The sequence below is a fragment of the Streptomyces sp. NBC_00775 genome (genome assembly GCF_036347135.1).
In the GTDB taxonomy this organism is placed as follows: Bacteria; Actinomycetota; Actinomycetes; order Streptomycetales; family Streptomycetaceae; genus Streptomyces; species Streptomyces lutosisoli.
The window spans coordinates 5,215,263-5,328,267 of sequence record NZ_CP108938.1 but is presented as its reverse complement, the minus strand read 5'-3'; the positions used below and the strand labels follow the sequence as shown (position 1 = coordinate 5,328,267).

The 113,005-nt window shown below is 71.5% G+C and carries 108 protein-coding genes and 1 pseudogene (2 of these 109 only partly in view); 57 read left to right on the top strand and 52 right to left on the bottom strand.

Annotated elements, in window-relative coordinates; translation table 11 throughout:
- The 5 genes from OIC96_RS23730 to OIC96_RS23710 form a co-directional block, all read right to left on the bottom strand.
- Positions 1-919 carry the 5' portion of a VWA domain-containing protein gene (locus tag OIC96_RS23730; RefSeq protein ID WP_330305895.1) on the bottom strand. It extends 527 nt beyond the left edge of the window, so only the first 919 of its 1,446 coding nucleotides appear in the window; it begins with the start codon at positions 917-919; its stop codon lies beyond the left edge, outside the window.
- Positions 920-1,189: 270 nt separating this feature from the next.
- The gene (locus tag OIC96_RS23725; protein ID WP_330305896.1) at positions 1,190-3,124 is read right to left on the bottom strand and encodes an FUSC family protein; all 1,935 of its coding nucleotides are present in this window, start codon (positions 3,122-3,124) and stop codon (positions 1,190-1,192) included.
- Between the two features lie 93 nt (positions 3,125-3,217).
- Positions 3,218-4,228, bottom strand: coding sequence for an endonuclease/exonuclease/phosphatase family protein (locus tag OIC96_RS23720; protein ID WP_330305897.1), 1,011 nt, complete (start codon positions 4,226-4,228; stop codon positions 3,218-3,220).
- Between the two features lie 122 nt (positions 4,229-4,350).
- Complete coding sequence (locus OIC96_RS23715; protein WP_330305898.1) at positions 4,351-4,776, bottom strand: DUF7144 family membrane protein; 426 nt, start codon at positions 4,774-4,776, stop codon at positions 4,351-4,353.
- 205 nt (positions 4,777-4,981) lie between these two features.
- Positions 4,982-5,764, bottom strand: a complete 783-nt coding sequence (locus tag OIC96_RS23710) for an alpha/beta fold hydrolase (RefSeq protein WP_330310200.1) — start codon at positions 5,762-5,764, stop codon at positions 4,982-4,984.
- Between the two features lie 95 nt (positions 5,765-5,859).
- Here OIC96_RS23710 and OIC96_RS23705 point away from each other — a divergent pair, with 95 nt between their 5' ends.
- Positions 5,860-7,191 carry an aminotransferase-like domain-containing protein gene (locus OIC96_RS23705; protein WP_330310201.1) on the top strand — a complete coding sequence of 444 codons (1,332 nt, stop codon included), beginning with the start codon at positions 5,860-5,862 and terminating at the stop codon, positions 7,189-7,191.
- Here the strand turns inward: OIC96_RS23705 and OIC96_RS23700 are convergent.
- Positions 7,106-8,005, bottom strand: coding sequence for a hypothetical protein (locus OIC96_RS23700; protein WP_330305899.1), 900 nt, complete (start codon positions 8,003-8,005; stop codon positions 7,106-7,108). The two genes, OIC96_RS23705 and OIC96_RS23700, sit on opposite strands and share 86 nt — an antisense overlap.
- Before the next feature lie 173 nt (positions 8,006-8,178).
- Between OIC96_RS23700 and OIC96_RS23695 the strand changes: the two genes are divergently transcribed.
- The gene (locus OIC96_RS23695) at positions 8,179-8,826 is read left to right on the top strand and encodes an SH3 domain-containing protein (protein ID WP_330305900.1); all 648 of its coding nucleotides are present in this window, start codon (positions 8,179-8,181) and stop codon (positions 8,824-8,826) included.
- Between the two features lie 75 nt (positions 8,827-8,901).
- Here the strand turns inward: OIC96_RS23695 and OIC96_RS23690 are convergent, their stop codons facing one another.
- Complete coding sequence (locus OIC96_RS23690; RefSeq protein WP_330305901.1) at positions 8,902-9,345, bottom strand: hypothetical protein; 444 nt, start codon at positions 9,343-9,345, stop codon at positions 8,902-8,904.
- Between the two features lie 102 nt (positions 9,346-9,447).
- Here OIC96_RS23690 and OIC96_RS23685 point away from each other — a divergent pair, with 102 nt between their 5' ends.
- The 3 genes from OIC96_RS23685 (at position 9,448) to OIC96_RS23675 (ending at position 12,594) form a co-directional block, all read left to right on the top strand.
- A complete protein-coding gene (locus OIC96_RS23685) occupies positions 9,448-10,086 on the top strand; it encodes an NAD(P)-dependent oxidoreductase (protein ID WP_330305902.1) in 639 nt (212 codons plus the stop codon).
- A gap of 7 nt (positions 10,087-10,093) precedes the next feature.
- The gene (locus tag OIC96_RS23680) at positions 10,094-11,338 is read left to right on the top strand and encodes a PP2C family protein-serine/threonine phosphatase (RefSeq protein WP_330305903.1); all 1,245 of its coding nucleotides are present in this window, start codon (positions 10,094-10,096) and stop codon (positions 11,336-11,338) included.
- A gap of 125 nt (positions 11,339-11,463) precedes the next feature.
- A complete protein-coding gene (locus OIC96_RS23675) occupies positions 11,464-12,594 on the top strand; it encodes a hypothetical protein (protein WP_330305904.1) in 1,131 nt (376 codons plus the stop codon).
- 130 nt (positions 12,595-12,724) lie between these two features.
- Here the strand turns inward: OIC96_RS23675 and OIC96_RS23670 are convergent, their stop codons facing one another.
- The 3 genes from OIC96_RS23670 to OIC96_RS23660 form a co-directional block, all read right to left on the bottom strand.
- Positions 12,725-14,689: an Ig-like domain repeat protein gene (locus OIC96_RS23670; RefSeq protein WP_406501822.1), complete on the bottom strand. Its 1,965-nt coding sequence runs from the start codon at positions 14,687-14,689 to the stop codon at positions 12,725-12,727.
- A gap of 155 nt (positions 14,690-14,844) precedes the next feature.
- Positions 14,845-16,089: an amidohydrolase gene (locus tag OIC96_RS23665; protein WP_330305906.1), complete on the bottom strand. Its 1,245-nt coding sequence runs from the start codon at positions 16,087-16,089 to the stop codon at positions 14,845-14,847.
- Complete coding sequence (locus OIC96_RS23660; protein ID WP_330305907.1) at positions 16,086-16,256, bottom strand: hypothetical protein; 171 nt, start codon at positions 16,254-16,256, stop codon at positions 16,086-16,088. Before OIC96_RS23660 ends, OIC96_RS23665 begins: the two co-directional genes overlap by 4 nt.
- Positions 16,257-16,408: 152 nt before the next feature.
- Between OIC96_RS23660 and OIC96_RS23655 the strand changes: the two genes are divergently transcribed.
- Complete coding sequence (locus OIC96_RS23655; RefSeq protein WP_330305908.1) at positions 16,409-17,752, top strand: helix-turn-helix domain-containing protein; 1,344 nt, start codon at positions 16,409-16,411, stop codon at positions 17,750-17,752.
- A 154-nt stretch (positions 17,753-17,906) separates the two neighbouring features.
- Here the strand turns inward: OIC96_RS23655 and OIC96_RS23650 are convergent, their stop codons facing one another.
- A complete protein-coding gene (locus tag OIC96_RS23650) occupies positions 17,907-18,593 on the bottom strand; it encodes a L,D-transpeptidase (RefSeq protein ID WP_330305909.1) in 687 nt (228 codons plus the stop codon).
- Entirely contained in the window at positions 18,583-19,104 is a 522-nt protein-coding gene (locus OIC96_RS23645) for a SigE family RNA polymerase sigma factor (RefSeq protein ID WP_327430199.1), read from the bottom strand. The genes OIC96_RS23650 and OIC96_RS23645 overlap by 11 nt, the downstream gene beginning before the upstream one ends.
- Positions 19,105-19,215: 111 nt before the next feature.
- Between OIC96_RS23645 and OIC96_RS23640 the strand changes: the two genes are divergently transcribed.
- From OIC96_RS23640 to OIC96_RS23615, 6 genes are all read left to right on the top strand, one after another.
- Complete coding sequence (locus OIC96_RS23640; protein ID WP_330305910.1) at positions 19,216-20,220, top strand: L,D-transpeptidase; 1,005 nt, start codon at positions 19,216-19,218, stop codon at positions 20,218-20,220.
- 148 nt (positions 20,221-20,368) lie between these two features.
- On the top strand, positions 20,369-20,977 hold the full coding sequence (locus OIC96_RS23635) for a hypothetical protein (protein ID WP_330305911.1): 609 nt from the start codon (positions 20,369-20,371) through the stop codon (positions 20,975-20,977).
- 225 nt (positions 20,978-21,202) lie between these two features.
- Entirely contained in the window at positions 21,203-21,667 is a 465-nt protein-coding gene (locus tag OIC96_RS23630) for a SigE family RNA polymerase sigma factor (RefSeq protein ID WP_330310202.1), read from the top strand.
- Positions 21,664-22,410: a hypothetical protein gene (locus OIC96_RS23625; protein WP_330305912.1), complete on the top strand. Its 747-nt coding sequence runs from the start codon at positions 21,664-21,666 to the stop codon at positions 22,408-22,410. Before OIC96_RS23630 ends, OIC96_RS23625 begins: the two co-directional genes overlap by 4 nt.
- 32 nt (positions 22,411-22,442) lie before the next feature.
- Complete coding sequence (locus OIC96_RS23620) at positions 22,443-24,206, top strand: transglycosylase domain-containing protein (protein ID WP_330305913.1); 1,764 nt, start codon at positions 22,443-22,445, stop codon at positions 24,204-24,206.
- A gap of 82 nt (positions 24,207-24,288) precedes the next feature.
- A complete protein-coding gene (locus OIC96_RS23615) occupies positions 24,289-24,510 on the top strand; it encodes a hypothetical protein (protein WP_327430204.1) in 222 nt (73 codons plus the stop codon).
- Positions 24,511-24,545: 35 nt separating this feature from the next.
- Here OIC96_RS23615 and OIC96_RS23610 read toward each other — a convergent pair whose 3' ends face one another.
- Positions 24,546-26,576, bottom strand: a complete 2,031-nt coding sequence (locus OIC96_RS23610) for a TerD family protein (protein WP_330305914.1) — start codon at positions 26,574-26,576, stop codon at positions 24,546-24,548.
- Positions 26,577-26,807: 231 nt separating this feature from the next.
- Between OIC96_RS23610 and OIC96_RS23605 the strand changes: the two genes are divergently transcribed.
- Positions 26,808-28,646 (top strand): alkyl/aryl-sulfatase, encoded by a 1,839-nt coding sequence (locus OIC96_RS23605; protein ID WP_330305915.1) that lies wholly within the window; start codon positions 26,808-26,810, stop codon positions 28,644-28,646.
- Positions 28,647-28,851: 205 nt separating this feature from the next.
- Here the strand turns inward: OIC96_RS23605 and OIC96_RS23600 are convergent, their stop codons facing one another.
- Positions 28,852-29,679, bottom strand: coding sequence for a hypothetical protein (locus OIC96_RS23600; RefSeq protein ID WP_330305916.1), 828 nt, complete (start codon positions 29,677-29,679; stop codon positions 28,852-28,854).
- 166 nt (positions 29,680-29,845) lie between these two features.
- Here OIC96_RS23600 and OIC96_RS23595 point away from each other — a divergent pair, with 166 nt between their 5' ends.
- Positions 29,846-30,184, top strand: coding sequence for a MerR family transcriptional regulator (locus OIC96_RS23595; RefSeq protein ID WP_327430208.1), 339 nt, complete (start codon positions 29,846-29,848; stop codon positions 30,182-30,184).
- A gap of 269 nt (positions 30,185-30,453) precedes the next feature.
- Positions 30,454-30,657 carry a cold-shock protein gene (locus OIC96_RS23590; protein ID WP_010986199.1) on the top strand — a complete coding sequence of 68 codons (204 nt, stop codon included), beginning with the start codon at positions 30,454-30,456 and terminating at the stop codon, positions 30,655-30,657.
- A gap of 203 nt (positions 30,658-30,860) precedes the next feature.
- Here the strand turns inward: OIC96_RS23590 and OIC96_RS23585 are convergent, their stop codons facing one another.
- Positions 30,861-31,280: an ATP-binding protein gene (locus OIC96_RS23585; RefSeq protein WP_330305917.1), complete on the bottom strand. Its 420-nt coding sequence runs from the start codon at positions 31,278-31,280 to the stop codon at positions 30,861-30,863.
- A 453-nt stretch (positions 31,281-31,733) separates the two neighbouring features.
- Positions 31,734-32,198 carry a cupin domain-containing protein gene (locus OIC96_RS23580; protein ID WP_330305918.1) on the bottom strand — a complete coding sequence of 155 codons (465 nt, stop codon included), beginning with the start codon at positions 32,196-32,198 and terminating at the stop codon, positions 31,734-31,736.
- A 141-nt stretch (positions 32,199-32,339) separates the two neighbouring features.
- Here OIC96_RS23580 and OIC96_RS23575 point away from each other — a divergent pair, with 141 nt between their 5' ends.
- The gene (locus tag OIC96_RS23575) at positions 32,340-33,272 is read left to right on the top strand and encodes an FkbM family methyltransferase (protein ID WP_330305919.1); all 933 of its coding nucleotides are present in this window, start codon (positions 32,340-32,342) and stop codon (positions 33,270-33,272) included.
- Here OIC96_RS23575 and OIC96_RS23570 read toward each other — a convergent pair whose 3' ends face one another.
- From OIC96_RS23570 to modA, 3 genes are read right to left on the bottom strand one after another with little or no spacing between them, the layout of a single operon-like run.
- A complete protein-coding gene (locus OIC96_RS23570; protein WP_330305920.1) occupies positions 33,273-34,385 on the bottom strand; it encodes an ABC transporter ATP-binding protein in 1,113 nt (370 codons plus the stop codon). It lies immediately after the preceding gene.
- On the bottom strand, positions 34,382-35,248 hold the full coding sequence (locus OIC96_RS23565) for an ABC transporter permease (protein WP_330305921.1): 867 nt from the start codon (positions 35,246-35,248) through the stop codon (positions 34,382-34,384). The genes OIC96_RS23570 and OIC96_RS23565 overlap by 4 nt, the downstream gene beginning before the upstream one ends.
- Positions 35,245-36,069: a molybdate ABC transporter substrate-binding protein gene (gene modA / locus OIC96_RS23560; RefSeq protein ID WP_330305922.1), complete on the bottom strand. Its 825-nt coding sequence runs from the start codon at positions 36,067-36,069 to the stop codon at positions 35,245-35,247. Before modA ends, OIC96_RS23565 begins: the two co-directional genes overlap by 4 nt.
- Positions 36,070-36,277: 208 nt before the next feature.
- Between modA and OIC96_RS23555 the strand changes: the two genes are divergently transcribed.
- Positions 36,278-36,763: a molybdopterin-dependent oxidoreductase gene (locus OIC96_RS23555; protein ID WP_330305923.1), complete on the top strand. Its 486-nt coding sequence runs from the start codon at positions 36,278-36,280 to the stop codon at positions 36,761-36,763.
- On the opposite strand, the gene OIC96_RS23550 is transcribed toward OIC96_RS23555, so the two are convergent.
- Together OIC96_RS23550 and OIC96_RS23545 are read right to left on the bottom strand one after the other, a co-directional pair.
- Positions 36,748-39,519 carry a molybdopterin-dependent oxidoreductase gene (locus OIC96_RS23550; RefSeq protein WP_330305924.1) on the bottom strand — a complete coding sequence of 924 codons (2,772 nt, stop codon included), beginning with the start codon at positions 39,517-39,519 and terminating at the stop codon, positions 36,748-36,750. The genes OIC96_RS23555 and OIC96_RS23550 overlap by 16 nt on opposite strands.
- Positions 39,516-40,337 carry an FAD binding domain-containing protein gene (locus OIC96_RS23545; protein WP_330305925.1) on the bottom strand — a complete coding sequence of 274 codons (822 nt, stop codon included), beginning with the start codon at positions 40,335-40,337 and terminating at the stop codon, positions 39,516-39,518. The genes OIC96_RS23550 and OIC96_RS23545 overlap by 4 nt, the downstream gene beginning before the upstream one ends.
- A gap of 192 nt (positions 40,338-40,529) precedes the next feature.
- Between OIC96_RS23545 and OIC96_RS23540 the strand changes: the two genes are divergently transcribed.
- Both OIC96_RS23540 and OIC96_RS23535 read left to right on the top strand, forming a co-directional pair.
- On the top strand, positions 40,530-42,128 hold the full coding sequence (locus OIC96_RS23540) for a PucR family transcriptional regulator (RefSeq protein ID WP_330305926.1): 1,599 nt from the start codon (positions 40,530-40,532) through the stop codon (positions 42,126-42,128).
- A gap of 92 nt (positions 42,129-42,220) precedes the next feature.
- Positions 42,221-43,153: a LysR family transcriptional regulator gene (locus OIC96_RS23535; protein WP_330305927.1), complete on the top strand. Its 933-nt coding sequence runs from the start codon at positions 42,221-42,223 to the stop codon at positions 43,151-43,153.
- 27 nt (positions 43,154-43,180) lie between these two features.
- Here the strand turns inward: OIC96_RS23535 and OIC96_RS23530 are convergent, their stop codons facing one another.
- Genes OIC96_RS23530 through OIC96_RS23510 form a run of 5 tightly spaced genes read right to left on the bottom strand, consistent with a single transcriptional unit; the run spans position 43,181 to position 47,550 of the window.
- Positions 43,181-43,573: a TOBE domain-containing protein gene (locus OIC96_RS23530; RefSeq protein ID WP_330305928.1), complete on the bottom strand. Its 393-nt coding sequence runs from the start codon at positions 43,571-43,573 to the stop codon at positions 43,181-43,183.
- Between the two features lie 56 nt (positions 43,574-43,629).
- On the bottom strand, positions 43,630-44,508 hold the full coding sequence (locus OIC96_RS23525) for an ABC transporter permease (RefSeq protein WP_330305929.1): 879 nt from the start codon (positions 44,506-44,508) through the stop codon (positions 43,630-43,632).
- Positions 44,505-45,272, bottom strand: a complete 768-nt coding sequence (locus tag OIC96_RS23520) for an ABC transporter permease (protein ID WP_327430219.1) — start codon at positions 45,270-45,272, stop codon at positions 44,505-44,507. The genes OIC96_RS23525 and OIC96_RS23520 overlap by 4 nt, the downstream gene beginning before the upstream one ends.
- Positions 45,269-46,255 carry an ABC transporter ATP-binding protein gene (locus OIC96_RS23515; protein WP_330305930.1) on the bottom strand — a complete coding sequence of 329 codons (987 nt, stop codon included), beginning with the start codon at positions 46,253-46,255 and terminating at the stop codon, positions 45,269-45,271. Before OIC96_RS23515 ends, OIC96_RS23520 begins: the two co-directional genes overlap by 4 nt.
- Entirely contained in the window at positions 46,255-47,550 is a 1,296-nt protein-coding gene (locus OIC96_RS23510) for a nucleotidyltransferase family protein (RefSeq protein WP_330305931.1), read from the bottom strand. Before OIC96_RS23510 ends, OIC96_RS23515 begins: the two co-directional genes overlap by 1 nt.
- A 367-nt stretch (positions 47,551-47,917) precedes the next feature.
- Between OIC96_RS23510 and OIC96_RS23505 the strand changes: the two genes are divergently transcribed.
- From OIC96_RS23505 to OIC96_RS23465, 9 genes are all read left to right on the top strand, one after another.
- Positions 47,918-48,859, top strand: coding sequence for a hypothetical protein (locus OIC96_RS23505; RefSeq protein WP_330305932.1), 942 nt, complete (start codon positions 47,918-47,920; stop codon positions 48,857-48,859).
- 88 nt (positions 48,860-48,947) lie between these two features.
- Positions 48,948-49,754 (top strand): metallophosphoesterase family protein, encoded by an 807-nt coding sequence (locus OIC96_RS23500; protein ID WP_330462138.1) that lies wholly within the window; start codon positions 48,948-48,950, stop codon positions 49,752-49,754.
- Between the two features lie 200 nt (positions 49,755-49,954).
- Complete coding sequence (locus OIC96_RS23495; protein WP_327430224.1) at positions 49,955-50,116, top strand: hypothetical protein; 162 nt, start codon at positions 49,955-49,957, stop codon at positions 50,114-50,116.
- A gap of 53 nt (positions 50,117-50,169) precedes the next feature.
- On the top strand, positions 50,170-51,237 hold the full coding sequence (locus OIC96_RS23490; protein ID WP_330305934.1) for an alkaline phosphatase family protein: 1,068 nt from the start codon (positions 50,170-50,172) through the stop codon (positions 51,235-51,237).
- Positions 51,238-51,298: 61 nt separating this feature from the next.
- Positions 51,299-52,519 carry a hypothetical protein gene (locus OIC96_RS23485; protein ID WP_327430226.1) on the top strand — a complete coding sequence of 407 codons (1,221 nt, stop codon included), beginning with the start codon at positions 51,299-51,301 and terminating at the stop codon, positions 52,517-52,519.
- The gene (locus OIC96_RS23480; RefSeq protein WP_330305935.1) at positions 52,516-54,468 is read left to right on the top strand and encodes an aminotransferase class I/II-fold pyridoxal phosphate-dependent enzyme; all 1,953 of its coding nucleotides are present in this window, start codon (positions 52,516-52,518) and stop codon (positions 54,466-54,468) included. The genes OIC96_RS23485 and OIC96_RS23480 overlap by 4 nt, the downstream gene beginning before the upstream one ends.
- 1 nt (position 54,469) lies before the next feature.
- The gene (locus tag OIC96_RS23475) at positions 54,470-56,434 is read left to right on the top strand and encodes a DUF4910 domain-containing protein (RefSeq protein WP_330305936.1); all 1,965 of its coding nucleotides are present in this window, start codon (positions 54,470-54,472) and stop codon (positions 56,432-56,434) included.
- Positions 56,431-57,462 carry a GNAT family N-acetyltransferase gene (locus tag OIC96_RS23470; protein WP_330305937.1) on the top strand — a complete coding sequence of 344 codons (1,032 nt, stop codon included), beginning with the start codon at positions 56,431-56,433 and terminating at the stop codon, positions 57,460-57,462. Before OIC96_RS23475 ends, OIC96_RS23470 begins: the two co-directional genes overlap by 4 nt.
- A 177-nt stretch (positions 57,463-57,639) precedes the next feature.
- Positions 57,640-59,205, top strand: coding sequence for a serine/threonine-protein kinase (locus OIC96_RS23465; protein ID WP_330305938.1), 1,566 nt, complete (start codon positions 57,640-57,642; stop codon positions 59,203-59,205).
- 65 nt (positions 59,206-59,270) lie between these two features.
- Here the strand turns inward: OIC96_RS23465 and OIC96_RS23460 are convergent, their stop codons facing one another.
- Positions 59,271-59,912 carry a hypothetical protein gene (locus OIC96_RS23460; RefSeq protein WP_330305939.1) on the bottom strand — a complete coding sequence of 214 codons (642 nt, stop codon included), beginning with the start codon at positions 59,910-59,912 and terminating at the stop codon, positions 59,271-59,273.
- A 220-nt stretch (positions 59,913-60,132) separates the two neighbouring features.
- On the opposite strand from OIC96_RS23460, the gene OIC96_RS23455 reads away from it, so the two are divergent.
- Both OIC96_RS23455 and OIC96_RS23450 read left to right on the top strand, forming a co-directional pair.
- Entirely contained in the window at positions 60,133-62,211 is a 2,079-nt protein-coding gene (locus OIC96_RS23455) for a xanthine dehydrogenase family protein molybdopterin-binding subunit (protein ID WP_330310203.1), read from the top strand.
- Positions 62,212-62,304: 93 nt separating this feature from the next.
- Complete coding sequence (locus OIC96_RS23450) at positions 62,305-62,760, top strand: (2Fe-2S)-binding protein (protein ID WP_330305940.1); 456 nt, start codon at positions 62,305-62,307, stop codon at positions 62,758-62,760.
- Here the strand turns inward: OIC96_RS23450 and OIC96_RS23445 are convergent.
- Positions 62,735-63,661, bottom strand: coding sequence for a helix-turn-helix transcriptional regulator (locus OIC96_RS23445; RefSeq protein WP_330305941.1), 927 nt, complete (start codon positions 63,659-63,661; stop codon positions 62,735-62,737). The genes OIC96_RS23450 and OIC96_RS23445 overlap by 26 nt on opposite strands.
- 334 nt (positions 63,662-63,995) lie before the next feature.
- Between OIC96_RS23445 and OIC96_RS23440 the strand changes: the two genes are divergently transcribed.
- A complete protein-coding gene (locus OIC96_RS23440; protein WP_330305942.1) occupies positions 63,996-64,403 on the top strand; it encodes a DUF5994 family protein in 408 nt (135 codons plus the stop codon).
- Positions 64,404-64,697: 294 nt separating this feature from the next.
- Here OIC96_RS23440 and OIC96_RS23435 read toward each other — a convergent pair whose 3' ends face one another.
- Together OIC96_RS23435 and OIC96_RS23430 are read right to left on the bottom strand one after the other, a co-directional pair.
- A complete protein-coding gene (locus tag OIC96_RS23435; RefSeq protein ID WP_330305943.1) occupies positions 64,698-66,638 on the bottom strand; it encodes a YncE family protein in 1,941 nt (646 codons plus the stop codon).
- Between the two features lie 214 nt (positions 66,639-66,852).
- A complete protein-coding gene (locus OIC96_RS23430; protein WP_330305944.1) occupies positions 66,853-68,208 on the bottom strand; it encodes a hypothetical protein in 1,356 nt (451 codons plus the stop codon).
- Positions 68,209-68,321: 113 nt separating this feature from the next.
- On the opposite strand from OIC96_RS23430, the gene OIC96_RS23425 reads away from it, so the two are divergent.
- Complete coding sequence (locus OIC96_RS23425; protein WP_330305945.1) at positions 68,322-69,572, top strand: molybdopterin-dependent oxidoreductase; 1,251 nt, start codon at positions 68,322-68,324, stop codon at positions 69,570-69,572.
- 340 nt (positions 69,573-69,912) lie between these two features.
- Here OIC96_RS23425 and OIC96_RS23420 read toward each other — a convergent pair whose 3' ends face one another.
- The 3 genes from OIC96_RS23420 to OIC96_RS23410 form a co-directional block, all read right to left on the bottom strand.
- Positions 69,913-70,707, bottom strand: a complete 795-nt coding sequence (locus OIC96_RS23420; protein ID WP_330310204.1) for a class I SAM-dependent methyltransferase — start codon at positions 70,705-70,707, stop codon at positions 69,913-69,915.
- A gap of 230 nt (positions 70,708-70,937) precedes the next feature.
- Complete coding sequence (locus OIC96_RS23415) at positions 70,938-71,558, bottom strand: TIGR04282 family arsenosugar biosynthesis glycosyltransferase (protein ID WP_330305946.1); 621 nt, start codon at positions 71,556-71,558, stop codon at positions 70,938-70,940.
- A complete protein-coding gene (locus OIC96_RS23410; protein ID WP_330305947.1) occupies positions 71,555-72,325 on the bottom strand; it encodes a glycosyltransferase family 2 protein in 771 nt (256 codons plus the stop codon). Before OIC96_RS23410 ends, OIC96_RS23415 begins: the two co-directional genes overlap by 4 nt.
- 103 nt (positions 72,326-72,428) lie before the next feature.
- On the opposite strand from OIC96_RS23410, the gene OIC96_RS23405 reads away from it, so the two are divergent.
- Together OIC96_RS23405 and OIC96_RS23400 are read left to right on the top strand one after the other, a co-directional pair.
- On the top strand, positions 72,429-73,433 hold the full coding sequence (locus OIC96_RS23405; RefSeq protein ID WP_330305948.1) for a response regulator transcription factor: 1,005 nt from the start codon (positions 72,429-72,431) through the stop codon (positions 73,431-73,433).
- Entirely contained in the window at positions 73,430-74,542 is a 1,113-nt protein-coding gene (locus tag OIC96_RS23400) for a sensor histidine kinase (protein ID WP_330305949.1), read from the top strand. Before OIC96_RS23405 ends, OIC96_RS23400 begins: the two co-directional genes overlap by 4 nt.
- Positions 74,543-74,898: 356 nt before the next feature.
- On the opposite strand, the gene OIC96_RS23395 is transcribed toward OIC96_RS23400, so the two are convergent.
- From OIC96_RS23395 to OIC96_RS23380, 4 genes are all read right to left on the bottom strand, one after another.
- On the bottom strand, positions 74,899-75,894 hold the full coding sequence (locus OIC96_RS23395) for an NAD-dependent epimerase/dehydratase family protein (RefSeq protein ID WP_330305950.1): 996 nt from the start codon (positions 75,892-75,894) through the stop codon (positions 74,899-74,901).
- A gap of 83 nt (positions 75,895-75,977) precedes the next feature.
- Complete coding sequence (locus OIC96_RS23390) at positions 75,978-76,517, bottom strand: GtrA family protein (protein WP_330305951.1); 540 nt, start codon at positions 76,515-76,517, stop codon at positions 75,978-75,980.
- A gap of 188 nt (positions 76,518-76,705) precedes the next feature.
- Positions 76,706-78,085: an ATP-binding protein gene (locus OIC96_RS23385; protein WP_330305952.1), complete on the bottom strand. Its 1,380-nt coding sequence runs from the start codon at positions 78,083-78,085 to the stop codon at positions 76,706-76,708.
- 175 nt (positions 78,086-78,260) lie between these two features.
- Complete coding sequence (locus OIC96_RS23380; protein ID WP_330305953.1) at positions 78,261-78,938, bottom strand: response regulator transcription factor; 678 nt, start codon at positions 78,936-78,938, stop codon at positions 78,261-78,263.
- A gap of 135 nt (positions 78,939-79,073) precedes the next feature.
- On the opposite strand from OIC96_RS23380, the gene OIC96_RS23375 reads away from it, so the two are divergent.
- Positions 79,074-79,685 carry a PepSY domain-containing protein gene (locus tag OIC96_RS23375; protein WP_330305954.1) on the top strand — a complete coding sequence of 204 codons (612 nt, stop codon included), beginning with the start codon at positions 79,074-79,076 and terminating at the stop codon, positions 79,683-79,685.
- 22 nt (positions 79,686-79,707) lie between these two features.
- Here the strand turns inward: OIC96_RS23375 and OIC96_RS23370 are convergent.
- Positions 79,708-79,920: pseudogene (locus tag OIC96_RS23370) on the bottom strand (alpha/beta hydrolase); the annotation flags it as partial.
- Positions 79,921-80,390: 470 nt separating this feature from the next.
- Between OIC96_RS23370 and OIC96_RS23365 the strand changes: the two are divergent.
- From OIC96_RS23365 to OIC96_RS23355, 3 genes are all read left to right on the top strand, one after another.
- On the top strand, positions 80,391-80,657 hold the full coding sequence (locus OIC96_RS23365; protein ID WP_330305955.1) for a hypothetical protein: 267 nt from the start codon (positions 80,391-80,393) through the stop codon (positions 80,655-80,657).
- A gap of 92 nt (positions 80,658-80,749) precedes the next feature.
- On the top strand, positions 80,750-81,775 hold the full coding sequence (locus OIC96_RS23360; RefSeq protein ID WP_330305956.1) for an acyl-CoA desaturase: 1,026 nt from the start codon (positions 80,750-80,752) through the stop codon (positions 81,773-81,775).
- Between the two features lie 61 nt (positions 81,776-81,836).
- On the top strand, positions 81,837-82,235 hold the full coding sequence (locus tag OIC96_RS23355) for a DUF5994 family protein (protein WP_330305957.1): 399 nt from the start codon (positions 81,837-81,839) through the stop codon (positions 82,233-82,235).
- 40 nt (positions 82,236-82,275) lie between these two features.
- Here the strand turns inward: OIC96_RS23355 and OIC96_RS23350 are convergent, their stop codons facing one another.
- A complete protein-coding gene (locus tag OIC96_RS23350) occupies positions 82,276-82,446 on the bottom strand; it encodes a hypothetical protein (protein ID WP_330305958.1) in 171 nt (56 codons plus the stop codon).
- A 15-nt stretch (positions 82,447-82,461) separates the two neighbouring features.
- Positions 82,462-82,935, bottom strand: coding sequence for a DUF5994 family protein (locus OIC96_RS23345; RefSeq protein WP_330305959.1), 474 nt, complete (start codon positions 82,933-82,935; stop codon positions 82,462-82,464).
- A gap of 318 nt (positions 82,936-83,253) precedes the next feature.
- Between OIC96_RS23345 and OIC96_RS23340 the strand changes: the two genes are divergently transcribed.
- Entirely contained in the window at positions 83,254-83,877 is a 624-nt protein-coding gene (locus OIC96_RS23340; protein WP_330305960.1) for a DUF5994 family protein, read from the top strand.
- A 5-nt stretch (positions 83,878-83,882) separates the two neighbouring features.
- Positions 83,883-84,152 carry a hypothetical protein gene (locus tag OIC96_RS23335; RefSeq protein ID WP_330305961.1) on the top strand — a complete coding sequence of 90 codons (270 nt, stop codon included), beginning with the start codon at positions 83,883-83,885 and terminating at the stop codon, positions 84,150-84,152.
- Between the two features lie 62 nt (positions 84,153-84,214).
- On the opposite strand, the gene OIC96_RS23330 is transcribed toward OIC96_RS23335, so the two are convergent.
- Complete coding sequence (locus OIC96_RS23330) at positions 84,215-85,264, bottom strand: helix-turn-helix domain-containing protein (RefSeq protein ID WP_330305962.1); 1,050 nt, start codon at positions 85,262-85,264, stop codon at positions 84,215-84,217.
- Between the two features lie 222 nt (positions 85,265-85,486).
- Here OIC96_RS23330 and OIC96_RS23325 point away from each other — a divergent pair, with 222 nt between their 5' ends.
- Complete coding sequence (locus OIC96_RS23325; protein WP_330305963.1) at positions 85,487-85,708, top strand: hypothetical protein; 222 nt, start codon at positions 85,487-85,489, stop codon at positions 85,706-85,708.
- Between the two features lie 556 nt (positions 85,709-86,264).
- Positions 86,265-87,737, top strand: a complete 1,473-nt coding sequence (locus tag OIC96_RS23320; protein WP_330305964.1) for a hypothetical protein — start codon at positions 86,265-86,267, stop codon at positions 87,735-87,737.
- A gap of 101 nt (positions 87,738-87,838) precedes the next feature.
- On the opposite strand, the gene OIC96_RS23315 is transcribed toward OIC96_RS23320, so the two are convergent.
- On the bottom strand, positions 87,839-89,512 hold the full coding sequence (locus OIC96_RS23315; protein WP_330305965.1) for a lysyl oxidase family protein: 1,674 nt from the start codon (positions 89,510-89,512) through the stop codon (positions 87,839-87,841).
- 244 nt (positions 89,513-89,756) lie between these two features.
- Positions 89,757-90,797 (bottom strand): chitinase, encoded by a 1,041-nt coding sequence (locus tag OIC96_RS23310; RefSeq protein WP_330305966.1) that lies wholly within the window; start codon positions 90,795-90,797, stop codon positions 89,757-89,759.
- Between the two features lie 321 nt (positions 90,798-91,118).
- On the opposite strand from OIC96_RS23310, the gene OIC96_RS49910 reads away from it, so the two are divergent.
- The 4 genes from OIC96_RS49910 (at position 91,119) to OIC96_RS23290 (ending at position 94,028) form a co-directional block, all read left to right on the top strand.
- Positions 91,119-91,457 (top strand): hypothetical protein, encoded by a 339-nt coding sequence (locus tag OIC96_RS49910; RefSeq protein WP_406501830.1) that lies wholly within the window; start codon positions 91,119-91,121, stop codon positions 91,455-91,457.
- 106 nt (positions 91,458-91,563) lie between these two features.
- Entirely contained in the window at positions 91,564-91,896 is a 333-nt protein-coding gene (locus OIC96_RS23300; protein WP_330305967.1) for a hypothetical protein, read from the top strand.
- 421 nt (positions 91,897-92,317) lie between these two features.
- Entirely contained in the window at positions 92,318-93,223 is a 906-nt protein-coding gene (locus OIC96_RS23295) for an alpha/beta hydrolase (protein WP_330305968.1), read from the top strand.
- Positions 93,224-93,506: 283 nt separating this feature from the next.
- Positions 93,507-94,028: a hypothetical protein gene (locus OIC96_RS23290; RefSeq protein WP_330305969.1), complete on the top strand. Its 522-nt coding sequence runs from the start codon at positions 93,507-93,509 to the stop codon at positions 94,026-94,028.
- Positions 94,029-94,393: 365 nt separating this feature from the next.
- Here OIC96_RS23290 and OIC96_RS23285 read toward each other — a convergent pair whose 3' ends face one another.
- Positions 94,394-94,738, bottom strand: coding sequence for a hypothetical protein (locus OIC96_RS23285; protein ID WP_330305970.1), 345 nt, complete (start codon positions 94,736-94,738; stop codon positions 94,394-94,396).
- Positions 94,739-95,190: 452 nt separating this feature from the next.
- Here OIC96_RS23285 and OIC96_RS23280 point away from each other — a divergent pair, with 452 nt between their 5' ends.
- Positions 95,191-95,685 carry a hypothetical protein gene (locus tag OIC96_RS23280; protein ID WP_330305971.1) on the top strand — a complete coding sequence of 165 codons (495 nt, stop codon included), beginning with the start codon at positions 95,191-95,193 and terminating at the stop codon, positions 95,683-95,685.
- A gap of 181 nt (positions 95,686-95,866) precedes the next feature.
- Here OIC96_RS23280 and OIC96_RS23275 read toward each other — a convergent pair whose 3' ends face one another.
- From OIC96_RS23275 to OIC96_RS23260, 4 genes are all read right to left on the bottom strand, one after another.
- Positions 95,867-96,058, bottom strand: a complete 192-nt coding sequence (locus tag OIC96_RS23275; RefSeq protein WP_330305972.1) for a hypothetical protein — start codon at positions 96,056-96,058, stop codon at positions 95,867-95,869.
- A gap of 485 nt (positions 96,059-96,543) precedes the next feature.
- Positions 96,544-96,936, bottom strand: coding sequence for a hypothetical protein (locus OIC96_RS23270; protein ID WP_330305973.1), 393 nt, complete (start codon positions 96,934-96,936; stop codon positions 96,544-96,546).
- Entirely contained in the window at positions 96,930-97,358 is a 429-nt protein-coding gene (locus tag OIC96_RS23265) for an ATP-binding protein (RefSeq protein ID WP_330305974.1), read from the bottom strand. The genes OIC96_RS23270 and OIC96_RS23265 overlap by 7 nt, the downstream gene beginning before the upstream one ends.
- A gap of 46 nt (positions 97,359-97,404) precedes the next feature.
- Positions 97,405-97,821: an NUDIX hydrolase gene (locus tag OIC96_RS23260; RefSeq protein ID WP_330462173.1), complete on the bottom strand. Its 417-nt coding sequence runs from the start codon at positions 97,819-97,821 to the stop codon at positions 97,405-97,407.
- Between the two features lie 107 nt (positions 97,822-97,928).
- Here OIC96_RS23260 and OIC96_RS23255 point away from each other — a divergent pair, with 107 nt between their 5' ends.
- The 3 genes from OIC96_RS23255 (at position 97,929) to OIC96_RS23245 (ending at position 100,847) form a co-directional block, all read left to right on the top strand.
- Positions 97,929-98,717, top strand: coding sequence for a GntR family transcriptional regulator (locus OIC96_RS23255; RefSeq protein ID WP_330305975.1), 789 nt, complete (start codon positions 97,929-97,931; stop codon positions 98,715-98,717).
- A gap of 367 nt (positions 98,718-99,084) precedes the next feature.
- Complete coding sequence (locus tag OIC96_RS23250) at positions 99,085-100,056, top strand: ATP-binding cassette domain-containing protein (protein WP_330305976.1); 972 nt, start codon at positions 99,085-99,087, stop codon at positions 100,054-100,056.
- A complete protein-coding gene (locus OIC96_RS23245; RefSeq protein WP_330305977.1) occupies positions 100,053-100,847 on the top strand; it encodes an ABC transporter permease in 795 nt (264 codons plus the stop codon). The genes OIC96_RS23250 and OIC96_RS23245 overlap by 4 nt, the downstream gene beginning before the upstream one ends.
- Here the strand turns inward: OIC96_RS23245 and OIC96_RS23240 are convergent.
- Entirely contained in the window at positions 100,825-103,971 is a 3,147-nt protein-coding gene (locus OIC96_RS23240) for an ATP-binding protein (RefSeq protein ID WP_330305978.1), read from the bottom strand. The two genes, OIC96_RS23245 and OIC96_RS23240, sit on opposite strands and share 23 nt — an antisense overlap.
- Positions 103,972-104,098: 127 nt before the next feature.
- Here OIC96_RS23240 and OIC96_RS23235 point away from each other — a divergent pair, with 127 nt between their 5' ends.
- Positions 104,099-105,496 (top strand): phosphatase PAP2 family protein, encoded by a 1,398-nt coding sequence (locus OIC96_RS23235; RefSeq protein ID WP_330305979.1) that lies wholly within the window; start codon positions 104,099-104,101, stop codon positions 105,494-105,496.
- Positions 105,497-105,616: 120 nt separating this feature from the next.
- Positions 105,617-106,213: a hypothetical protein gene (locus tag OIC96_RS23230; protein ID WP_330305980.1), complete on the top strand. Its 597-nt coding sequence runs from the start codon at positions 105,617-105,619 to the stop codon at positions 106,211-106,213.
- Here the strand turns inward: OIC96_RS23230 and OIC96_RS23225 are convergent.
- Complete coding sequence (locus tag OIC96_RS23225) at positions 106,197-107,579, bottom strand: helix-turn-helix domain-containing protein (protein WP_330305981.1); 1,383 nt, start codon at positions 107,577-107,579, stop codon at positions 106,197-106,199. The genes OIC96_RS23230 and OIC96_RS23225 overlap by 17 nt on opposite strands.
- A gap of 185 nt (positions 107,580-107,764) precedes the next feature.
- Here OIC96_RS23225 and OIC96_RS23220 point away from each other — a divergent pair, with 185 nt between their 5' ends.
- From OIC96_RS23220 to OIC96_RS23200, 5 genes are all read left to right on the top strand, one after another.
- The gene (locus OIC96_RS23220) at positions 107,765-108,493 is read left to right on the top strand and encodes a DUF4232 domain-containing protein (protein ID WP_330305982.1); all 729 of its coding nucleotides are present in this window, start codon (positions 107,765-107,767) and stop codon (positions 108,491-108,493) included.
- Between the two features lie 161 nt (positions 108,494-108,654).
- On the top strand, positions 108,655-109,230 hold the full coding sequence (locus tag OIC96_RS23215) for a hypothetical protein (RefSeq protein WP_330305983.1): 576 nt from the start codon (positions 108,655-108,657) through the stop codon (positions 109,228-109,230).
- A 124-nt stretch (positions 109,231-109,354) separates the two neighbouring features.
- Entirely contained in the window at positions 109,355-110,068 is a 714-nt protein-coding gene (locus OIC96_RS23210; protein ID WP_330305984.1) for an alpha/beta fold hydrolase, read from the top strand.
- A 73-nt stretch (positions 110,069-110,141) separates the two neighbouring features.
- Positions 110,142-111,503 (top strand): carotenoid oxygenase family protein, encoded by a 1,362-nt coding sequence (locus tag OIC96_RS23205; RefSeq protein WP_330305985.1) that lies wholly within the window; start codon positions 110,142-110,144, stop codon positions 111,501-111,503.
- Between the two features lie 133 nt (positions 111,504-111,636).
- The gene (locus OIC96_RS23200; protein ID WP_330305986.1) at positions 111,637-112,596 is read left to right on the top strand and encodes an RNA polymerase sigma factor; all 960 of its coding nucleotides are present in this window, start codon (positions 111,637-111,639) and stop codon (positions 112,594-112,596) included.
- Positions 112,597-112,794: 198 nt separating this feature from the next.
- Here OIC96_RS23200 and OIC96_RS23195 read toward each other — a convergent pair whose 3' ends face one another.
- A complete protein-coding gene (locus OIC96_RS23195; RefSeq protein ID WP_330305987.1) occupies positions 112,795-112,926 on the bottom strand; it encodes an RICIN domain-containing protein in 132 nt (43 codons plus the stop codon).
- Positions 112,878-113,005, bottom strand: the 3' portion of a protein-coding gene (locus OIC96_RS23190; protein ID WP_406501833.1) for an RICIN domain-containing protein. 1,924 nt of this gene lie beyond the right edge of the window; 128 of the gene's 2,052 nt are visible here — the last part of the coding sequence; its start codon lies beyond the right edge, outside the window; it ends in the stop codon at positions 112,878-112,880. Before OIC96_RS23190 ends, OIC96_RS23195 begins: the two co-directional genes overlap by 49 nt.

Genomic DNA, 113,005 nt, shown 5'->3' with positions numbered 1-113,005 from the left:
AGCGGTCCAGGACGAGGTAGACCTTGGCACGGGTGCCGGTGAGGTCCCTCTTCTTGAGGGCCGTTCCCGCTTCCTTGTAGGCGGTGACCAGGCTCGGGGCGCGGGTCTTGAGGCGGGTGAGGGGGACGGCGGGCTTGCCCGGCGCCTCGGCCTCGGCTTCAGCCTCGGCCTCGGCTTCGCCTTCGGCCGGCTCTTCTTCCCCGCCCGCACCACCCGTGACGCTCTCGTCGTCGACTGCGGGTGGCCCCTGTGGGGCCGGATCGCCGTCGGCGGCCACCGGCTCGTCCGCCTGTGCCGCGACCGGGGTGGGTTCCTCGGCGACGACGGGCTCCGGCTCGGGCTCCACGACGGGCTCGACCTCGGCGACCGGCTCGGGCTCGACCACCGGCTCGGGCTCGACCTCTGCGACTGGCTCGACCTCGACCACGGGCTCGGCCTCGACCACGGGCTCCGGCTCGGGCTCCACCACGGGTTCGGCCACGGCGACCGGCTCGGGCTCGACCACCGGCTCGGGCTCCACCTCAGCCACCGGTTCCGGCTCGGGCTCCACCTCAGCCACGGGCTCCGGCTCGGGCTCCACCTCAGCCACAGGCTCGGGCTCCGGTTCCGGCGTCACGGTCTCCGCCGGAGGCGTCGGCTTCGGGACCGTCACGTTGTCGAACGCCGCCGACACCAGCTCGTCCACGACGGACGGCTTGGGCTCGGTCTTGGGCTCGGGCTCGGTCGACGGGGCCGGAATCTTCGGCTCGGCCACGGCCACGGCCGCGGCCTCCGGTGCGGGGGCCGGTTCCGGCTCCGTTGCCGGGGCCGGAACGGTCGGAACCGTCGGAGTCGAAGCCTCCCGCGAGGTCTCCCCGTCGGTGTCACGACCCTTGCGTGAGCGGCCGAACGCATTCCGCAAGACGGTGAGAATGCCCATGTGCGCAACCCTTCGCGTGAGTTGATCCCGTCAATCCCTGGCCAGGACGGACACGTAAGGTTAACGGCCGCAGATGGTGATCTTGGGCAGGGGCGGATACCGAAAAGGCGACGGTGTCAACACCCCGACAGCGTCCGCAGGTTCACCCTCTTCGTCTTCACCCGCCTCGCCGGTGGCAAGGCCGGCGCCACCAAGACGGACCGGCCCGAGGGTGGCCGTGTGGCGCGCGGACGGCTGCGACATCGGGATCCAGCGGCGTGACAACCGCCCTCAGTGCGGTGAGGCGATCGCCCGTGCCGCCGCGACCTCCTGCCGCAGAGGTTCGAGCACGGAGCCCGAGGGCCCGGTGAGATCCGTACGGACGGTGAAGAGCACGTCGGTCTCGCGCAGGCCCTCGGACAGCTCCCGGAGCTGGCGGACGACATGGGCGACCTCGGCGGTGGACGGCTTGGGCGAGCCCTGTTTGACGCGGACGCCGGCCGCGGTCGTGGCGTCGACGATCCGCTCGACGGCGACGACGAGCGGCCACCAGGCGGCGGCGCGGCGGCCGATGGGCGGCGGTTCGGTCAGGGCCCGCTGGAACTCCGTACGGATCTGGGAGAGGTCGCGGAAGAGACGGCGCCGTCTGCGGGCACGGGCGGCGGGATCGGCGCCGCTGCGGAACGCGTACTCGACATAGCCGGCCGTGTCGGCGACGGCGTCCGCGAGCCGGTCGCCGACACGGGTGTGCCAGCTCTCCGGCCACAGCAGGTACCCGGCGACGAGCGCGATCGCGCACCCCATGAGGGAGTCGGCCAGGCGGGGCACGAGGAGCCCGGTGCCCTGGTGGTTGAGGAGGTCGGAGAGGAGGAGGATCACCGGGGTGATGGCGGCGGTCTGGTAGCCGTAGCCGCGCGGGGTCAGCACCGGGATGAGCGGGGCCAGGACGAACAGGGCGAGCACGTCCCACCAGCCGTTCGGTACGAAGGTGAGCACCGCGGCCGCGACGACGAGCCCGGCGACCGTGCCCAGCGCGCGCATCAGCGCCCGGGAGAAGACGGACCCGAAGTCGGGCTTCATCACGAAGGTGATGGTGAGGGCGACCCAGTAGGAGCGCGGCACCGAGATGGTCGAGACCAGCACCTGGGCGAGGCCGATGCACAGGGCGAGGCGCAGGCCGTAGCGCCAGGAGCCGGCGGACAGCAGGACGTTGCGGGCGGCGCGCGAGGCGCGGATCCGGAGGGCGGCCGGGCGGCCGAGGCGGTCTTCGAGGGCGTGCGGGTCCGGAGCCCGGTCCGTTACGACGGCGGCGGCGTGCCGCAGCGCGTGGTCGACGGCGCGCGCGGTCTCGTTGAGGGGGGTGGGGAGCTGGAGCCCTATGGGTCCGGTGTAGCCGGTCTCCACCGCGTCGGCGAGATGGCGTACGGCGGCGGGCACCTCGGCGGGCAGCGGCTTGCCGTACTGGTGGGCGGCGGGGGCGGCCTCGACGACGGGTGTGACGGCGTTCAGCTGGGCGAGCAGCCGGACGAGGTCGGGGCTGCGGCCGTGGTGGAAGGCGCGCCGGGCGAGCACGACGTCGTACGACTGGTTGAGGGACTGGGTGACGGCGACGCGCAGGTCGACGTACGCGTCGGTTCCGGCGGCGGCGAGCAGGTCCGCGGCCGTCCGGTAGGTGCTCGCGACGGTGGCGCGCTCCGGCACACCCGACCGCAGCGGCCAGGCGAGCAGTGCGAGGGCCAGGACGAGGAGCCCGCCGCCGGACATCAGCAGGGGCGCCATCCACCACTGCCCCGGCAGCGGAATCCCGGCGCCGATCACACAGTTGAGGAGCAGCAGCAGTCCGGATACGGAGGCCACGGCGCCGATCGTCGAGATCATCCCGGAGACCAGCGCGACCCCGGTGACGGCGGCGACGGCGACCCAGCCGTGCCCGAACACGAGCGAGCCGATGGTGACGCCGATCGCGCCGAAGAGCTGGGGCACCGCGATGTTGAGGATCCGCAGGCGATAGGCGTCCGCGGTGTCGCCGATGACCCCGGACAGGGCGCCCATGGAGGCGAGGGCGCCGTAGGCCGGCTGTCCGGCGGCGAGGCCGATGGCGAGCGGAAGTGCCATGGCGACGGCGGCGCGGGCGGCGGCGGCCCAGTTGACGGACGCCTGCTCCGGCCGGAGGTTCCTGACCAGCCAGTCGGGAGGGGTGAGGCCGATGGGGAACTCGCGGGACATGCCCCAAGTATGGCCGTCCCGTGCGGCCGTCCCCGGTTCATCCCCCGGCTGATCCCCCGGCTCATCCGTGCTGGTGAAGCGTGAGATCGACGCTCACTCGTGCCGGTGGAGCGTGACATCGACGACGAGGGCGCGATGGTCGGTGCCGGTGATGCGGAGGAACGTCGCCCTGTTCGCCGAGAAGTCCTCGGAGACCAGGACGTGGTCGATCTGCGCGCCGAGCGTCGGCGTGGTCCGTGCGGGCCAGCTCGGGGTGCGCGCGTCCCCGGTGAGACGGGCGCCGTCGCGCAGGCCGGTGTCGAGGATGTGGCGGAACGCGGCGTGGTCCTGGGAGGCGTTGAAGTCTCCGGCGAGGATGGTGGGGCCCTCGCTCGCCGCCGCGTAGTCGCGCAGCCCCCCGAGCTCGCGCCGCCAGACACCGAGCTGGCCGGGGAGCGGGGGCATGGGGTGCGCGAGCTGGAGCCGTACGTCGTGCCCGTCCACGTCGGCGACGGCTCCGGGCATGCCCATGGTGCCGCGCACACCGTCGGCCCCCGTCAACGGGAACCGGCTCATGATGACGGACCCGTCGGACCCGGCCCCCTCGACGGCCTCGCGGTACGGATAGACACCTCGGCTCCCGCCGAAGGCGTCCTCCAGCGCCCGCGAACACCCGTACTCGCACTCCTCCACGAACAGGATGTCCGGCTTCTGCCGCCGCACGGCCGGGATCAGCGCGTCGGTGCCGCGCCCGAACTCCACGTTGGAGGTCATGACCCGCAGCTCGGCGAGCGGAGTGCCGCCGGGCTCGCTGGTCTTGCCGTAGGGCTCGATGAACCAGGCGACGCACCCCAGCAGCAGCACCCCCCACACCATCCCGACCCGCCATCGCGCGAGCAGCGCCAGCAGCAGCCCGAGCCCGGTGGGCGCGAGCAGCCACGGCAGGAACGCCAGCAACTGCGGCACGGGCGTGATCCCGTCGCTGTCGGCCGCCCGGCATCCGACGACCACACTCACCCCGGCGAACAGCAGCCCAGCGGCCCAGGCCCCGACCGTCCGGCCGGCCCGCCGCCGCGCACCGGCCGGTTCCCCGGCACTCGTCCACTCAGCCGCCGCAGTGTCCAAGTCCCGGCCTTCCGCTCGTCCGCGTGGGGGTGCCCGAATCCTCCATCAAAGACGGGGTGTGGCGGTGGAGGGTTGCCCTTTGCCGTGTGCGGAGGGTTGCCCTTTGCGGTGTGCCGCGGGACCTACAGCGTCGCGTGCGAGTGGTCGGCGGTCGCCAGCGCCCACATCACGAAGACCGCGAGGGCGATGGAGACGATGGACCAGACGGGGGAGTAGGGCAGGAACATGAAGTTCTCGATCAGGTAGAGGGCCGCCAGACCGATGCCGAAGCCGCGGGCCACGTCGAAGCCCTTCAGGATGCCCCAGCCGGTGACCGCGACGAGCACGCCGATGATGAGGTGGATCCAGCCCCAGGTGGTGAGGTTGAACGCGTACACGTAGGTGCCGATGCGGGTGTAGACGTCGTCCTTGGCGATGTTCGAGATGCCGTTGAGCACGCCCACGACGCCGCTGACCATCATCAGGACACCGGCGAAGACGGTGCCGCCCGAGGCCCAGGACGAGCGGGCGGAGGACTCGGGGGCGGGCGGTGCGGTGTTCTGGGCCATGGGGTCTCCTCGGGGCCGGAGTGTCACCCGCAGGTTCGCCCCGGGAGAAGCGCGGTCGCATTCCCGGTGGGCCGAACGGGGGACGCTTTCCGGGCCGGCCGTTCCCCTGCGACGGTCGGTCCGGGAAGCGCACCCCCCTCCGCGTCCCCCTCCGCACCCCTCTCCGTACCTCCCGCCGAACCCCCTCCCGCGGTCGCGGCCGGGCTCAGTCGCCGAGCCGCGCCAGGAACCCCGCCAGCACCCCGTTGAACTCCTCCGCCCGCTCCAGGTTCGGCATGTGGGCCGCCGACCCGATCACGTGCAGCGTGGAGTCGGGGAGCGCCGCGTGCATCGCCTGCGCGTCGGACACCGGGGTGTACTCGTCGTCGGCGCCCACGACGACCAGGGCCGGGACGGTGACCCGGGTCAGCAGCTCGCGGTAGTCGGGGCGTTCGGCCCGGCCCCGCAGGGCGGCCGCCGCGCCCTCGGGCGGGGTCGAGGTCATCATGCGGTGCACATGGGCCGTGACCTCCGCGTCCGCGTACGGCGCGACCATCTTGTGCAGCACCTCGTCGGCGTACCCGCGCATCCCCTCACGCAGCAGCCGGTCCGCCATGTCGTTGCGGGCCTTCTTGCCCTCCGGTGTCTCGGCGGCCGGGAAGGTGTCCGCGAGGACCAGGCCCCGGATCCGCTCCGGGAACTGCCGGTAGCACTCCATGACGATCTGGCCGCCCATGGAGAGCCCGGCCAGCACGAACTCCGCCACCCCCAGCTCGTCCAGCAGCGCCGCGATGTCCTCGGCGAACGTCGAGAGGGGGGTGACCCCGGGGACCACCGGGGAGGCGCCGTAGCCGCGCAGGTCCGGGGCGATCACGCGGCGCTCCGGCGCGAACGCGGCGGTCTGGGGAGCCCACATGGTGTGATCGAAAGGGTGGCCGTGGATCAGGACAAGGGGAAGCGCCGACGAACCGGCGCCCCCTTCGTCCTCGTATGCGAGGAAGGGTGCCATGGCCATGACCCTAGGCTCGCCCAACTCCTCGGTGCAATAAGATCTTTGCTCTCGGTGCAATCCTGTTCCGGGCGCCGGACAGGGGGATCGACATGGTGGAGGACTACCGGCGGATAGCCGACCGGATCGCCGAGGACATCGCCGCCGGGCGGCTCAGGCCCGGTGAACGGCTGCCCCCGCAGCGGGTGTTCGCGCGGCGGCGCGGCATCGCGGGGTCGACGGCCGGGCGGGTGTACGGCGAACTGGTACGGCGCGGACTGGTCGTCGGCGAGGTCGGGCGCGGCACCTTCGTGCGGGCCGCGCCGCTCCCCTCGGGCCGCGCGCTCGCCGAACCGGCGACCACCGCACCGGTCAACCTGGAGCTCAACTACCCCTCCGCGCCCGGCCAGTCGGAGCTCCTCGCCCCCGCCCTGGCCCCGCTGCTGCGCCCCGACGTCCTCGCGGAGTCCCTGCGCACCGCGCCCGCCACCGGCACGGCCGCCGCCCGCGAGGCCGCCGCCGGGCTCCTCGCCGCCCCGGGCTGGCGCCCTGCCCCGTCCCGGCTGACCTTCGCGGGCAACGCCCGTCAGGCCATCGCCGCCGCGCTCGCCTCCCTCGTACGGCCCGGGGGCCGCGTCGGCATCGAGTCCCTGACGTATCCCCTGGTCAAGGAGATCGCGAACCGTCTTGGCATCACGCTGGTCCCGCTGCCCATGGACGCGGAGGGGCTCCGCCCGGAGGCGGTCACGGCCGCACACCGTTCGACACCGCTGTCCGCCGTGTACGTCCAGCCGACCCTGCACAACCCGACGTCGGTGACGATGGGGGAAGCGCGACGGCACCAACTGGCGGCCACGGCAAGGGCGTTGGACCTCCCACTCGTCGAGGACCGCATCTGGTCCTTCCTCCACGAGGGCCCCCTCGACCCCCTCGCCGCGTACGCGCCCGAGCGCACGTATGTCGTCGACGGTCTCTCCAAACGTGTCGCCCCGGGCCTCACGGTCGGTTTCCTCGTCGCGCCGGAGGGACGGGTCGAGCAGGCGGCGGCGGCTCTCCGCTCGGGCGCGTGGACCGCGAGCCGGTTCGCCCTGGAGGCGGCGGTGCGCTGGATCGCCGACGGCACGGTGGAGCACCTGGTCCGCGCCAAGCGCGCGGACGCGGCGCACCGCCAGCGCCTGGTCGCCGAGCATCTGCGCGGGTACACCGTGCACTCCGACCCGCACGGGTATTACGCCTGGTGGGAGCTGCCGTACCCGTGGCGCGCCGACACCTTCGCGGCGGCCGCGGCGGAGCGGGGGATGGCGATCACCCCGGGGTCCGCCTTCACCGTTCCGGTCCTCGGCACGCGCGCCGAGGACTGCGTCAGGCTCGGACTCGCGTCGACTGCTCCGCCGGAGCTTGCGCAAGCTCTCCGGACGCTCGCCGGTATCGCGCGTACGCGCCCGTGAGCACGGCGGTCAGGGACACCGCGAGGCCCAGGGCCAGCAGCAGCCAGGAGACGAACCGGAGGGTTTCCGTGAGGGCGTCGTACACCGCGCCCGCGGCCGTCCGGGACACGTCGGGCGGCAGATCGGCGAGGGTGAGCCGGCGCCCCACGGCGACCGCGACGCCGAGGAACGCGGCCCCCAGCGCGGTGCCGAGCCCGGTCGCCAGGACCGCCCGGCGGCGGCACACCGCGACGAGGATGCCCGCGAGGGCGAAGACGACCGCGCCGACCGGCAGCCAGAAACCGGCGACTTCGAGCACGTGGAACCCCTTCCGGAGCTGGGCCAGATCCTCGGCCGCGAGCACCGTGATCTCGGTGTGCTCGACGGGGATCCGGTTCGCCAACGGCATGTGGTCATCGGCGAGTTGACGCTTGACCCGTTCGGTGACGGGCGCGAGGTCGACGGTCACCGCGCCCTCGCGGTCCTCGCGCAGCGCCCGCATCACGGCGTCGTGCGCGGCCATGTTCGCGGCCTGCCACGCCGTGCGGTACGCCTCGGTCTCGGTGAAGGAGCGCACCGCGTCCCGCACGAAGTGGTTCACCGGGCCCTGCAACCGCGGCCGTACGTGGACCTCGCGCAGGATGCCGTCCGTGACGCCGGACGCGATCGCGTCCCGTACGTCGGTGTCGGAGGCGAGCGGCGCCATCGTGGCCTCGTACCGCCCGGAGTCGCCGAGCCCGTACATCGCCCAGGTCGACAGCGCGCCGAGCGGCGCCAGCAGGCAGGCGAACACGATCAGCACGGCCGACAGAGCGCTCCGGACACCTTGGGACACCCCACCAGGCAAAGCCCCCCGGCCCTCCCGTGCGAGCGGTGTGACTGCATATGGGCGCATACGACAAGCCGAACGGGGACCCCCAAACCCCAGTAACCACACGGGCCCCACGCTCTCCGGTGGAGCGCTCACCCGAACGGGTGTTACCTGGATCTGGGGAGAAGGAGGCCGATATGCGCGAAACCCCGGCCCTGCGGACCCTTGCCGCGGCCCTGTTCACCGGCGGCGTTCTCACCGCGGCGGCGGTGGGCACCCCGGCGGCTGCGGCTCCGTCGGCGCACACCTCCGGTGGCGGCGGCTCGAACAGTCCGGTATGGGGCACTGTCGTCTCCCGCGGCGATCTGAACCTGCGGTTGCAGCCCACCTCGAACTCGCCGGTCGTCGGCAGGCTCTCACCGGGCACCCAAGACCGCGTCGAGTGCGTGGTGACGGGACAGAGCGTCTTCGGCGACTCCGACTGGTACTGGCTCGTGGGCGCGCACGCCTGGGCCAGCGCCGCCTTCGTGGACACCGGCCGGCAGTGGGTGCCGAGCTGCTCGGACCCGTGCCCGGACTCGAACGACGGGTACTGGAACAACTCGAACGGGAACGACAACTCCGGCTGGAACGGCGGCTCCGGCGGGAGCAACAACTCCAACTGGAATGACGACAAATCCAGCTGGAACAACGACAACTCGTCCTGGAACTCCGACCCCTGCAACGACCCCGGCTGGAGTTCCTCCGGCTCGGGCACCTGGAGCTTCAGCATCTCCGGCTCGTGGAGCTGGAGCCTGACCGGCTCCTCTTCCAGCTCCTGGGACTGGGTCCCAGGAGGCAGGTGAGTAGGTGAGTGAGGGAGACGCACGAGGCCCCGGCATTCTGCCGGGACCTCGTGCGCCGTTTGTCTCCACCGGGCGTCAGTGCGGATGGGGGTGCCCCTCCGCGTCCTCGTGCGTGTAGTAGCGGTAGAAGGCAACCGCGAACACGCCCGCCGCGACCCCCAGCGCCATGAGCGTGGACCGCAGGACGGAGGCGCCGGTCTGGGCGTACAGGAACCCGAACGAGATGCCCGCGAACGCCATCCACAGCACCGCGTGCAGCTCGCGGCGCATGTGCGGCGCCAGCATGCGTACGCCGACGTAGAGCGCCGCCACAGCGATGGCGCACACGAAGCCGAACAGGACGTTCCAGCCCGTGATCGGGCCGCCGTCGCGGTTGATCGCCGCGGCCCAGAAGCCGTAGATGAGCCCGCCGACGACGGGTACCGCCACCTTCGCGACGGCGTGGACCTGTGGTCCGAAGACGTCCGGCGTTACGTCAGCAGATGATGTCGTACGTGATGTGGGTGCCGCGTGAGCCATGGGAGGCTCCTCTCTCCTCGCCCCGCCTTCCAGGGCACACCTCGCCGGGGCGCCTGGCAAGTCGGGATGCGGCGGTCCTGACCCCGTGTTTCGCTGAGCCTCATGAAGCTCGTACTCTTCGGCGCCACCGGCATGGTCGGCAGCCGTATCGCCACGGAGGCATCGGCGCGCGGACACCAGGTCGTGGCCGTGAGCCGCTCCGGGCAGTCCCCGATCCCCGGGGTCACCGCGACGGCGGCGGACGCCTCGGACCCGGCGAAGGTGGCGGAGCTGGCGGCGGGCGCGGACGCGGTGGCCTCGGCCTGCGTGCCGCCCAGGGACGGCTCCGACCCGCGCGAGCCCTTCCTCGCGATCAACAGGGCGCTGGTGGAGGGCGTACGGCAGGCCGGCGTGCGGCGGCTCCTGGTCGTCGGCGGCGCCGGCAGCCTGGAGATCGCGCCCGGACAGGCGGTGGCCGACCAGCCCGGCTTCCCCGAGGCCTACCTCCCGGAGGCCCTCGCCCACCGCGACGCCCTCGCCTACTACCGCACCGTCGACGACGGCCTCGACTGGACCTACGTCTCGCCCGCCGCCGAGATCGCCCCCGGCGAACGTACGGGCACCTTCCGTATCGGCGGCGACCGGATGCTCACCGACGACCACGGCAACAGCCGGATCAGCGCCGAGGACTACGCGATCGCCTTCGTCGACGAGCTGGAGAAGGACGCCCACCCGCGCGCCCGGATGTCGGTCGCGTACTGACGAGCCGATGACGAGGCCGAGGCCGAAGCCGGGGCCTGGGCGGTACGGCGCGGCGGGCGGCCGGAGATCCCTGCTCGGCTTCCGGCCGCCCACCGCACGGCCGGATGCCGTCCAGCGGCAGAAGCTGCTGCGGGTGGGCGGCCGCAGCGTCGCGTGGCTGCCGCCGCTGCTGCTGCTCGTCACCATCGCGCTGCTCGACTGGAACACCGCCGGCGAGTTCCGGATCGTCTCCTGGATCGTGCTGGTGCCCGGTATCGCGGCGGCGATCTGCGGGGTCTCGGGCACGGCCGTGCTCGCGGTGCTCTCGCTGATCGCCTATGTCCTCGTGGACACGTCCTGGCCGAGCCAGTACCAGACGGGCCTGCCCGACTTCATCCTCGTCGCCGTCGGCGGCATCCTCGCGACCCTCGCCTGCGCGGTCCGGGTCCGCGGCGAGCAGCGCATGCTGCACATGCGGGACGTCGCCGAGACCACCCGGCGCACCCTGCTGCGCCCGCTGGCCCCGGGCTGGGGCGACCTGGACCACGCGGCCGTGTACCTCGCCGCCGACAGCGAGGCCCGCGTCGGCGGCGACTTCTACGACATCCAGCCGGGCCTGCACGGCACCCGCGTCCTGCTCGGCGACGTCCAGGGCAAGGGGCTAGGGGCGGTGGAGGCGGCGGCCGCGCTGCTCGGCACGTTCCGCGAGTCGGCGTACCACGAACCCCGGCTCCACACGGTCGCCGACCGCCTGGAGGTCCGGATGCTGCGGCACGTCCGCTACTGCGCGGCGATCGGCCGCGACGACGGAGACCGCTTCGCCACGGGCATCCTGGTCGGTTTCCCCGAATCCGCCGCCACGGACACCGTCGAGGTCATCAACTTCGGTCACGAACCCCCGCTCGTGATCGCCCCCGACGGCGTACGGTCGCTGCCGTCCGGCGACGGACTCCCGCTCGGGCTCAGCGAGTTGACGTACGACCCGCCGCCCCTGCTGCGCGTCCCGCTGGCCCCCGGCGAGACCCTGCTCCTGGTCACCGACGGCGTGACCGAGGCCCGCGACGCGGCGGGCGTCTTCTTCCCGCTCCGCGACCGGGTCGCCCAGGCCCTGGCCGAGGACCCACGCACCGCCGAACCGCACCACCTGGTCCAGTTCGTCCGCGACGGCACCCTGCTGCACGCCGGCGGTCATCTGGTCGACGACACAACGATCTTCGCCGTACGACGCCCGGAGCGCACGGAGGCGGAGAGGCATACGGGGAGAGAGACATAGGGGGAGGCGCAGGGAAGCCGGGAGGGGCCGGTAGCCATAGCAGGGCGTTCGCGATCCTCGCGTCCCCCCTTTGCACCCGCAGCGGCTACGGTGCTGACGTACCTGATCGATGGGGGAGGGAACCTATGCCCGGAACCGTGCTGCTCCTCGCGGCCTCACCGGTGGGCAAGGGGTGTCTGGTGGACGCGGCGTCCGTGCTCCCCGTACTGGCGGCGGTGTCGCCCGCGGTGCTGTCGGGCACCGACACCGCGAACGTCGTGGAACTGGCCGACCCGCTGGAGCCGCAGGCGGTCCTCACCCGGCTGCGCGCGGCGGCGACGGCCCCCGGCCCGCTCACGGTGTTCGTGACCGGCCAGCTCCAACTGGACCGCCGCCAGCACCTGCCCCACCTCGCCCTCGCCCGCACCACCCCGGCGACGGTCCGCTACACCGCCTTCCCCTGGCACTGGATCACCGAGGAACTCCGGCTGCGCCCGCCGGGCACGACCACCCTCTTCGTCGACCTGCACGCCGACGCGGAGACCTGGGACCACCTCATCGCCCACCCCCTGACGGCGGGCCCGTCCGCCTCCCTCTACGGCAGGATCGCCCCGCCCCCGCCCCGCCGCACGGTGGCGGCACCGGCATACATGAGAGCCGTGGCCACCATCCTCCGCAGCGGCTGGCGCCCCCCGCTCCCACAGCTCCATCAGCAGGCGCTGACACGGGTGATGGGCGAGGACGGCCGTACGGACCTGGTGCTGACGCCGGGTACACCGGCGGTGCCCCCGCAGCCGCGTACGCCCACGCCGACGGCACCCCCGCCGCTACCGGCCCAGCCACCCGTGGCTCCGGCCGACCCCCACGAGTCCATCTCCGCCGCCGTCCAGGCCGGCCGGCACGGGGAGGCCGCCGCGCTGGCCGGACAGTGGGAGCAGCAGGCCCTTCGTACGTACGGGCCCGCCTCGGAACAGGTGCTGCACTGGATGGAGGTCCGGGCGGACCTGGCGATGTTCGCGGGGGACCCGGTCCTCAGCTGCCGTACCTGGCTGACGATCGCGACCACACGGATGAACGCCGGCCAGGCCCCCGACTCCCCGGCCGTGGAGTCGGCCGTGGACCGGGCCCACCACCAGTGGGGCCGCATCGACGACACGGCACGGGCCCGTGAACTGGGGCCCGCGCTGGCCGACTTGAGGCTGAACGTGCCGGGCCGCCGGCAGGGCGCGCTGGACCACGTCCAGCAGCATCTGCTCCAACTCCAGACGCAGGCTTGAGGAACCAGTTCACCCCTCAGGTTCAGTTCCAGGAGAGGCGCTGACCGTCGGGGCCCACGTGGCGGCGGAGGCGGTCAGAAGTCGGATCGCCTGCCGCGCGCCAAGTGAAGCCGGCCTCAGCTGGTGAACCTCAGCTGGTGAAGATGAAGTACTTCCAGGCGCCGTGCGTCGTGGAGTTGACGGTGTCGCCCGACGAGGCGTTGATGTACGAGTCGCGGACCCGGAACCGGTAGCCGGTCGGCGGGGTGCCGGTCACGGTGACCGCCGACTTGCCGGACGAGCTGAGCGCGAAGTACTCGGTGCCCGTGGTCTGCCAGGAGCCCTGGGTGTACACCTGGATCTGGAGGCGCTGCTTGCGGCCCGGGTACGCCGTCATCGTGGTGGTGAAGACGGGGTCCTTGGACTGGTGGAAGTAGTAGTACGTGTGGCTCCAGGCCGACTTGGTCTTGTAGTGACCGCTGACCGCCGTGGAGACCTTCACGTGGGCGCCGACCGTGCTGGTCGCCGTCTTCGGCTTGTAGCGCGCGTCGCCCGCGAACTTCGCCGTGATCTTCGCGTCACGGGTCAGGTCGAGGGTCACCGACAGATTGCCGGACGAGTTGACCGTGCCCGACTTCACCAGCTTGTTGGGCTTGTCGGAACCGTACGGGTCGGACCAGATCTCGACCTTGCGGTTCTTGTACGTCGTCCCCAGGTGCGCCGTGAACTTCACGTCGGCGCCGTACGCGTACACCTTGCCGTTGTTGTTGAGCGACAGGGTGGTCGCGGCGCGCGAGACCTCCACCGTGTCGGAGCCGGAGCCCGCCGAGTGGTCCGCGTCGCCCGCGTACTTCAGCGTGTACTTGACCTTGCCGCCGGCGGGCGGGGTGTCGGTGAAGGAGTACGTGCCGTCGGACTTGACCGTCGTCGAGGCGAGGGCCTTGCCGCTCGGCGACTCCAGGTCGGTGCGGGTGACCGTGAGCTTGGCGCCCGTCGGGAGCGCGAGCTTGGAGGTGACCTTGCCCTTGACGGTGAGCTGCTTGGCGCGGGTGGCGGTGGCCGGGGCGTCCACGGTGATGGCGGTGGCGGCCTTGGTCGGGTCGGTCAGGACGCGCAGCGAGTAGACGCCCTCGCTGTTGGACGTCACCGCGAACAGCCGGCTGTCGTCCGGCGCCCAGGCCAGTCCCGAGGTGGCCAGCAGGTCGGAGCCCGAGGTCTGGCCCGTGTTCGGGAAGTCGTAGTCGCGGACCGAGGTGGTGGTGCCCGGCCGGTACACGTACACGTCCGGCTCGTACGAGCCGTCGATGCCCGCCGCGACCGCGCCGTCCGGAGCGATCGCCACGGAGTTGGGGTACGCGTCGCTGGCGTACTTGCCGTCCGCGGTGAGGTCGGAGGTCTTGAACACCTGGTGGTAGTACGGCGATCCGCTGGCCACGACGACGTGCTGGGCGTCCGGGGTGACCTGGAGCTCCCCGAAGCTGCCGCTGCCGTTGCCCGTCGCGGTGCGGGTGGCGGTGCCCGAGGAGACGTCGTACACGCCGAGGCGGTCGCTCTCGCCGCCGACCAGGAGGTTCGAGCCGGGCGCGGCGTCGAGCATCGGCGCGTTGTACCAGAAGACGTTCGGGTCCTGGTCGAGCGTGACCACGGGCTGCTCGCCGGAGAGGTCGAGCGAGCCGATGTTGCCGCCCCCGGAGGCGCCGTAGCCGAACCAGAGCTTGCCGCCGGCCAGGGCGACGCTCTGCGGGTAGTGGCCGTCGCCGGTCGCGTAACGGGCGGACTCCGTCTGCGTGGTGGTGTCGATGGCGACCACCGCGTCGGCGTCGCGCACCGCCGCGTACAGCGTGTTCGAGTCGGCCGACAGTTCCATGCCGATGACACCCGGCAGGGAGGTGATCTGCTTGACGACGGTTCCGGCGTAGTCGGTGACCACGATCTTGCCGTTGGACGGGTCGCTGACGAAGACGTGCTGGTGGACGCCGTCCACCACGATGTCGGCGGACGACTTGACCGGCAGGCTCTTGCTGGAGTCGGCGGCGGCGGTGCCGGCCGTGCCGATGGCCAGGGCGGCGGAGCTGAAGACGACCGCGAACGCCGTGGCGATGGGAAGAGTGCGCATACGCACGCTGATTCGAACCCCCCGGAACGAAAAAGACGAAGGAGATGTGGGCGCCGGGCAGGAGGCGGCCGTGCGGGACCATGCCGGACCGTGCGGGACCATGCGTGGCCGTGTGGGGCCTGTGTGCCTCGTGTGGCGAGTGAGCGAAGACTAGGTCACGCCACCGACAACGACGCGAGCGCCCCCGACACCAGCGTCCGCACACCCGGCGCGACCGTGCTCAGGTCGGGGGCGAAGAGCGGGCTGTGGTTGCTGGGCACGGTCGCGAGCCGCGCCATGACGTCGTCACCGCCGGGGGTCGCGTTCCAGACGTCGGCCGGGGTGGTCGTCACGAACCAGTAGGAGTACGGCAGTCCGCCCTCCGCCAGCCGGGAGAAGTCCTCGCTGCCCATCGCGGGACCCGGGTCGAGGATCGTCCCGGCGCCGAAGACCTCGCCGTGCACGGCGGCGATACGACGGTCGGTGTCGGGGTCGTTGACGGTCACCGGGAAGCTGCTGCCGACGGTCACCTCGGGCTCGCGCGGGCAGCCGGCCGCCAGGCACTCACCCGCCGCGATACGCCGGATCGCGGCGATCATCCGCTCGCGCACGTCCTCCGACTGCGTACGGAGGTTGAGGGCGATGCGGGCCTCGGACGGGATGATGTTGTGCCGGGTGCCCGCCTCGATCCGCCCCACGGTCAGCACGGCGGAGTCGCGCGCGGCGACCTCCCGGCTGACGACGGTCTGCAGCCGGGTGACGAGGTACGCCGCCGTCACCACGGGGTCGACGGTCGCCTCCGGCCGCGAACCGTGCCCGCCGAGCCCGTGCACGACGATGTCGATGTCGGTGGCGGCGGACATGATCAGCCCCGGGGAGTGGGCGTACAGCCCGGCGGGGCCGGGCGCCGCGTGCTGGGCGAGCAGCACATCGGGCCGCGGAAAGCGCTCGTACAGCCCGTCCGCGACCATGCGGGCCGCGCCCTCGCCCGTCTCCTCGGCGGGCTGCCCGAGCACGACCAGCGTGCCGGACCAGGTGTCGCGTCCCGCCGCGAGCGCGTCGGCGGCGCCCGTCAGCCAGGTGACGTGCAGGTCGTGACCGCAGGCGTGCATGACTCCGGCGGTTTCGGAGGCGTACGGCAGCCCGGTCTCCTCGGTGACGGGCAGCGCGTCCATGTCGGCGCGCAGGAGCACGGTGGGCCCGTCGCCGTTCCGCAGCACGCCCACGACTCCCGTGCCGCCCACGCCGTCGGCGGTCTCGTACCCGGCCTTCCGCAGCCGTTCCGCGAGGAGGGCCGCCGTCCGGTGTTCTTCCAGCGACAGCTCGGGATGGCGGTGCAGATCCCGGTAGAAGTCCTCCAGGGCGGGGACCGGGAGGTCGGCGGTGAGGTCCAGCGCGGTGCGGGCGGCGGAAGAGGTCACGGGGCCAGGGTAGGAGAGATGCCGCCGAGGGGCGCGGGGGCGTGTGCGGCGGAATGCGGCTCCGCCGCGCGGGCCGGGCCCGCGTTCGCCGCCGTGACCAGTGCCGCGACCGCGATGACGGCCGCACCGAACCCTCTGGAGTAGCGCGCGAAAATACGTCGGAACACGGCGACCTCGCAGCAACAGCGCAGTATTAAGCGGGCTTAATCCGTCGCTTAACGTAGGGGCTCCCGGCATCAAAGGGCAAGAGGGCCCTGGGGAGTTGGACGATAGTCAAGAGTTGACCGAACGTAAGTCGACTTAATGGCATGCTTAATACATGGCGGAGCGTGACGGCCCGGAGATCATCGGGCGCAGGGTGCAACAGCTGCGTACGGAACGCGGGTTGACGCAGAAGCAGCTGGCGGAACCCGCGTACACGCCCGCGTACATCTCCACCCTGGAGGCCGGCCGGGTGCGGGCCTCCGAGCTCGCGCTGCGGCACATCGCCGACCGGCTCGGGATCGCCTACGAGGAGCTCACCACCGGCCGCCCCGCCCACCTCGCCACCGACCTCCGGCTCCGCCTGACCGACGCGCAGCGCACGCTCGCCACCGGTGAGGCCGAGGTCGCCGCCGAGCAGTACACCGGTCTGCTCGCGGAGGCGGACGCGCACGGGCTGGTCGCCGAGCAGGCCGCCGCGCTGCTGGGGCTCGGTGAATGCGCCCTGGAGACGGGCGACCTGGCCACGGCGCGTGAGCGGTTCGAGGAATCGGAGCGCAGGACCGGCGACGCACCGCTCCCGCAGCGCGTGCCCGCCGTGCGCGGACGGGCCGTCTCCCACTACCTCGCCGGTGAACTCCGTTACGCCTGCTACCTGTTCGAGTCCACGCTCGATGAGCTCAACCGGACAGGGCTGCACGATCCGGACGCCCTCCTGCTCCTCTACACGGGTGTCATAGCGCCCTACATGGACATGGGCGCGCACGCCCGGGCGGCCCAGGCGGCCGAGTTCGCGCTGGCCCTGGCCCCCCAGGTCGGCGACCCGGCGCTGGTCGCCCGCATGCACCGCTCGGTGGCGCGGACGATGATCGCCGAGGGGCGGATGGCCGAGGCCGATGTGTCCCTCGCCAAGGCCGCCGAGCTCTACCGCCAGCTCCAGATCCGTACCGAGCTCGCCAACTGTCACTGGATGCGCGGGTACCTGTACGCCCAGAACGGCGAACTGGAGCGGGCGGAGAGCGAGTTGCGCGAGGCCCAGGCCATGCTCTCCGCCAAGCGGGCCGCCCTCTACACCAGCCAGGTCGCCGTGGAACTGGCCGACGTGCTCCACCGGCGCGGGAAGTCCGACGAGGCCGCGGGGCTGCTCCACGGGGTGCTCGGTGATCTCAGCCCCGAGCGGGGCGCCGTCCACTCGGCCGGGGCGCACCGGCTCCTCGGCATCATCGCGGAGGACGCGCGGGACACGGAGACGGCGGAGGAGCACTACGTACGGGCGATGAGCCTGCTGGAGCGGGCAGGGGCGGCGGGGGACCTCGCGGACCTGTGCCGCCTCCTCGGCGACCTGCTCCGCCGCACCGGCCGCATCGAGGCGGCCCTCGACGCCTACCGCACAGGCCTCGGCCACCGCACGGCCCCCGGCACCACCACCCTGGGCCCGGCCCCGGCCCAGCCCCCGCTCTGACGGGGTGGGGGCGCGTGGGGGCTGGTCCAAAAGATCGCGCAGTTCCCCGCGCCCCTAAAAGGGGCGCGGGGAACTGCGCAATCTTTTAGCGGGGGTCTGGGGGCGCAGCCCCCAGGTACGGGATGGGACGGGTAGGGGCGGCGGGGGCGAAAACCTAGCCGGTCGAGCCCCCCGCGCCCCCACCCGAACCGGCGGTAGCCGTAGGCACGGGCGAGGGTGCCGTTCCCTCGATGTCGATCAGTGAGCCGAGTTGCAGCTGCGCGTACAGCCACTTCGCGTCGGCCGTACGCAGGCCGATCCAGCCGGTGGTGCGGTCGTAGTTGCCGGGAGCCTTCTCGTCGTAGGTGAGTCCGGCGATGTAGTTGGCCGTCCCGTCGGAGGTGCTGAACTCGATGACCCAGGGCACCTTGAGGTCGTACGCGACCTTGTAACCGGCTTCGGTAGCGGGCAGCACCTTGGCGGCCTCCTTGGCGATGACCATCATCCGGCCCGTCCCCGTGGGCGCCCACACGGAGCCGGAGGAGAGCGGCAGCTCCCGCCCTGCGACCGAGATGACACGCCGTGAGAGATCGACCGTGGCGTCGGGCGTCGCCGGAAGGCTCGGCGTGCCGGTCGGGCTGGCGGCCGGCGACGGGCGCCGCTCCGTGTGGCCGCCGCCGAGGTTCACCGCGACGACCAGGGCGAGTGCCACGGCGGCGGAGGCACCCGCCACGGCCACGGTCGTACGCCGGCGCCGCCGACGACGTACCGCCCGGCCGCGGATCTCCGCACCGGACAGCACCGGGAGCGTTTCACCTTCGGCGGCCAACTCCCTGAGGCCCGAGGTGAGTTCATCGGACACGGCCGCCCTCCCTCTCCCCCTCGTCCGCGGAGTCCGTCGAGTCCACCGAGAGCACCCGCGCCAGCGCCGCCCGGCCACGGGACAGCCGGGCCTTGACCGTGCCGACGGGGGCACCGGTTTCGGAGGCTACCTGCTCGACACTCAGGTCGCACAGATGGTGCAGAACCAGGGCCATCCGCTGCGCCTCGGGCAGCGTGCGCAGCGCGGCCACCAGGGCGGTGCGCTCGGGGTCGGGGCCCGGCGTGTGCTCGGGCGGCGGAGTGCGCCGGACCAGCTCCAGCCAGCGGCGCGCACGACGCCAGCGGCTCACCGCGAGCCGCATCGCCACGGTCCGTATCCACGCCTCGGGCGCCCCGTCGGCGAGGAACTCCCGCCGCCGGTCCCAGGCGCGTACGAACGCCTCCTGGACGACATCCTGCGCCTCGCCGTGGTCCCCGGTGAACGCGAAGAGCTGGCCGGTCAACCGGGGGAACGCGGTCGCGTAGAACGCGTCGAACTCTTCCTCGGTCATGCCCCCCGCCGGAGTTTCCGGAATTTCCGCGGCCCGATGCAACCCGGCCGTCCGTGCCGTGCGTACAGGTCCCGTACGTCGCACATCGAAACACACCACAGGGGGATCGCGATGACTACGGGGACCGCGGGGAGCACGGGGAGTACGAGACCAACAGAAGCCAGGCGGCGGCGGATCGGTCGCGCCTGGGGCGCGGCGGCCGTGTGCGCGCTCGCGCTGGCGGGCTGCTCGGCGCGGGCCGTGGCCGACGGGAGCGGGGGCACGAGCGCGGGGACCGGGGCGGACGCGGGCGCGAAGCCGGCCGGCACCGTCACCCTCAACCCCTCACCGAAGCCCACGCCCACGCCCAGCGCCACCTCCACCCCCCTCAAGTCCCTGCGGGGCGCGCGCGTCAACATCGCCGAAGGGCAGACCGTGGGGGTCGGGATGCCCATCTCCGTGACCTTCGACCACGTGATACCGGTCGCCGAACGGGCCGAGGTGGAGCGGCAGTTGAAGGTCACCGCCGAGGTCGAGGGCTCATGGAGCTGGGTCAGGGACCGCAATCTCCTCGACGGGCAGCGCGTCGACTTCCGGCCGCGCGCGTACTGGAAGCCCGGCACGGCGGTCACCGTCAGGGCCGGTGCCGGAATCACTCGCCACTTCACGGTGGGCCGCTCCCTCGTCGCCACGGTCGATGTCCGTACACACACCATGACGGTTGAGAAGGCCGGTTCGACGCGCCGCGTGCCGATCACCGCGGGCGCCCCGGGCATGGACACCTGGAACGGCACGATGGTCGTCTCCGACAAGTCGGCCAAGGTCTTCATGGACTCGCGGACCGTCGGCTACGGCGACTCCTACGCGGGCTATTACTACTACGCCGTCCACCTCACCACCTCCGGCACCTACCTCCACCAGAACCCGAAGGCGAACACGTACGCCGGGCACCAGAACGTCACCCACGGCTGCGTCGGACTCGCCACCGACGGCACGGCGAAGAGGTTCTACGACGAGGTCATCCCCGGCGACGTCGTCACGGTCGTCGGCTCCAAGGACACGGTGGCCGCCGGCAACGGGTACGGCGACTGGAACGTGAGCTGGGAGCAGTGGCGGGCGGGGAGCGCGCTGACATGACACCCGCGAGGAATTCCCGGCGAAGAATTTTCGGCCTTCGTGTCATCCGGGGTGCGAGCGCCGGGAGTTTGAAGGGGTGGAGAGGCGCCCTCCAGCCAGTTTCGGATGTCGTACAACGCGAGGAGTTGTCCGTTCAATGATCCGTTCCATGTCACGGAAGCAGAAGTACCTGGCCGCCACCGCGGTCGCCGTCGCACTGGTGGGGGCGCCCACGGTGTCGTACGCCGCCTCACCGGGGAAGGCGGCGCACGGCACCGACCGGCAGGTCGTCCAGACCGTGAAGTCCGCCGCCAAGCCGGCCGCCAAGCCGGCTGTCAGGAAGTCCCCTTCGGCCCGTGTCGTCGCGCCGGGCGAGCATGTGAAGGTCCCGGGCGGCGCGGAGATCTGGCTCACGGAGGAGGGCAAGTACTGGACGACGCCCGAGTCTCCCGAGCCGCAGTTCCGCAGCGTGGTCGACGGGAACATCGACCTCACCCAGCCCGGTGTGTCGATGCAGACGGAAGGCGTGGACGGCCACTACTTCCTCTCCGGCCTGTACTACGGAGGCAAGGGCACCGCGTCCCGCGTCGAGGTGGAGACCGCGGCCGGGACCGTGCACGGCAAGCTCCTGGAGCTGGCGGGCAGGCCCGGCTGGGGCGTCTGGTACGCCACCGCCGAGGTGCCGGCCGGCGATGACAAGGGCGGCCTCGACTACTTCGACGGCGTCACCGTCTACACCACCCACGGCAAGGTCTACGCCCAGCTGAAGCTCAACTGACCGTGCGGGCGGGAGAGTCGGGTTGTTCAGGTCTCGACTCCCCCGCACCGCCCACCCCCACCCCCCCACGTACCCGACCCCGAGGGACCGCCGGCCGTGCCGCACTACCCCACCGACGCCTCCCAAGTTCCCGCCGATGTCTCCGAAGTTCCTGTCGCCGCCTCCCAAAGTCCGGCCGAGAACGGCGACTTCGCCGCGTACGCCACCGCGGCCTGGCCCCGCCTCGTGCGCACCGCGCACATGCTCACCGGCGACTTCCACGAGGCCGAGGATCTCGTCCAGACCACGCTGGCCAAGGTCTACGCACGCTGGCGGCGCGTCCCGCGCGACGACGTCGACTTCTACGTACGCCGCTCGCTGGTCAACAACAACCTCAGCCGGGTGCGCAAGAGACGGGTCGCGCAGCTGCTGACGCCGTTCCTGCCCGAGCGGGTGCACCAGCGCGAGCCCGGGCACGCGGAGGCCGTCGAGCAGCGGGCGGCCCTGGAGCAGGCGCTGGCCGCGCTGTCGGCGCGGCAACGTGCCGTGATGGTGCTGCGCTACTGGGAGGACCTGAGCGAGGCCGAGATCGCGCAGCTGCTCGGCTGCTCGGTCGGCACGGTCAAGACGCATGCCCGGCGCGGCCTCGCGGCCCTGCGCGCCCACCCCTTGTTCGCCGGCCGACCCCCCGTTTCCGGAGCCCGCCCATGAACCACCTCTTCCGTTCCCCGCGCCCGCCGGCCGCCGAGGCCGAGCGGCTGCGCGAGGCGTTCACCGAGGCCGCGTACGACGTCACGCCCTCCGCGGTACCGCTGGCCGCCATCGAGCGCGAGGGCCGCCGGCGCGGGCGGCGCCGCAGGACCGCCGTGCTGGGCGCCGCCTGCGGGGCGCTGCTGGTGCCGCTGGCGGTGGTGGTGCTCCGCGACGGCACGGCCTCCGGACCCGGCGAGCACGTGCGCCCGCCCGCCGCGAGCGCCGGCAGCACGAGCCCCTCGCCCTCGGCAACCGCGCCGGCGGGGAAGGTGCGGGTCGTGACACCCGGCGAGCGGGTGCGGGTCGCGCCCGGCACCAAGATCTGGTTGACCGAGGACGGCAAGCACTGGCTGGAGCCGGGGGCGCCCGGCGCCCAGTTCCGCAGCGTCACGGACGGGAACCTCGACATGAGCAGCCCCGGCGTCAGCCTCCAGCAGTCGGGGGACGGGAACAGCTACTTCCTCTCCGGCATCTTCCACGGCACGGGCGAACCGGCACGCGTCGAGGTCAAGACCGCCGCGGGCGACCGCGCCGGCACCGCGCTCACGCTCGCGGGCAAGCCCGGCTGGGGTGTCTGGTACCTGGTGATGAAGGTGCCGGACTCCGTGACGTCCACGGACAGCGTGCTCGGCATCACCAGGAGAGTCACGGTGTACGACTCGGCGGGCGGGGTGATCGCGAGCCAGGAGTTCGCGCAGTGAGGGCCGGGAAGAAGGCAGGGAAGAGGGCCGGGATGAAGGCAGCCGCGCAAGCCCCCGGGGGCAGCCCTGGCACCGGCATCGGAACCGGCACCGGAACTGGCACCGACGGCGCCCCCCTCCGCCGACGTGCCCTCCACCGACGCGCCCTCGCCCGCCTGGCCCGTCACCTCCGCGCCCGCCGTATCCGGGCCCGCCGCACCCGCGGCCGCCGGCTGCGGCGCGTGCTGGTCGCGCTGCTCGTCGTCCTGCTGACGCTCGTCGGCGCGGCCGTGGTGGCGTACAAGATGACGATCATCCCCGAGCCGCACCCGGAGACGGCGATGCAGAGCACGGTGTTCGTCGACGCGCACGGCGACTATTTGGGGCGGCGCGGGCCGGTCGACCGTCAGGAGGTGCCGCTCTCGCAGGTGCCGCGGCATGTGCAGGAGGCGGTGATCGCCGCGGAGAATCGTTCCTTCCGTACGGACACCGGGATCTCGCCGAGCGCGATCGCCCGGGCGGCGTGGTCGACGGTGAGCGGGGGCGGCCGGCAGGGCGGTTCCACGATCACGCAGCAGTACGTGAAGAACGCGCTGCTCAGCCCACAGCAGTCGTTGTCCCGCAAGGCGCGGGAGGCCCTGATCGCGATCAAGCTGGACCGGACGAGGTCGAAGGACGAGATCCTGGAGGGCTACCTCAACACGGTGTACTTCGGCCGGGGCGCGGCGGGCATCCAGGCGGCGGCACGCAACTACTTCGGCGTGGACGCGAAGAACCTGACCGTCAGCCAGGGAGCCGCCCTGGCCGCCATCGTCAACATCCCCTCGTACTACGAGAAGGCGGGCTCGGACGCGAAGGTGACGGCGAAGCTGACGGACCGGTGGGAGTGGGTGCTGGACGCGATGGCCGACAGCGGAGCCATCACACCGGCCCAGCGCGGCGCGGCCCGCTTCCCGGCGTTCCGCTTCTATCCGCCCGGTGACACCGACGGCCAGCGCCAGTACCTGATCGACGTGGCCGCCGCGGAGGCCGCCGACCGGCTGGGCATCACCCAGGACGAGCTGGCCCGCGGCGGCTACACCGTCCGCACCACCTTCGACCTGACGGCCCAGGACGCGACGGCGGAGCTGGTGGCCGACCAGCCGGCCGAGAAGGACACCCGGCTCCATACGGCGGTGGTCGCGCTGGTCCCCGGCGACGGTGCGGTCCGGGTCCTGTACGGCGGCGCGGACTACGCCCGCCAGCCCTTCAACGACGCGCTGCACGGAGCGGTGGAGGCGGGCACGGCGCTCCTGCCGTTCACGGTGAGGAAGCTGGGCCCGCCCCTGACCACCCTGGGGAAGTCCGCCGCGCCCACCCCGCTCCGGCTGGCCGCCGCGTACGCCACGGCGGCGGCGAACGGCACCTACGCCCAGCCCTACACCGTCCAGAAGATCACCCGCGGGGGCCGCACCGTCTACGCGGCCCACCCGGACACGCGCACCGCGATGGACCGGCTCGCCGTGGACGTGGCCAACAAGCTCGTGTACTCCGAGGGCGGCCCACTGCCCACGTTCACCGGCAGTGCCGGCACGCGCACGCTCTGGCACACCACGTATGACGAACGACTCGCCGTAACGGTCGCCCTCTTCGCCCAGCACCCCGCCCACGGCAAGCACCCGGCCCGAACGGCCCAGCTCCCCGCCACCGTCTCCGCTCTCGCCTCCCGCGTCACGGCGGACGTACGCCACAGACTGGCGCCGTCGTCGTCCTGGAGGAAGTCCGGGGAGAACGTCCCGGTACCCGCGCCGACAGCCACGAAGCTGTCCGGCGGCTGAGAGCCATGAACCCCGAGTCGGAGCGGGATCGAGACCATCAGGCCCTACCGCCCGCCGAAATAGGGCCCATACTGGCTACACGATGTCGAAATCCTCCGCGCCCCGGCGCCACCTGCCCACCAGCCCCTTCGCTGCCCCGGTCATCCCCGTGGCCAAGGAGTTCAGCCTCGGAGACCGCGTCTCCCACGACCAGTACGGCCTGGGCACGATCGTCGGCGTCGAAGAGGGCATCGCGATGCTCGTCGACTTCGGCGCCCGCCAGGTCCGCGTCCTCAGCCCCTACACCCGGATGGACCGGCTCTGACCCACTCCGTGTGACGTAATCGCACCCCGGCCACCTCACCCCGCGACAGCGGCCTCCGCAGGTTGCCGGGGTCGCGGTGTGCGGCGGTCCAGATGGACGACCACATGCGTGTGGAAGCGGTCGACGGACTCGTCGACACTGCGGATGAAGCCGGATTCGGCGTTGCCGCGGGTGTTGCCCATGCCCCGGAAGAGGGACAGGCGGAAGCCCGTGATCGGGGCGCCGTTCTTGGGGAGGATGTCCGCAGGCTCGGGGCGCAGGCGCTCCAGGGTGCCCCGCGGACCACTTGTCTGCCCCTCGAGGAGGGTTTCGACGTGCAGGTCGGCCGGCGCCTCGTCCAGCTGACGGACGAGCCGCTTGGCCCAGGTGAGCGGGTAGCCCTGTTCGGGTGCCGCGATCTCGATGGACGTACGCAGCTTGCCGGTGCGCAGGTCCGCGCAGAGCGCGAGGACGCCGGGTGTGCCCTCGATGCGCAGCTCGGCGTCCAGTTTTCCTTCGAGGCACAGCTGATCCGCCAGGTCCGCGCGCCGCGCCCGGGGGTCCGTGCCCCGTTTGGCCCGCTGAACGGGGAGCACCTTCTGGCCCAGTTCACCGCCCAGCCGTAGGCACACCTGCCGCACGAGCCGTTCCCAGCTCTCGACGACATCCACCGCGCGCGGATCGCCCTGGCACAGGGTCTCGTCGTCGATGCCGTTGCGCACGGGCACCCAGGCCGGGCCCATGTTCTGGAAGCCGTGGCAGCCGGAGTTCTCGTGCTGGAGGTAGTGCAGTAGTTCCTGGAGCAGCCAGGCGTGCGCGGCGTTGGCGACGCCCTCGTGGCGGATCAACATCTGTGCCTGGTGGGTGACGTCGGCCCAGGACAAGTGCCGGAGGGCGACCTTGTTCTTGCGCCGTCCGTCCGTCTTGACGTCGACGAGAGGGCTGCCGTCCAGTTCCACGTCGTTGGACACGGTGATCACTGCCTCGTAGCCCCGCCGTGCGGCGATGTCGACGTACGCCTGCACCTGGTCCGGCTTGAGGGAGTTCCCGTTCGTCTTCGTCTCCACGAGCGCGGTCCACAACTTGCCCGCCCGCTCCACGCGGATGACACCGTCCGGCCGTCGCGGAGAGTCCCCGTTCGGCAGTGAGACCTCCGTGAACGTCTCCATGCGTCCGGCCGGTGCCCCGAAGGCCGCGGTCAGTCTGCGGCCGAACTCCGGCACCTGTGCCATCACCGACAGCAGGACGGACGTCGCCCGGGTCTCCCGCTCGCGGTCGCTCTTCAGGGCGGAGGCGGGGAAGAGCCGTGCCGTGCGCCAGGCGTCGTTCTCGGCGAGGGGCTTCTTGGCCACCTTGGGCAGCGTCACCTTCTTCTTGGCGGTACGGGGGCGGGGTGCGGCCTTCGCGGGCACGGCCTCCACCGGCGCGGGCACCGCCTGCGCCCCGACGGCCGGTTCCGGTGCCTCGACGGACACGGCCTCGACCGCTGCCTCGATGGCCGGCTCCCCCGCCTCTGCCTCTGCCTCCGGCTCGGTCTCGGCGGCGTCGTCGATGTCGACGCCGAAGTCGGTGGCCAGTCCGGCCAGGCCCGACTCGTACCCCTGCCCGATCGCGCGGAACTTCCAGTCCCCGCCCCGACGGTAGAGCTCACCGAAAAGCAGCGCGCCGACCGTACCGGCGTCTTCGATGGAGTACCGCAGCAGGCTCTCCCCGGAGCCGTCCGCGAGAGTCAGCCGCAGGTCGTGCAGGTCCCCGAATCCGGCACCCTCATACCGGCTCGCCGCCACGACGATCTGCTCGATCCCCGGCGGAATGGCGGTGAGATCGAAGGTGATGCGGTCTTCGTTGCCGTCGGCCGTCGGCGCCTTGCCCAGGACCTGCACGCTTCCGTCGGGCGCGACGGGGTTGTTGTAGAAGTAGAAATCGGCGTCACTGCGTACTTTGCCGTCGGCGGTCAGCAGCAGCACGGAGACGTCCGCGTCACCCTCGCCCGTCGGACTGCTCCAGCTCAGGCTCACCATCACCGAGTCGATGTCCGCGCTCAAAGACGCCAGACCGACGTTGGCACCCTTGATCATTTCGTGCATGAGGCCCCCCAGATGCACAGCCGCGCAGGAGCCCCCCGGCGGCCTGTTTCGTAGCGATGTGTGACGCGCCCCACACGCGGCGCATCAAGCGAACCTTAGCGTTCACCTCGGAATACTGGCGTCGGTTCGCCATTGCCGTTGTCCGCATTGCGGAACACCCCACCCTCGAACACCCCCCTCGAACGGCCCACACCGCTAGCCGTCCCCCAGCCCGCCGCACAGGCTGGCCGTATGACTGCCCCGGCGCGTGATGACCTTCCCTTCGACGATCTCGCCGACTTCGAGAACGCCGATCGGGGGTTCATCGCGGCGTTGGCGCAGGGTGTGGTCAGGGACGAGGAGGGGCGCGTCGTCTACGACGGGGACGCGTACGCGTTCTTGGACGGTGAGTGTCCACAGACCGCGCATCCGAGTCTGTGGCGGCAGGCGCGGTTGTGTGCGCGGCAGGGGTTGTACGAGGTCACCGAGGGGGTCTATCAGGTTCGGGGGCTCGATCTCTCGAACATGACCGTCGTCGAGGGGAAGCACGGCGTGGTCGTCGTCGACCCGCTGATCTCCGCCGAGTGCGCGGCGGCCGCCCTCGCGCTCTACCGGGAGCACCGGGGACCGCGGCCCGTGACCGGGCTGATCTACACGCACTCGCATGTCGACCACTTCGGCGGGGCCCGCGGGGTGCTGCCGCACGGCAGTGAGGGCGGGCTGCCCGTGCTCGCCCCGGAGGGGTTCCTGGAGCACGCGGTCAGCGAGAACGTCCACGCGGGCAACGCCATGCTGCGGCGGGCCGCGTTCATGCACGGGCAGCACCTGCCGAAGGCGCCGGACGGGCAGATCGGCACCGGGCTCGGCACCATCACCTCCACCGGGAGCGTCGGCCTGATCGCGCCGACCGTGGACATCACCCGCACCGGGCAGGAGGAGACCGTCGACGGGGTGCGGTTCGTCTTCCAGCTGACGCCCGGCACCGAGGCACCCGCCGAGATGAACTTCCTGCTGCGCGACCAGCGCGCCCTGTGCGTCGCCGAGAACGCCACCCACACCCTGCACAACCTGCTCACCCTGCGCGGCGCCCTGGTCCGCGACGCCCGCGTCTGGGCCCGCTACCTCGACGAGACGATCGACATCTTCGGCGATGCGTACGACGTCGCGTTCGCCTCCCACCACTGGCCCACCTGGGGGCGCGAGAACGTCGTCCGGTTCCTCGGCGAACAGCGGGACCTGTACGCGTACCTGCACGACCAGACCCTGCGCCTCCTCAACAACGGTCTCACCGGCCCCGAGATCGCCGAGGAGCTGCGCCTGCCGCCCGACCTGGAGAACGCCTGGCACGCGCGCGGCTACTACGGATCCGTGAGCCACAACGTCAAGGCCGTCTATCAGCGGTACATGGGGTGGTACGACGGCAATCCCGCCCACCTCTGGGAGCACCCGCCCGTCGAGCTCGCCCGGCGCTACGTCGAGCTGGCGGGCGGCACGGAGCAGGCGCTGGCGAAGGCCCGTACGTACGCCGACGGCGGCGACCTCCGCTTCGCCGCCACGCTCCTCAATCACGTCGTCTTCGCCGACCCGGCGAGCACCGCCGCCAAGGAAGCCCTCGCCGGCGTCTACGACCGGCTCGGGCACGGCGCCGAGAACGGCACCTGGCGCAACTTCTATCTGACAGCCGCCCTGGAACTGCGCGAGGGCCCGACCGGCAGCGACATCGACACCGCCGGCTCCGAGATGGCGTCCGCGCTGACCGTGAGCATGCTCCTCGACTCGCTCGCCGTCCGCATCGACGGCCCGCGCGCCTGGAACGAACACCTCACCCTCGACCTCGTCGTCATCGACGAACAGCGCCGCCACCGCGTCAACCTCCACCACGGGGCACTCACCCATCGCAGCATGCCGGTCCACCACACACCGAAGCCGCACGCGGGACTGACGCTGATCCTCACCCGGCCCGAACTGCGCGGTCTGCTCGCCGGCCAGGGCCTCGCCGGCATCGAGACCGACGGCGACACGGAACTCCTGGCCCGCCTGCTCTCGTACGTCTCCGAGCCGGACAAGGCCTTTCCGGTCGTCACGCCGTAGCCACCGGGCGGGCTGGCGGCGCTCGTACGGGTTGTCGGACTGCTTCACCGTCTTCACCGACGTGGCGTCCAGCAGTACCACGCAGTTCCCCGCGCCCCTTTTAGGGGCGCGGGGAACTGCGCAATCTTTTAGGGGGTCTGGGGGCGCAGCCCTCAGGAACGGGATGGGACGGGTAGGGGCGGCGGGGGCGAGGAACCGCCCGGCCTCAGCTAGCGGGCGGGGTGTGGGGCGGGGTCTTGCCCGACATGACGTCCTGGAGGCGTTGGGTGCCGGCCTCGACGGCCTGGACGGTGGAGTTGCCGTCGGAGCCGTTGAGGCCGCCGTTGGTGACGTAGATGCCGTTGTCGCCGACCCGTACGGCACCGATGTCCAGGGTCAGCGTCGAGGGGTTGCCGTCGAGTTCACCGGTCATGGTCATCTGCAGCCCCACCCGCGCGTCACCCACGTCGGGCGGCGACGCCGAGACGACCTGGACGGTCTGCCGCCCGCCCTTGTTGTCGACGGCCGTGAACTGGTCGCACTTCGTCGGCAGCGTCTGCATCCACGCCAGCTTCGAGTCCAGCCCGGCCCGGTCGTACGCGGCGACCTGGTAACGCATCTGCGCTTCGTTGTCGCTGTCGTCGAAGCCGGTGACGGCCTGGGCGCCCTTCGGCGTACCCAGCAGGTCCTCCGCGTACAGACCGTCGAGAAGCTGCTGGCAGTCGGCGGCGTCCCCCTTGTTCTCGATGAAGGCCGACGCGTCGACCTTGCTCTTGAGCAGCGCGTCCCGCCAGGTCGCCGCGCCCTGCGTCTCGGTCCACTGCGACCCCAGGTCGGTGTTGGTGATCAGTGCGCTCTGGGCCTGGGCCTCGGTGAGCGCGGGCGTGGCGGACACGCTGGGCGACTTGGCGGGGGACTCCTTGGCCAGGGCGGACGCGGAGACCTCCGTATGGCCGGAACCGCTGTCCCCGCCGCCGTTCGAGCACGCGGCCGTCGACAGCAGCATGCCCGCGGTCAGGGCGGACGCGAGGAGACAGGACGACGGACGGTTCATGACGGAGGCCTCCCGAGGACGCGGTGTGTCCTCCCACGCCACCACCGGGCACGCTCGCCCACCAGCGCACGGAGCCGTCCGGGTGAGCACGCCCCGGCGCGCCGGGGCGTGTCCCTCGGCGGACGCCGTCCGTGGGTCTGTTCGTGGCTCTGTCAGAGTGGAGGTGATGCATCTGCCCCAGGGATCTTCAGCGAGCCCCAGCGACCGTTTCGAAGACGACGACTACCCCGCGTACACGATGGGCCGCGCCGCCGAGATGATCGGCGCCACCCCCGCGTTCCTGCGCGCCGTCGGCGAGGCGGGTCTGATCACCCCGCTGCGGTCCGAAGGCGGCCACCGCCGTTACTCCCGCCGCCAGCTGCGTGTCGCGGCCCGCGCCCGCGAGCTGGTCGACCAGGGCACGCCGGTCGAGGCGGCCTGCCGCATCGTCACCCTGGAGGACCGCCTCGACGAGGCCCTGCGGCTCAACGCGGAACTGCGCCGGTCGGCGACGCAGGACGCCTGACCGCCCGCTCTGCGGGGTGTCCGGCCGGCCCGAATATCTGTTTCGGCCAGTGCAGAATTTGGCTCGTGGCGACGTCAGGTTTTTTTATTCCCCGGGTCGGGGTGAGATAGTGCGCGCCCTCCCGGGCTCGTATCGTGCTAGTGTCGTTATCAGTTGCAGTTGTGGTTCCCAAAGTTTTTCCGGTGCATTTTCCGGACGGGGCAATCATTGCGGCGACGCGAGTCCACACAGTGTGGGCTCTCGAGCTTTGCCCCGAAGGAGATTTTGATATGGCTACTGGCACCGTGAAGTGGTTCAACGCGGAAAAGGGCTTCGGCTTCATCGAGCAGGACGGCGGCGGCGCCGACGTCTTCGCTCACTACTCGAACATCGCCACCCAGGGCTTCCGTGAGCTCCAGGAAGGCCAGAAGGTGACGTTCGACGTCACGCAGGGTCAGAAGGGCCCGCAGGCGGAGAACATCGTCCCCGCCTAGTCTGGGACCGCTGACGCCTGACTTCTGAGTCGGTTGATGCATACAGGTGGCCGGGGCCAGCACCGCGAGGTGCGGCCCCGGCCATCTGCTTTTCCCGACTGTTCCTGCTAATGAATTCCCGGGAAATTTCTCGGACGCCGAGCGCGCGCTCCTACCCGCTTTCCGGTCCCGCGAAACTCAGGACCCCACCCGGTGAACGGCGGTCACACCGCCAGCACCGCACGGACCGTCTTGCCGCCGAAGCCGGTGCTGACGACCTCCAGGCTGTGGGCGAGTTCCTGGACCATCGCGAGCCCGCGCCCGCTCTCCGAGTCGGTGTTCAGCGGGCCGACGCGCGGGCGCCCGGGGCTGTCGTCGTGGACCTCGACGGTCACCTGCCCGTGCCCCAGCTGCAGCCGCAGCCGACAACCGGTGCGGCCGTGCCGTACGGCGTTGGCGACCAGTTCTGAGGCGATCAGCGTGGCGTCGTCGACCTGGTCGGCGGTCGGTGCCGCCATTCGTGGCCGCGGCCGGGTGAGAAACGCCGACGTCAACCTGCGGGCCCTGCCCGCCGAGACGGCCGTACGGGGCAGTGTGTACTCCACGCGGGCGGTCGGCCGGACGGCGCGCTGGTGCGCACGCATGACGGACACCTCTCTTCCCCTCCCAGGACAACCAGCACCCGACGGCTCCATCCCCGCCGGCCGGGATCCGCGCGACACGCTGCGCGGCCGGTCCTGCTTTCGGGTGATGCCCGCCTCTGGTGATCCGCAACCAGGGCCGTACGTCACAAAGCCGCTAAGGGTGTACGGCGGTGGGGGTGGTGATGCGCGTGAGTGCTTCGGCCGCGGGTTGTGTTTCGTCTGCGGGCCGGTGGGGGCCGTTCGCGCAGTTCCCCGCGCCCCTGAAGGCGCGGGGCTTCGCCCCGCGATCCCGCGCCCGCCCGGGTTCGTTGGGTGCGGGTGGGTGGGGGCTGGTCGCGCAGTTCCCCGCGCCCCTTAAGGGGCGCGGGGAACTGCGCAATCTTTTGGGGGTCTGGGGGCGCAGCCCCCAGGAACGGGATGGGACGGGTAGGGGCGGCGGGGGCGAGAACACCGCTACGGACGACCCTCCAGGCGGAAGTCCTCGTAGTCGAAGCCGGGTGCCACGACGCAACTGACCAGTACTTCCTGGTCCGTCGCCGGGCGGGCGGCCTGCCAGACTCCGCCGGGTACGAGGGCCTGGGGGCGCTCGCCGTCCTCGACGGCGGGGCCGAGGCGGACGACCGTCGGTTCGGGGTCGGGCCTGTCGCCGTCGCCGCCGAGGACGAGTTCCAGGGGGCCGCCGCGGTGCCAGAGCCAGAGTTCTTCGGAGCGCACCGTGTGCCACGCGGACGTGTCTCCGGGGGCGAGCAGGAAGTAGATGCCGGTCGCGGCGGCACGCGGGCCGGGGTAGCCGTCGGGCCGGAAGCTCTGCTCCGCGCGCCATGTCTCGACGAACCAGCCGCCTTCGGGGTGCGGCCGCATGCCGAGGGCGGTGGCTGTCGCCGGTATGCCGGACGGATTGGGGGAGGGAGAGGTCATTCACTCCTCTTAGGGCAATCTCTGGCCCCGGGTCAACGCCCCGTAGCCGCAGGGGACGATCGCTCGGCGGCTCCCGGCCCTCCGCGCAAGGCTTTCTCCAACTCCTGGTGAACTCCACGGAATGTCTGAAAGGGTGCGCAGATGCCGACCCTTCACAGAAAACTGCTAGGTCTGCTTCCCCGGATCGGGGTGCGGGTGCTGGATCTCGGATCGGGCGCGGCGGTGGTCTACCGGCGGGGTGAACGCACCCGCGTTCCGGTGGGGCCGTGGGCCGATCTGGTGGTGCGCGGCAAGGCGGCGGCCTGGAAGAACGTGGCGCTCGGGGACTCGGGTGCGCGGCTGCTTCTCGACGAGAAGGCGGCGGCGGCCGACGAACGCCGGTTCCAGGTGGCGGCCGCCGCGTATCTGTGCGGTCAGCATGTCGCCGCGCTGCTGGAGCGCTGCGAGGTGAACTGCGTCTTCGACGTGGGCGCCAACTCCGGCCAGTACGGACGGCAGTTGCGCCGCCTCGGCTACCGGGGCCGGATCGTCTCCTTCGAACCCACGGCGGAGGCGTTCGGCAAGCTCCAGAAGGCCGCCGAGGGTGATCCGGAGTGGTGGGTGCACCGGGTCGGGCTGGGGCGCGAGGACGCCACCCAGTCCATCAATGTGGGCTGGAACACCATGAACTCCCTTCTCCAGCCCAGTGATTACGGCAAGGACCGCTACAAGCGGTTCGCGAAGTCCCGTACCGAGGACATCGAGATCCGCCGCCTCGACGGCATGATGGACAAGGCGCTCGCCGGGATCACCGATCCCCGGCCCTATCTGAAGATGGACACCCAGGGGTACGACCTGGAGGTCTTCGCGGGTGCCGGGGAGCGCGTCGCCGCATTCGTCGGGATGCAGTCCGAGGTCGCCACGCTGCGGCTGTACGAGGGCAGTCCGCGGATGGCCGAGTCGATCGCCGTGTACGAGGACAGCGGATTCGAGATCACCGGCATGTACCCCGTGTCGCGGGAACCGGCCACCGGGCGGGTGGTCGAGTTCGACTGCGTGATGGTGCGCGCGGACGCGGTGCCGCCGAGTGGCTGATTACGCCGGGTACGCGTGCGTCTGTGTCGCCTTCACCGTCGCCCACACCGGGGCGCCCGGATGCAGGTCGAGTTCCGCCACCGCGACCGTCGTCAGGTCGGCTGCCAGGGGGAGTTCGCCGGTCAGGTCCACGCGGATCTGGTCGCCGTGTGTTTCCAGGCCGCCGACCCGGCACTGCCACAGGTTGCGGGCGCTGGAGCCGGTGGGGCGGTCGCGGTAGAGGGTGACGGCGCCGGGCGGGAAGGCCACGAACACCGGGCCGGTCAGGTTCTCGGTGGTGGTGATCGTGGTCGTCGCCGTGCCCGTGCCGGCGTCTGTGCCTGTGTCCAGCTGGACCTCGTGGCCCTCGGCCTGCCCCTGGTAGAGGTTGAGGCCGACCAGCTGGGCGATGTAGTCGGTGCGCGGATGGCGGGCGATGTCGGAGGGGGTGCCCTCCTGGACGACCCGGCCGTGTTCGACGACCACCAGCCGGTCGGCCAGCACCATGGCGTCCAGCGGATCGTGCGTCACGAGTACGGCGACGGCCTCGAAGCCGGCCAGATGGCGCCGGAGCTGGGCCCGGACGTCGAGGCGCGTGCGGGCGTCCAGCGCGGCCAGCGGTTCGTCGAGCAGGAGCAGCCGGGGGTGCGTGGCCAGGGCGCGGGCGAGGGCGACGCGTTGTGCCTGGCCGCCGGAGAGACGGCGTGGCTTGGCTCCGGCGTGGTCGGCCAGCCCCATGCGCTCCAGCCATGCCGCCGCCTGCGCCCGGGCCTCCGCCTTGGGCACGCCCTGGCAGCGCGGTCCGAAGGCGACGTTGTCGAGTGCGGTCAGGTGCGGGAAGAGCAGATAGTCCTGGAAGACGACGCCGACGGGGCGGGACTCGGGCGGCGTACGGTCCAGGGCCGCGCCGTCCAGCCGCAGGTGGCCGCCGTCCGACAGGGGGGCGAGTCCGGCCAGGGCGCGGAGCGCGGTGGACTTTCCGGCGCCGTTGGGGCCGAGCAGCGCGACGACGTCACCGGGCGCGGCCGACAGCGACACGTCGAGGTGGAAGGAGCCGCGGTGGACGACCAGGCGGGCGTCCAGGCCCTTGCCGGAGGCGGACTCGGTGTCGGGGGTGGGGATGAGGTCCGTCATGACGCCGCCGTCATCCACCGGTCGCGCAACCCCGCGAGGACGGCGATCGACACCATCAGCAGCACCAGGCTCAGCGCGATCGCGGCCGCCGGGTCGCTCTGCAGGGCCAGGTAGACCGCCAGCGGCATCGTCTGCGTACGGCCGGGGAAGTTGCCCGCGAAGGTGATCGTCGCGCCGAACTCGCCGAGTGCGCGGGCCCACGCCAGTACGGAACCGGCCGCGATGCCGGGCGCGATCAGCGGCAGGGTGACCCGGCGGAACGCGGTGAAGCGGGAGGCGCCGAGGGTCGCGGCGGCCTCCTCGTAGCGCGGGTCGGCGGACCGCAGGGTGCCCTCCACGCTGATGACGAGGAACGGCATCGCGACGAACGCCTCGGCCACGACCACCCCGGCCGTGGTGAACGGCAGGGTGATCCCGAACCACGAGTCCAGCCACTGCCCGACGACGCCGTTGCGGCCGAGGGCGAGGAGCAGCGCGACACCGCCCACCACCGGGGGCAGGACGAGCGGCAGGGTGACCAGGGCCCGTACGAAGCCGCGCCCCGGGAAGTCGGTCCGGGCGAGGAGCCAGGCGAGCGGCACGCCGAGGACCAGGCTCACCGCGGTGGCCGCCGTCGCGGTGAGCAGGGACAGCTGGAGGGCCTGCCAGACCTCCGGACTGGTCAGCTGCTCCGGCAGGCTGCGCCAGGGAGCCCGGACGAGCAGGGCGATCAGGGGGAGGAGCAGGAAGGCCAGGCCGGCGAGTGCGGGCAGCAGCAGGGGAAGCGGAGCCCCACGGCGCGTGCCCGTCCCGACGCGCCGACGCCGCGGCCCACCCGTGAGGGTGTCGGCCGCGGCGTCCGGCTTGCCCAGCTGCGTGGTCACGGCTTGAGGAACCCTGCCGCCGTCAGCACCTGCTGGCCCTCGGCGGACGTCACGAGCTCGATGAACGCCTTGGCCGCGGCCGCGTTGGGCGCGTCCTTGAGGAGGGTGATCGGGTAGTCGTTGATGGCCTTGGCCGACTCGGGGAACTCCACGCCCTCCACCTTGTCACCCGCCGCCTTCACATCGGTCTTGTAGACGACGGCGGCGTCGGCCTCCTTCAGCTCCACCTTCGTCAGGGCGCTCTTGACGTCCTGCTCGTACGAGACCGGGGTGAGCTTGAGGCTGCTGGCGTCCAGCGCCTTCTGCGCGGCGGCGCCGCACGGCACCGTCTTGTCGCAGAGTACGACCTTGAGACCGGACTTGGTGAGGTCCTTCAGGGAGGCGACCTTGTCGGGGTTGCCGGGCAGGGTCGCGATCTCCAGCTGGTTGCGGACGAAGGTGGCCGGGGTGCCGACCCCGTCCTTCGCGTCGGTCACGATCGCCATCGTCTTGGGGCTCGCGGCGGCGAAGACGTCGGCCGGGGCTCCCCCGGTGATGCTCGCGGCGAGCGTGTCGCTGCCGCCGAAGCTGAAGGTCACCTTCGTACCGGGGTGGGCCTTCTCGAACTCCTTGCCCAGCGTCGTGAAGCTCTCCTTGAGGGAGGCGGCGGCGAAGACGGTCACCGTGCCCGACAGCTTCGGCGACGCGGCCGACGAGGACGACGGGTCCGACTTGGCCGACGAGTCGTCGGAGGAGGAGCAGGCGCTCAGGGCCAGCAGCGCGGCGGCACCGGCACCGGCCACCTGCAGGGTCCGGCGGGTCCGGCGGGCGTAACGGGTCATCACGGGTCTACTCCCTCTGAAGCTCTGATGCTCTGAGCTGTGCGGCTCTCACAAGCTTTAGCCGTGCATACGCAGATCATACTTCCGCATATGCAAGCCGTAAGTCTCCTGTCGCATCGCATGAGCTGCGTGATTTACCTTGGGATGTATGCATGTGCGTTTTTACGGGACGGTCTGCTGGGTACGGTCTTTCGGGAGGTGCTGCCCAGTGAGCCAGTCCCTGACCCCGTCCGTGCACCAGCCGCCCGCTCCCGCCCTCGCGGAGCTGGACCTGACCGGAGACCTCGCCAGGCCCGCCCGGCTGACCGTGCCCGACCTGCTGGCCTGGCCCCAGCGCCGGGCCGAGGTCAGTTTCGAGTGCGCCACCAGCGGCGTACAGCACCACCGGTTCGAGGGGCCGCTGCTGCATGACGTCCTGCGGGACGCCGGGCCGGGTTTCGACCCGGCCCGCCGCAAGGACCGGCTGCGCTTCCTCATCGCGGTGACCGGGGCGGACGGCCACCACGCCCTGCTGACCTGGGCCGAGATCGACCCGGACTTCGCCGACGCCCCGGTCCTGCTCGCGGTCGGCATCGACGACACCCCGCTCGACCGGGCCGGCCCCCAGCTGGTGCTGCCGCAGGACCGCTGCGGGGCCCGGCACATCAGCGGGATCAACGCGATACGGGTGGACGGCGGCTACGACCCGGGCTGATCCCTGGTGTTCGCGTCGCCCGTCGCCGGGCCCGCCGCGTCGAGGGCCAGCCACACCCGGTCGCGGGTCAGCGGCAGTTCCGTGAAGCGCAGGCCGGTGGCGTCGCGCAGGGCGTTGGCGAAGGCCGGGGCGACCGGGTTGAAGGGGCTCTCGCTCATCGACTTGGCGCCGAGCGGGCCGATGGTGTCGGCGGTCTCCACGAAGTGGACCTCGGTGCGCGGGACGTCGGCGTACTGGGGGAGCCGGTAGCGGCGGAAGGCGGCCGTCTCGACCTCGCCGCGCGCGTCGAGCCGTACGTTCTCGAAGAGGGTCGCGCCCAGCGCCTGGGCGACCCCGCCCTCGACCTGGCCGCGGCACTGCATCGGGTTCATGACCTTGCCCGCGTCGGCGGCGTGCACACTGCGCAGGACGCGGATCTCGCCGGTGCCGGGGTCGACGGCGAGGCGGAACCACTGGGCGTTGAAGGCGACCGAGCGTGGGGTGCCGCCGAAGTGCCCGTCGGCGGTGAAGGAGACACCGACCGCCTTCGCGGCCTCGTACAGCTCCTTGAGCGCGAGCCGTCCGCCCGGGTGGAGTACCGCCTCCTCCGCGAGCCTCAAGTCGGTCCGCGGCAGCCGCAGTTGGGCGGCGGCGAAGTCGAGGAGCAGGTCGGCGAGGGCGCGGGAGGCGCGCAGGGTGGCCTTGCCCGCGACGACGGTGCCGGTCGAGGCGAAGGCGCCCGTGTCATGGCGTACGACGTCGGTGTCGGACTGGCGGACGGTGATCCGGTCGACGGTGGTGGCGAGTTCACCGGCCGCGATCTGCCGGTGGACGGTGGTGGTGCCGTTGCCGAACTCGGCGGTGCCGACGCACAGTTCGAAGTTCCCGTCGGGCAGCAGGGTCGCCTTGGCGTCGGCGATGTGGCCGCCGGGCGGTCCCGTCGCGATCATCGCGAGCGCCGTGCCCTCGCCCACCAGCCAGCCCTCCGGGGCGGGTTCGGCCGTCACCGGTTCCGTCACCGGTTCCGCCTGGGCGCGGCGGACGACGGCGAGGCACTGGTCGAGGCCGTAGCTGGCGATGTGCAGGTCCTCCTCCTCACCGCCGGGGGTGATCATCGGCTCGCCGGGGCCGATGATGTTCTTCGCCTTGAACTCCAGGGGGTCCAGGCCCAGTTGGCGGGCGAGCTCGTCGAGGGCGGACTCCATCGCGAACATCACCTGGCCGAGGCCGTAACCGCGGAAGGCGCCGGCCGGGACGGTGTGCGTGTACACGGAGAAGGCGTCGACCTTCTTGTGCGGGGCGCGGTAGACGGCCATCGACTCGCCGACGCTGTGGAACATCACCGCCGGTCCGTGATTGCCGTACGCGCCCGTGTTGGAGACGACGCGCAGCTGGAGGGCGGTGAGGGTGCCGTCGCGGCGGGCGCCGGCCTTCACGTGGATGGTGAACGGGTGGCGGGTGGTCGCCCCGTAGAACTGTTCGGCGCGGGTGTACTCCAGTTTCACCGGGCGGCGCAGCCGCAGCACCGCCAGGGCCACGATGTCCTCGACGAGCATCTCCTGCTTGCCGCCGAAGCCGCCGCCGACCCGGCCCGCGACGACCCGCACCTGTTCCGGGGGGAGGTCGTACAGGGCGCACAGGGCGCGCCGGGTCAGGAACGGTGTCTGTGAACTGGTGCGTACGTTCAGCCTGTCGTCCTCGTCGAACCAGGCCACCGCGCCGTGCGTCTCCAGGCTGGCGTGCTGGACGCGCTGGGTGCGGTACGTGTCCTCGTACACGGCGTCGGCCTCGGCGAAGCCCGCCTCGACGTCACCGATCTCGCCGTGCGCCTCGCCGACGACGTTGTTCCGGGGGCGGGCGATACGGGCCGTGGCCGCGTCCTTGTCGTGCACGACCGGCGCGCCGGGCCGCATCGCCTCCTCGGGGTCGACGACCGCGGGCAGCACCTCGTACGTCACCTCGACGCGGCGGCAGCCCTCCTCGGCGGCGGCCTCGCTGTCCGCGACCACGGCGGCGACGCGCTGGCCGATGAAGCGGACGGTGTCGTCGAGGACGCGGGTGTCGTCCGGGTCCTCCGTGGGGTGCTCGTGGCGGGCGGTGGAGAAGTGCCGCTCCGGGGCGTCCTGGTGGGTGAGGACGGCGTGGACGCCGGGCACGCGCAGGGCGGCGGAGGTGTCGATCGCGGTGATACGGGCGTGCGGGTGCGGGGACCGCAGCAGCTTCATGTGCAGCAGGCCCGGGATGTCGACGTCGAAGGTGTAGCGGGCGGTGCCGGTGACGACCTGGGGCCCGGCGGGGGCGGGCAGATTGCGGCCGACCGCCTCCCCGGCCGAGGGTGCCTCGGCGTGGCAGACACCCCGTACGGCGTCCTCGATGGCCCGGTAACCGGTGCAGCGGCAGAGGTTTCCCTTGAACGCCCGGGGGAGATCGGCGAGTTGGTCCTCGTTCAGTGCCGCGGTCGTCATCAGGAAACCGGCCGTGCAGAAGCCGCACTGGAAGCCTTGCGCGTCCAGGAACTTCCGCTGTACGGGGTGGAGTTCGCCGTCCGGCGACGCAAGCCCCTCGACTGTGGTGACCTCGCGGCCGTCGGCCCGGAAGGCCGGGTAGAGGCAGCTGTGCACGGGCTCGCCGTCCACATGGACCGTGCAGGCGCCGCAGTCGCCCGCGTCGCAGCCCTTCTTCACACCGAACCAGCCGCGCTCACGCAGATACGTGCGCAGACACTGCCCGGGGCGTGGCTCGTCCGCGAAGGACCGGCCGTTGACCTCGATCCTCATGCTGCCGCCTCTCCCAGTTCCCGGCGGATCTCCTCCGCGTACCGGAACGTCATGTGCCGCCGCCACTCGGGCAGCCCGTGGATGTCGTCGAACCACTCGTCGTCGCCGACGGCCGCCTCGATCGCCGTACGCAGTCCGTGGGCGGTCGGCGGCAGCGGGAACCACAGCCGCACCGGCCGGACGGTGGCCGCGGTGACCGTGACGGCGAGGGAGTGGTCGACCGGGTCGAGCGTGCCGATGACCAGGACACCCGAGCGGCCGAGCCCGTACAGCGACGCCTGCCGGAACGCCGTACGGCAGTCGAGCGCGCGGGCCGGCAGGGTGACGGACCGCAGCAGTTCGCCCTCGGCGAGGACCTTGCGGCCCGCTCCGGTGACGAAGTCCGCGACACGCACCCGGCGGAGTGCGCCGTCCTGGGCCAGCAGCAGGCACTCGCCGTCCAGGGCCGCCGTGAGGGAGATCATCGGGCCGGCCGGGAGGGCGTTGCAGAGGTTGCCGCCGACCGTGGCCATGTTCCAGATCTTGAAGGAGGCGAGGAAGGCGCGGCAGCACTGCTCGAAAAGGGGCGCCGCCCGCGCCCGCAGCTCCTTCGCGTGGCGCGACAGCTGGGCGATCGTGCAGGTCGCGGCGATGCCGAGGGAGCCGTCGGGGTGGTTTCGCACGGGCGTCCAGCCGGTCCGGCTCAGGTCGACCAGGCGCCGCAGGCGCGGCTGCGGCTCCGAGAACAGATAGGTTCCGCCGCCGAGCCAGGCGTCGCCCGGCCGCCAGGGCGCGGGATGCCGGGCGTCCCGTATCTCCATCACCGTGTTCAGGTCCATGGCCGTCAGTGAAGCAACGCGAGAGGGGCCCGGACGACTGGTGCACGGCACGGAAAGTCCGAGGGTTTCGGCGGGGTTGTTGGGTGATCAACCAAGGAGTGAACCTGGGGCGTACTCGTTCGTAGGCTTGCATTTACTATGCATTTACTCGCACTTGCCTGGTGAATGCGGTTGCACGAGGAGCCTCAGCACATGTACGTCCACCATCTCCTGAACGACGAATCCCTCGGCCTGCGCCTGCTCTGGGCCGAGGAGCCGCAGCTGCGGCGGGAGATCAGCGGGGTGACCGCGACCGACCTGGAGGACCCGGCCCGTTTCGTGCGCCCCGGCGAGGTCGTACTCAGCGGGCTGGTGTGGTGGAACCAGGAGGACGGCGCGGACCGGGCGGAACGGTTCGTCTCGGCGCTGCGCGGCGCCGGGGCGGCGGTGCTGCTGGCCGGGGAGGAGACCCACGGGGTGGTGCCCGAGGACCTCGTCGAGGCCTGCCGCCGGTACGGGCTGCCGGTGGCGGCGGTCCCGGCCCACATCATGTTCCGGGCCATCACCGACACGGTCTATCTCCAGCAGTGGGGCGAGCTGAGCCGGCTGCACGCGCTGCCCGAGACCGTGCGCGGGCGGCTGCACCGGCTGCTGGCCCGCGAAGCCGGTCCCGACGACCTTGTCGAGGCCGCCTTCGCCCATCTCGACCGGCCCCTCGCGTACGTCTTCACGGCGACTGGACGGACGGTGGCGGCGACGGAGACGGCCACGGCGGTGCCGGTGCCCGCGCGGGAGGCCGTGGCGCTGATGGCGGGCGGGGCGGGGGTGACCCTTCCCGTCGAGTCCGAGACGGTCTCCCCGTACGGGCGCTGGCTGCTGCATCTGCCGCGAACCGACGACGCGCCGCCCCGGCTGCTGCAGGAGATCGCGGCGGTGCTGGCCCGCTGCCAGGAGTCGCGCGCGCGGCGCCGGGCCGGGGAACAGCAGGCGGCGGACGAACTCGGCGCGCTGCTGGTGCGGCCGGGGGCCGAGGTCTCCGCCGTACGGGGTGCGTTGCGGGCGTGCGGACTCGACGGCGCGGGGGCGTTCCGGGTGATCGTCGCGGATGCGTACGGGGATGGGGGCGCGGGCACGCACACGGACGCGGTCAGTGCCGGGCTCGCGGAAGGGGCGCTGGCGGAGGCGGTGGCGCATGTGCGGCCGGAGGGCGTGGCGGTCGGGCGGTTGCCGGACGGGGCCGCCTTCGCGGTCGTAACCGAGGAGGAGGACGGCTCGGCCGATGCCGCCCCCGCCCCCACCCCCGGTGCCGATCTCGGTACCGCCCTCGCCGTTGTCTGGCCCCTCCTCACCGGCTGCGAACCGGCCGTCCGGCTGCACGGCGGGATCGGGGCGGCCGGGGTCGGGCCCGAGGGGCTGAACGGGGCGCTGGAGCAGGCCCGCTACGCGCTGGCGTCGGCCCGTACCACCGGCCCGGACGCTTCGGTACTCACCGACGCGGCGTCGCTCACCGGCCTGGACACGCTGCTCACCGGCATACCGGCGGAGGTGCGCGCCGCGTTCAGCAGGACCGTGCTGGGCGGGCTGCTCGACCCCCGGAGCGCGTCCGCCGCCGTGCTCCTGGAGACCCTGGAGACCTTCCTGCGCTGCGACGGCTCCTGGGCGCGCACGGCCGAGGCGCTGCACCTGCACGTCAACACCGTCCACTACCGCATCGGGCGCATCGAGCACTTCACCGGCCGCGACCTGTCCCGCCTCCACGACCGGCTGGACCTGCGGGCCGCCCTGCTGTGCCGGGAGCGGCCCGGGCGGTGACCCACCGGACAGTGACAGAAACGCCCGTGGTCTGCGAACGTGAGCCGCCGAGGTGACGTGACGACGTGACCGGCCGACGGGAGGTGTGACCCATGCTGCTGCGTCAGCTGGAGTACCTGGTCGCGCTCGCCCGGGAGCGGCACTTCGCCCGCGCGGCGGCCGCCTGCTTCGTGTCCCAGCCGTCGCTGTCCGCCGCGATACGCCGCCTGGAGCACGAGCTGGACGTGCCGATCGTGCGCCGGGACAGGCGGTACGAGGGGCTCACCCCGGAGGGCGAGGTCGTCCTCGCCTGGGCGCACCGCATCCTCGCCGAGCGCGACGCCCTGCACCAGGAGCTGTCGGCGCTGCGCGGCGGCCTGGCCGGCACCCTGCGCCTGGGGATCGTGCCGACGGCGCTGCCGGCGGCCTCCCTGCTCACCACCCCGTTCTGCGAGCGGCATCCGGGGGCGCGGGTCCGCCTGGAGTCGCTGTCGTCCGCCGAGATCACCCACGGTCTCGCCGAGTTCGAGCTGGACGCGGCGATGACGTATCTCGACGACGACGAGCTCCGTCACGTACGCCGCTTCCCGCTGTACGAGGAGCGGTATGTGCTCCTGACCCCGGTGGACGGTCCGCTCGCCACCGCGTCCACCGCACGCTGGGCCGACGTGGCCGCCGTGCCGCTGTGCCTGCTCAGCCCGCGCATGCGCAACCGGCGGATCATCGACGAGTGCTTCGCCGCCGACGGTGCGACGGCCGCCCCGGCGATCGAGTCGGACAGTGTCGCCGGGCTGTACGCGCATCTGCCCGGCGGCCGCTGGTCCAGCGTGATCTCGCACGCCTGGCTGCACATGTTCGGGGTGCCGGACGGGATGCGGGTGGTGCCGCTGGTGGGGCCCGCGCACGGGCCGCGGGTGGGGCTCGTCGTGGCCCGGAGCGAGCCTCAGTCCGTGCTGGCCGAGGCGCTGTTGAAGGTCGCGCGGGAGGTGGGGGTACAGGACGCGCTGGACGCGCTGCTGAAGACGTATCTGGGCGCGGGGGGTTGAGCGGGGCGAGCAAGCAGGGGCTGTCGCTCAGGCGCGGTCGATGTGCACGTTGGTGGACTTCACCCGCGCCGTGGCCTCCATGCCGACCTCCAGGCCCAGCTCCTCCACGGCCTCCCGGGTCAGCAGGGAGACCAGCCGGTGCGGGCCCGCCTGGATCTCGACCTGGGCCGCGACATCGCCGAGCTTGACGGCGGTGACGATGCCGGGGAACGCGTTGCGCACGGAGGTGTAGGAGGCGTCTTCCTCACCACCGGTCTTCGCGAGCTCCACCGAGAACGCGGCGAGATCCCGCCCGTCGATGAGCCGCCGCCCGCCCTCGTCCCGATGCGTGGCCACCCGCCCGGCGTCCGCCCACCGCCGGGCGGTGTCGGGGCTCACGCCGAGGAGCCGGGCGGCCTGGCCGATGGTGTACGACTGCATGCGCGTGACGATAGGTCGGAAATCCTCGCACCTGCAAGCCAGGCCCGGCGGAAGGGTCAGGTCAGGAAGAGGACCGCCCCGTCGCGGCGGCTGCGGCGGGCTCGCCAGGTCAGTACCGTGAGGGCCGCCGCGAGCCAGCAGGCCCCGATCAGTGTTTCCCAGGCCGCCAGCCCGGCGGTGTGGGCACCCGCTCTCCCGGCCAGTACCTCGCGGACCGCGAGGAGGCCGTGGGTCAGCGGCAGGACATCGCCGATCCGGCCGAGCACCGGGCCGACGGCGCTCGCCGGAACCTCCGGGCCGCAGACGATCATCATCACCGTGAACGCGGCGTTGGAGACCACGTTGCGCAGGTCCGCGGCGGTCAGCACCAGGGAACCCAGGAACAGGCCGAGGCAGTAGCTCGTCATCGCGACGAGGACGAGCAGCGCGGCGAGCAGGGCCACCTTGGCCACGGTCAGCCGCAGGTCCGCCACGGGGGCGAGGATGAGCACCGCCCCCAGGCCGCACGCCACGCCGTCCGGCAGCCAGAACAGGCTCCGCCCCAGCAGGACCAGCGAGGGACTGCTGGGCGAGGCGACCAGCAGGGGCAGTGTGCCGTTCTGCAGTTCCCAGGTGGTCGACGCGGTTGCGAAGATGCCGTGCAGCGCCACCAGCGCCACCGCGTTGCCGATCAGCAGATAGCGGGCCTGGCCGGGGCCGAGCAGGTCGCCGATGGTGGTGAAGAACAGCACCTGGGCGAGCATCCGCACGAACCAGCCGAGCAGCCAGGTCTTCCACGTGAAGACCGTGGCGTAGTCGGCGGCTCCGGCGCGTGCCGCCCAGCCCAGCACCTGGAGACGGCGGCCGAGGCCACTGGACGCGTCCGGTGTGTCATCGGCTCGCGCGGCGGCCGTCGCGTCCGCAGCGGTGGCCATTTCATCCGTGCCGCCGCTCATGTCAGCCCCACCGTCCCGGTCTCCCGCACCAGCCGTACGACCCTGCCGAGCAGCAGCCGGCCGCCGAGTCCGGTGAGGAGCCCGAGGCCGAGGACGGCGCCGGTCCGCCAGGCCACCGAGGTGACGGGGGCCGGGCCCAGCGCGTCGCGCAGCAGGTCGGAACTCCAGGAGAGGTAGATGAGCCGGCCGATCGGATGGGTCCACTCCGGCAGCCGGTCGAGGGGGGTGAACACCCCGCCGAGCAGCAGCACCGGATAGCTCAGCGAGTTCTGGAAGGTGCGGGCGGTGCGCGTCGCCACGAACAGGGCGGCCATCAGGGTGGCGGACCCGGCGGTGGCGACCGCGGTGGCGAGCAGGCCCACGAGGAAGACGAACGGGTGCGGTACGTCGGGGACGATGCCGAAGCCGAGGATCGCGACGGCGGCGACCTCCACCACCGTCAGCAGACTGATCGCCGTGGTCACCCAGACCCGGCTGAGCACCACCCGGGCGAAGCCGGCCGGCGCCGCGATCTGGAGTTCCAGGGTGCCGAGCCAGCGGTCGTTGTCGACGACCTCCCCGGAGATCAGCATCGCCATGCTCCACACACCCATCAGCACCGGTGCGAGCAGCCCGTAGGCGAGGAGGTCCGGCCGGTCGTTGTGCCGGATCAGCAGCAGGAACACGGCGGCGAGCAGGGGCGTGCGCACCAGGTCGATGAGGTAGTCGCGGTGGGTCAGCACCAGCCGGCCCTGGAAGCGCCCGGCCGCGGCGAGCAGACTCACCGGTTCACCACGCTGCGCTTCTCGTTGCGGTGGACGAGCCGGAGGTAGACCTCTTCGAGGCTGGGCAGCTCCGTGCGTACGTCGGTGACGCCCTCGGCGACCACGAAGGCCAGCACGGTGCCGACGGCCTCCTGGCTGTCGACGGAGACGACCGCCGTGCCGTCGTCGGCCGGGTCCACGCCGAGGACACCGGCGAGGGCGCGCACCCGGTCGAGCAGCCCGGCATCGGCGCGGATGCGGACGCGTTCCTGCCGTGACACCAGCCGCGCCAGGGTCTTCGGCGCCTCCGCCGCGATCACCCGGCCGTGGTTGATCATCGTGACGCGGTCGCAGAGCACTTCCGCCTCGGCCAGGTCGTGCGTGGCGATGAGGATGGTGCGGCCCTCCCCGGCGAGCCGCTGGATCAGTTCGCGCAACTGGCGGGCGGCCAGCGGGTCCAGGCCGTTGGTGGGCTCGTCGAGCAGCAGGACGCGCGGGTCCCCGATGATCCCCCGGGCCAGGTGCAGCCGCTGGCGCATGCCGACCGAGAAGGTCTCCACGCGGTCGTCGGCCCGTTCGGCCAGGCCGAGTTCATCGAGCAGCGCGTCGGTCCTGGCGAGGCCCTTCTTGGTGGACATGCCGTACAACGCGGCCCAGTAGCGCAGATTCTGGCGGGCCGTCAGACGGGGATAGAGCCCGCGTTCGCCGCCGAAGACGATGCCGAGCAGCGGCCGGATCCGCCGGTGCTCGGTCACCAGGTCGTGGCCGAGCACATACGCGCTTCCGGAGGTCGGCAGCAGCACCGTGGAGAGGATCTTCATCAGGGTGCTCTTGCCGGCCCCGTTCGGGCCGAGCAGTCCGTGCACCTCGCCCTGCTCCACCTCGATCGAGACGTCGTCCAGGGCGGTGACCGCCGGGCCGCGCCGCACGCGGTACTCCCGCCGCAGCCGGCGGGTGTCGACGGCCAGGTGCGCACCGCCCGGCCGAGTGCCGCTGTCGCGCATCACGCTCCCGTTCGCACGGACGAAGAGTGGTTGGTGCCGGGTGTGCCGGATGTACTGGAGGGGGCGGATGCCGGGCCGCCCGCCTCGTCGAGCCATTCCTGCCGGGCGGCACCCGACACCAGCAGGAAGGAACCCAGCGGGGTCCGCGCGACCAGATGGCGGCCGATGTCGTCGAGCCGCAGCCGCTCGACGGGCTCGGCGTCCAGCGATCCGTCCATGGGGGCGTCCGGATGTACGCCGTCGGGCGCGTCCGGAGTCGCATCGGCGGGTGCGTCCAGCGGCACCCCGAACAGCGGCACCCCCGCGGCGAGCAGCCGCCGTGCGCCCGGCCGGCGGTGTACGAGGTCGGAGGCGAGGGCGGCGAGGCGTCCGCCGCGGCCCTCGATGCCGGACTGCGCGGCGAAGGCCGCCGCGCGCACCGGGCTGCTCCAGCGCACGGCGGTGCGCGCCGACCGCAGCAGCCGTGCGCGTACGGCCGCCGCGCGGGTGTGCGGCAACACCACCGCGGGCCGCCAGCCGAGGCGGCCGATCCCGCGCATCGCCTCCCGCCACTCCGGCCACAGGCCCGCCTTGTCGAGGTCGTCGCGCACCTGCCGTACGCCCTGCTCGTCCAGGGCCCGCAGCAGCAGGACCAGGTCGAGCAGGTCACGGGAGCGGAAGGGGCGTTCCCACCGTTCCGCGACCAGGGCGACCGTGCTCGCGGCCAGCGGGGAACGCGGCGGGCGGGCGAGCTGCCGGGCCGGTCCGTGGACGTCCGTCACGATCTCGGCGGTGAACAGGCCGACGGCGTAGGGATCCTGGGACGGATCGGGCGTCGGCTTGCGGAACTCCGCGCCCAGGTGCGGGGAGACGGTGTCGCCGGGGCGGGCGGGCCCCACGGTGAAGGCCTCCAACTCCCAGCCGGTGGCGGCCAGATGGCGGGCGCAGGCCCACAGATCGGCATGGCGGGGGCAGATGACGTCGAGGTCGCCGGCCGAGCGGAGTATCCCCGGCGGATAGAGGGCGGCGATCGTCATTCCCTTGAGGAGGAAGGCGTCGGGCGCGTGTTCCTGGAGGCGTTCCCAGACCTGTTGGTAACGCTCGACGCGTTCCCGGGCCAGCCGCAGCTCGGCCGTCTGGTCGTCCGTGAGCTTCTCGCCGCCCGCGGCCCACAGGCTCAGCAGGGTGGCGGCGAGCTTGTGCCGGCCGCCGCGGGCCGTACGCAGCGCGGTGTCGCGGGCGGACCGGGGCCCGGCCTCCAGCAGGGCGAGAACCGTGTCGGCCGTGACCGCGGTTCCGGTCGTTACTTCAGTCAACGCCGACTCCGCCCCCGTGAGCGAGCTTTTGTTGTGGTCGAAGGGGTGACGCGAAGGGAAAAGGAGATGCAAAAGAGTCGCGAAGGCGAGCGACGGAAGACGCGATCAGGATCTCCGGAAAACCGGACACACCGATCCCGATCGCATCGACACCGGTCGCTTACTTGCCCGGCTTCGGGCGGACCGTAACCTTCTTGAAGGCGACGCTCATGGGACCCTCCTTGATGTGTTCGGTCTTGGAAGTTAGCCTCAGCGTATTGCCTCGATTGGTGCATGACAACGGTGCAACTCGCTTTGCATACAGCCCAGTTGGCGTGAATCGCCGTGAAAGTCCAGGGGCCGCGACCGAGCGGAGAGTCGGAGGATCATGGCCGTCCAGGAGTGGTTGCGGGCTCCCTTCACACACGATCCCGTACGGCGCCGAACCTATCCGGACGACGTCTACTTCCGCGAGATGGCGGCTCTGCTGGACGGGCGGGACGCGGACGAGACCGAGCGGACACTCGGCCGTACCACCTTCGTCATGTTCAAGCCCGACGCCGTCGTCGGACGCCGTATCGAGCCCGCCCTCGACCTGCTGGCCGGCCACGGTTTCGTGCCGCTCGGCGCGCTGGAGGTCCGGGTCGACGCGCGGGTCTGCCGTGAGCTGTGGCGCTACCAGATCAACGCCGCGCCGCTGGCCGTCATCCGGGCCGTGGACATGATCCTGGAGTCGGGGCCGGCCTGCCTCTTCGTCGCGCTGCGGGACACCCGCGGTCCGGAGCGGACGGGGATGACGGCGGCCGAACGGCTCAGCGAGCTGAAGGGATCGTCCAAGAACCGGGACACGGGCGGCGCTTCACTGCGCGGCGCGCTCGGCTGCGAGCTGATGTGCCTCAACTTCCTGCACGCGCCGGACGATCCCGCCGATCTGATCCGTGAGGTGGGCGTCCTGCTGTCCGGGCGGCGGCGGGACGAGGTGCTGGCGATGCTGGCGGGCGAGCCGTCCGCCGAGCGGACCGCCGGGGTGGTGGCCGCCGCACGCCGGCTCTGCGCCGCCCATCCGGCTCACTCCCTGGCCCCGGCACCCGGCTCGGAGCTGCCGCCGCTGCCGCCGGTGGCCGACTCCGCCGGGCTCCTCGCCAGGGTGGACGAGCTGGCCGGCGACGACGGCGGGCTCCCGCTGTGGGACCGCATAGTGATCGCCGCACATCTGGTCGACGGCCTCCCGTCCGAGGGGACGGCGCTGATAGGACCGCCTCCCGGTACGCGCCTCAACCACCCCCGGACCACCAGGTCCACGACGGCCGCGACGCCCGCGACAGCGTGACGCCACTGCCCGCCGCCCATCCCTCGCCCAGGACTCCGCCCGAAAGGCCCGATCCCCGATGGACGACTCCCCGATGGACGATTCCCTCATGGACGACGTCACGCTGCACGGCCCGGCGAGCTGGGAAGGGCCGGTGCGCCGGTACGGGCCGGTGGCCCGGGTCGCCGTGCTCTCCGACATCCACGCGAACATCCCCGCCTTCGACGCGGTGCTCGCCGAGCCGGACGTCGCCGCGGCCGACCTCGTCGTCCTCAACGGCGACCTGACGTGGGGCCCGCAGCCGCAGGAGACGTACGAGCGGATCGTCGCGCTGGGCGAGCGCGCCCTGTGCGTGCGGGGCAACGCCGACCGGTACGCCGCCGAGATCGGCACCGCCGCGCGGGTGGCCGACACGCCCCGCCAGTCGTGGATCGCGGACCGGCACTCGCCCGAGGCCATCGGCTTCCTCACCCGGGTGCCCTTCGGGGTCGTGGTCGAGATCGAAGGGCTCGGCCCGGTGCACTTCTGCCACGGCTCCCCGCGCAGCGACCATGAACTGGTCACGCCGGGCACGCCGGAGGAGCGGTTCGCGCGGCTGTCCGCGGCCCTCGACGCACGTGTCCTGGTCACCGGGCACTCGCACCTCCAGTTCGACCGCGTGGTGGCGGGCCTGCGCAGCGTCAACCCGGGAAGCGTCGGGCTGCCGTACCACTCCGGCGAACCGGGCACCGCGTACTGGGCTCTGCTGGGCCCCGACGTCCGTCTGAGGACCACGCGGTACGACGTCTCGGACGCCGTCGCCCGCGCCCACCGGGCGGCGGACCCGGACGCCGAGCGCTATGCCGGCACCCTGATGAGCCCGCCCGTCCCGGAGAAGATCGTGGAGGAAGCGGAATCCCTCATTTTCGTCAATTGACAGCCGCTGCCGCTTCCGCCGCGCGCGGCATTCATTGTTTCCATTCCATCAACTCACCGAAACACAGGGAGAGTTGGGGTGGAAATGCTGGACCGTCCGGTGTTGACAGGCCAACTCGCCATGTGTTGACCTGTTCACGCAAAAACTGAAAGTTGTTTGGCACTTTTCTCTCGCACCTTTCCGGCAAGCAGGAGGAATCCATGCAGACAGCTCCACTCGCCACCCCGAAGACCACCACCACGACGACACCCGCGCCGGTGATGCTGCTGCCGCGCCTGGTCGAGCGGATGATCACGGACCGTCAGGCCGTGCACATCGCCAAGTTCCGCACCACCTGCACCGACTGCGTGCCGAACTTCTGAGCACGGCGTCACGTGTCGGCGGACGTACGACAGCGTCCGCCGACCTGCGCGTGGTGCCCGAAGTCGTCGAACGGTGTCTGAGCACCGCGCCCCGCGGACTGTGCGTCCTGGCGGTCGACGGCCTGTCGTACGGCGTCGCGGAAGCGGCCCTCGCCCACGCCCGGACCCGCCCGCTGCGCTCCACGTTCCCCAGCACCTCGACCACCGCCTGGCTGACCGCCGTCACCGGCACCGATCCCTCCCGGCACGGTGCCCTCGGCATGGTCTACCGGGCGCCGGACGCCGACTGCGTCACCCACCTCATCACCGGGGAGACGTACGCCTTCGGTCCCTGCCCGCCGCCCAAGAACCCGTTGCTGCACGGTGGTCCGACCCTCTTCGACCGCGCCGTCGCCGCGGGCGGGGCCGCCTTCGTGGTCGGCGCCGAACTGGAGCGGCTGACCGGGGAGTGGGCCGCGGCGCTGCTGCACGGCGCCCGGGTCGTCCCGTCGTCGGCGGCCGAGCTGGACCCCGATCCCGTCGCGGTCGTCGAGCGGACGGTGCGCGAGGTCGAGGCCGTCCTCGGGGATCCCCACGACGTGCCACCCCTGGTGTGGGCCTACGTGAACCTCGACGACCACATCCACCTGGCCGGTTACGACGACCGCCTGCACGCGTCCCTGCGGCTCCTGGACATGGCGGCGAGCCGCTGGGCCGACGCCGGATGGAGCGTCCTCGCACACGCCGACCATGGCCAGGTCCCCGTCGCGCCGAAGGCCGAACTCCTCGACGCCTGGGCACGGTTGGACTCCCCCGCGCACTGCCGGATGCCCGGCGGCGGCGCGGGCCGCGTCCGCTGGATGTATCCGCTGCCGGGTCACGAACGGGAGCTCGCGGCCGCCCTGGGCGACGCACTCGGCGACCACGCGCTCGTCCTGACCCCCGACGACCTGGCCGAGCGGGGACTGCTCGCCGCGACACCCGTCGTCCGCGAACGCATCGGCGCGGTGGTCGCCCTCGCCACCTCCGCGGCCTTCCCCGTGCCCGACCCCACCGTCGCCTGGGAGCACGGATCCCTCAGCGACGACGAGATGTTCGTACCCCTCGCCGCCTGGAACGCACCGCTCGCCCAGGACTCGTAGTACCAGCACCCCCAGACGAAGACGCGTAGTACCCAGCACCCCCGGACGAATAGGAGAAACGGTGAGCACGGTCGTGTTCCGCAACAAGACCGGTGGTTCGGAGACCCTGTACGCGGCACCGGGCCAGAACCTCCTCGATGTGCTGCGCCTGCACGGCATCCCGGCCAACGCGGTGCTCGCGTACCGGAACGGGGCGGTGATCCCCGAATCGGCGGTCGTCGTCGAACCCGACGACGTCATCGAGGTCCGTCAGGTACGGCACTACGACCTCGACGTGCTGCGCAAGCCCAAGGAGCACGTCTACGCCGCGCCGGACCCCGTGTACTCCAAGTCCGTCCTGTTCGACCACGGCGGCACCCTGGAGCGCCGCACCGAGCAGCTCACCGCCGAGACCTTCGTGCAGTACGTCGAGGAGACCTTCGTCCAGAGCATCACCTCCGGCGGCACGATGCGCGCCGGGGACCGCGCCGTCATCGGTCTGTCGGGCGGCCGGGACAGCGTCGCCTACCTCAAGCTGCTCGAACGCACCCGGGGCCGCTGGCCCGAGATCGACATGACCGCCGTCACCATCACCGGGCTGCCCGACTGGGACGAGCCGGCGACCTTCCAGATCGCGCTGGACTCCTGCGCGGGTCTCGGCCTGGAGCACACGATCGTCACCGCAGACGACGTGGCCGACGTGTTCAAGCTGCGCGAGCCGTTCGTCGACGTGATGAACAAGGTCGTCGCCGGCGAGCACCGCAACATGAACATGGTGATCGGCCACCAGGTGCTGCGCCGCATGCTGGAGCGGGAGGCCGGGCGCGCCGGCGCCTCGGTCGTGGCGTTCGGCTTCAACGCCGACGACCTGGTGGCCAGCATGGTCACCTGGTTCACCACCGGCTACCGGATGGGCGGCATCCCGGTCCGCGAACTGGGCGATCTGCGGTACGTCTTCCCGCTCTACCGCATCACCAAGAAGGAACTGACCCTCTACCTCGAACTCGTCGCGCCGGAGCTCAGCCGGCAGGGCGCCCCGGGCCGGTTCACCACCGGCTCCGACGAACGCTCCATGGCCTACGCGATGGCCGACCACCTGTACGACCTCTGGCCGGGCATCGACTACTACCTGTTCAACGCCTTCGAGAACGTGCAGCGCAGTCTGCTGCCGGTGGTCGACGACCTGTGCCGGGTCTGCGGCGGCCGGTATCTCCTGATGGAGGGCGTGCCCAACCCGGCCGGACTGTGCGACGTGTGCGGCTTCCTCCACCGTCAGGAGGCGCTGCGGGCGGACGCCGTATGACCGATGACGATGACGTGAGGGGCGGCGGCGCGGGCCGCCCCTGGTACCAGGGCTTCTTCGGCGAGGAGTTCTGGGCCGTGGCGGCCCACGAGTACACCGCCGAGCGCACCGCGTCCGAAGCCGACTACCTGGCCGCCGTCCTCGACGCCTCGGCCCCGGGCCGCCGCGTCCTCGACCTGGGCTGCGGCACGGGGCGGCACGCGGTCGCGCTGGCCGGGCGCGGGTTCCGTGTCACCGGCGCCGACACGGGCGCGTGGGCCCTGCGGCAGGCCGCGGCGACGGCCGCCGCGGCCGGCGTGGAGGTGGAGTGGCTGCACCTCGACCTGTTGCGCGAACTCCCCTGGCCGGTGGGCGGGTTCGACGCGATCGTCTGCGTGCAGTCCTTCGGATGGGGCAGCGACGCCCAGCAGTTGCGGCTGCTCCGGGAGGCCCGCCGGGCACTCGTTCCCGGCGGGCTGCTGATCCTCGACCACTCCAACGTCCTGACGATCGCGGGCCATTACGTGCCCGAGGCCACCTTCGAGACCGAGGGGCTGCGGGCCGTCTTCCGCCGCGACTACCGGGTGGCCACCGGCCGCAGCGCCGGTTCGATCGAGGTCCGGCGCGGCGGCGGGGAGCCGGTGGTCATCCATGACGACGTACGGCTCTACCAGCCCGCCGAGGTACGGGACCTGCTGATCCGCGCCGGGTTCCAGGTCGAGCGCGCCGACGCCGACTTCACGGCCGGCCGGGAGGCCGCGCTCACGACCAGATACGTGCAGTTCGTGGCCCGCAACCCGGAGGGCGGGGACACCACCGCGATCACGGCGTGGGAACGGCCCGCCGCCGGGGGGCTTGTCGGATCTGCCGGATCGGGGGATGCGGCCGGCCCCGGGGATGTCGTGGACCTGCGCTGGTCGCCCGACGAGATCGACTTCGTACGGTCCTCGGTCGACCGTGCCTTCGAGGGGGTCACCGCCGACGCGGCGCGCGCCTACCACGTGACCGACCCCTACGCCGCCGCACAGGCCGCGCCGGTGCTGTCCGCGCACTTCGGCCTCGAACTCCCCCCGGACACGGTGACGGCCGGCACCGGAGCCACCGGTCTGCTGCACGCCTGCGCGGCACTGGCGCAGCCGGGCCCCGTGCTGCACCTGCGCGGCGGTCACCCCGACCTGCCGCGCTGGGCCGCGCGCCTGGGCACCGAGGCCGTCGCGACCCGGATCGAGGACCTGGCCGCCGACCTCGACCGGCACGCCCCCTCGGTCCTCGTGCTCGACCGCCCGACGATCACCGGGGACCTGTACGGCAGGGCGGCGCTGGACGAGATCGCCCGGGCCGCCCGCGCACACGGCACGACCGTGGTCCTCGACGAGGCGTACGCCGTGTACGCGGGGCCGGACGCCAGCTGCGTACCGGCGGTCGCCGAGCACGACAACCTGATCGTCGTGCGCAGCATGTCCAAGGGCTACTGCTGCGGCGGACTCCGGGTCGGCTTCGCGGTCGCCGCGCCCGCGCTGACCCGGCGGCTGCGGGAGGCCGCGCCACCGCTGGGCGCGAACGGCTACGGTCTGGCCGTCTCCCTCGGCCTGCTGGCGCAGGGCGACGTCTTCGCCGCGCTGCGGGCCAGGATCGCCGAGGTGAAGCCGGAGATGGCGGCGCTGCTGCGGGGGGCGGGGCTCGCGGTGACGGAGGGAGCCGCCTGTCTGCCCTGGGTGACCGCACCGGCGGACGACACGGCCGGGGCCTTGCTCGAGAAGCTCGGGCTGAGGGTCAAAGAGGTGGAGGGGCAGGGGTTTTGGGGCACGGGTGCGGGGCCGGGGGCCCATGGGGATGGGCTGTCGGGTGCGGGGGCTGCCGGTCGCGGGCCGTCCGGACCGGAGAGCGGTGGCAGGCTCTTCAAGATCGCTGTCCCGCTGTCGGACGCCCGGCTCACGGCCTTCCGCGCCGCCTTCGCCCAGGGCGGATAGCTTGAGCGGCCTCAGTGGTCCAAGTGGCCTCAACGGTCTGGTCGGTGACATCCACCAGGCCATCGACGCCGACGAAGCGATGCGCTGGGTCGCCCGGCTGGCCGAATGGGACCGGTATCAGGGTGCGGAGGGGATCGCCGAGGCGGCCGACTTCGTCGCGGGTGAGGCCGAACGCGTGGGGCTGGCCGACGTCGAGGTGCTGAGCTTCCCCACGGACGGCACGACCGCGTGGTGGACGTACACGGCGCCCTCCTCCTGGACACCGCGCGCCGCGCACCTGTCGCTCAACGGCCGCCCCCCGCTGGTCAGTTACCCGTCCCAGCCCTACGCCCTCGCGGCGAACTCGGCGGCCACGGACGGCGAGGTGCCGCTCGCGCTGTCGCGGGAACCGGGCTGGCCTCCGGGCGCGCTGGTCCTCGTCGGGTCGGCGGCCGGCCTCGGCCCCGGCCTGTTCGCCCGGATGCGGGCCGAGAAGGCGAGCGGGTTCTGTGTGACGACCCATCCCGACCGGCCCGGCCAGGCGGGGCGGGTCGAACTGCCCGGCGACAGCGCCCTGTTCGGCTTCAGCGTGTTCCCGGCCCAGCTGGACGAGCTGCTCCGCGCGCACCGGCGGGGCGATCGGGTCCGGGTGGTCGTCGACGTCGACACCGGACCCCGCCGGATGCCCGTGGTGGTCGCCCGCACCCCGTCGGGTTCGGCGGCGGAGGGCGACGCGTGTCTGCTCGGCGCCCACCTGTGCCATCCGGCTCCCGGGGCCAACGACAACGCCTCGGGTGTCGCGGCGGCACTGGCGGCCGGACGCGTGCTCGCGGGGCGGTCGCTGCGCCGTCCCGTCCGGTTCGTCTGGGCACCCGAGTTCGTGGGCCTGGCCGCCTACGTCCACCAGGCGGTCGAGGAGGGCACCCGGCCGCTGCCCGCGATGGCGGTCAACCTCGACATGGTGGGCGAGGACCAGCGCCGCTGCGGGGGTCCGCTGATCGTCGAGTACGGCCCGGAGTACCTCCCGCACTACGCCAACGCCCTGGTCGAAGCCTGCGTACGGGCCCTGCCGCCCGCCGCGCGCTCCTACAGCGGTGCCGTCGGCTGCGACACCTGGGCCTGGCGTACGACACCGTTCGTCGGCGCCTCCGACCACGCGATCCTCGCCGACCGGGCGATCGGCGTCCCCGCCGTACAACTGGGGCACTGGCCCGACCGGTTCAACCACTCCGGTGCTGACACGCTCGACAAGGTCGATCCGTGGGAGCTGCGCAGGTCCGCCGCGATCGCGGCGTCCGCGGCCGCCGTCGCGGCGACGGCCGGGGGACGGGACGCCGACCGCCTCGCCCAGCTCCTGACCCGCTGGACGGCCCGCCGGATGACCGCCTGCCTGCCGTCCGCCGACGGGCCGTCCCCCGACGGGCCGGGCGGGGACCGGTCGGCCGTCGCCCGGCTGACGCGGCGCTGGCACTACGGCCGGGACGCCCTGCGCACCCTGCGCCCGCTCGGCGCGAGCCCGCGCGTGCTCGACCGGCAGGCGGAGCTCCTCGCCGGACTGCACCGCACGCTGTCGGCCGCCTGGGACGACGGTCTCGCGGCGCACCGGCCGCCGGCGCCGCGCGGTCCGGGCCTGCGCCGGGCCTGGCCCGGACCCTTCAACCTCCGGGCGCTGATGGGAGCCATGGCGGAGAAGGACCGCCAGTGGTTCCTGGAGGAGCTGACCGTGGACCGGGGCCGCTGCTACGCCGCCGCGATGGCCCTCGCGCAGAGCATCGACGGCACCGCCGACGCGGCGGCCGTCATCCGCACCGCCGAGCTGGACTCCGGGATCCGGCCGGCCACACCGGACTTCGGGGAGCGTTTCCTGGCGGCGATGACCGGGGCGGGCTGGGCCGACGAGGTCGCGGCGGACGTGGCCGAGCCGGACGGGCAGCCGCCGGTAACCGGGACGCACGAAGAAAGCGAAGAAAGAGGGGTCACGGCATGAGCACGAGCGGGCCGCGGGTCACCGTCGCCGAATCCATCGACGACCTCGACACCGCCCAGTGGCAGCGGGTGGCCGCCTCGGCCGCCGCCCCCGTCCACTACACCCCGGAGTATCTGCGGGCCTACCAGGACAACCCGCTCAGCCCGTACGCCGCCGTCCGCTATCTGACGGCCGTCGACGCCGGGCGGACCGTCGCCGTGCTGCCGTGCTATCTCGACAAGCAGGGCGACCCGTACGGCTTCCTGCGCGCCGTCGGCATCCCGGAGGCGGACGGCCCGGCGCTGCTCGGGCACAACTGGTACTGCTACGACACCCGGATCCCCGTGCTCGCCACGGACGCGGAGCACCGCGACCGGGTGCTCGCGGCGATGCTGGACGCCCTGGTGGAGCTGGGGGCCCGCGACGGCGCGCGGGCCACGGGTCTCGTCAGCGTCGCGGAGGGCGATCCGCTGCTCGCCGTGGCCCGCGGCAAGGGGTGGCGGGTGGCCCCGATCGTCACCCGCTTCCAACTCCCGCTCCAGGGCGTGACGACGTACGACGACTATCTCGCGAGGCTGGGCGCGAGGACCCGTCGCAACATCCGCCAGTACCTGCGCCGCGCGGCCGACGCCGGTGTCACGACGTCCGTCGAGGCCCCCCGGCCGGAGTTCCTGCGCACGGTCTGCGACCTCACCCGCCGCACGGCCGCCAAGTACGGCAGCGCGGACATGTATCCCGAGAGCGCCTTCATCGACTTCGTCATGGCCCTCGGCGACCGCGCCCGTGTCGTGCGCGTCGACCTGGGCGAGCGGACGCCGGCGGCCGCGGTGGTCCTGCTGGACGACCAGCGCCTGCACATGTGGGTGGGCGGCACCACTGACGCCACCGTCCAGGGCTTCAGCCCCAACTACCTCATGTGGGCCACGGAGATCCGCGCCGCCATCGAGGCGGGCAAGCAGTGGGTGGAGGGCGGCCGGAGCAACCGCCCGATGAAGGAACGCCACGGTATGAGACCGCTGCCGCTGTACGCGTGTGTCGCCCCCGGCTGACGAACGAGCCCTTTGACCAGGGGCACAGTCCGCACAGGGTCCACGCATGGCCCGCGCATGGCCCGCGCCACAGTGTCCGCAACCCGCGCCGACTATGGTGTCGATGCGCACGATGCGAATCGAACGCGCGGGGGAGCACCGAGCAGGGGCACCAAGAACGTCGGCAAGGGGCGCGCAGTGTCGGACGAGGGGCGGCTGATCGCCGGCCGCTACCGGTTGATCGACCGGATCGGCCGCGGTGGCATGGGCACCGTGTGGCGCGCCGAGGACGAGGTCCTGAGCCGTCAGATCGCCCTGAAGCGGCTGCACGTCCAGCCGCACCTCACCGACGACGAGCTCGCCACCCTCTACGAACGCACCTGCCGCGAGGCGCGCAGCGCCGCCCGTATCGCCCACCCCAACGTGGTCGTCGTGCACGACGTCGTGGACGACGGGGGGCTGCCCTGCATCGTCATGGAGTACGTCCCCTCGACCACCCTCGGCGCGCTGCTCAAGGGCGGTGAGGTGCTGGCGCCCGCCGAGGCCGCGCGCGTCGGCCTCGGCATGATCGCCGCGCTGCGCGCCGCGCACGCCGCCGGGGTGCTGCACCGCGACGTCAAGCCCGGCAACGTACTGCTGGGCGCCGACGGCCGTGTCGTGCTCACCGACTTCGGCATCGCGATGACGAGCGGCACCTCCACGCTGACGAAGACCGGCGAGATCGTCGGGTCGATCGACTACATCTCGCCCGAGCGGATGAAGGGCCGCAACTCCGGCCCCGCCGCGGACCTCTGGGCGCTCGGCGCGACCCTGTACCAGTCGGTCGAGGGACGGCCCCCGTTCCGCAAGGACACGGCGGTGGAGACGGCGTACGCCATCGTCGTCGACCCGCTCGCCCCCATGAAGCGGGCCGGTTCCCTCGAACCCCTCATCGAGATGCTGCTGGCCAAGGACCCGGCGGAGCGGCCGTCGATGGAGGAGGCGGAGCGGGCGCTGCGGGTCGTGGCGTCGGAGGCTCCGACGCAGTCCCACGCCCAGTCCCCGTCGCAGCCGGACCGACAGTCGAAGCGGCAGCCGAAGCCTCGGCCCGCGCCGACGCGGTCCCTGCCCGCGCAGCCGTCCGCTCCGGCCCCCTCCGACAACGTTGGCGGCGGCCGCCGCAAGCGGCGCGTCCTCGTGCCGGGCCTGATCGCCGTGACGGTGGCGGGCGCGGCCGTGGCGGGCGGTCTGTACGTGGTGTCGCACCGGGACAGCGACACGGGCACGCACGCCGCCTCGGCGTCGTCGACACCCACGTCCACGTCCACGTCCGCGCCCGTCCCCGAGGGCTTCCACCTGGTCACGGACAAGACGCTCGGCGTCTCCTATCCCGTCCCGGACGGCTGGAAGCGCACCAAGGCGACCTCCGAACAGGTCAAGTACATCGACGAGACCGGCCTGGCGGAACTCACGATCGGCACGGTGGACCCCGCGGGCCCGAACCCCGAGTCGCACTTCAAGAACATCGAGGCGAACACCAAGCTCAACTACCCCGACGGGCGGTACCGAAAGATCCGTATGGAGCGGACCACGTTCCAGGACAAGGCCGCGGCGGTGTGGGAGTTCACCTTCAAGGGGAGGGTCCGCGTGTTCCGCGCCATCGACTTCGGCTTCGGGCAGGAGGGCGCCCGGGAGTACGACATCTACCTGTCGGCACCGGAAGCCCAATGGGACACGTACCGCCCCGTCTTCGACAAGGCCAAGGCGGGCTTCACCGTCGACTGACGTCCGCGTACGTACATCGTGTGGACGTACGTCTTCCCGCCGAGGCCGTCTTCCCGCCGAGGCCGTCAGCCGCCCGACGCCGCCGACGCCGGCCCCACGTGCCGCACCCTGATGTGCTTCTTGCCGAAGGCCTTGGCGATGACGGGCCTGGCCTTCGCGGGGTCGTCGACGCCCACGAACACGAAGCCCCGGACGTCCGGGCCGACTTCGCGCAGCTCGAACGTGCCGTCCCAGCGGTTCATGTCCGCGCTGATCCGGTCGGACAGGGCGGTGAGGTCCTTCTCGTTGATGTCGGTGTCGTGCAGCCGCACGGTCACCCCCTTCTCGGCGGCGCCGCAGACGTCCGCGTCGAACGCCTCGGAGGGGATGCGGTACACGTCCGTGGCCTGGTGGGCCTGGTCGACCGACAGGCCGGTGTAGACGGTCCGGTAGTGCTTCTCGGCCCGCTTCTCCACGTACGCCATCACCCGGTACAGCGGGGTGCCGTCCGGGTCCCCGTGCTTCGGCCCGGGCAGGCTGCCCACCGGCTGCTTTCCGACGCACACGGTCGGGGCCTTGGGCTTGGCCGGGTGCGCGGGCTTACTGGATCGCGTGTGGACGTCCGCGACGTTCTGGCCGCCGGTCTCGGTGCCGCACCCCTGAAGTGCGACGAGCGCGACGGCGCCCGCGATGGTGGCGACCGTGGCTGCCTTGCTTCGTCCGCGCATGGTGTCCCTCCCCGTTGGGCCGATCGGTACATCGGTACTGGGACGCGGATAGGGGCACATGCGTTCATGCCGGCGGGTAGGCAACCCCGAAGAGGCCGCGCCCCTCTTACCCACCAGCCGAACGCACACCGGTTACACACCAGTCGAACGAACCCGGGTACGACGCACGACGCACCGAGAGGACTGTCTGTTGGCCCGTCCGCTGTCCCGCCGCAGGTTCATGGTCTACACGCTGGCGGCGTCCACCCTGACCGTCGCGGCGCCGCTCGGCTGCGACGGATCGTCGGCGGAGGGCGTCGAGCCCACCGCGGCGGGCGTCCCCACACCGTCCGACGTCCTGGTGACCGGCGCCGACGAGGAGATGCTGGTCCTGGAGGTCACCGCGGCAAACAAGGTGGTCGTACGGCTGCCCCGCGTCGAGGTCGGCCAGGGCATCACGACCGCCGTCGCCATGATGATCGCCGAGGAACTGGACGCCCGGCTCGCCGACGTCGACATCCCGCTCGCCGAGGCCCGGACCAAGGGCAACCAGTACACCGGCGGCTCGAACTCGGTCAGTTCGCTGTACGGGCCCGCCCGCGAGCTGGCCGCCACCGCGCGCGCCAAGCTGGTGACGGCGGCCTCCAGACGGTGGCACCTCCCGCCCCGCCTGCTGCGCACCCGGGACACGATGGTGGTGGCGCCCGACGGGCGTACGGCCACCTTCGGGTCGCTGACCGAGGCCGCCGCCCGGATCCGCCACCCGGCCATTGCCGCCAAGCCCAAGCCGGCCTCCAAGCACCGGGTGATCGGGCAGCCGACGACCCGTATCGACGCGCGGGACATCGTCACGGGCCGGGCGAAGTACGCCGGGGACGTGTCGGCGGCCGGGGCGAAGCCGACCGTGGTGGCGCGGCCACCGACGCTCGGCGGGAAGGTCGTCTCGGTCGACGACCGGGCGGCCCGTGCCCTGCCGGGCGTCCACGCGGTCGTCAGGATCGCCGGTGGTGTCGCCGTGGTGGCGGAGACCTTCCACCACGCCTTCAAGGCCAGGGACGCCCTGCACATCACCTGGGCCCCGGGCCCGCTCGCCGCCCTGTCGGACTCCGCCATCCGGTCCCGGCTGCGGGCCGCCGTCCCGCCCCTCGGGACCCCGCTGCTCGGTACGACACAGGTGACGGGCGAGTTCGAGTTCGCCTTCGTCAGCCACGCCCCGATGGAGGTGCTGACCGCGGTGGCCGACGTACGCGCCGACCGCGCCGAGATCTGGTTCTCCTCCCAGACGCCGATGGACGCGCGCGACAGCATCGCCTCGGCGGTCGGCCTCGACGCGTCGAAGGTCCGGGTCCATGTCATGCGCGGCGGCGGCTCGTTCGGACGGCGACTCAACTACGAGGCCGCGATCGAGGCGGCCCGGATCTCCAAGGCCGCCCACCGGCCGGTCAAGCTGATGTGGAGCCGCAACGACGACATCCGGCACGGCAGGATGCGCCCGGCCAGCCACCACCGGATCCGGGCCAGCCACGCCGGCGGCAGGGTGGTGGCCTTCACCCACATGACGGCTTCGGTGAACGAGGCCTACGACGACTCCGGCGCCACCGTTCAGGGCGCGGTGGCGGGCGGACCGCTCCCCAGCGACAGCGGCCTGTACAACTTCGGGCGCGTTACCGGGGACTCGGGCGGGGTGGAGCTGGCGATGCCGCTGGGCGCCTGGCGTTCGGTGGACTCCGGGACGACGCGGACCGCGGAGGAGATCGTCGTCGACGAGATCGCGCGGAGCCTGGGCAAGGACCCGGTCGCGTTCCGCCGTACGACCCTGATGAGCAAGACCGTCAAGGCCGTACTCGACAAGGTCGCGACCGCCGGGAACTGGGGCCGGACCATGCCGGCCGGCCAGGCCCAGGGCGTGGCCGTCCACGAGGAGTACGGCTCCTGTGTGGCCGCTCTGGCCGAGATCGACGCCTCCGACCCGAAGAACCCCCGGGTGACCCGGGTGGTGATGGCGGCCGACGTCGGAACGGCCGTCAACCCGCGCGGCCTGGAGGCCCAGCTGATGGGCACCGCCGTCGACGGCATCTCCACCGTGCTCCAGGCCGGCCTCCACATCGACCGGGGCGCCGTCCGCGAGGGCAGCTTCGCCGACTTCCACTGGGCCCGCCAGCGGCACGCCCCGCTGCACTTCGAGGCGCACATCCTGCCGTCGCGGCGGGACCCCGGCGGGGCGGGCGAACTCGGCGTCCCGGCCGCGGCGGGCGCCGTGGCCAACGCCTACGCCCGCGCGACGGGCACCCGCCCCCGCCGCTTCCCCCTCAACTTCTGACCCATCCCTGAGACCTGCCGACCCCCTCCTGATCCTCTTCTCCCCCCTCCTGACCCCCTTCCGACCCCCTTCTGAGACGGACCTGGACTGCCGATGCCCTCCTACTCCTTCGTCGTCAACGGGAAGCCGGTCACCGTCGAAGCACCGGCCGACATGCCGCTGCTGTGGGTCCTGCGCGACCTGCTCGACGTCACGGGACCCAAGTACGGCTGCGGTGTCGGCGTCTGCCGTGCCTGCACCAGCCATCTCGACGGCGCGGAGGTCCAGCCCTGCGTCGTGCCGGTCGCGGACTGCGCGGGCCGCAAGGTCACCACCATCGAAGGCCTGGCCGACGGCGACACACTCCACCCGGTCCAGCAGGCCTGGCTGGACTGCGACGTCTCCCAGTGCGGCTTCTGCCAGCCCGGGCAGATCATGGCCGCGGCGGCGCTGCTCAAGAAGACGTCCAGCCCGACGGATGCCGACATCGACCGCATCGAGAACGTCTGCCGCTGCGGCACCTACTCCCGGATCCGCGAGGCGATCAAGAAGGCCGCCGCCCAGGACTGACGGGCGGCTGTCCGGCACCGCTCGGCGCGGTGTGCGGGTCCTCGGCCTTGTCGAGGAGGACCAGCGCGGCGTACTCGGGGGTGCCGGGTTCGGCGTAGTACGCGACGAGGCGGTGGCCGGACGTGCCGTCCAGCTGCATGCTCTGGTAGCCGAGGGTGAGGTCACCCACCGCGGGGTGGTGGAAGGTCTTGTGGCCGTGGGAGTGCCCCTGGACGTCGTAGCGCTCCCACAGGCGGGCGAAGTCCGGGCTCTTGAGCAGGAGCTCGTCGACGAGGTGGGCGAGGTCGGGGGCGTCCGGATCGGTGCCGGCCAGCGTGCGCAGCCGGGCGACGCAGCCGCGGATCTGGTTCTCCCAGTCGTCGAACAGCTCGCGGGCCGCGGGGTGCAGGAAGACGTACCGCACGATGTTGCGCTGCCGCACCGGCCAGTCCGCCAGGCCGGCCATCAGATGCAGCCCGCCGGGGTTGGTGGCGACCAGCTCCAGGGTGCGGCTGACCACGTGTGCGGGGTAGGGCCGCATGCCCTCCAGCAGCAGCCCGACGCCGGAATGCACGGAGCGGCTCGGGGCGGACGGCGCCTCCGACGTGCCGCGCGCGGCGCACGCGGCGAGGTCCCGCAGATGATCGCGCTCGCCGTCCTCCAACAGCAGGGCGACGGCGAGGGCGTCGACGACGGAGGGGCTGGGGTGGGTCTCCTTGCCGCGTTCCAGGCGTGTGTAGTAGTCGATGCTGACCCCGGCGAGCGTGGCCAGCTCCTCCCGGCGCAGCCCCGGCGTGCGGCGCAGCCCGACGCCCTCCGGAAGACCGACCTCGGCGGGCGTCACCCGGGCCCGGCGGGCGCGCAGAAACCGCCCCAGCTCGGTGCCCCCGCCCCCGCCACCGCCGCGCTGCTCACGTGCCATGCGATCCAGTGTGGCAGCCCTGTGACCTGCGGGACAGCAACGTGGGGGGCCCTGTCACACCCCCGAACACGACTTCTCGGGCACTGGGTGGCGCTTGCGGGGAACCCCCGGCGCTTGACCATCCGTTGACCAACGAACGGAACTCGTACGCGAGGTGCGGTGGAGCCCGCCGGTCAGGTGAGCCAGGTGAGCCGGGCAAGTCGGGTGAGCCAGGCGGGCTCGGTGAGCGTCAAGTGGCCTTTATGGGCAGCGAGTTCGCGGAAGTCCGCTTGCCCTGTCGTGCGGAGTACGGTGGGGAGCAACCGGGGCCGTGGTCCCAGACAGGAGCGCCTTCATGGCCGCCGTCCGTCAGCCCCCGCCCTCCCCGCTCGTGGCCCGACTGCGGCTGGCGCCGCACAGCCTCGTGCCGCGGCGCATCGACGGGGCATGGTGGCCCCGAACCCGCGATCTGCTCTCCGAAATCCCCTTGCTCATAGGCGCGTTGCCCAGCGGCTGGGGGCAGATCACCGGCGTCACCGTGCACACGGCGATGTGGTCGGCGTCGCCGGGGCGGATGCTGGTGGCCAACCACGTCGTACGACTGCGCAGGGAATCCGGATCCCGGGACCGCCACACCATCTGTCTGCTCAGCCCGGACCACGGGAGATGGGACCTGCTGGTCGTGCCCCCCGAGGTGGCCGCGGCCGACGCCGTGCCCTTGATGGCGGCCGCGGCGGCCGGCAGCCGCTGGCCACACCCGTAGGCGCCGACCGCCCGCACGGCCCGTGCCGCGGCCACTGTCAGGGCGGGCGGGTCATCCTGCCGGCAGCACCACGGTGGTCGGCGATCCCGCCGCGGTGGCCGGGCTTCCCGCGGCGGAGAGGGCGGACAGCACGTCCAGCAGCGGGCCGAGCTCGCCGCAACCGATCACCGGCTCGATCTACGGCCCACTGCCTCCACCCACACCTCGCTATACCGTCGCTGACCAGCACCTTTCGTCCGACAGTCGTGGCTGTCCCTGCCGTGGTGGCATGCGGCTGTCAGGGAAGGCGACGGGTCAGCTGGAGAAGTACAGGTACTTCCAGGGCCCGTACGTCGTCGTGTTCACGGTGTCGCCGGACGAGCTGTTGACGTAGGTCGACCGAATGCGCGCCTTGATGCCGGACTGCCCCGGCGCGTCCAGGGACACGGCCGACTTCCCGTCGGTGCCGAGCGCGAAGTACTGCGGGTCGTCGGAGTGCCAGCTGCCGCCCGAGTAGACCTGGAGGTCGAAGCGCTGCTTGCGGCCCTTGTAGTAGGTCATCGTGGTGGTGAGCAGCGGGTCGGTGCTCTTGTGGAACCAGTAGTAGTTCGTCGAGCCGATCATCGCCGTCTTGTAGTGCTTGGAGACGGCGGTGGAGATCTTGACCCTGGCGTACCCCGTGGACTTCACCGTCTTGGGCGCGTAGCGGGCGTCTCCCTTGAAGACGGCGGTGACGTCGGTGTCCCGCGTCATGTCCACCGTCACGGAGATGTTGCCGCTGGAGTCGACCGTGCCGGACTTCAGGAGCGTGTTGGGCTTGTCGGCGCCGTACGGGTTCGCCCAGAGCTCGACCGTGCGGTTCTTGTACGTCGAGCCGAGGTGCGCGGTGAAGGAGACGTCGGCGCTGTAGTCGTAGACCTTGCCGTTGTTGTTCAGGGTCAGCGTCGGCGCCGTACGGGAGACCGCGACCTTGTCGGAGGCGCTGACCGAGGTGTGCTCGGCGTCGCCCGCGTAGGAGACCCTGTAGGTGACCGTGCCGCCGGCCGGCGGGGTGTCGGTGAAGCTGTAGGAGCCGTCCGCCTTGACCGTGACGGGCGCGAGCGCCTTGCCGCTCGGGCTCTCCAGGTCGGTGCGGGTGACGTTCAGCGAGGTGCCGCTGGGCAGCGCGACCGTCGCCGACAGGTTCCCGGTGACGGTGAGCTGCTGGGCGCGTGTGGCGGTGGACGGCGCGTTCACCGTCAGGGTCGGGTTGTTCAGCGTCGGGTCGCTGAGCGCCTTGAGGGTGTAGCCGCCGGTCGTCGCCACGAGCGCGAAGAGCCGGGAGTTGTCCGGGGCCCACCGCAGGGTGGTCGGAGCGGTGGTCGCGCCGGTGTCGTAGGTGCGGACCGGCAGCGTCGCGTTCGGCTGGTAGACCGCCACCGTGTCGCCGTTGGACTGGGCGACCAGCCCGTTCGCGGCGATGTCGGCGCGCTGCCCGTCGGGGTAGGCGCCGTGGGCGGTGAACTTCCCGTCCGCGTAGGCGGCCCGCTCCTTGCCGTTGACCAGCACCTGCGAGGCGCCCGGCACGAGGTCGATGTCGCTGATGCCGCTGTTCAGCGAGTAGTCGCCGTTGTACCAGGCGTCCAGCTGAGGTGTGCCGCCGGAGACGTCGAGGACGGCCATCGAGTCCGTGGACAGACCGGTCTCGCCGACGGCCAGCAGGCCGGGCGAGGACGGGTCGGTGTCCAGGAGCGCCTGGCCCCAGACCCGGTTGGAGAACTGGCCGAGCTGCACCGCGCTGTCCGAGCCCGCCGGTTGCACCGTCGGATCGACCGACCCCAGGTTGCCGTCCCACTGGTCGCCGTAGCTGAACCACACCTTGCCGCCGGCGAAGGCGACATGGCGCGGGCCGTAGGTGGTGGCGACGGTGTAGCGGGCCAGGACGTCGAGGGTGGCGGCGTCGAGGGCCACGATCTCGTGGCTGCCCGACGCGGCCGCGTACAGGGTGGCGCCGTCGTCGGACAGCGCCAGATCGGTGACGTCGGTGATGCCGCTCACCGAGTCGACCAGGGTGCCGTCGTAGTCGGTGGCCAGGATCTTCCCGGCCTCGGCGTCGCCCACGAACACCCGCTTGAGGGCGCCGTCCGCGACGATGCCGCCGGGTGCGAGGACGGTGGCGGAGTCGGCGGAGGCGGATCCGGCCGCGACGACGCTCAGTACCGCCGAGCTGAAGAGGACCGCGAGCGCCGTCGCGGTCGAGATGCTGCGCGTACGCACAGTGTTGCTACCCCCACAAGGAGACCGGTGAATACCGGGAGTTGAGAGCGCCGCGCAGCGCCCGGACGTGACCGCGGAGATGGAGATGGAGATGGAGATGCGGTGACGCGCGGGGCGCGGCTGCTATGGGAGAAAGCCTATGACATGCCTGTGACAGGTGTGAAAGGTGTTTCCCATGGGTCTCCCATGGGCTTCCCAAGGGGAGCGAGCGGGGTCACCAGCCGGTGAACAGCAGGTGATTGAGGGTCAACGCGAGGATGGCCTGCGCCGCGAGCCACGCGCGCGGCCGGGGCAGGAACGCGCACGCCGAAAGCAGCCACATGGCGAACGGCAGCCAGATCCGTTCCGTCTCCGCCTTGCTCATGCCCGAGAGGTCGGCGGCGAGGAGGGCGAGCAGGGCGGCGAACACCAGCAGCGCCAGGCGGGGTTCGGCCGCGAGGACACCGGGGGTACGGAAGCCACCGCGGACGCCTGTGCGTACGGGGGCCGAGCCCGCCCGGCGCAGGCCCGCCACCGTCGCCGGGCCCACGATCAGGACCGTACAGGCGAGGTTGGCCCACACCCAGTAGCCGTACGGCCGGACACCGCCCGCCCCTTCGTAGTAGCGGGTGACCAGCAGCCGGTACGCCTCCCACCAGTCGAAGCCGAGGAGTGTGAACACCAGCGGTACGACGGCGAGTCCGGCGAGGACGTACGGAAGTGGGCGCAGCCGCCGGGAGCCGAGCAGCACAGCGGCCGCGGCGACCACCGCGAACAGTGTCAGCCCGTACGAGAGATACGCGGTGAGGCCGAAGAGCAGCCCTGAGGCGAGGCCGGCCGGCCGGGGCCGGTGTCCCGTGACCGCGAGGGCGAGGAACGCGACGGCCCAGGCGGCGACCGCGGCGAAGTAGCCGTCCGCGGAGGTGCCCATCCACACGGCGGCCGGGGCGAGGACGAGGAAGGGGGCGGCGCGGCGGGCGAGAGCCTCACCGGACAGCGTCCGTACGGTGACGAGGACCGCGACCGCCGCCGTCGCCCCGACGGTGATGCACCAGACGCCCGCCCATGCTCCGCCGCCCAGCCCGATCCGGTCGAGGAGGACGAAGGTGAGGGTGGCGGCGGGCGGATGTCCGGCGACGTGCGCGGGCCAGTGGTCGGGGGAGTGGATCAGGATGTGGTGGGTGAAGTCCCGCAGGGCGGCGGGGATGTCGTGGAAGCGGTTCACGGGGTGGATGACCTGGAGATACTCGTACTCGGTCGTCAGCCGCCGGGCGATCCCGCGCTGCCAGCCGTCCACCAGCGCGAGCGAGAACGTCCACGCCATGGCGGTGCCCCAGACGGCGGACAGCAGCGCGCGCCACGGCAGCCTGGCGGCGAGGAGCGGCCCGTACGCGACGACGGCGACGGCCACCACGAGCGCGGCCGGGGTGCCGGGACCGGCATGCGGCTCCCAGTGGGCGTACAGCGGTGGCCAGCCGACGTGCAGCGTGCCGTCACGGTGCTCGATCGCGGTGCCGGCCAGGACGGCGGCCGTGACGAGCAGGGCGGCGGCCAGCACGGCGGCCAGATCGCGCAGAAGGTCGCGGTTCACACCGGCACGCTAGGCCGCGCAACGCCCGTCGCAGCGGCCGACGGTGTGGACGTCAGGGTTTCGTCATGGTTCACGGACCCGTTCGGGGGGTGTCCCCGTCCTACGGTCGGGTCATGCCACGGTCTCCTTCCTCCCCCGCGTTCTGGCGCAGCCCGTTGCGCGGCCCCTGGTTCACCTCCGTGCTCGGCATCGTGCTGCTCGGCGGGATCACGGTGCTGTTCCTGACGGGTCTCGTGTCGTACGCCGCCTACAACCCGAACCTGTCGCCGGTGAACGACATGACCCCGGACAAGGGCCTGCTCGGCTTCTACCTCTTCTCCTGGCCGACCGATCCGCCCTGGCTGTACCGCCTCACGCAGGGCATCCACGTCACCCTCGGCATCACCCTGATCCCCGTACTGCTGGCCAAGCTGTGGTCGGTCGTGCCGAAGCTGTTCACGCTGCCGCCCGCCCGGTCGCTCGCCCACGCGCTGGAGCGGATCTCGCTGCTCCTGCTGGTCGGCGGCGCGCTGTTCGAGTTCGTCACGGGCGTGCTGAACGTCCAGCTCGACTACATCTTCCCCGGCTCCTTCTATCCGCTGCACTTCTACGGCGCCTGGGTGTTCATCGCCGCGTTCGTGGCGCACGCGGTGCTGCGCGTGCCGATGGCCGTACGCAATCTGCGCCATCTGAGGGACGAGGATCTGACGGACGGGGAACGGGAGTTGGTGTCACCGGACCCCGCCCCGCCCACCGTCTCGCGGCGCGGTGCCCTCGGCTTCGTCGGCGGCGGCTCGCTGCTCCTGTTCGCCACGACGGCGGGCCACAGCTTCGACGCGCCGATCAGGGAGACGGCCGTGCTGGCCCCGCACGGAGGCCCCGAACCGGGCTCCGGCCCCGCCGGATTCCAGATCAACAAGACGGCCGCCTCGCGTGGGATCAGCGCGACGGAGACGAGCGCGGAGGCATGGCGGCTGGTGGTGGAGGGAGGCGGTCGGACGGTCCGGCTGAGCCGCGCAGATCTGCTGCAACTCCCCCTGTACAGCGCCGCGTTGCCCATCGCCTGCGTGGAGGGCTGGTCGACCTCCGACCAGTGGTGGCGGGGGGTGCGGCTGCGGGACCTGGCGGCACTCGTCGGGTACGAGGGGGACGAAGAGGACACAGCGCCCGACGTACTGGTGGAGTCGCTCCAGCGGCACGGAGCGTTCCGCCGGGCCGCCCTGCGCTACAACCAGGTGCGCGACCCGCGCTCCCTCCTCGCCCTGTTCGTCAACGGCGAGGATCTGACCCCCGACCACGGCTACCCGGCGCGGATCATCGTTCCCGCGGCTCCCGGCGTGCTCAACACCAAATGGGTGGCCCGGATGACGTTCGGAGACCTGTGATGCGACTGATGCCACTGATGCGACGACCATTTGGGAAGCCCGCTCTGGGCAGTCCGTTCCAGATCCTGCTGCTCGTCTGCTCGTTCGCGCTCGCCGGGTACGCGGGGGTGCGGCTGCTCGCGGACGACTGGTTCGGGGTGGCGCTGTGGTTCGTGGGCCTGGCGGTGCTGCACGACCTGGTGCTGGTGCCGTTGTACGCGGGAGCGGACCGGGCCGTCACGCGGGGGCTGGACGCGGTCGGCCGCCGGGAGTGGACGGTCTACGTCCGGGTCCCGGCGGCGCTCTCCGCTCTCCTGCTGCTGATCTGGTTCCCGCTGATCAGCGGGCAGATGGCGGACCACTACCGGTCCGTCACCGGCCTCTCCGGGGACGGGTTCCTGGCCCGCTGGCTGCTGATCACGGCGGTCCTGTTCGGGGGTTCGGCGGCGCTTCTCCTGCTGCGGTCGCGCCGGTCGCTCCGGTTGCGCAGGGCGACGAAGGAGCGGCCGCCGGCCGCCCACTGACCGTCCGGGCGCCAGCCCGCGCGCTCCGCGTACCGCAGCAGGGCCGGGCTGCCGAGGCGGGCCCACGGGAAGGCCGGCCCGACGGCGCTCCGGGGATCGGCGGCCCGGACGATTCGCACGCTGACGCGTTCGTCGACGTCGACGTCCATGTCCGGGAGAGTCTCGGCGATCAACAGCCCGCCGGTGGCGAGGAGTTGGGACATCCGCCGCAGGAGGGCGGCCGGGTCACCGCCGATACCGACGTTGCCGTCGAGGAGGAGGGCGGTGCCCCAGCGGCCTTCCCCGGGGAGCGGCTCGAACACGGAGCGCCGCAGCGCCTGCCCGCCGAACCGCACGGTATGCGCGACGGCGGCTTCACTGACATCGATCCCGAGCGCGGTCCGCCCCCGGACCGCCAGCTCGGCGACAAGCCGCCCCGGCCCGCACCCCACATCGAGCACGGCCCCCTCACAACGCCCCAGCACCGCCAGATCCACCGCATCGGCCCGCGCGCACCAGCGCTCCACCTCCAGGGGCAGCAGCCAGCCGTCGGCCCGCCGGAGGAAGAGCGGTCCCCGGCCGGCGACCAGGGCGTCGGAGTAGGGATCCGCGGACCAAGGGGCGCCCACCAGCCCGTCGGGAGCGCCCACCAGTCTGTCGGGCGCGCCTACGAGCCCGTCCGGAGCGCCCACCAGCCCGTCCGGCGTTTGAGGACGAGGCCGTTCAGGCCGATCGGGGGTCCAGGGGGCGGAGCCCCTTGGCGGGGTCGAAGGGGCGGAGCCCCTGGGGATGGGACGGGTAGGGGCGGCGGGGGCGCTGCATCCATCAGCGGCTCCGCCGCGGGCCCGCTCGTCAGCGGCACGGGGCACACCGGGTGCCGTACTCACCGGTGGCTCACCGCCCGCACACGGGCGAGCTCGGCGGCGAACCGGCCGCCGCGCGGCGCGATCGCGGCGACGGCCTCCGCGTCGACGGCAGTGTCGACGTCCCGGAGGCAGGGAAGATCGCGCACGCGCAACCCGGCGGCGACCAGCCGCTCCCGCTGAACGGCCCCCGTCGCCGGCGTCGACATCGGCACGCCCCGCAACAGCGCGGGATCGGGATCGGCGAGCCCCAGCGCCCAGAAGCCGCCGTCCTCGGCCGGACCGAAGTACGCCTCGCAGTCCGCGAAGTCCACGGTGAGGAGCCGAGGCGTCACCTGCGGTGTGTCCATGCCGATCAGCAACGCGGGCCCGTCGCAGCCCGCGAAGGCGTCGGCCAGCCGCTCGTCGAGCCCTCCCGCACACTGCGGTACGACGTCGAAGCCGGGCGGCAGCCAGGGGCCCACCGCTCCGTCGAGCACGAGGACGCGGCGCCGCGCGGGCGTCGCCGCCACCGTGCGCAGGGTGTCCACGAGGGCCGCCTCGGCGAGCAGCGCGGCTTCCCGGGGCGTGAACGGCGGGGTGAGCCGGGTCTTCACCCGCCCCGGCAGCGGTTCCTTGGCGATGACGAGGAGAGTCGTCACTGTGCGGTTCCTCCCTGGGAAGGGGTGTGAGACGGCGGATGGGGAGGGGCGAGGGTGCCGGGGCCGGGAGCGGGCGGTTCGGCGAGCACGCGGCGCATGTCCCGTACCGCCTGCCAGGTGCCGTGCCAGGTGCCGGTGACCTTGGAGGCGCCGGTGCGCGGCAGATACGGCACGTCGTGCTCGGTGACGCGCCAGCCGGCGTCGGCGGCGCGGACGACCATCTGGAGCGGGTAGCCGCTGCGGCGGTCGGTGAGCCCGAGGCCGAGCAGCGGCTCGCGGCGGGCGGCCCGCAGCGGGCCGAGGTCGTGCAGGCGCAGGCCGGTCCGGCGCCGCAGCATCCGGGCCAGCGCGAGGTTGCCGGCCCGGGCGTGCGCGGGCCAGGCGCCCCGTCCCTGCGGGCGCCGCCGCCCGAGGACGAGGTCGGCCCGGCCGCCCCGCACCTCGCGGACGAAGGGCACGAGCCGGGACGGGTCCAGCGAGGCGTCGCAGTCGCAGAAGCACACGATGTCCGCGGTGGCGGCCAGCAGCCCGGCGTGGCAGGCGGCGCCGAACCCGCGCCGCGGCTCACTGACGACGGTCGCGCCGAGCCCGCGGGCCACGTCCGCCGAGCCGTCCGTGGAGCCGTTGTCCACGACCAGCGCGCGCCAGCCGGGCGGGATACGGGCGAGCACCCAGGGCAGGGCCTCGGCCTCGTTCAGACAGGGGAGGACCACGTCGACTTCCGGGACTTCCGGGGGTGGTGCGGGGAAGGTCGTCACGGCTTTCACCCTACGAACACGAAAGGGAGATATCGGACTTCAGGTCCTTACGAAACACGGACGTCGCGCCGGGAGCACGGCACGCGGCCGAGGCCGGTGGGAGGCTGGATTCATGCAGCAGCCGTACGAATCCGCAGGTGCCGGACCTCACGCATCCCCAGGTGCCGGGCCCGCCCCGACCCCGACCCCGACCCCGACCCCGAGCGGGAACGGGCGGGCGACGCGCGGGCACGGGGAGACGGCGCGCGTCCTCGTCGTGGACGACGACCCCACCGTCGCCGAGGTCGTCTCCGGCTACCTCGACCGCGCCGGGTACGTCGTGGACCGCGCCGCGGACGGCCCCGCCGCGCTCGCCCGGGCCACCGCGCACTGGCCGGACCTGGTGGTGCTGGACCTGATGCTGCCCGGGATGGACGGCCTTGAGGTGTGCCGCAGGCTGCGCGGCCGGGGGCCCGTGCCGGTCATCATGCTCACCGCGCGCGGCGACGAGGACGACCGGATCCTGGGCCTGGAGGTGGGCGCCGACGACTACGTCACGAAGCCGTTCAGCCCCCGCGAACTGGTGCTGCGCGTGGAGTCCGTACTGCGCCGGACCCGCCCCGTCACCGTCGCGCACCCCCTGCACACGGCCGGCCTCACCATCGACCCGGCGGCCCGCCGCGCGACCAAGAACGGTACGGAACTCGCCCTCACCGTCCGCGAGTTCGACCTCCTCGCCTTCTTCCTCCGCCATCCAGGCCGGGCGTACGGCCGCGAGGACCTGATGCGCGAGGTGTGGGGCTGGGACTTCGGCGACCTGTCGACGGTCACGGTCCATGTACGCCGACTGCGGGGCAAGGTCGAGGACGACCCGGCGCGCCCCCGCCTGATCCAGACGGTGTGGGGGGTGGGCTACCGCTTCGACGCCACGGCGGGATCCCGGGACGAATCGCTGAACGAATCGTTGAACGAATCCCCGGACGAATCGCCGGAGGGATCGCCGGACGAATCGCCGGAGGGATCGCCGGAGGGATCGCTGGAGGGATCGCTGGAGGGATCGCTGGACGGATCCCCGGACGCAGCCTCCGAAGGCCCCCCGGACGCCGCCCCCGACGGAGAGACCCGGTCACGGCCATGAACGACGTACTCCTCATGGCCCTGTTCGCCTTCCTCGGCGCCGCCGCGGCGGGGCTGCTCGGCGCGGGCGTGCTGCGGCTGATCCGGCGGCGCTCGCTGACCGCCTCGCTCGCCGTGGTCGCCGCCGTGGCCGTCACCGCGATGCTCGCGGGGACGCTGGCCGTGGCGTGGGCGATGTTCCTGTCCTCGCACGACCTGACCGTCGTCACGACCGTCGTCGCCATGGCGGCCGTCGTCTCCCTGGCCACGGCGCTGCTCCTCGGCCGTTGGGTGGTGGCCCGCAGCAGGGCGCTCACCCTTGCCGCCCGCTCCTTCGGCGACGGCGGCGACTTCGCGGCCCCCGACGGTCCGGCCACCGCCGAACTCGCCGCGCTGAGCCGGGAGTTGCAGGCCACCAGCGCGAAGCTCGCCGAGTCCCGCGACCGCGAACGCGCCCTGGAGACCTCGCGCCGCGAACTCGTCGCCTGGATCTCGCACGACCTGCGGACCCCGCTCGCCGGGCTGCGCGCGATGTCGGAAGCGCTGGAGGACGGTGTGGCCGCCGACCCGGACCGCTACCTCCGGCAGATCCGCACCGAGGTCGAACGGCTCAACGACATGGTCGGCGACCTCTTCGAACTCTCCCGCATTCACGCCGGATCACTCGCCCTGTCCCCCTCCCGCATCTCCGTCTACGACCTCGTCGGCGACGCCCTCGCGGGCGCGGACCCGCTCGCCCGCGAACACGGCGTACGGCTGGTCGGCGACCGCGTCGAACAGGTGCCGGTCGAGGTGGACGGCAAGGAGATGAGCCGCGTCCTGGGCAACCTCCTCGTCAACGCCATCCGCCGGACACCGGCCGACGGTACGGTCGCGGTCGCCGCCGAGCGGTCGGACGCGGGCGTCGTCCTGTCCGTGACCGACGGCTGCGGCGGCATCCCGGAGGAAGACCTCCCGCGCGTCTTCGACACCGGCTGGCGCGGCACCCATGCCCGCACCCCACCCGCCGGAGCGGGCCTCGGCCTCGCCATCGTCCGCGGCATCGTCGAGGCCCACCAGGGCCACGCCGCCGTCCACAACGTCCCTGGCGGCTGCCGCTTCGAGGTCACGCTGCCCATGGCGGAGGCGTAGCGCCCCTGGCGACCTGGGGTGTCTTCCGCCCCCGCCGCCCCTACCCGTCCCATCCTTCTGGGGCTCCGCCCCAGACCCCGTGGGCCGGTTCTTTGGCTGCGGGTGGGTGGGGGCCGGCCCAAAAGATTGCGCAGTTCCCCGCGCCCCTAAAAGACCCCGGGGCGGGCGGGGGATCGCGGGGCGAAGCCCCGCGCCTTCAGGGGCGCGGGGAACTGCGCGAGCAACCCCCACCGCCCCGCACCCGACGAACCACCCCTTTAAGGGGCGCGGGGAACTGCGCAATCTTTTAGCGGGGGTCTGGGGGCGCAGCCCCCAGGTACGGGATGGGACGGGTAGGGGCGGCGGGGGCGAAAAACTCACCCGTCACGAAGCCGCGCCGCCGCGAACTCCCGCATCCCCTCCACGAACCCGACCTCGGCCTTCCACCCCAACTCGACCCGCAACCGAGACGAGTCGGCGGTGATGTGGCGTACGTCCCCCAGCCGGTACTCCCCGGTCACGACGGGCCCGGGTCCGCCATACGCGGCGGCCAGCGCCCGCGCCATCTCACCGACGGTGTGCGGCTCCCCGCTCCCGGTGTTGTAGGCGGTGAGGGCCCCGGCACGCGAACCCGCCTCCAGGGCGGTGACATTGGCCGCCGCCACATCCCGTACGTGCACGAAGTCCCGTCGCTGCCCGCCGTCCTCGAAGACACGCGGAGCCTCGCCCCGGGCGAGCGCGGACCGGAAGAAGGAGGCGACCCCCGCGTACGGGGTGTCGCGCGGCATCCCCGGTCCGTACACGTTGTGGTAGCGCAGCGACACCGCCGAGCCGCCCGTCGACCGGGCCCACGCCGCCGCCAGATGCTCCTGGGCCAGTTTGGTCGTCGCGTACACGTTCCGGGGATCGACCGGAGCGCCCTCGCCCACCAGGCCAGGGGTCAGCTCCGCACCGCACCGCGGACACCGGGGCTCGAACCGCCCCGCGTCCAGATCGGCGACGGTCCGGGGCCCGGGCCGTACCGCACCGTGCCGCTCGCACGCGTAGGCGCCCTCGCCGTACACGACCATCGACCCGGCGAGCACCAGCCGCCGCACCCCCGCGTCCGCCATCGCGGAGAGCAGCACCGCCGTACCGAGGTCGTTGCGCGAGACATACTCGACCGCGTCGCCGAACCCTGTCCCCAGCCCCACCATCGCCGCCTGATGACACACGGCGTCCACGCCCGGGAGGGCGCCCGCGACCGCCTCGGCATCCCGTACGTCCAGACCGTCGCGCAGGTCGAACACGACCGCCTCGTGCCCCCGCGCGGTCAGCGCACGGGCGATCTGGGACCCGATGAACCCGGCACCGCCGGTGACCAGTACTCGCATACGCCGAACGCTAGGACCGCGACCCCACCGCCCGGCAGCACCGCGCCCTTCACGTCACGGGTCCGTAAGACCTGGAGCCCGTGTCACGCCGCAGCCGGTTCCGCGTACGCCCGTCCCCAGGCCGCCGACGCCCTCTCGGCAGCGGCCCACGTCTCCTGAACCCGCGCCGGGCTCAGCGCCGGGCTCAGCGCGGGGCTCAGCGTCGGGCTCGGCGCCGGCACCGAGGTCCGGCTCCGGCCGCCGGCGAAGACGAACAGGCGCAGCAGAAGGAACCGTCCGATTCCGGCGAGCCCGGAGGCGCTGAGGTAGACGATCTGCTCCGTGAGCATCCCGGGCGACGACTGCACCATGTGCAGGATGAGCACCGCGACGGACGTCACGGCGTACGCGGCCACGGCCGATCCCGCGGACTGCCAGTGCCGGCGCCATCCCGCGCGCCGCCCGGTCCCGAAGGTGAAGCGGGCGTGCAGCTCCGTGCACAGGATGGTGGACGCGGCGGTGATCAGGGCGTTCGCCAGCACCCAGGGCATCACCCCGCCGAGCAGCGCCACGGCACCGCTGGAGAGGACACCCACGCCGCCACCGCACAGCACGAACCGGGCGAAGGAGGCGAGCGGCTTCATGGGGGTTCCTCTCGGGCGGGGGCGGGGGTGGCGAACGGGATCGGTCGGGTGCAACGGTGAGATGCATTTGCTTAACTCACTCAACTATAACAGCTTGCTTAACTTAGGCAAGCATATTGCGGAAGCGGCCTGTCCACGGAGATCACGCAGAGCTAGTGCATCCTGCTGACCTGGAGCTTCGCCCAGCGTTACGGCATTTCAGCTCCCGGAGGCGACAGCGGAAAGCGGGCGACGATGCGGGCGCCCCGCGGATGGGGCTCGACGGTGAGGGTGCCGTGGTGGTGGGTCGCGATGTCGCGGGCGATGGCCAGGCCGAGGCCGGCTCCGCCGAGGTCGCGGCTGCGGGCGTCGTCGAGGCGGGTGAAGCGTTCGAAGACGCGGTCGCGGTCGGCGTCGGGGATGCCGGGGCCGTCGTCGGTCACCTCCAGTACGGCTGTGCCGGTGGCCGCGTCGGTGTGCAGCGCCAGCTCGATGTGCTCGTCCGCGTGCCGTTGGGCGTTGTCCAGCAGGTTGGTGAGGAGCCGGGTGAGCCGGCCGTGGTTGCCCTCGACCGTGATGCCGGGCTCCAGCCTCATGCCGACCGGGATCCGGTCGCCGTGGCGTGCGGCGAGGGCCGTACGGCAGAGGTCGGCCAGGTCCAGCGGCCCGCTTTCGACGGGCTCGGCCGCGTCCAGACGGGCCAGGAGCAGCAGATCGGCGGCAAGGTCCTGGAGCCGCACGGTGTCCTCCAGCACCTCGCTGACCAGGTCCGGCCACAGTGCCGGGTCCGGATGGGCGAGGGCGACCTCCAGCTGCGTACGCAGGACGGTGATCGGGCTGCGCAGTTCGTGCGAGGCGTCGGCGATGAACCGGCGCTGGCGGACGACCGCGTCCTCCAGGCGGTCGAGGGTGGCGTTCATGGTGCGGGCGAGGCGGGCGACCTCGTCCTGGGCGTCCGGGACCGGGACCCGGCGGTGCAGTGCGTGCCCGGTGATCTCGGCGACCTCGGACCGGATGGCCTCCACCGGACGCAGCGCCCGGCCCGTCACCCACCAGGTGACCAGCGCGACGGTGGCCAGCAGCAGCGGCGTGCCGATGCCCAGCGCGACCTCGGTGATCCCGTCCGCCTGGTCCGCGTCCCGCAGCGAGGTGCCCGCGTACACGGTGACCTTGCCGGTGGGGGTCTGCGCGGTGACGGCGACGATCCGCTGGCGGTGCTCGTCGTGGAACGGTTTGCCGGACCAGGTGGCGCGCAGCTCGCCGTCGTGCGGGCGGAGGTGGCCGATGGCCGGGCGCCCGGTGAGGTTCTGGCTGGCGGCCACCACACGCCCCTCGGCGTCGACGACCTGGATGAAGTCGGCGCCGTGGGCGAGGGGCAGCAGGTCCGGGAGCTTGCCCTGAGTGGCCAGCCGGCCCACGGTGTCCGCCTGCTGGGTGGCGGCGTCGTTGGCGCTGCGCTGGAGGTTGGAGTGCAGAATGCCGAGCAGCGCGAAGGAGGCCGCGGCCAGCGCGATGGCGACGACCGCGGTCGCGCCGAGCGTCGCCCGGGCCCGGACCGACCCCGGCCACAGGCGTCGCGCGAGTCGCACGGAAGTGGTGCGGGGGCTCCGGATCGCGGCCAGGATCTCGCCGGGGCGCGGAAGGAAGCCGGGCCGCGGAAGGAATCGGTATCGGTCTCGGCCTCGGTCTCCGTCCAGGCCCCGGTCTCGGTCTCCGTCCAGGCCCCGGTCTCGGTCTCCGTCTGGGCCCAGGCCTCGGTATCGCCTAGCCACCGTCGGCCGCCAGCCGGTATCCGGCGCCTCGGACGGTCTCCAGGGCCGAGCGGCCGAACAGGGTGTCGATCTTGCGGCGTACGGCGCTGACGTGGACCTCGACGAGATTGAGGTCCGCCTCGAAGGCGGAGTCCCAGACGTGCTGGAGGATCTCGCGCTTCGCCACCACCTCGCCGGCGCGCCGGGCGAGATACTCCAGGATGGCGAACTCCCGTGTGGTGAGGCGTACTTCGCTGCCACCGCGGGTGCACGTACGGCGGGCCGGGTCGATCACGAGATCGCCCAGTTCGAGTGTCGGAGGAAGCCGGTGGCCGGTACGGCGGTGGAGTGCCCGGAGCCGGGCGACCAGGACGACGTACGAGAACGGCTTGGACAGGAAGTCGTCGGCACCGGTGTCCAGCGCCTCGGCCTCGTCGTACTCGCCGTCCTTGGCGGTGAGCATCAGGATCGGCGTCTCGCTGCCCGCCGCGCGCAGCCTGGCGCAGACCCGGTAGCCGTTGAGTCCGGGCAGCATGATGTCGAGCACGATCACGTCGTAGTCGTGCTCCAGGGCGAGCCACAGCCCCTGGTTCCCGTCGTGGGCGACATCGACGGAGAAGCCCTCGGCCGTCAGCCCCCGCTGCAGGGCGGCGGCCAGCCGCTTCTCGTCCTCGACCACCAGTACGCGCACGCCGTACAGCGTCGCACGCCGCCCGGCGGCTCCCTGAAGACAGCTTCAGCTGCCTTCAGCCTGGCTTCAGCAACGGCACTCCAAGCTGACCGCAGCCGCCGGCACCGGGCCGGCCTCGCGATCAGGAGCCCGAGCATGTCCCAGCCCGTCCCGCCGGAGCAGCCCGAGTCCAAGTCGGCCAAGTCGGCCAAGCCGTTCCGCGAGCGCCTCCCGCGCCTGCCGCAACTGAGGCGAAGCCGCAAGGTGGCGCTCGGCGTCGCGGTCGTCCTGCTGGGCGGAGCCGCGGCCGGCGCCGTCGCGATCGCCGACCACGACCACGGCGACAAGAACGACCGCGGCCACATCGCGGCGGACCGCGACCAGAAGGGCGGCGGCAACGGCGAGCACCGCGGCCGCGGCGAGGGCCGAGGCGAGGACGCGGGCAGGAACGACGAGTCCAAGGCGAACCGGAACGACAAGAACAGCCAGAGCAACGACAACAACGACGAGAGCAGCCAGAGCGGTCAGGGCAGTCTCGCGCCCGCGCCCCTGCCGGCGGTGTCGGCGGCCAAGGCGATCGAGGCGGCCGGCAAGGCGGTCCCCGGTGGCAAGCCGGACGCCCTGCGTGTGGTGGCGCAGCAGGGCGGTGGAAGCGCCTGGGAGGTCGAGGTGCTGGGCACCGACGGCGTCCGGCACCTGGTGACCCTCGACGGTGCGACCGGCGCGGTGACCGGCAACACCGTCGTGTCCACCACCCCGACCGCCTGACGCCGAGGAGTGCGGGCGAGCGTTACTCGGCGCCGAAGGCCGTCCGCAGGGCAGTGACGGCCTGACTGATCGCGGCCTCGGCGGCCTGGGTCTCGCGCAGGGCGTTGAGCATCACGAAGTCGTGGATGATGCCCTGGTAGCGGACCGCGGTGACCGGCACGCCGGCCGCGCGGAGCTTGTTGGCGTACGCCTCGCCCTCGTCGCGCAGGACGTCGGCCTCGGTGCGGAGGACGAGCGTTCCGTCGCCCTGCGCCTCACCGAAGCCGGCGCCCAGCTCCGGGAGAAGGCACGCACCGTCCCCCTCGCCATCGGTGACGCCACCCCCAGTTCTTCGAAGCGGTGGGCGTCCAGCAGGGTTTCGGGCATCCGCAGGACGTACGCCGTGCCCTGAGCGGGCAGTTCGACGCGAACATCTCGGCCTCCGCACCGGCGGCTCATGGTCCCGCAGCGTGGCCGTCAACTGGTCCACCGGCACTGGGTGGTTGGGCCTGAGCAGCAGAGCGGCGAGGAGGTTGCGCCGGTTGGCGGGACCGAGTGGCAGTGCGCCGATCTCGGTGGCGCCGCGCGGCGGGGACCGGCCCCTCTTGGAGCCATAGGAGTACGGTGAAGGGAGCGAGGACCTTTCGTATGCCGGCGTTCAGACCGGTCTCGGCCTTGCGGCTCCACGACACCGGGTGCTGCACGCTCGGAGGCAGGTTCCGCCTTATGACCGCCGAAGCCACTCCGCTGTCCGGGCGTGCCGAGGTCCGCATCGTCTCCGCGTCCCCGGAAGTGGCACGACAGGTCGCCGATGTGCTCCGCCGGTTCTTCGCCTGTGACGAGGGCCGCAGCTATCCGGCGGGCCCCGAGGGCATGGGCACGCGCCTGCACCTGACCCTGGATCCCTCGTACTCCGCGCGCCCCCTCCACAGGACCTGGATCGAGACCAGCAGACGGCCCACCGACCGTACGCATCCGCGTGAGGCCGTCTGACCGTCCCTCCGCAGTACGCCACCCGTCATCCGTACAGGGGCAGCCCGTGACCCCGGCCGCGCCATCCGCACCGAGGTCAAGGAGTCCCCCTCATGTCGTCCATGACGCCCAGTTCCACCACGTCCGAGGCCGAACGCCCTTCAGTGGTCGTACCGTCGAGCGCTGCCCAGCCGTCCCTCGGATACGACGGAGTGGGGCCGTTCCCCGTCGATGAACCGGCGGCCCCGCGCGGCAGCGGCGGGCGGCTCTACGTGACCGTGACGGCGGTGATCGTCGTCGCCCCCTTCCTGGCGCTCGGCCTGGCCGGCTGGCTGCTGTGGGGGAGTCTCATCCACCCCGCCGACATCCTGCTCGCCCTCGTCCTCTACACGGTCACCGGCCTCGGCGTCACCGTCGGCTTCCACCGCGGGCTCACCCACGGCGGCTACCGCGCGATCCGTCCCGTACGCGTCGCACTGGCGGTGGCCGGGTCGATGAGCTTCCAGGGCGACGTCATCGGCTGGGTCGCCACCCACCGCCGCCACCATGCCTTCACCGACCGGCCCGGCGACCCGCACTCCCCGTACCGCTACGGCACGCACCTGCGCGGCCAGTTGCGCGGGCTGCTGCACGCGCACGTCGGCTGGCTCTTCCGCAACGACCCGACGCCCGCCCAGCGTTACGCCCCCGACCTGCTCGCCGACCGCGACATCCGTGCCGTCTCCCGCGCCTTCCCGGCACTGTGCGCCCTCACGCTCGTGCTGCCGTTCGCGGCGGGCTGGGCCATCGGCGGTACGTGGCAGCGCGCCCTGACCGCCCTGCTGTGGGCGGGAGTTGTGCGCATCGCGCTGCTCCACCATGTGACGTGGAGCGTGAACTCGCTGTGCCACATGATCGGTGAGCGCCCCTTCCACACCCGGCGGTACGACCGTGCCACCAACCTGTGGCCGCTGGCTCTGCTCTCCTTCGGCGAGAGCTGGCACAACCTCCACCACGCCGACCCCACCAGCGCCCGGCACGGCGTCGACCGCGGTCAGCTCGACCCCTCCGCCGCCGTCATCCGTCTCCTCGAACGCCTCGGCTGGGTGTCCGACGTGCGCTGGCCGACGCCGGACCGGGTCGCCGCCCGCCGCGTCTGAGCCCGGGCCGGCCCCTTCGCTTTCCCTCGCACTCTCCGTACGGCAGTCCACAGGAGACCGCATGACCACCGCACTGCAGCCCTCGCTCCCCTCGCATCCCCTCCTCCGCCTGCGTCTCGCACCCCGTGGCGGCCTGCCGCACCCTATCGACGGTGCGTGGTGGCCCCACTCGTACGACCTGCTCGCGGAACTCCCGCGGCTGCTCGCCGGACTGCCGAGGGCCTGGGGTCACATCAGCAGCGTCACGGTCAACGGGGCGACGTGGGCCGCGACACCCGGCCGGATGCTCGTCTTCAACCAGGTCGTGCGCCTGAGCAGGTCCACCGCCGCGTCCGCCCCGCACACGGTCTGCCTGCTCGCCCCCAGCCGGGGCAGGTGGGACCTGCTGGTCGTACCGCCCGGCACCCCGCGGAGCACCGCCGAGCCGCTCATGGCCGCCGCGGCGGGAGGCGACACCTGACCGGGTGCCGATGTACGGAGGCCCTGGGCCCTGTCTCCCGTCACATTCGGGCCGGCCCGGGGTGCTTCCGCTCGCTCGACAGGCTGCGGTGCGACTCGTTCGACGGGCTTGCGTACGAGGAGAGAGTGATGCGCTCCGCGTGCCGCGCGTCGAGCCGGTGGATCACTCGGGCTGCCGCGACGGCCAGGATCAGCAGAGCACTGAAGGCCATGCCGGTGACCATGGCTCACACCCCCGCGAGCACGAGGGCTTGTTCCGCCTCCAGGAGCGCGCTCGCGGTCGCCCGGGGGCCGGAACTCTCGCTCGCGACGGCCATCAGCCGGGCGGCCGCCGGGGCGCCGGTCTCCGGCGGGATCACCAGCAGGTCCCAGCGCCCGGCGGTGTAGGACAGCAGCAGGATCTCGTTCGGGTCAAGCTCCCGCGCGAACCAACCGACCTTCACCACATGTCCGTTGACCGCCAGCCTGGGCGGTATGGCCGGCCAGTGCTGAGGGTTGACGGCGATCCGGGTGATCCGTCCCCACAGGGGATCCAGTACATCGGCCAGAGCGGAGAGTTCGTGTGCCAGGTCCCGGGAGCGGGGCCACCAGGCGCCGTCCAGGAGTCCGCGGGGCGTACTCGCGGGCTTCAGCGCGAGGCGAGCGGTCGGAGCCCTGAAGGGCACGATCCGCAGTGGGGGATGGTCGGTGGTCGCGGACATCGCGCGAACCTGTCTCCCGGCCACGCCCGCCGGCTGCGGCCCGGTGTCGTCACTCGCCGAGAACGACACAGGCATGGCTGCCGGTGTGCGAAATACCCTCGATGGCTCCACGCTACTCTCCCGCCCTGCCGAACGGACCCTGGCGAGGCGCCGATTCGAAGGATGGGGGCGGTCGCCGGCGCCACGGTTCGTTCGGTCGTCCGAGGAGTACGCTCCAAGTACCGAGGATATTTCGCGCACCGGCTGCCACGCTCGTGTCGTTTTCGGCGATTCAATACGCCGGGCCGGTTGCCGTCGGCCCGGGGCAGGGTCCGCGTCATGACTGCGACCATCTCCCTCCCGCCGCCCCTCGAAGACCGGCCGCCCTCCTCTTCCCCCTCCTCTTCCCCTTCCTCTTCCCCTTCCTCCTCCCCTTCGTCTCCCGCTTCCTCCGCTCTCCGCCTGTCGCTGGCTCCCGCCGGTTCCGCACCGGCTCTCCTGGACGGCGCCTGGTGGCCGCGGTCCCGCGATCTCGGGGCGGAACTCCCCGCACTGACGGCGGTGCTCGATCCGTTGTGGGGGCGGATCACCAGGGTCACCGTGAATCCCGTCCACTGGCCGGTCGTCCCGCGCAAGGTGCCCGTCGCCGGGCATGTGGTGAAGGTGGGCTGGTTCCGGGCCGAGCAGGACCCGCACGAGCTGATGCTGCTCTCGTACCACGTGGGCCGCTGGAACCTGCTGGTGGTCCCGCCGCAGACGCCTCCGGCCTCGGCCGCCTGGCTGATGGCCGCCGCGAGCGACCCACTGGGCACGTCGACCGCGAGCCGGTTGATGGCGGAGGCCGCGCGTCTGCGGACGGTGGCGGAGACCGACCTGGCCGTGGAGGAGGTCTGGGCCTCCGAAGGAGGACATGAGGCCCGCGAGCCGGCCGCCGCGGCTCCGCGGCGGACGCGGGGGAGGTGAGGACCATGGAGACCGTCCTGGCCGTGGTCCTGCCCCTGGTGATGATCGCTCTCGGCGTGCTCCTCATCCACCTGCTCAACGCGCAGCACAGTGAACGCATCGCCGCCTTCCACTACGACCGCTCCCGGACACCCGCGCAGGGACCGGCGCCGTCGGTTCCGTGGAAGGCGGGCGGCCCGGCCGGACCGAGCGGCACCGATGACCGTCGTGATCACCGCGACGGCGGCCGCGGGCGGTTCAGGCCCCGGCGCCGGACCCGGAAGGGAGCGGGCTGAGTCCTTGCTGTCCCGGCGGTTCCGAGCCAAAGTCCCAAAGCGTCCAGGACATTGCCATGGGGTCATACCCCTGGCGTGTCTGATCCTGTCGAGGGGGCGACGGGGGCGACGGGGGTGACGGGGGCGACAGCCGGCAACCAGCCCTGCTGCACGGCGCGAACGCCGGCCTCGAAACGGCTACGCGCGTTGAGCCGCTCCATGAGCCCGGTGGCTATGCGCCGGGCGGTGCGGTGGGAGACGCCCAGGCGCTTGGCGATCGCTTCGTCGGTGTGCCCCTCGGCGAGCAGCCGCAGGGTGGTGGCCTCGGAGCCGGTGAGCCCCTGAGGGTCGCGTGGAACCGCGTTCCCGAAGGGCTCGGCGGTGGCCCAGGTGGTCTCGAAGAGCGCGCAGAGCGCGGTGAGGGTGCCGTCGCCGGTGAGCAGGACCGCGCCGGCCGCCGTGTCGTCGCTGCGGGTGGGGATGACGGCTGTGGCCCGGTCGACGATGATCATCCGGATGGGCAGGGTCGGCACCGTACGCACCTGTCCGCCCTGCGCGGCGAGCCAGTCGACGTACTCCGCGGTGTGCGGACTGTTGCGGACACTGTCGAGGTAGATGGTGCGCAACCGCACGCCGCGGCCCAGCAGTTGCTCATTCAGAGGCCGCGCGGCCTCGATGCTCCCCCGGGTGTGCTCGCCGTCCGGGGCGAAGGTCATCACCTCGGTGCGCACCTCGCGGGTGAGGGTGGTCAGCCGGTCCCTGATCTGGTCGAGGCCGGTGAGCTGCTCGACTCCGGGGCTGGGGGCGGACCGTGAGTCGGCGTATTCGGCGATGAGCTGCGCGGCGGCGGCGCGGGATTCCTCGATGCGCTGCTGATGGGCGGCGAGTTCCGCCTGCTGACGGGCGAGCAGGAGTTCCATGCCGACGTCCGGGCTGACCGCCTGGAGTCCGCGGCCCAGCTCGTGCGAAGGCCGCAGCAGGGCGAGTTCGCTGAGCTGGTCCAGAGCACGGCGGCCGGTCACTTCGGCGATACCCAGCCGTCCGCAAAGAGCCGTCAGCCCGTCATCGGGATGCGCCAGCATCGCCCGGTAAACGGCTTCGGCATCCGCGTCCAGGCCGAGCAAAGTCAGCATATGAGGCCCCCCTCGTGGACATACGCCGTGATCATCACTCACAAGTAATTGCCCAGGCAATGGCTTTCGGCAGCGAGGACGCTTCCGGCCAAGGACCACAATGACCAGGGCCACAGGGTGCTCACAGGTGTTAGGGCTTGGGACGGTGGTCATATGTATCTCGTCCACGTCCAATTGAAGGGCCCCCCTGGCCAGGCGCTACCCGAGCACACGGCACAGCTCGTGCTGACACACGCCGAGCCGCAGGACCGCCTGGAGCACGTCAGCGCGCACCCCGGCGCGAGCCCGCACCCCGTACTCGGTCTCTTCCTCCTCGCCGCCGACCTGGACGAGGCGGAACGGCACGCCGATCTGGCGTGCCGACGCGCGCTCGCGCGATGTCCGTCGCTGCGCCAGTGGCGGCTGGTCTCGGCTCAGGTTCCCCTGATCGCCCCGTTCCTGTGACCGCTGTGACCACTGTGACCGCTGTGATCTCTGCGGCCATCGCAACCACGCCGAACCCAGCGGGACTTGTGGGCCCCTGAGGCCCTCGCTGGACCGAATGGGCCAAGGCCCTTTGGGGCCAACCGAAAGCCCTTCCACCCCAGTTGAGCTGCGACGAAGCTAGGCATCGCCAGCAGGGAACACCCCCGGCGGGCACCACCGGCACCGCGTCACCGCGGGACACGGGCCGGTTCAGTCCCTCGTCTCCACGCTTCGTCTTCACGCCTCAGGAAGGGCTCTCGCCATGACCAGCATCCAGTTCGCCCAGACCGCCGCGGTCCCCTTCATCTTCATCCTGGACGACATGATCTGGCAGTAGTCCGAATGATGTGGCAGTAGTCCGAAGGCGAGCGCCACGGCTGCACCTGCAGGGCAGCCGTCTGTGCCGGCCCCTTCGCTTGGCTCCACCTCTTCTCGCTGGCTCCTCTCTCTCCTCTCTCGCCTCCCTCCTCCCCCTCTCTCTCCTCCCCGCACTCACTTCCAGGGCTGAGCCCTGCCCACATTCAGGAGTACGACCATGTCCGCACTCGCCAAGAGCACCCGTCGCGCCCTCGTTCTCTTCCCCGTGCTCTCCGCTGTCGCCCTCACCGGCCTGGTGCTGCCGACGCAGGCTTCGGCCGCCTCGACCCAGGGCGGGGACATCTCCCGCACGGAGGTCATCTCCCGTGCCAAGAACTGGTACGACCGCAACGTGCAGTACAGCCAGACCTCGTACACCAGTGACGTGGACGGCGATCACACCTACCGACAGGACTGCTCCGGCTTCGTCTCGATGGCGTGGCACCTCACCAGCAGCCGCACCACGTCGACGCTCGACGACTCGGCCGTGTCCACCACGCTCTCGGACAAGAGAGACCTGCTGCCAGGAGACGCGCTCGACGATGTGTCGGACGGGCACGTCGTTCTCTTCGTGAAGTGGATCGACAAGACGGCGGGAACCTTCAAGTTCTACCAGGAGGCGAACCCCGACATAGACATGGCGTACGGCACGGCGGACATCGACAGCGGCAACATCGCGGGCCTCCCGTACTACAACTACAAGGCCCTCCGCTACAACAACATCACCGCTGACGCCCCCGCCACCCCGGCCGCGTCCTGGAAGCTGCAGACCCTGGTCAACACCAGCAGCAACGTCTACCACGCCATCCGCAAGGACGACGGAAGCTGGACCACCTTCGGCAACGTCGAAGGCCAGACCGGCAGCATCGGCAACATCCGGGCCGTCGCGGACGCCGCGGTCAGCGACGACACCCACGTGCTGGCGGTCGGCACCGACGACACCCTCTACCACGCCATCCGCTACGACAACGGCGACTGGTCGCCGTTCCGCAGCGTCGAGCACGTCGCCGGGCAGCTGACCAACATCACCGACATCTCCGCCGTGTCCATCGGCACGGAACTGCACGTCGTGGCCGTATCGAACGGCAAGCTCTACCACACCATCCGGCACGAGGACGGCAGCTGGCAGGACTGGGGCAGCGTCTACTCCCAGACCGGCGACGCGGGAGTGGCGAGCCAGGTGTCCATCGCCTCCGTCGGCGGCGCACTCCAGGTCGCGGTCGTCGTCCCCGGCACCGTGCGCCACGCCATCCGCAGCAGCGACGGCACGTGGAGCTCCTGGGGCAACGTCGAGGGCAAGGCCGGCGACTCCGGCACCCCGACGGACGTCAGCGTCGCCGGTGTCGACGGTGAGCTCCAGATGATCGTGATCAGCAACTCCGGCGCCAAGCAGGTGCACACCATCCGCCACTCCGACGGCACCTGGGACACCTTCAACAGCCTCTCCGGCGTCCTCGGTTCGGGCCTGACCATCAACTCGGTGGGTGCCGCGAGGGTCGACGGCGAACTCCAGGCCACCTTCGTCACCGACGACGGCAAGCTCCTCCACACCATCCGCCACAGCAGCGGCTCGTGGGACGACGCCAACTCCAAGGCCCTGACCGGCGTCTCCGGCACCATCCTCGGCACCTCGGTGACCGGCAGCCTCTGACACCTCCTCTCACACCGCCTCCGACAGCCCATCACCTGAGCGCGCACGCCCCGGCCGGAACCCCGGCCGGGGCGTGCGCGTCGGCGTGAACCGGCGGTTTCCTACGGGGTGTTGATCAGGTCGTACGGTGGCACGGTCACCGTGCGGGCGTCCGGCGTACCGCCCAGGACGACCTTGCGCAGCGAGACGTTGTTGCTGAGGCTGGTCTCCTGGAGCCGCTTCTCGGGGTTGGCGATCACCTGGATGTAGTACGTGCCGTTCGGCAGGCCGGTGATGTCGAAGGACTGGCCCGGACGGTACTGGGTGTACGTGTCGCCGGAGCCGACGTCGAGGACCTCACGCACGGAGATCGAGTTCTGCTCACCGCAGGCGGTCGACAGATCGGTGTTGTACGGGTGCCAGTTGGCGTTCTTCACCGTGTAGTCGATCGCGTCGGTGTTGGCCAGGCAGAACGCCTCCTTGCCGCTGCGCACCTGCGTGCTCTGGTCCGCGCTCAGCAGCCGGTAGCTCGCGAAGTCGGTGAAGTGCCAGTGCTCGTGGCCCTCCCGCGGGTCCCACTCCATGGTGCCGCTGGGCGTGTACCCGACCTGCTTGCCGTTGGCGTCGTAGAAGTACTGGTAGGAGTCCATCAGTTCCTTGCCGGGGCTGCGGAAACCGTCCACGACGAGGGGGGCGGGACCGGCGTTCCAGACGTTGGCGCTGAAGGCGAGATAGTCCTTGCCCGGTACGTCACCGTCCTCGCCGTCGGTGATGGCGATGCCCCAGGCGGGCAGCGAACGCAGGTCCGGCTTGGGCACGTTCGCCGGGACGCCGGCCCGGCCGGTGGGCCGCTGGGTGTGGGGCTTCAGCGCGGGCGCGATGCGCGAGCCGTCGGTGTGCCCGGGGCCGTCACCCAGGTGGTGCGCCATGCCCCGGTCTTCGAGGGCGTGCGACAGGGCGGGCGGGGTGGGCGCGTCGGCGCCACGGGGACCGTAGTGGTGGGCGGCGGAGTGCGCGCCATGCCCACCGCTGTGATGTGCGGAGGAGTGCGGCGAGGAGGAGGCCATTCCCTCCCCGCCCCCGTTGCTGACCTGCCGAACCGTCACCTTGATGGTCGGCTGGTCATTGGGGATGCCGAACAGGTCACGGTACTTCTTCGCGACCGAGACCTTGGCGGTGTACTCGCCCGCCGGCAGGTCCACCGGCTTGTCGTAGTCGACCGTGCTGGAGTTGGACGCCCAGCCCTTCTCGACCCCCCACACCGAGCCCAGTGTGAACGGGTTGGTGGAGCAGCTCTCCGGGTACTTCGACGTCGCCGGTGCGTCCGGACGGATCCGGCCGGAGGCGTTGTTCGGGCAGAAGGTCCCCTTGCTCTTCGCCACCTCCGTACCGGCCGCGTTCTTGATCGACACCCGGAGGAAGCCGGGCAGGCCGGAGAAGTCCTTCAGCAGCCCGGCGGGCAGTGTCCTGGTCCGCGTACCGCTTCCGTTGCGCAGGATCTGCTTGGCGACGACAGGGTCCTTGTACGACTTCCGGGTCACCTTCATCTCGAAGGGCGCACCGTCGACCGTGACATACGTACCCAGGTCGAGGTAGACCCCGGGCTCCCCCTCCCAGCGGTCGAGCGTGACGGAGTTCGACGCGGCGATGAGCTTGAGCTTCGGCTTCCCGGCCGTGCCGGCCGGGGCCGCCCCAGCTCCTGGAGCGGCCCCGGTTCCGGCGAAGAAGACGGTGAGCGCGGCCCCTGCGGCGAACGCCGAACGCTGTAAGCGGCTGCGGTGTTGCTGACTGGTCATCGGTTCCTCGTCTGCGAGTGCCGTGGTCAAGCGGCAGCTGACTGGACAGCCCAGGACCGGCCGACGGTACGGGCACACCCCACGCGCCCTGAGGCCGAATCTGTGAGCATCCTGTGAGACGAGTGAAAGCTGTGCAGGGGTTGCTTGTTGGGGTGGAAAAGGAGGAGGAAAGGAGGAGTAAAAGGGAGAGGAAAGGAGCGCGCGGCGCCCCGGCGTGGGTGGCGTGGGGGCGCGGGCGGCGACCTCAACCGCTGAAGTGGACCCCGCGCGTGAACGGCTCGAAGGTGTGGCTGAAGTGCCAGGTGTCCTGGGCGATGCCGGAGCAGGAGTTGGCGCCGGCGGTGCCCACGCAGCCGCCGTTGTCGCGCTGGAGGGCCCAGAAGGAGAGCGTGTTGATGCCCTTGGCGACGGCCCACTTCTCCACCGTGACGGCGTCCTGCGTGGTGAAGGTCTCCTCGGGGCCGTAGTCGTCGATGCCGGGCATCTCGGTGACGCCGATCATGTGCCAGAGCTTCGCCGGGCTCTTCTTCGGGTAGAGGGCCGCCAGTTGGTCGTGCAGACCGGCGGCGGCGGTCTTGGTGTCGGCCGCCATGTCGTGGGTGGCGCCGTCCCAGTAGTCGAACGTCATGATGTTGACGACGTCCACGCGCGCGCCGTTGTCGACGGCGTTTTGCAGCAGGGCCACGCCGTTGGGTGCGAGGCCGGTGTTCGTGGTCGGCAGGGTGTAGGAGAACTGCACGCTGCGGCCGGTGCGTTCGGCCCAGCGCTGGACCGTGGCGATGGCCTTGTTGCGGCGGTCGATCCCGGCGGAGTTGTTGATCGAGTCGGCCTCGATGTCGAGGTCGATGCGGGAGACGCCGTACGTCGTGACGAGACTCTCGTACACCTTGGCGATGGAGTCGACGCTGGTGCAGCTGTCGGCCAGTTCGGTGCCGGTGGTGTCGGCGCTGTAGCCGCCGAAGGACGGGATGACGTTGCCGCCACGCGCCTGGATCTTGGCGATGTCGTCGCCGAAGGTGGCCTTGCCGATCGGCTGGGTGGTCTGGCCGTTCCAGTACGCGGTGCAGGAGCCCGCCGCGTCCGTCTGGAGAAAGGCCATGGTGAGGTACTTGTTGCCCGACTCGGCGGCGAGCGCGGCCGGGCTCTCACCGGTCCACGCCTCGAAGTAGGGCGCCGCCACATGTGCGGGCATGGGCTTCGCGCGATACGAGGGCGCCGGCTGCGCGGCGAACGCGCCACCTCCCCCGAGGGCGACCAGCCCGGCCGACAGGGCGGTCACGGTCATGCAGGACAGCAACGTACGAAGAGGACCAGGTCGTCTCATTGACGCTCCCATGAGGAAGAAGTGCAGGCGGGGACAGCGGGCACAGATGCGGGACGTCCGCCCGGCCGGTACGCGCGGGAGAACCCCCTCGACCAGGGGCGAACAGCGTCCATAGTTGGACTAGACCAATTATCTGTCAAGGTTCTTTACAATTAACTGACCCGAGGGGGCGCGGGAGATGGGCGGGGGCGCTGCGACCACGCGGCCGGCGAAACCAGGCAACTGGCCGTATCCGGCGATGGGTTCACGGTCGAGTCAGCCCGCAACGGGCTGTGCGCCGGAGTGGAGGACGGCTCGGCAGCGGCCGGCGAGGCGGTGTGCCGGCAGACGTGCGACGGTGGCGCTTCGCGGGTGTGGAAGCCGAGTGCCGTCGACGACGCGAGCTGGACGCTGGAGGTGATGGCGGGCGCGGCGGCAGTCAGGGCGAGGATCAGGGCCCGATCTTCGAACTTGCCGACGGGGCAACGCTGGAGAGCGCGATCCCCGGCTCCCCGGCCGTTCCACGAGATGTCACGCGACAAACCGGACGATACGATGAAAACGTCATCACGCCTCACGGAAAACGCTCCGGTGAATAAAAGGGATGCATTGCCCATGTGGGTCGGTGTACGCACGGCGTGACGGAGCGAGGCTTTCCTCATAGGCGCCCTGTGCGACCGATGCCGCGGGTGACCGAGCCGTCACGTCCCACAAGGCCGCACTGGCAGCGCCCAAGGGAGGTAGAACGATGAACCGGACACGTCTCGCAGCACTCACGTTCCTGGCCGTCCCCGTGCTCGCGCTGGGCCCCGCGGTCGCCGCACACGCGTCGACCACCACGGCGCCCGGCGCCGCTCCCAGTGCGACGTGCAATGTCGAAAGAGAGTCGAACGGCAAGTACCACCTCTGGGGTGTGGGGTTCCCCAACGGCCAGAAGGTGACCTACGCGGGGTCCAGTACGGGCACTGTCTCAACGGACGGCTCGGGAAGGTTTGACGTCGACGGTCTGAGCGGGGCCAAGTTCGTCGTCAAGACGGGCGACGGAATGACGGTGGTCACCTGCGCCATGGTCAACCACTGATCCGGGTCACAGGCCAGGCCCGGGAGTTTCCACTGGAGCGGGTGACGAGCATCGAACTCGCCCTCTCTGCTCGGGAAGTGACGACGCTCGCGCGGATGGTGGTGGTGTAGGCCCACGTCCGCGGTCACGCCGACACGGCCGTGCCGTTTCCACACCCACGGCGGCTCGATCGCTCTGGGCGAGCCCTGCGGAGCCGCCGGCGCGCGCCTCGCGACCCACGCCACGAACACCCCGCGCCAGACCGGCGCACCGACACCCCAACCGCGCTCGCCTCCGTCGTCGCGGTCGGGGTGTCGTCAGCGCTGCCCTCGACCCGGGCGGGAGTGAGCCGGTGATGCGCTCCCCGTTGCGCTACGCGGGTCGAGCGTTCATTATCAGGAAACCTGATACTTCAAAGTTGTAGCGATAGGCGGGTCGGACCATGCCCTTCAGCCCCGGAATCCAGGCCAGAGGCATCCAGTTGCTGCTCAGCGGCATGATGACCCGCGTACACAAGGACCTGCGCTTCACCGACATCCCGAAGCACACCGAGTCCCTCCGGGTGGACACCGGTGCCGGACAGGTGACCTGCACCGTCTACCGCCCCCCGGTCACCACGGACACCCCCGACCCCGACCCCGCCCCCGTGTACGTCAACTTCCATGGCGGCGGCTTCATCGTCGGCCGCCCCGAGCAGGACGACCACATCTGCCGCTACATCGCCGCCACGGCCGGTTGCGTCGTGATCAACGTGGACTACGCCGTCGCCCCGCAGCGGCCGTTCCCCGCCCCCGTCACCCAGGCGTACGACGTCACCGCGTGGGTCGCCGAGAACGGCCCCGCCAACAACTGGGACGGCTCGCGACTCGCCGTGGGCGGGCACAGTGCCGGGGCCAACCTCACCGCCGCGGTCTGCCGCACGGCCCGAGACCGTGGCACCTTCTCGCCCCGGCTCCAGATCATCGACTCCGCACCGCTCGACCAGCTCGCCGACCCCGCCACCAAGCTTTCCCCCATCGCCAAACCGCTGCTCAACCCCTACCTCCTACGCGTCTTCACCACCGCCTACGTCCCGGACCCGGCCGACCGCGCCCACCCCCTCGTCTCACCCGGACTGGCCGACGACCTCACCGGCCTGCCGCCCGCCCTGGTCATCACCGCGGAACACGACCGCCTGCGCGACGAGGGCGACGCCTACGCCAAGGCCCTGGACGCCGCGGGAGTCCCGGTCACCCACCGCGTCTTCGAGGGCGTCGACCACTACTTCACCCACACCGGCCCGGTGTTGGCGGGCAAGGAGGCCATCGAGCTGATGGCCTCCACCTTGCGTACGGCGCTCGGCTCCTGACGCCGCGGGGCCGTGTACGCGGCCGACCAGCTGCGTTCGCGGGCGGTTGGGCCCTTCCCCCGAGGACATCACCTTCTGATCCGTAGCTCTACAGAGAGTGAGGCCCTCTGAGGGTGGGCACCTGCGATGCGGTTGTAGCGAAGTGGATCCTCGCTTCGATGCCTTGGCCCGGGTAGCCGCTCGCTCTGGCCAGCCAACCGCGCCCGCTTCGTGCTCCACTCGCGCGAGCCCTGGAGCTGGCGCACTCTGTGCAAGTTAGTCGGTGTGAAAGACACTGTGCGTCATGGACAACAGCGCTTTGTGGGTGGCCGTACTGACCGCCGCCACAGCGGTGGGCGCCAGTTGGGTGACGAGCAGGGGCAACGCCCGAGCTGCTCGCATCCAGGCCCAAGCCGCCGCCGAAGCCGCGCACATCGCTCGGGAGCGCGAGGCTCGCAGAGCCACACAGCTGGATTTCATCGAGCAGGCCAATGAGATGGGGATCTTGTACCTCAGGATCCCCAAGTACTTCGAGGTGGAGAACCAAGAGGCGCGAGTGGCGTCGCTCACAGAGCTTCACGATCAACTGCGGGACTCGTACAGGCCCTTCCTGCGTTCCCTGGCCGTTGTCTCTCTGGAATGCCACCCCGAACCGATAGCGGCGGCGAAGGCAGTCCAAGCGGCCTCCGGCGAAGCCTACGGTCGCCTCATCGCCGTCGAGAGAGACATACACGAGGCCGAACACTTTCGCCGAGCCGTCGACGCTTACCTGGCCTCAGTTGACTCGTTCATTGAAGTAGCACGTCAGGCCGAGCGTGAGACATAGATATCAGGCCACGAGCTCTCAGCTTGGGAAGCTTGGGTTCTCTGATTGCGAGAGCTCAACTGACCTGCGGCGGAGCGGTGTCGTCGCCTGGCGGGTGGTCGCCTGATTTCCCGCTGTTCCCCTTGGTTCCCCGCACCATCTGGCACGCACCTGGCACGTGAGCCCTCGGTCGGTTGCGGCCCCTCGGTCGTTGGTCAAGTGCTTGGAAGGCGCTTTGGTCATTGATCCTCACGAGGCCCATGATCTGCTACGCAGTCGGCCATCGCCTCCCGGCCAGGCGAACTTCGACATGCATTCGACAGAGCCATGAACCTGCCTTGTCGGAGACTCTTCTCATCTCCGACTGGCGGATCGCGCGGGCGCGCTCAGAGCTCAATGCGCTCTGTCACGACACCGTCAACAGGCTCTCCGTAGCGCAACACAGCGTGTGCCGGCCGAAACGGCAGTGCGCGCAAGCCAGGCTCCATCGCCCGGTACAGAGCTTCCGCATCAGGGCCATAGGCGAAGAACACGACCTCACCGCCGCCGAACTCATTGCCGTCGACCTCCCCGACACCAGCGGCTTTGACTGCGGCCCCCATCGACCGCTCGGCTGCAAAGACCAGTGACCACTGGTCAGGATCGCCAAGGTCGTCGCAGCCCAGATGGAAGCGAGCGATCACGGCGTGCTCCGGAGGTGTCTCTGGCAGGTCGAAGAGTGCGGTTTGCATTGCAGCACCCTCCCACCGGGCTCTGACAGCGGGATCTGCCTCGGGTATCCGCGCGGATAACTATCAGAGGACGCCTGCCTTGTAAGGGCGGTTGTGATCGGTAGCGCAAGTACCCAGGTCACACCGGCTGTAGCGGCAGCCCAGACCAACGTCGCATCTCGACTGCGGCGAGCCGTCGTTGACCGTGATTGACCGCCCGATGTGGCACGGCTGTGGCACGGCCACCCCTCGATGCGAGCCACGAGCGGGATGGACACTGGGGTCTGCTGGTCATGTGACCGCGTTGAGATCCATCCCGCCTGTGCCGCGCCTACACGGGGACCTAAGATCCACTGATGCACCGATCCCCCTCCGAGCTCATTGCGCAGTGCCGACAGAACTTCGGCTCTGGGCCGCGGTCGTTCTCGTGGCGGGACAGGCGGACGTATCTCCGCATTCCTCGTCGGAGGTGGATGTCTGGCGATCCCTTGCTCGACATACTCAAGCAGCAGGACTTGCTCCTGGAGGAGGGCATCGTGGTCTGGGCATCGCTAGTTCAGGCTAATGAACTTCTCTTCAAGCCGGGCCGTCACGATCATCCAGCAGTCGTGCTCTACTGCACCAACCCAGGGTTCGACGATCAGCCCGAGGGACTGCGGGCTGTGGCACGGAAACTATTCTCCGTCAAGGGGAAGCTACTGGCAGATCCTGTGCTGCAGCCATTCGCCAACATGCTGTGCAGGGAGTTGTCCCGGGAGATGCGGATGCCGGTCCCTCAAAGTCTGACTGGTAGTGCAGCCGTGTACTGCACAAATGTGATCGTCGCTCGGCGGCACTTGCCGGCCAGGACGCTCGACCACGCACTGTTCCCGTTGGTCATCCATCCGACGTGCGACGCAACGATGATCCTGCCTAGCCGGTTCTGGCCAGACGAGTTGCTCAGCGCCTGGGAGGGCGTGCCCGCCTGAGTTCGCGACACTTGAAAACCGCGGTGGCGCGAGTCACCGTGGGTTCAAATCCCACACCCACCGCAGGTGAACGGCCCCTGACCAGGCAACTTGGTCGGGGGCCGCTTCCGTGTCCGTTCACCGTGATCGCCCGGTGTTCCCCGAGGTTCACTGCTCGATCGGGCACGGGAGGGGCACGCTTCTAGTCGTCGAGCCATGGGCCTCGGGTGATTTGTTTGTGAAGTCGCTCGTCCAGGCAGCTCAGGTGGGCCCAGACGAACTGTGTGCTCTGTTCCCCGGCCCGCGTGATCGTCAATGTGACGCCATCACCGGAGAGGCCGACGTCGGTGGTTTCCATACAGAACGCGCAGCTCACTCGCTCCTCGGTGCTCATCCGGCGAATGTAGCCCGCGATGTGCAGATCGAGTTCGGTGGAGGGCTTTGACTGGAGCTGCTACAGGTCACCGACCCTGCCGGCCTCCGCCGACTACCCACCCTTACTCCCATCCCGTCTGCCGTCGACCCACACACCGTGGAGCGGGCGTGGTTCAGGGCGTCAAAGTGGAGCGCGCCACTGTACGAACGACCTTGACGCCCTGGGCCGTGTCTGCTCGGCTCTGCCTGGGTCGATGGCGGACCGGATGGGAGCACCCCGCGCACGCCGCACTCGGCCGGCACTCGCATACGGCGCCCCCTCCATCACGGAGCCTGAGCGCCCCCGCCGGAGGCTTGTTCTGACGGGGAGACTCCGTGTCCGGGTCTCTGCTCAGGGCCGTTGCTTGCTGCGGCCCCAGGGACCGGCCCCGGCGCAGAGGGGCCGGGCCCAAGGGGCCGGTCCGCGCTTGCGCGGGCACTTGAACCAGTAGAGAAAGTTGTAACTCAGTCGGTCGGTTGGGTCGGCTGGGGCGTGAAGTCATGTGCACACGTTGGGAGTTCGATGCCCTGGCGATGGGCGAGCGGCATGAAGAGCGCTCGTCGGATGGTCCATGTGATGCGGGTGCTGGCGTGCGTGACTGAGACCGTGCAGGGCTTGGCCTGTAAGAGGGCTTGTCGGGTCTCGATGCGTCCCTCGTACAGCCACGCCCATGCTTCGTCTGATGCGCCGGAGTCGAGCCCGGGCGTGATGGTGCTGAGTGTGACGGCGATCCATCGGTCGGCCTGGGGTGCCGAGTAGGCGTCGAAGGATGCCAGCAGCGTGGGCGGGTTCTCCTGGGTGAGGTCCTCGGTCCAGCATTCGCACCAGTAGCCGAGGCGGGGTTCGTTCTTCAGCACGGGTGGTCTCCTGGGCGGGTGTCAGTGAAGAGTTCCGCAGTGACCGTGTGGCCGTTGTGGCTGTCGTGGACCACGACCCGGTGTGCGATCACGCTGACCATGCCCAAGCCTCGGCCGTGCTCCGCGTCCTCGGCCTGGTGCTGGACCTTCGGGGCCGCGCCGGTGCCCCCGTCATCCGTCACCGACAGGGCGACCACCTGCGCGGAGACCGCAAGCGCCAGATGGAAGGTGCCGGACTCCCGACCGCTGGCCGTGTGCAGGATCGCGTTCGCACTCAGCTCGCTCACGATCAGTTCCGCGTCCTCCGCCAAGGGCGATCCGCGCAGGATGTCCCGCGTCCAGCGCCGGGCCCTGCTGACCTCTTCCGGGAAACCTGGGCAAGTGAGCCCCCAGACCCGCGCAGTGCTCGTATACTCGTGCATACAAGTTCCTTCGTGCTGGTAGGCCGCCATGTGCAGCGGGTTCGGGCTAGACGAGTTTCACGCCGTCGTGGGCGCGGATGGCCGGCGGGGAGGCTCCGTCGGGGGAGTCGAGAGCGTCCGGGACGCGGATCGCGTACGCCTCGTCGGCGAGGTCGGTCACTTCTTCGCGGGTGGCCCAACGCAGTGCGCGGGTCTCGTCCCCGATGGTGGGCGTGCCGTCGGCGGCCTGGCAGCGGAAGACCAGGGACACGATCAGGCCCGTCATGTTCTTGTAGACGCCGGTGAGGGTCGCGGGAAGCGCGATCTTGATGCCGGTTTCTTCGAGGACTTCGCGCTGGAGTGCCTCGGGGAGGGTTTCCTCGCGCTCGACAACGCCACCCGGAGGTTCCCACTGGCCGTTGTCGCGTCGCTGGATCAAGAGGGCCCGGCCCTGGTCGTCGACGATGACTCCGGCAACGCTCACGGAGTGCGGACGGTCAGTGGTCACGTTCCTCGGCCCTCTCGGATGGCTAGGCTCTCCACCGTAGCAACAACACTCGCTCACTCGTCTAGATATCTAAAGGAGTACTCGTGACCTCGCTCCCGGCCAGTCTGCTCGGCGATCTGGACCCCACGAGTGATCGTGCGGTGTTCCGGCAGATCGCCGACCAGCTGCGTGAGGCCATCGACCGTGGGCGGTTCAAGGAGGGCGAAAAGCTCCCCTCGGAAGCCGAACTCGTCGAGCACTACGGCGTTTCCCGGATGACCGTCCGCAACTCGTTCTCCCTCCTCCAGGGCGAGGGCCTGGTCGCCGCCGAGCACGGCAAGGGCGTGTTCGTCCGACTGCGTCCGCCCGTGCGACGGCTGGCCTCCGACCGGTTCGCCCGGCGCCACCGGGAACAGGGGAAGTCCGCGTTCATCGTCGAAGCGGATGCCGCCGGCAGTCACCCGCAGGTGGACGGCCTGGAGGTCAAGGAGGAGAAGGCCAGCAAGGACATCTCCACCCGGCTCGGGTCCGTACGGCGCGTGCTCGCCCGCCGGCGCCGGTACCTGCTGGACGGGCGGCCGGTCGAGTTCGCCACCTCGTATATCCCGCTCGACATCGCGCGCGGTACGCAGATCGCCGAACCCAACCCCGGACCCGGTGGCATCTACGCCCGCCTTGAGGAACTGGGGCACCACCTCGACCACTTCGAGGAAGAGATCCGTGCTCGGATGCCCTCGCCCACCGAGGTCAAGACGCTCCGGCTGGCCTCCGGTGTGCCGGTGATCCATCTGATCCGTACCGCGTACGACACCGATGGGCGGGCCGTCGAGGTCTGCGACACCGTCATGGCGGCGGACGCCTACGTCCTTTCCTACCAGCTCCCGGCGACCTGATCGGCGGTGCGCGAGCCCACTTCTTCGGACTCGTACACCTGAATATGCATAGTCGTGTAGACGAATAGAGGGAAGAGCGCCTTCCGCGCCATCTGCGTGGAGAGCTCAGCCGCGACGATCCTCCTGACCGAGGCGCCTGAGGCGCCTGAGGCGCCCGAGTCCACGGGCCGCGACCGCCAGATCGACGGGATCGGCGGGATCGCCAAGTCCGCCTGAAGCGGTCGTACGGCCGGATCACACCCGTACGGAGTCTGGACCAGCTCAACCGACGTCCTGACCTGCACGTTTCAGTGCTCCGAAGCTCCCCCCGAAGCACTGAAACCCCGTTGAAGCCATTCTGAACCGCCCCGCCCGCAAGCTCTGCCGCATGACAACAACGACCCACGAACTCGCGATCGCAGCCACCGGGCTGCGGAAGTCCTACGGGGACAAGACCGTCCTCGACGGCATCGACATCCAGGTGCCCGTCGGCACGGTCTTCTCCCTCCTCGGGCCGAACGGCGCCGGCAAGACCACGGTGGTCAACATCCTGTCGACGCTGATCTGCGCCGACGGCGGACAGGCGCGGATCGCCGGGCACGACCTCACCGCCGAGGCCCAGGCGGTGCGGGGCGCGATCGGTGTCACCGGCCAGTTCTCCGCCGTGGACGGACTGATCACCGGCGAGGAGAACATGCTCCTCATGGCGGACCTGCACCATCTCTCCAAGCGCGAGGGGCGGCAGGTCACCGCCGATCTGCTGGAGCGGTTCGATCTCACCGAGGCCGCGAAGAAGCCCGCCTCCACCTACTCCGGCGGCATGAAGCGCCGCCTCGACATCGCCATGACCCTGGTCGGCAGCCCGCGGATCATCTTCCTCGACGAGCCGACCACCGGCCTCGACCCGCGCTCCCGGCACACCATGTGGCAGATCATCCGCGAGCTGGTCTCCGACGGCGTCAGCGTCTTTCTCACCACCCAGTACCTGGACGAGGCCGACCAGCTCGCCGACCGCATCGCGGTGCTCAACGGCGGCAGCATCGTCGCCGAGGGCAGTGCCGAGGAGCTCAAGCGGCTCGTCCCCGGTGGCCACGTACGGCTGCGCTTCTCCGACCCGGTGGCATACGAGCAGGCGGCCACCGCCCTGCGCGAGACCACCCGCGACGACGAGTCGCTCACCCTGCAGATCCCCAGCGGCGGAAGCCAGCGCGAACTGCGCGCCATCCTCGACTGGCTGGACGCCGCCGGCATCGAGGCCGACGAGCTGTCCGTGCACACCCCGGACCTGGACGACGTGTTCTTCGCCCTGACCGCAAGCCCCGTCCCCGCCCCCTCCACCAGCAAGGAGACCGTCCGATGAGCACCGCCGGCTACGCGTTCCGCGACAACCTCACCATGCTGCGGCGCAACCTCCTGCACGCCCGCCGCTACCCCTCCCTCACCCTGAACCTCCTGCTCACCCCGGTCATCCTGCTGCTGCTGTTCGTGTACGTCTTCGGCAACGTGATGAGCGCCGGCATCACCGGCGGCCACGCCAACCGTGACGACTACGTCGCCTACCTCGTCCCCGGCATCCTTCTCCTGACCGTGGCCATGACCTCGCTCGGCACCGCGGTGGCCGTGTGCACCGACATGACCGAGGGCATCATGGCCCGCTTCCGCACCATGGCGATCTCCCGCGCCTCCGTGCTGATCGGCCACGTGATCGGCAGCGTGATCCAGACGCTGATGGCTCTGGTGCTGGTCCTGGGCATCGGACTGGCCATCGGCTTCCGGCCCGACGCGACGCCGGTGGAGTGGATCGCGGCGGCCGGACTGCTGGCTCTGGTCAGTCTCGCGCTGACCTGGCTCGCGGTCGGCATCGGCCTGATCAGCCCCAACCCCGAGGGGGCCAGCAACATCGGGACGCCGCTGGTCATGCTGCCGTTCCTGTCCAGCGCGTTCGTGCCGGTGGACGCCATGCCGGGCTGGTTCCGCTGGTTCGCCGAGTACCAGCCGTTCTCGTCCGCCATCGAGACCCTGCGCGGGCTGCTGCTGGGCAGCGAGATCGGCACCAAGAACGCGGTGCTGGCCGTCGGCTGGTGCCTGGGGCTGACCGTGCTGGGCTACCTGTGGTCCAAGGCGAAGTTCAACCGTGAGCCGCGGAGTTGAGTTGGTGCAGGGCCGCGGCCCGCAGCTCGTCCCGCCCCAGGGCGGCGTACGTCGACCTCGCGTCGTCGTAGGCCGCCCTGTCGGCGTTCTCGGCGGCCTGCCGGGAACGGGCCGAGGACAGGGAGGGGTACTCCCGTACCGCGGGCATCCGTTCCGCGAGCGCCAGCAGCCGTACGGCACTACGATCGCCCCCGGCCAGCCCGGCGAAGCCGAGCGCCGTCAACACCGTGCCGTAGACCGGAAGTTGAGCCGGAGGGCCGTCGCCCGGGGAGCCGGACAGCATCCCGAGCAGCCGTTCCCGCAGCTGCTCGGCCAGCCGGGACACCGGTTCGAGCCGGCCGCACTGCGCGTGCGCCGACAACGCGGCCGACTGGATCGTCAGCGACCACGGATCCACGAACGGATCGTCGGCATACTGCAGGACGCCCTCCCGTATCCGCTCCACCGCCTGGCGCCACAGCCCGAGCCCGACCTCGGTCAGCCCGCGGGCCAGCGCGATCTCCGCCCGGGCCGGCAGATCGGTGTTGAAGACCTCGGCGGACTCCGGCTGTTGATCATGGGCCGCGAGACTCATCCAGTACTCCGCCTCGTCGACGTCCCCGCGCTGCAGACAGGCGAGCACCAGCCCCGAACGGACACCGATCGTGTCCGACCAGTCGCCGACCTCGTCGAGCGCGCTCAGCGCGGCCCGGAGATGGTCGTAAGCCTCCGCGCCGTACCCGAGCTTCAGGCAGAGCTCGCTGATCCGCCCATGGCTGAGCAGCCGCATGGCCGGATTCCCCATGTGCCCCAGCGCGCCGAGCATCCGACGGGCGCACTCCAGCGCGCGCTCCGTCTCGTGCTCGGCTTCCCATACGTAACTGGCGACGCCCGAAGCCATGCCCGCCAGCATGGGCGCGTCGGCGTCGCAGAGTTCCCGCAGCCGCGTGTACCGCGGCGGGTGTATCTCCGGGAAGGCGCACAGCACGATGGCCAGCGCCCGCGCCACTGTGTCCGGCGAGGCGGGCGGCAGTCGGCGCAGCGTGACGAGATGGCGTACGGCGTAGGGGCCGCGGCCCATGAAGAGGCTGGCCGTGCACACCGTCGCCGCGCTGCGGGCCGTCTCGACGTCGTCGGGGTTCTCGGGGCCGGGACGGAAATGGGACAGCGGCCCGGCGGTGTCGTCGGCGAGGGCGGCGAGCCGGGCGTAGTTGGAGCCGGTGGCCCACAGCGAGCCCAGCGCGGCGGTGAGAGCCGCGATGGTGGGCCCGTCGGCGCGGACCATCGCGTAGCGCAGGGCCAGGACGAGGTTGTCCTGCTCGGCCCCGATGAGGATCCACGGGCGCTGCGGGCCGCCGCTGAACAGCACGTCGTGGTGTGCCCGCCCGAAGTCCCGGGCCCAGAGCAGGAACCGGCCGGTCACCGTCTCCTCCTCACCGGCCTCGGCGCGCCGGGCGGCACTGAACTCCCGCAGTGTCTCCAGCATGTGGAAGCGCACCCCGGAAGGACTGTCACCCACTTTGATGAGCGACTGACCGGCCAGCTGTTCCAGCAGGGTCAGCGCGTCCGCGCTCTCTCCGAGCACCCACTGGGCCGAGTCCTCGGTGAACCCGCCGGGGAACACGGACAACGCCCGCAGCGCCGCCCGCCCGTCGGGCTCCAGCAGATTCCAGCTCCACTCGACCACGGCCTGCAGTGTGCGATGCCGCTCGGGCGCGTCGCGGGCGCCGCCGCGCAGCAGCGCGAAACGGTCCCGCAGCCGGTGCGAGATGTCGGCCACGGAGAGCACCCGGACCCGGGCCGCGGCGAGTTCGACGGCCAGCGGCAGCCCGTCCAGGTGGCGGCAGATCTCGGCCACCTTGTCGGCGGGCAGTTCCACGCCGGGCCGGGCGGCCCGCGCCCGCTGTTCGAAGAGCTCGATCGACGTCGCCGGCGAAAGCTCCGGCAGGGCGTACACCGACTCCGAGGTCAGCCCCAGCGGAGCCCGGCTGGTGGCCAGGACCCGCAGCTCCTTCGACCGCGACACCAGCGCCTGTACGAGATCCGCCGCGCCGGGGATCACCTGCTCGCAGTTGTCGAGGACCAGCAGGGCGGGCCCGGCGCCCAGCGCGGCGACGATGCCGCTCACCGCATCCCCGCCCCCGCTGAACCGCCCGCCTTCCCCGGCACCGACGGCCGAGGCGACCTCACCGGCGACGTCGTCGTCGGCGAGGACACCGGCCAGGGTGACGAAGTGAACGACGGGCTGCTCGGCCGCCCGGCTCACCGCGTGGGACAACCGGGTCTTGCCGAGCCCACCGGGACCGACGACCGTGACCACCCGCACCGCGCGCAGCAACTCGCCCACGGCGGTGACATCGGCATCCCGCCCCAGCAGAGGATTCGGCTCGTGCGGCACACCATGCCGGACCGTCGGCGCGTCCGCCCGCACCAACTCCTGGTACACGGACCGGAGTCCGGGCCCCGGATCGGTCCCCAGCTCGTCCCGCAGCCCGCGGCGATAGGCGTCGTAGCGGGTCAGCGCCGCGGCCCGCCCGGCGGTCGCGGCCTCACACCGCAGCAGCTCCGCCAACACCTCCTCGTCGCGCGGCAGTTCGCGGGCCAGCCCGGCCAGCGGCGCCGCCGCCTCCTCCCGCCACCCCGTCCGGGCGAGCGCGAGCGCCCGGAAGCGGACCAGCGCACGATGCGTCCGGCCCCGATCGGCGCGCAGCGCCACCACCGGATCGCGCAGGTCCTCTTCCGCCCCGGCGCCCGTACTCCCGTCCCACAGAGCCAGGCCCGCCTCGGCCTGCGCCAAGGAGCCCGCGTGATCCCCGGCCCTCGCGCGCTCGGCGCTCGCCGCCTCGTGCAGCAGCAGCGCGGAACTGTCGACCTGCGCCTCGTCCAGCGCCAGCCGGTACCCCGTCGGCGTGCTCACGACCAGGTCGGCCCCTATCTGCGCCCTGAGCCGCGACACCAGGACCTGCGCGGCCTTCCCCGGCCGCTCCGGCAGCTCGTCCGGCCACAGACCCTCCACCAGCCGCCCTGTGCTGCAGCCGGTGCGCAGATCCTCGGCAAGCAATGCCAACAGCCCGCGCAGCCGGGGGGCGGTGATCTCCCGCCCGCGACAGGCGACTTGGGACAGCAGGGTCAACTCGGTCGTCACGCCTGCAGATTAGCCAGTACCGCGCCAGACGCGACGCTTCACTGCCCGCCCCTCACCGGAAACAATGCGATTGCGCGATTATCAACTGCTCAGTAAAAATCAGCATATCTACTGAAAAGTGAGATTTATGAAATCGCAGATATGTGCACGAATAAGATACGGAATTACTTTCTCCGGATGGCGCCAACCACGGGCGAGACTCTGGGCCGTGGTGGGCGTGGCGGCCCTCGGATTCCTCATCATGCTGGAGATCGCCGCGCGTCGCTACGGCCTGCCCGGGCCGATGACCAACCAGGTGCAAGAGGTGATATTCGCCCCCAAATCGGGGCCGCTGTTGTACGCCAGTATGGCGTTGATGATGGTGGTGCTCACCTGGCGGCAGCGGTTCATCGCGGCTGGTGCCGCGATCGGTATCGACGTCGTCTTCGCGCTGGTGCGGTGGGCGGTTGACGCCAGGACGACCGATGGCCAGCCCTTCGGAAACGGCGCGTTGTGGGTGATTCTGGGCTGTGGGGTCATCGCCGTCACGCGCCGCACCGGCCGGGAACGCGTCCTGCTGCTGAAGGGCGTCGGGCTGGCCCTGCTGCTGGTGACCGGCCGCAAGACCGGCGACACCTGGCTACTCGTCACCTCGAAGACCCGCCCAACTGTGCTCGACCAGTACGTGGCAACCGTCGATCACGCGCTGGGCAACCCGTCGTGGCCGGCGGGCCGGATCGTCGAGGCCACCGGCCCGATCGGCTTCAATTTTCTCGACATCGTCTACGGTCAGCTCGCGGTCGCCGCGGTCGTCGTCGCGCTGTACCAACTGCGCAACGTGGCGGTCGAGCGCCGCTTCCCGCGCCATCATCTGGTGCGCACCTTTCTGGCGATCGGCCTCCTCGGGCCGGCCATCTACATGATCTTCCCGGTGGTCGGACCGGTCTTCGCCTACGGCACCGGCGCCGAGCACTGGGCGGCGGTCAGCCTGTGGGCACAAACGCCGCCCAACGGGCACTGGGCGGCGGCCGACCTGTGGCCGGAGACGCCGCCGCCGCTCACTACCCCGCACCCGATGCCGTTCGACGAGATCACCCCACGCAACTGCATGCCCAGCCTGCACACGGCGTGGGCCACCGCGATCTTCGTTCATTCCCGCACGGGCCCACGGATTCTGCGATACGCGGGCACGTTCTGGCTGATCGCCACGCTCTGCGCAACGCTGGGATTCGGCTACCACTACGGCGCCGACCTCATCGCCGGCGCGGTGTTCGCGCTCACGATCGAGGCGGCTCTGCGCGCGCACGACCACGGCTGGGACCGATCAGGAATCCAGCTGGTCGCTTACGGTGCAGCGGTCTTCGCCGCGCTCTTGGTGTCCTATCGCTATCTGCCGATGGAGATGGCCAGACACCAGTGGGCATCTGGACCCCTTCTCATTCTGGCGCTGACCTCGGTGATCTACGGCTACGTACGGACCACCAAACTGTGGGAATCGAAGCCCGCACCAGCGCGGCAACCGGAATCGCAACTCGAACTGGCGTGAAGCGTTGCCGGAAGCGGAAGCCCCGCCAACCGGGCCAGGCTTTCGGGCCCGTCCGGCATGGCAGCGGGTCGACGGCGCGATCCGCCTGGATGCTGAGAGCCGAACCAGGCAGGAGAGAGCGTGAACGATTCCAGCCCGCGAGGACCCCGGAGTTCGGCATCCACCAGCGCGGGTCATGACGTTGCCGGTGCGCCGGGGGTCATCGGCATCGCCCTCGCCGCCGTGCTGGCGGCCGCACTCGCGGAAGGTTCGTGGCAGTGGTTCGCCACCTACATCGGGGTGACGCTTCTCGCGGTGATCTTCTCCTTCTACCGGCTGCCGACGTGGACGCCCGGCCTCCGATCCGAGTACGCACGGAATCTGACGGCGTATTCGCTGGTCGTCGGCTTGTGCGCATCGATCGCACTGGCCCCCATACTGCAGCGCTGGGCGTGGCTGTTTCCGATGCCGGGCACCCGTGACAGGTGTCCCGCGCTGGGCGCCTACGAGAGCATCCGGACGGAGGCGGCGCTGGCGAACCTGGCCGGCCGTGACAGTGCCGCCTTGGCTCACGCGCAGGACGTCCAGAGCCACGCCGCCGTTGCCGACTGCCTGTCCGCCACCACGACCCTGTGGCTGCCGGTGTACGCGGCCGGAGTGGCTGTGCTGGTGGCTCTGGTCGCGTGGTCCGTCGACCGAGCCCGGGTGAGGAACGAGGCGGTCAGCTCTCCCGCTTGATCCACTCGCCGCCGCCCAGCGGGTAGTCGTAGCCCGGGCGGTCCGCGTCGGCGCTGGTGCGGAACGGGGTGCCGTTGTCGTCGATGTGGACGGTGCCACGGCGGCTGCCGCTGGACCAGTCCAGGGTGAGGTCCCAGCGGACGTCGTGCGCCTCGGTGTGGGCGTTGACGTAGAAGACCTCCGGGTCGGACTCGCTGACCTTGTACGGGAAGTCGCGCTGGCCGTTCTTGACGGTGACCGTGGGACTGCCGTTGTCGAGGCCGATGTCGAACGACTTGGTGCCGACGCCACCGCCGCAGCCGACGCCCATCGAGTAGTCGTTCCAGGCGAGCGGCGCGCCCTTGGTGAGGACGCGTACGTGCAACGCCTCCAGGACGACGGTCTCCTCGCCGGTGCCCTGGACGGTGAGGGCGATCCGCTGTTCGCCCGAGGACACCGCCCCGTACGCGGCGGCCCAGCGCGGGGCGTCCTGCTCGCTCGCCGGCGGGCCGACCTGTTCGGGTTCGCTGTCGACCAGGAAGTGCTGGCTGCACGGGTCGTCGTAGACGTAGGGACGGGTGCCGACAGTGAGCGGTACGGCGTCGGTGGCGCCGTCGCCGGTGGACTGGGCCGCGCCCTGCTTGCCGCCACCCTTCGAAGTGCCGGATCCGGCCCCCTCGGACTCGGTGGGGGACGCGGAGGCGGATGCGGACGGCTTGTGTCCCTTCGCGCTGGGGGACGGAGCGGCGGACGGCTTCCCGGCGTCCACCGTGCCGGTGATCACGGCGGTGTCGCCCGCCGCCCGTCGGCCACCCGCGCCGCCGGACGGCAGGTTCACGGCGAGCACGACAGCCCCCAGCACGGCGGCCACCGCGACGGAGGCGATCAGCACGGTGCGACGACTATGGGGACGACGGGGCGGTGCGAGGTCCCGCGGCGCGTCTACGACAACGGGCTCACCGTTCTCGCCCTCGCCCTGTCCGTGCGATGCCGTTGACCCTGGATCCACCGTCTCAACCGTTTCAGCCGCATGAGCCGCATCAGCCGAATCGGTCGCATCAGCCGAGCCGGCCGAACTGGCGGCCCCCTGAGCCGAACCCGTCGGCGCGACCTGATCCGCCCTGCGCCTCCGTGCCGCGTCCGCCAGGATCCAGCGCCGGTGCAGCTCCACCAGGTCCTGCGGCGTTGCCCGGCAGACCCTTGCGAGGCGCTCCACCGGTGCGTAATCGATCGGCACGGCGGTGCCGTTGCAGTAGCGGTGGAGTGTCGACGTGCTCATGTGCAGCCGCTTGGCAAGCGCCCCGTAGCTCAGCCCCGAGCGGTCCTTGAGCTCGCGCAGCAGCCGCGCGAAGGCCTCCGTCTCCTCGGCCCCTGTTGCCGCTGACACCCGTTCCCCTATCCCCGTGTTCCAGTCGCGCGTTCCAGGGCCACTGCATTCTCCCTGGTCAGAGCGCGTTTCGGCGTTCCAGCGTCCCCAACTGCCCGCCGTGCGTGGCGGTTGGGACGGATCACCTCACAAGCTTCGGTCATCCAATCACCACCCCCACCCGAACACCGAAGGGGCACAGCCACATGTCCAACCTCCGCGCCTCCCGCACTCGTCTTGTCAGCGCCGCCGCGACCGCCGTTCTCGCCGCGCTCTCCCTGACCGCGTGCAACGACGGAACAGGGGCCCGTGACGAGGGCGCCTCGGCCACCACCACGACCGCGAACTCCCCTTCCGGCGTTCCCACTTCCACTTCCGGATCCGGCTCCGGATCCAACTCCCCCTCGTCCTCCTCTTCTTCCGCCTCCTCGGGCGGCAAGCCCGCCACCGCCACTACCGGGCCCGCCACGGACACCTCGGCGTCGAAGACGCCCGTCTCCTCCGGCAAGCCGGTCACCTGCGAGGGGTCCAACACCAAGACGGTCGCGGCCCCGCTGAACCGCCCCGTGAACCACATGCTGCTCACGGTGACCAACACCGGTGGCAAGACCTGCTACCTCTACGGCTACCCGGCCATCCGCTTCGGCGAGGCCCAGGCCGTTCCTCCGGTCATCGAGGAGTCGCAGCCGCAGGCAGTCGTCACGCTCCAGCCGGGCGAGTCCGGCTACGCCTCCGTGAGCCTGTCCGCCACCGACGGCAGCGGCTCGAACGGCCACACCGAGAAGTCCCTGGCCGTCTACTTCCGCGGCCGCTCCGGCAACGAGAGCGTCGGCGCGGGCGCTCACCCGTCGCTGCCCGCGAAGGGCGTCTACGTCGACGACTCGCTCGAAGTCACGTACTGGCAGCAGTCGATGGATGACGCCGTCACCTGGTGACGCCTGGAGGGAGTCAGGACGGCAGAGTGGCTGTGACGAGCGTCACATTCCAAGGTTCGAACTTCGACGCTCGCCCTGCATCTAGTCGGAGTCGGTCACCGAACGGCTTCGGATCAACACCCCTCCACAGCCGTCCACTTCCTGTCACCAAGGAACATTCAATGGGTTATCTGCGCGGATTCATCCCCTGGATCATCGCCGGCGTCGTCTCGTCGTTCGACTGGCGCTGGGGCGCGATCGGAGGTCTCGTCTCGGGGCTGCTGCTTCTCCTCCAGGACCGGCGTCGGGGGGTCGGTTCCGACGCCCTGGTCCTGGAGATCAGCACCATCGTGTACTTCGTCGTGGTGGGCGCCGTCTCCGTCGCCGATCCGGGTTCGGCCCTGGCGGACCACACCGACGTCGTCTCCTTCGCCTGGCTGGCCGCCACCGCCTGGGGGACCCTGGCGATCCGCCGCCCCTTCACGCTGGGCATCGCCAAGCGCCAGACACCGCGCGAGTACTGGGACATGCCGGAGTTCATCCGGGTCAACAACCACATCACCAGCGTGTGGGGCGCCGGCTTCACCTTCATCGGCGTCAGCCTGGCCGTCTGCGGGGCGGTGGACGCCCCGGCCTGGGTGGGTATCGCCGCCCATGTCATCGGCCTCGCCGGCCCCGCCGTCTTCACGAAGGTCTGGCCGGCCCGGGCCCAGGCGCGGCTGCAGAACCAGGCACCGGTGACGGCTCTTCCCCAATAGGCCTCCATAGGCCCCAACAGGCCGTCCCAGTCGCCCTCTCGCAGCGCATGACTTCCGCGACCTCGCGACCAACAACTCACCACACCGAAGGAGCCGGCCCATCATGAGTACCGTCCCAGAAGCCATGAGTACCGCCCCAGAAGCAAGGAACGTCGTTCTCGTCCACGGCGGATTCGTCGACGGATCGGGCTGGAAGGGGGTCTACGACCTGCTTCGGGCGGACGGCTACAACGTCGGCGTCGTCCAGAACCCCACCCTCTCCCTCGAAGGCGATGTCGCCGCCACCAGGCGGATCCTCGACGCTCAGGACGGTCCGACCGTACTGGTCGGGCACTCCTACGGCGGCGCGGTGATCTCCGAAGCGGGCAACCACGAGAAGGTGACCGCGCTCGTGTATGTCGCGGCGTTCGTGCCCGACAAGGACGAGTCGGTGAGCACCCTCATCGCCGACCCGCCGCCCGGAGCGCCGGTTCCGCCGATCCTGGCGCCCGTCGGAGGGTTCCTCTTCCTCGACCGGGAGAAGTTCGCCGCGTCCTTCGCCGGGGACCTGCCCTCCGACGAGGCCCGGTTCCTCGCCGACTCCCAAGTGCCCTGGGGCGTGGACGCGTTGGGCGGCACCGTCACCCAGCCGGCCTGGCGCGCCAAGCCGAGCTTCTATCTGGTGGCGACGGACGACCGCATGATCCCGCCGCCGGCCCAGCGCGCCATGGCCGAGCGGGCCGGCGCGACGGTGGCCGAGACCGGCGGCAGTCACGCCGTGTACGTGTCCAAGCCCGGTGAGGTCGTCGCGATCGTCAAGAAGGCCGCGTCAGCCGTCTCCTCGGGGGCCACCGAATGAGGAGCCTCCGCGAGGGGCTGCGTGCCTACGCCGTTGCTGCACCCGGCGATGTCCGGTCACCCGGGCCGGCGGCATGACCGACGAGACGACTCTCCCCCGCTACGTCCGGGGCCGCTTCGCCCCGGTCCCCGACGAGTACAGCGCGGCCGATCTCACCGTGCGGGGCTCGCTGCCGCCCGACCTGGACGGCCGCTATCTGCGCAACGGCCCCAACCCGCTGCCCGGCGAGGACCCAGGCCACTGGTTCACCGGCCCCGGCATGCTCCACGGCATCCGGCTGCGCGGCGGTCGCGCCGAGTGGTACCGCAACCGGTGGGTCCGCACCCGGGAACTGGAGGGACACCCCTTCATCCGCGAGGACTCCACCGTCGACCTGGCCGCGACGCCCGCCAACACTCACGTGATCCGGCACGCGGACACCGTGCTGGCCCTGTGCGAGGTGGGCCTTCCCTACTGGGTCACCGACACGCTGGAGACCGTCGGGCCGTACGACTTCAGCGGGCGGTTGACCACCGCGATGACCGCGCACCCCAAGGAGGACCCGGTCACGGGCGAACTGCACCTGTTCGGGACCGGGTTCGCCCCGCCGTACCTCACCTACCACCGGGTCACCGCGGAGGGAGAACTGCTCGACAGCCGGCCGGTCGACGTGCCGGGCCCGACGATGATGCACGACTTCGCCATCACCGAGCACCACATCGTCTGGATGGACCTCCCCGTCGTCTTCGACCCCACCCTGGCCGGACGCGGCGGCATGCCCTACCGATGGGACGAGGGCTACGGCGCCCGGCTCGGGATCATGTCCCGCACACCCGGCAGCACCGAGGTGAGGTGGTACGACATCGATCCCTGCTACGTCTTCCACGTGGGCAACGCCCACGAGGACGCGCAGGGGCGGATCGTGCTGGACGCGGTGCGCTACGACCCCGCCGGCTTCCAGCGCGCCTGGTCGGACATCGGCGGCCCCACCGGGCCGAACGGCCTGGCGGGGGTGACGGAACCGGGCCACTCCCAGGGCCCCTCCGTCCTGTACCGCTGGACGCTGGACCCGGTGGCCGGCCGCGTCACCGAGTCCCGGCTGGACGACCGCGAGGCCGAGTTCCCCACCCACAACGAGAGCCTCACCGGGCGCCCCCACCGCTTCTTGTACACCGTCTCCGGCGACGGCATCGTCAAGCACGACCTCGCGGGCGGCACCAGCCGCATCCACAGGACGCCCGGCAGCCGCTACGCGGGAGAGGCGGTCTTCGCTCCGGCGGCGTACGGCACCGGCGAGGACGAGGGCTGGCTGCTGTCGCTCGTCTCGGACGACCACGGTGCGGCGGGCGAACTGCTCGTCCTCGACGCCAGGGAGCTCTCCGTCCAGGCGGTGGTGGAACTGCCGTACCCCGTCCCGGCCGGTTTCCACGGCAGCTGGCTGCCGGAGCTCTCATGACCGGGGCATGATGCACGCATCGGCACGTCCAGGGGCTTCGGCCCGGCGGTGTGCGCCGAAGCCCCGCCGGGCCGAACCCCGCACCACAGGGTCCATGACGCGTCACTCGTCGCCACGGAGGTGTTCGCACGACATGACAGCCCTCAGCCCTCCCACGGACGAGGAACTCACCCGCAGGGCCCAGGCCGGTGAGACCGCGGCGCTCGGTCTGCTGCTGGCCCGCCACCAGGCGCCGATGCGTGCCGTGGCGATGAGCTTGCTCGGCTACGGCCACGACGCGGAGGACGCGGTGCAGGACGCCGCGTTGACCGCGCTGCGGCGCATCGGCGACGTACGGGATCCCGCGGCCGTGGGCGCGTGGCTGCGGGCGATCGTGCGCAACAGCTCCCGCATGCGCCTGCGTGCCACCCGGGAGACACCGGGCCTCGACGGCCTGGACCATCTGCACCTTCGCGACCACGAGTCCTCGCACCCCGAGCGGGTCGTCGAACAGCACGCGATGCGTGACTGGATCTGGGACGCGATGGAGGAGCTGCCGGAACAGCTCCGGCTGGTGCTCATGCTGCGGCACTTCAGCGGCATCGCCTCCTACCAGGAGATCGCCAACGCCTGCGAGGTACCGGTCGGCACGGTGCGCAGCAGGCTCAGCCAGGCCCGCGGAAAACTGGCCCAGGTGCTGCTGACGACCGCCACGGAGGCCCACGACGATGCCTCCCGTCTCACCGAGGACAGCCGGCACGAGGCCGAGGTCACGCTGGAGGGCGCCCTGCGCGGCCGACAGCCCAGCGAGATCCTGGAGTTGTGGCCGACGGAGACCGAACTGGTCGGCATCCTCAGCTCGCCGGGCGAGCGCAGCCATCCCTTCCCGGCCATGCGGCGGACCCGGGAAAAGGGCGTGACCCAGCACCTGCGCCATGTAGTGGCCAGCCGCGACATCACCATCTGGGAGATGGACGTCACCAACCCCGCCGGTATCCCCGACCCCTGCCCGCCGACCCTCGCCTGGCTCATGTTCCGCCAGAACCGAAGGGTGCAAAGACTCCGGGTGGTCTTCCCCGAGGGCCTGGACAACAAGCAGACCCCAGGCCGCTGACCCCCGAGGCCGCTGACCCGAGGCTGCTGACCCGGGGTCTCAATCGACGGCGACCCCATGGGCGCGTCGTCCTCGAAGAGGTCCGGGTCGAAGCCCCCCTTTGCGGGGCCGCCCGCAGGCGGTGAGAAGGGCGGCGCCACCGGTCGATCGGATCCGGTGGCGCCGCCCTCTTTTGAATCTTTTCCTGAACCGGTGCGGCTAGCTTCTGCTCCACTGCTGGGTGGCGTTGCCCAGCGGGGTCCACAGCTCGACCTTCGAGCCGTTGGCCGTGCCCCAGCCGGTCACGTCGATGGCCAGACCGTTGGAGCGGTTGGCGATGGTGCCGTCCACCCGGAACACCCACTTCTGCTGGACTTCCCGTTGCAGGCCCAGAGGATGAGCTTGGTGCCCGCGGTGGTGCCGTCGCCGT

Coding starts and splice junctions, on each gene's coding strand:
- OIC96_RS23725 (WP_330305896.1), bottom strand. CDS start 3,124: ATGTCCCGCGAGTTCCCCATCGGCCTCACCCCTCCCGACTGGCTGGTC.
- OIC96_RS23715 (WP_330305898.1), bottom strand. CDS start 4,776: ATGGCCCAGAACACCGCACCGCCCGCCCCCGAGTCCTCCGCCCGCTCG.
- OIC96_RS23710 (WP_330310200.1), bottom strand. CDS start 5,764: ATGGCACCCTTCCTCGCATACGAGGACGAAGGGGGCGCCGGTTCGTCG.
- OIC96_RS23695 (WP_330305900.1), top strand. CDS start 8,179: ATGCGCGAAACCCCGGCCCTGCGGACCCTTGCCGCGGCCCTGTTCACC.
- OIC96_RS23690 (WP_330305901.1), bottom strand. CDS start 9,345: ATGGCTCACGCGGCACCCACATCACGTACGACATCATCTGCTGACGTA.
- OIC96_RS23685 (WP_330305902.1), top strand. CDS start 9,448: ATGAAGCTCGTACTCTTCGGCGCCACCGGCATGGTCGGCAGCCGTATC.
- OIC96_RS23680 (WP_330305903.1), top strand. CDS start 10,094: ATGACGAGGCCGAGGCCGAAGCCGGGGCCTGGGCGGTACGGCGCGGCG.
- OIC96_RS23675 (WP_330305904.1), top strand. CDS start 11,464: ATGCCCGGAACCGTGCTGCTCCTCGCGGCCTCACCGGTGGGCAAGGGG.
- OIC96_RS23670 (WP_406501822.1), bottom strand. CDS start 14,689: ATGCGCACTCTTCCCATCGCCACGGCGTTCGCGGTCGTCTTCAGCTCC.
- OIC96_RS23655 (WP_330305908.1), top strand. CDS start 16,409: ATGGCGGAGCGTGACGGCCCGGAGATCATCGGGCGCAGGGTGCAACAG.
- OIC96_RS23645 (WP_327430199.1), bottom strand. CDS start 19,104: ATGACCGAGGAAGAGTTCGACGCGTTCTACGCGACCGCGTTCCCCCGG.
- OIC96_RS23640 (WP_330305910.1), top strand. CDS start 19,216: ATGACTACGGGGACCGCGGGGAGCACGGGGAGTACGAGACCAACAGAA.
- OIC96_RS23635 (WP_330305911.1), top strand. CDS start 20,369: ATGTCACGGAAGCAGAAGTACCTGGCCGCCACCGCGGTCGCCGTCGCA.
- OIC96_RS23625 (WP_330305912.1), top strand. CDS start 21,664: ATGAACCACCTCTTCCGTTCCCCGCGCCCGCCGGCCGCCGAGGCCGAG.
- OIC96_RS23620 (WP_330305913.1), top strand. CDS start 22,443: ATGAAGGCAGCCGCGCAAGCCCCCGGGGGCAGCCCTGGCACCGGCATC.
- OIC96_RS23615 (WP_327430204.1), top strand. CDS start 24,289: ATGTCGAAATCCTCCGCGCCCCGGCGCCACCTGCCCACCAGCCCCTTC.
- OIC96_RS23610 (WP_330305914.1), bottom strand. CDS start 26,576: ATGCACGAAATGATCAAGGGTGCCAACGTCGGTCTGGCGTCTTTGAGC.
- OIC96_RS23605 (WP_330305915.1), top strand. CDS start 26,808: ATGACTGCCCCGGCGCGTGATGACCTTCCCTTCGACGATCTCGCCGAC.
- OIC96_RS23600 (WP_330305916.1), bottom strand. CDS start 29,679: ATGAACCGTCCGTCGTCCTGTCTCCTCGCGTCCGCCCTGACCGCGGGC.
- OIC96_RS23595 (WP_327430208.1), top strand. CDS start 29,846: ATGCATCTGCCCCAGGGATCTTCAGCGAGCCCCAGCGACCGTTTCGAA.
- OIC96_RS23590 (WP_010986199.1), top strand. CDS start 30,454: ATGGCTACTGGCACCGTGAAGTGGTTCAACGCGGAAAAGGGCTTCGGC.
- OIC96_RS23585 (WP_330305917.1), bottom strand. CDS start 31,280: ATGCGTGCGCACCAGCGCGCCGTCCGGCCGACCGCCCGCGTGGAGTAC.
- OIC96_RS23580 (WP_330305918.1), bottom strand. CDS start 32,198: ATGACCTCTCCCTCCCCCAATCCGTCCGGCATACCGGCGACAGCCACC.
- OIC96_RS23575 (WP_330305919.1), top strand. CDS start 32,340: ATGCCGACCCTTCACAGAAAACTGCTAGGTCTGCTTCCCCGGATCGGG.
- OIC96_RS23570 (WP_330305920.1), bottom strand. CDS start 34,385: ATGACGGACCTCATCCCCACCCCCGACACCGAGTCCGCCTCCGGCAAG.
- modA (WP_330305922.1), bottom strand. CDS start 36,069: ATGACCCGTTACGCCCGCCGGACCCGCCGGACCCTGCAGGTGGCCGGT.
- OIC96_RS23550 (WP_330305924.1), bottom strand. CDS start 39,519: ATGAGGATCGAGGTCAACGGCCGGTCCTTCGCGGACGAGCCACGCCCC.
- OIC96_RS23545 (WP_330305925.1), bottom strand. CDS start 40,337: ATGGACCTGAACACGGTGATGGAGATACGGGACGCCCGGCATCCCGCG.
- OIC96_RS23540 (WP_330305926.1), top strand. CDS start 40,530: ATGTACGTCCACCATCTCCTGAACGACGAATCCCTCGGCCTGCGCCTG.
- OIC96_RS23535 (WP_330305927.1), top strand. CDS start 42,221: ATGCTGCTGCGTCAGCTGGAGTACCTGGTCGCGCTCGCCCGGGAGCGG.
- OIC96_RS23530 (WP_330305928.1), bottom strand. CDS start 43,573: ATGCAGTCGTACACCATCGGCCAGGCCGCCCGGCTCCTCGGCGTGAGC.
- OIC96_RS23525 (WP_330305929.1), bottom strand. CDS start 44,508: ATGAGCGGCGGCACGGATGAAATGGCCACCGCTGCGGACGCGACGGCC.
- OIC96_RS23515 (WP_330305930.1), bottom strand. CDS start 46,255: ATGCGCGACAGCGGCACTCGGCCGGGCGGTGCGCACCTGGCCGTCGAC.
- OIC96_RS23505 (WP_330305932.1), top strand. CDS start 47,918: ATGGCCGTCCAGGAGTGGTTGCGGGCTCCCTTCACACACGATCCCGTA.
- OIC96_RS23500 (WP_330462138.1), top strand. CDS start 48,948: ATGGACGACGTCACGCTGCACGGCCCGGCGAGCTGGGAAGGGCCGGTG.
- OIC96_RS23495 (WP_327430224.1), top strand. CDS start 49,955: ATGCAGACAGCTCCACTCGCCACCCCGAAGACCACCACCACGACGACA.
- OIC96_RS23480 (WP_330305935.1), top strand. CDS start 52,516: ATGACCGATGACGATGACGTGAGGGGCGGCGGCGCGGGCCGCCCCTGG.
- OIC96_RS23470 (WP_330305937.1), top strand. CDS start 56,431: ATGAGCACGAGCGGGCCGCGGGTCACCGTCGCCGAATCCATCGACGAC.
- OIC96_RS23460 (WP_330305939.1), bottom strand. CDS start 59,912: ATGCGCGGACGAAGCAAGGCAGCCACGGTCGCCACCATCGCGGGCGCC.
- OIC96_RS23455 (WP_330310203.1), top strand. CDS start 60,133: ATGGTCTACACGCTGGCGGCGTCCACCCTGACCGTCGCGGCGCCGCTC.
- OIC96_RS23450 (WP_330305940.1), top strand. CDS start 62,305: ATGCCCTCCTACTCCTTCGTCGTCAACGGGAAGCCGGTCACCGTCGAA.
- OIC96_RS23445 (WP_330305941.1), bottom strand. CDS start 63,661: ATGGCACGTGAGCAGCGCGGCGGTGGCGGGGGCGGGGGCACCGAGCTG.
- OIC96_RS23440 (WP_330305942.1), top strand. CDS start 63,996: ATGGCCGCCGTCCGTCAGCCCCCGCCCTCCCCGCTCGTGGCCCGACTG.
- OIC96_RS23425 (WP_330305945.1), top strand. CDS start 68,322: ATGCCACGGTCTCCTTCCTCCCCCGCGTTCTGGCGCAGCCCGTTGCGC.
- OIC96_RS23405 (WP_330305948.1), top strand. CDS start 72,429: ATGCAGCAGCCGTACGAATCCGCAGGTGCCGGACCTCACGCATCCCCA.
- OIC96_RS23400 (WP_330305949.1), top strand. CDS start 73,430: ATGAACGACGTACTCCTCATGGCCCTGTTCGCCTTCCTCGGCGCCGCC.
- OIC96_RS23395 (WP_330305950.1), bottom strand. CDS start 75,894: ATGCGAGTACTGGTCACCGGCGGTGCCGGGTTCATCGGGTCCCAGATC.
- OIC96_RS23390 (WP_330305951.1), bottom strand. CDS start 76,517: ATGAAGCCGCTCGCCTCCTTCGCCCGGTTCGTGCTGTGCGGTGGCGGC.
- OIC96_RS23375 (WP_330305954.1), top strand. CDS start 79,074: ATGTCCCAGCCCGTCCCGCCGGAGCAGCCCGAGTCCAAGTCGGCCAAG.
- OIC96_RS23365 (WP_330305955.1), top strand. CDS start 80,391: ATGACCGCCGAAGCCACTCCGCTGTCCGGGCGTGCCGAGGTCCGCATC.
- OIC96_RS23360 (WP_330305956.1), top strand. CDS start 80,750: ATGTCGTCCATGACGCCCAGTTCCACCACGTCCGAGGCCGAACGCCCT.
- OIC96_RS23355 (WP_330305957.1), top strand. CDS start 81,837: ATGACCACCGCACTGCAGCCCTCGCTCCCCTCGCATCCCCTCCTCCGC.
- OIC96_RS23350 (WP_330305958.1), bottom strand. CDS start 82,446: ATGGCCTTCAGTGCTCTGCTGATCCTGGCCGTCGCGGCAGCCCGAGTG.
- OIC96_RS23345 (WP_330305959.1), bottom strand. CDS start 82,935: ATGTCCGCGACCACCGACCATCCCCCACTGCGGATCGTGCCCTTCAGG.
- OIC96_RS23340 (WP_330305960.1), top strand. CDS start 83,254: ATGACTGCGACCATCTCCCTCCCGCCGCCCCTCGAAGACCGGCCGCCC.
- OIC96_RS23335 (WP_330305961.1), top strand. CDS start 83,883: ATGGAGACCGTCCTGGCCGTGGTCCTGCCCCTGGTGATGATCGCTCTC.
- OIC96_RS23330 (WP_330305962.1), bottom strand. CDS start 85,264: ATGCTGACTTTGCTCGGCCTGGACGCGGATGCCGAAGCCGTTTACCGG.
- OIC96_RS23320 (WP_330305964.1), top strand. CDS start 86,265: ATGTCCGCACTCGCCAAGAGCACCCGTCGCGCCCTCGTTCTCTTCCCC.
- OIC96_RS23315 (WP_330305965.1), bottom strand. CDS start 89,512: ATGACCAGTCAGCAACACCGCAGCCGCTTACAGCGTTCGGCGTTCGCC.
- OIC96_RS23310 (WP_330305966.1), bottom strand. CDS start 90,797: ATGACCGTGACCGCCCTGTCGGCCGGGCTGGTCGCCCTCGGGGGAGGT.
- OIC96_RS23300 (WP_330305967.1), top strand. CDS start 91,564: ATGAACCGGACACGTCTCGCAGCACTCACGTTCCTGGCCGTCCCCGTG.
- OIC96_RS23295 (WP_330305968.1), top strand. CDS start 92,318: ATGCCCTTCAGCCCCGGAATCCAGGCCAGAGGCATCCAGTTGCTGCTC.
- OIC96_RS23290 (WP_330305969.1), top strand. CDS start 93,507: ATGGACAACAGCGCTTTGTGGGTGGCCGTACTGACCGCCGCCACAGCG.
- OIC96_RS23285 (WP_330305970.1), bottom strand. CDS start 94,738: ATGCAAACCGCACTCTTCGACCTGCCAGAGACACCTCCGGAGCACGCC.
- OIC96_RS23280 (WP_330305971.1), top strand. CDS start 95,191: ATGTCTGGCGATCCCTTGCTCGACATACTCAAGCAGCAGGACTTGCTC.
- OIC96_RS23275 (WP_330305972.1), bottom strand. CDS start 96,058: ATGAGCACCGAGGAGCGAGTGAGCTGCGCGTTCTGTATGGAAACCACC.
- OIC96_RS23265 (WP_330305974.1), bottom strand. CDS start 97,358: ATGCACGAGTATACGAGCACTGCGCGGGTCTGGGGGCTCACTTGCCCA.
- OIC96_RS23250 (WP_330305976.1), top strand. CDS start 99,085: ATGACAACAACGACCCACGAACTCGCGATCGCAGCCACCGGGCTGCGG.
- OIC96_RS23245 (WP_330305977.1), top strand. CDS start 100,053: ATGAGCACCGCCGGCTACGCGTTCCGCGACAACCTCACCATGCTGCGG.
- OIC96_RS23235 (WP_330305979.1), top strand. CDS start 104,099: ATGAAATCGCAGATATGTGCACGAATAAGATACGGAATTACTTTCTCC.
- OIC96_RS23220 (WP_330305982.1), top strand. CDS start 107,765: ATGTCCAACCTCCGCGCCTCCCGCACTCGTCTTGTCAGCGCCGCCGCG.
- OIC96_RS23215 (WP_330305983.1), top strand. CDS start 108,655: ATGGGTTATCTGCGCGGATTCATCCCCTGGATCATCGCCGGCGTCGTC.
- OIC96_RS23210 (WP_330305984.1), top strand. CDS start 109,355: ATGAGTACCGCCCCAGAAGCAAGGAACGTCGTTCTCGTCCACGGCGGA.
- OIC96_RS23205 (WP_330305985.1), top strand. CDS start 110,142: ATGACCGACGAGACGACTCTCCCCCGCTACGTCCGGGGCCGCTTCGCC.
- OIC96_RS23200 (WP_330305986.1), top strand. CDS start 111,637: ATGACAGCCCTCAGCCCTCCCACGGACGAGGAACTCACCCGCAGGGCC.